Annotated in this window: 106 protein-coding genes, 2 tRNA genes, 2 pseudogenes and 3 other annotated features (2 of these 113 only partly in view); of the genes and pseudogenes, 17 read left to right on the top strand and 93 right to left on the bottom strand. The window is 37.3% G+C overall.

The features are described 5' to 3' along the window. The 13 genes from QRY57_RS21590 to QRY57_RS21650 form a co-directional block, all read right to left on the bottom strand. Positions 1-756, bottom strand: the beginning of a protein-coding gene (locus tag QRY57_RS21590; protein ID WP_286016061.1) for a peptidoglycan D,D-transpeptidase FtsI family protein. It extends 999 nt beyond the left edge of the window; only the first 756 of its 1,755 coding nucleotides appear in the window; its start codon is at positions 754-756; its stop codon lies beyond the left edge, outside the window. Between the two features lie 91 nt (positions 757-847). Further along, on the bottom strand, positions 848-1,549 hold the full coding sequence (locus QRY57_RS21595; RefSeq protein ID WP_090687598.1) for a hypothetical protein: 702 nt from the start codon (positions 1,547-1,549) through the stop codon (positions 848-850). Positions 1,550-1,787: 238 nt separating this feature from the next. Further along, on the bottom strand, positions 1,788-2,264 hold the full coding sequence (gene greA, locus QRY57_RS21600; protein ID WP_035415628.1) for a transcription elongation factor GreA: 477 nt from the start codon (positions 2,262-2,264) through the stop codon (positions 1,788-1,790). A 282-nt stretch (positions 2,265-2,546) separates the two neighbouring features. Next, entirely contained in the window at positions 2,547-3,185 is a 639-nt protein-coding gene (gene udk / locus QRY57_RS21605; protein WP_003200515.1) for a uridine kinase, read from the bottom strand. A 17-nt stretch (positions 3,186-3,202) separates the two neighbouring features. Continuing rightward, positions 3,203-4,483, bottom strand: a complete 1,281-nt coding sequence (locus QRY57_RS21610; RefSeq protein ID WP_026593461.1) for a peptidase U32 family protein — start codon at positions 4,481-4,483, stop codon at positions 3,203-3,205. Between the two features lie 18 nt (positions 4,484-4,501). Continuing rightward, entirely contained in the window at positions 4,502-5,431 is a 930-nt protein-coding gene (locus tag QRY57_RS21615; RefSeq protein WP_026593462.1) for a peptidase U32 family protein, read from the bottom strand. 7 nt (positions 5,432-5,438) lie between these two features. After that, entirely contained in the window at positions 5,439-6,080 is a 642-nt protein-coding gene (locus tag QRY57_RS21620; RefSeq protein WP_208018125.1) for an O-methyltransferase, read from the bottom strand. Between the two features lie 215 nt (positions 6,081-6,295). Next, positions 6,296-7,366, bottom strand: coding sequence for an endolytic transglycosylase MltG (gene mltG, locus QRY57_RS21625; protein WP_026593464.1), 1,071 nt, complete (start codon positions 7,364-7,366; stop codon positions 6,296-6,298). A 224-nt stretch (positions 7,367-7,590) separates the two neighbouring features. Next, on the bottom strand, positions 7,591-7,875 hold the full coding sequence (locus tag QRY57_RS21630; protein ID WP_026593465.1) for a DUF1292 domain-containing protein: 285 nt from the start codon (positions 7,873-7,875) through the stop codon (positions 7,591-7,593). Between the two features lie 12 nt (positions 7,876-7,887). Beyond that, complete coding sequence (gene ruvX, locus QRY57_RS21635) at positions 7,888-8,301, bottom strand: Holliday junction resolvase RuvX (RefSeq protein ID WP_026593466.1); 414 nt, start codon at positions 8,299-8,301, stop codon at positions 7,888-7,890. Between the two features lie 3 nt (positions 8,302-8,304). Next, positions 8,305-8,571: an IreB family regulatory phosphoprotein gene (locus tag QRY57_RS21640; protein ID WP_000348589.1), complete on the bottom strand. Its 267-nt coding sequence runs from the start codon at positions 8,569-8,571 to the stop codon at positions 8,305-8,307. Between the two features lie 78 nt (positions 8,572-8,649). After that, the gene (gene alaS / locus QRY57_RS21645; protein WP_090687603.1) at positions 8,650-11,292 is read right to left on the bottom strand and encodes an alanine--tRNA ligase; all 2,643 of its coding nucleotides are present in this window, start codon (positions 11,290-11,292) and stop codon (positions 8,650-8,652) included. Positions 11,293-11,770: 478 nt separating this feature from the next. After that, on the bottom strand, positions 11,771-12,829 hold the full coding sequence (locus QRY57_RS21650) for an AI-2E family transporter (RefSeq protein WP_026593468.1): 1,059 nt from the start codon (positions 12,827-12,829) through the stop codon (positions 11,771-11,773). A gap of 184 nt (positions 12,830-13,013) precedes the next feature. On the opposite strand from QRY57_RS21650, the gene QRY57_RS21655 reads away from it, so the two are divergent. Then, positions 13,014-13,226 carry a hypothetical protein gene (locus tag QRY57_RS21655; RefSeq protein ID WP_208018124.1) on the top strand — a complete coding sequence of 71 codons (213 nt, stop codon included), beginning with the start codon at positions 13,014-13,016 and terminating at the stop codon, positions 13,224-13,226. A 46-nt stretch (positions 13,227-13,272) separates the two neighbouring features. Here the strand turns inward: QRY57_RS21655 and QRY57_RS21660 are convergent, their stop codons facing one another. From QRY57_RS21660 to cymR, 7 genes are all read right to left on the bottom strand, one after another. Beyond that, positions 13,273-13,401 (bottom strand): YrzQ family protein, encoded by a 129-nt coding sequence (locus QRY57_RS21660; RefSeq protein WP_001102898.1) that lies wholly within the window; start codon positions 13,399-13,401, stop codon positions 13,273-13,275. A gap of 18 nt (positions 13,402-13,419) precedes the next feature. Further along, positions 13,420-13,608: a YrzR-like zinc ribbon domain gene (locus QRY57_RS21665; RefSeq protein ID WP_000490499.1), complete on the bottom strand. Its 189-nt coding sequence runs from the start codon at positions 13,606-13,608 to the stop codon at positions 13,420-13,422. A 141-nt stretch (positions 13,609-13,749) separates the two neighbouring features. Continuing rightward, positions 13,750-16,086, bottom strand: coding sequence for an SF1B family DNA helicase RecD2 (recD2, locus tag QRY57_RS21670; RefSeq protein WP_286016062.1), 2,337 nt, complete (start codon positions 16,084-16,086; stop codon positions 13,750-13,752). Between the two features lie 103 nt (positions 16,087-16,189). After that, on the bottom strand, positions 16,190-16,849 hold the full coding sequence (locus tag QRY57_RS21675) for a tetratricopeptide repeat protein (RefSeq protein WP_026593471.1): 660 nt from the start codon (positions 16,847-16,849) through the stop codon (positions 16,190-16,192). Positions 16,850-16,959: 110 nt separating this feature from the next. Next, entirely contained in the window at positions 16,960-18,075 is a 1,116-nt protein-coding gene (gene mnmA, locus QRY57_RS21680) for a tRNA 2-thiouridine(34) synthase MnmA (protein ID WP_208018213.1), read from the bottom strand. Positions 18,076-18,091: 16 nt separating this feature from the next. Next, on the bottom strand, positions 18,092-19,237 hold the full coding sequence (locus QRY57_RS21685) for a cysteine desulfurase family protein (protein WP_286016063.1): 1,146 nt from the start codon (positions 19,235-19,237) through the stop codon (positions 18,092-18,094). A 35-nt stretch (positions 19,238-19,272) separates the two neighbouring features. Further along, the gene (gene cymR / locus QRY57_RS21690) at positions 19,273-19,689 is read right to left on the bottom strand and encodes a cysteine metabolism transcriptional regulator CymR (RefSeq protein ID WP_000704117.1); all 417 of its coding nucleotides are present in this window, start codon (positions 19,687-19,689) and stop codon (positions 19,273-19,275) included. Positions 19,690-19,990: 301 nt separating this feature from the next. On the opposite strand from cymR, the gene QRY57_RS21695 reads away from it, so the two are divergent. Beyond that, entirely contained in the window at positions 19,991-21,277 is a 1,287-nt protein-coding gene (locus QRY57_RS21695) for a replication-associated recombination protein A (protein WP_090687612.1), read from the top strand. 37 nt (positions 21,278-21,314) lie between these two features. Further along, the gene (locus tag QRY57_RS21700; protein ID WP_286016064.1) at positions 21,315-21,965 is read left to right on the top strand and encodes an RsfA family transcriptional regulator; all 651 of its coding nucleotides are present in this window, start codon (positions 21,315-21,317) and stop codon (positions 21,963-21,965) included. Positions 21,966-22,057: 92 nt separating this feature from the next. Here QRY57_RS21700 and QRY57_RS21705 read toward each other — a convergent pair whose 3' ends face one another. The 11 genes from QRY57_RS21705 to QRY57_RS21755 all read right to left on the bottom strand — a co-directional run bounded on the left by QRY57_RS21705 (position 22,058) and on the right by QRY57_RS21755 (position 36,650). Then, positions 22,058-22,825 carry a tRNA threonylcarbamoyladenosine dehydratase gene (locus QRY57_RS21705; RefSeq protein ID WP_026593476.1) on the bottom strand — a complete coding sequence of 256 codons (768 nt, stop codon included), beginning with the start codon at positions 22,823-22,825 and terminating at the stop codon, positions 22,058-22,060. Between the two features lie 171 nt (positions 22,826-22,996). Further along, the gene (gene aspS, locus QRY57_RS21710) at positions 22,997-24,772 is read right to left on the bottom strand and encodes an aspartate--tRNA ligase (RefSeq protein ID WP_026593477.1); all 1,776 of its coding nucleotides are present in this window, start codon (positions 24,770-24,772) and stop codon (positions 22,997-22,999) included. A 12-nt stretch (positions 24,773-24,784) separates the two neighbouring features. Beyond that, positions 24,785-26,056 carry a histidine--tRNA ligase gene (hisS, locus tag QRY57_RS21715; RefSeq protein ID WP_026593478.1) on the bottom strand — a complete coding sequence of 424 codons (1,272 nt, stop codon included), beginning with the start codon at positions 26,054-26,056 and terminating at the stop codon, positions 24,785-24,787. Between the two features lie 69 nt (positions 26,057-26,125). Further along, positions 26,126-26,357 (bottom strand) — a binding site (T-box leader). 54 nt (positions 26,358-26,411) lie between these two features. Beyond that, positions 26,412-26,588 carry a hypothetical protein gene (locus QRY57_RS21720; RefSeq protein ID WP_003200475.1) on the bottom strand — a complete coding sequence of 59 codons (177 nt, stop codon included), beginning with the start codon at positions 26,586-26,588 and terminating at the stop codon, positions 26,412-26,414. A 174-nt stretch (positions 26,589-26,762) separates the two neighbouring features. Next, on the bottom strand, positions 26,763-27,203 hold the full coding sequence (dtd, locus tag QRY57_RS21725; RefSeq protein WP_090687615.1) for a D-aminoacyl-tRNA deacylase: 441 nt from the start codon (positions 27,201-27,203) through the stop codon (positions 26,763-26,765). A 17-nt stretch (positions 27,204-27,220) separates the two neighbouring features. Beyond that, entirely contained in the window at positions 27,221-29,407 is a 2,187-nt protein-coding gene (gene relA, locus QRY57_RS21730; protein WP_026593480.1) for a GTP diphosphokinase, read from the bottom strand. Positions 29,408-29,620: 213 nt separating this feature from the next. Further along, positions 29,621-30,133, bottom strand: a complete 513-nt coding sequence (locus tag QRY57_RS21735) for an adenine phosphoribosyltransferase (protein WP_026593481.1) — start codon at positions 30,131-30,133, stop codon at positions 29,621-29,623. A gap of 47 nt (positions 30,134-30,180) precedes the next feature. Further along, positions 30,181-32,520: a single-stranded-DNA-specific exonuclease RecJ gene (gene recJ, locus QRY57_RS21740; RefSeq protein WP_286016065.1), complete on the bottom strand. Its 2,340-nt coding sequence runs from the start codon at positions 32,518-32,520 to the stop codon at positions 30,181-30,183. A gap of 123 nt (positions 32,521-32,643) precedes the next feature. After that, positions 32,644-33,537 (bottom strand): cation diffusion facilitator family transporter, encoded by an 894-nt coding sequence (locus tag QRY57_RS21745; protein ID WP_026593483.1) that lies wholly within the window; start codon positions 33,535-33,537, stop codon positions 32,644-32,646. 208 nt (positions 33,538-33,745) lie between these two features. Beyond that, on the bottom strand, positions 33,746-36,010 hold the full coding sequence (secDF, locus tag QRY57_RS21750) for a protein translocase subunit SecDF (RefSeq protein WP_286016066.1): 2,265 nt from the start codon (positions 36,008-36,010) through the stop codon (positions 33,746-33,748). 355 nt (positions 36,011-36,365) lie between these two features. Then, complete coding sequence (locus QRY57_RS21755; RefSeq protein WP_286016067.1) at positions 36,366-36,650, bottom strand: post-transcriptional regulator; 285 nt, start codon at positions 36,648-36,650, stop codon at positions 36,366-36,368. Between the two features lie 218 nt (positions 36,651-36,868). On the opposite strand from QRY57_RS21755, the gene spoVB reads away from it, so the two are divergent. Then, positions 36,869-38,428, top strand: coding sequence for a stage V sporulation protein B (gene spoVB / locus QRY57_RS21760; RefSeq protein ID WP_098302702.1), 1,560 nt, complete (start codon positions 36,869-36,871; stop codon positions 38,426-38,428). Between the two features lie 42 nt (positions 38,429-38,470). Here the strand turns inward: spoVB and QRY57_RS21765 are convergent, their stop codons facing one another. After that, complete coding sequence (locus QRY57_RS21765) at positions 38,471-39,127, bottom strand: DUF421 domain-containing protein (RefSeq protein WP_026593487.1); 657 nt, start codon at positions 39,125-39,127, stop codon at positions 38,471-38,473. Between the two features lie 114 nt (positions 39,128-39,241). On the opposite strand from QRY57_RS21765, the gene QRY57_RS21770 reads away from it, so the two are divergent. Beyond that, positions 39,242-39,625 (top strand): TIGR04086 family membrane protein, encoded by a 384-nt coding sequence (locus QRY57_RS21770; protein ID WP_026593488.1) that lies wholly within the window; start codon positions 39,242-39,244, stop codon positions 39,623-39,625. Positions 39,626-39,657: 32 nt separating this feature from the next. Here the strand turns inward: QRY57_RS21770 and yajC are convergent, their stop codons facing one another. Genes yajC through ruvA form a run of 6 tightly spaced genes read right to left on the bottom strand, consistent with a single transcriptional unit; the run spans position 39,658 to position 43,992 of the window. Then, positions 39,658-39,918: a preprotein translocase subunit YajC gene (gene yajC, locus QRY57_RS21775; RefSeq protein WP_026593489.1), complete on the bottom strand. Its 261-nt coding sequence runs from the start codon at positions 39,916-39,918 to the stop codon at positions 39,658-39,660. A 27-nt stretch (positions 39,919-39,945) separates the two neighbouring features. After that, complete coding sequence (tgt, locus tag QRY57_RS21780) at positions 39,946-41,085, bottom strand: tRNA guanosine(34) transglycosylase Tgt (protein WP_000125372.1); 1,140 nt, start codon at positions 41,083-41,085, stop codon at positions 39,946-39,948. Between the two features lie 14 nt (positions 41,086-41,099). Then, positions 41,100-42,152 (bottom strand): tRNA preQ1(34) S-adenosylmethionine ribosyltransferase-isomerase QueA, encoded by a 1,053-nt coding sequence (queA, locus tag QRY57_RS21785; RefSeq protein WP_026593490.1) that lies wholly within the window; start codon positions 42,150-42,152, stop codon positions 41,100-41,102. Positions 42,153-42,170: 18 nt separating this feature from the next. Further along, positions 42,171-42,371, bottom strand: a complete 201-nt coding sequence (locus QRY57_RS21790) for a DUF2905 domain-containing protein (RefSeq protein WP_026593491.1) — start codon at positions 42,369-42,371, stop codon at positions 42,171-42,173. Continuing rightward, the gene (gene ruvB, locus QRY57_RS21795) at positions 42,368-43,369 is read right to left on the bottom strand and encodes a Holliday junction branch migration DNA helicase RuvB (RefSeq protein ID WP_016116458.1); all 1,002 of its coding nucleotides are present in this window, start codon (positions 43,367-43,369) and stop codon (positions 42,368-42,370) included. The genes QRY57_RS21790 and ruvB overlap by 4 nt, the downstream gene beginning before the upstream one ends. A gap of 5 nt (positions 43,370-43,374) precedes the next feature. Then, complete coding sequence (ruvA, locus tag QRY57_RS21800) at positions 43,375-43,992, bottom strand: Holliday junction DNA helicase RuvA (protein ID WP_026593492.1); 618 nt, start codon at positions 43,990-43,992, stop codon at positions 43,375-43,377. 190 nt (positions 43,993-44,182) lie between these two features. On the opposite strand from ruvA, the gene QRY57_RS21805 reads away from it, so the two are divergent. After that, complete coding sequence (locus tag QRY57_RS21805; RefSeq protein ID WP_208018118.1) at positions 44,183-45,127, top strand: iron-hydroxamate ABC transporter substrate-binding protein; 945 nt, start codon at positions 44,183-44,185, stop codon at positions 45,125-45,127. Positions 45,128-45,140: 13 nt separating this feature from the next. Here QRY57_RS21805 and QRY57_RS21810 read toward each other — a convergent pair whose 3' ends face one another. The 6 genes and pseudogenes from QRY57_RS21810 to nadB form a co-directional block, all read right to left on the bottom strand. Further along, positions 45,141-45,671, bottom strand: a complete 531-nt coding sequence (locus QRY57_RS21810; protein WP_286016068.1) for a BofC C-terminal domain-containing protein — start codon at positions 45,669-45,671, stop codon at positions 45,141-45,143. Positions 45,672-45,993: 322 nt separating this feature from the next. Then, positions 45,994-46,674, bottom strand: coding sequence for a YhcN/YlaJ family sporulation lipoprotein (locus QRY57_RS21815; protein ID WP_286016069.1), 681 nt, complete (start codon positions 46,672-46,674; stop codon positions 45,994-45,996). Between the two features lie 1,890 nt (positions 46,675-48,564). Next, a pseudogene (safA, locus tag QRY57_RS27255) lies at positions 48,565-48,733 on the bottom strand (SafA/ExsA family spore coat assembly protein); the annotation flags it as partial. A 203-nt stretch (positions 48,734-48,936) separates the two neighbouring features. Further along, positions 48,937-50,043 (bottom strand): quinolinate synthase NadA, encoded by a 1,107-nt coding sequence (gene nadA, locus QRY57_RS21825; protein ID WP_286016071.1) that lies wholly within the window; start codon positions 50,041-50,043, stop codon positions 48,937-48,939. A gap of 28 nt (positions 50,044-50,071) precedes the next feature. Beyond that, positions 50,072-50,905 carry a carboxylating nicotinate-nucleotide diphosphorylase gene (gene nadC / locus QRY57_RS21830; RefSeq protein ID WP_286016072.1) on the bottom strand — a complete coding sequence of 278 codons (834 nt, stop codon included), beginning with the start codon at positions 50,903-50,905 and terminating at the stop codon, positions 50,072-50,074. 19 nt (positions 50,906-50,924) lie between these two features. Beyond that, positions 50,925-52,451, bottom strand: a complete 1,527-nt coding sequence (nadB, locus tag QRY57_RS21835; RefSeq protein ID WP_286016073.1) for an L-aspartate oxidase — start codon at positions 52,449-52,451, stop codon at positions 50,925-50,927. Between the two features lie 174 nt (positions 52,452-52,625). On the opposite strand from nadB, the gene QRY57_RS21840 reads away from it, so the two are divergent. From QRY57_RS21840 to QRY57_RS21850, 3 genes are all read left to right on the top strand, one after another. Next, positions 52,626-53,768: an IscS subfamily cysteine desulfurase gene (locus tag QRY57_RS21840; RefSeq protein WP_286017920.1), complete on the top strand. Its 1,143-nt coding sequence runs from the start codon at positions 52,626-52,628 to the stop codon at positions 53,766-53,768. Next, positions 53,768-54,310: a transcription repressor NadR gene (locus QRY57_RS21845; protein ID WP_208018109.1), complete on the top strand. Its 543-nt coding sequence runs from the start codon at positions 53,768-53,770 to the stop codon at positions 54,308-54,310. The genes QRY57_RS21840 and QRY57_RS21845 overlap by 1 nt, the downstream gene beginning before the upstream one ends. 81 nt (positions 54,311-54,391) lie before the next feature. After that, positions 54,392-55,039, top strand: coding sequence for an MOSC domain-containing protein (locus QRY57_RS21850; protein WP_286016074.1), 648 nt, complete (start codon positions 54,392-54,394; stop codon positions 55,037-55,039). 38 nt (positions 55,040-55,077) lie between these two features. Here the strand turns inward: QRY57_RS21850 and pheA are convergent, their stop codons facing one another. The 24 genes from pheA to QRY57_RS21970 form a co-directional block, all read right to left on the bottom strand. Beyond that, complete coding sequence (pheA, locus tag QRY57_RS21855; RefSeq protein ID WP_286016075.1) at positions 55,078-55,929, bottom strand: prephenate dehydratase; 852 nt, start codon at positions 55,927-55,929, stop codon at positions 55,078-55,080. A gap of 98 nt (positions 55,930-56,027) precedes the next feature. After that, positions 56,028-57,938, bottom strand: a complete 1,911-nt coding sequence (locus tag QRY57_RS21860; protein ID WP_286016076.1) for an ABC transporter permease — start codon at positions 57,936-57,938, stop codon at positions 56,028-56,030. A gap of 49 nt (positions 57,939-57,987) precedes the next feature. Next, positions 57,988-59,901, bottom strand: coding sequence for an ABC transporter permease (locus QRY57_RS21865; protein ID WP_286016077.1), 1,914 nt, complete (start codon positions 59,899-59,901; stop codon positions 57,988-57,990). Then, a complete protein-coding gene (locus QRY57_RS21870) occupies positions 59,876-60,652 on the bottom strand; it encodes an ABC transporter ATP-binding protein (protein ID WP_026593507.1) in 777 nt (258 codons plus the stop codon). The genes QRY57_RS21865 and QRY57_RS21870 overlap by 26 nt, the downstream gene beginning before the upstream one ends. A 93-nt stretch (positions 60,653-60,745) precedes the next feature. Further along, positions 60,746-61,828: a HAMP domain-containing histidine kinase gene (locus QRY57_RS21875; protein ID WP_286016078.1), complete on the bottom strand. Its 1,083-nt coding sequence runs from the start codon at positions 61,826-61,828 to the stop codon at positions 60,746-60,748. After that, on the bottom strand, positions 61,818-62,525 hold the full coding sequence (locus QRY57_RS21880) for a response regulator transcription factor (RefSeq protein WP_026593509.1): 708 nt from the start codon (positions 62,523-62,525) through the stop codon (positions 61,818-61,820). The genes QRY57_RS21875 and QRY57_RS21880 overlap by 11 nt, the downstream gene beginning before the upstream one ends. A gap of 280 nt (positions 62,526-62,805) precedes the next feature. Continuing rightward, the gene (gene obgE, locus QRY57_RS21885) at positions 62,806-64,092 is read right to left on the bottom strand and encodes a GTPase ObgE (protein ID WP_026593510.1); all 1,287 of its coding nucleotides are present in this window, start codon (positions 64,090-64,092) and stop codon (positions 62,806-62,808) included. Beyond that, entirely contained in the window at positions 64,092-64,640 is a 549-nt protein-coding gene (locus tag QRY57_RS21890; RefSeq protein WP_208018102.1) for a sporulation initiation phosphotransferase B, read from the bottom strand. The genes obgE and QRY57_RS21890 overlap by 1 nt, the downstream gene beginning before the upstream one ends. Positions 64,641-64,704: 64 nt before the next feature. Further along, on the bottom strand, positions 64,705-64,995 hold the full coding sequence (rpmA, locus tag QRY57_RS21895) for a 50S ribosomal protein L27 (protein ID WP_017150650.1): 291 nt from the start codon (positions 64,993-64,995) through the stop codon (positions 64,705-64,707). 3 nt (positions 64,996-64,998) lie between these two features. Further along, positions 64,999-65,343 carry a ribosomal-processing cysteine protease Prp gene (locus QRY57_RS21900; RefSeq protein ID WP_286016079.1) on the bottom strand — a complete coding sequence of 115 codons (345 nt, stop codon included), beginning with the start codon at positions 65,341-65,343 and terminating at the stop codon, positions 64,999-65,001. A gap of 11 nt (positions 65,344-65,354) precedes the next feature. Beyond that, a complete protein-coding gene (gene rplU, locus QRY57_RS21905) occupies positions 65,355-65,663 on the bottom strand; it encodes a 50S ribosomal protein L21 (RefSeq protein ID WP_000270908.1) in 309 nt (102 codons plus the stop codon). Between the two features lie 14 nt (positions 65,664-65,677). Further along, positions 65,678-65,755, bottom strand: a sequence feature (ribosomal protein L21 leader region). A gap of 77 nt (positions 65,756-65,832) precedes the next feature. Further along, positions 65,833-67,221: an Rne/Rng family ribonuclease gene (locus tag QRY57_RS21910; RefSeq protein WP_208018101.1), complete on the bottom strand. Its 1,389-nt coding sequence runs from the start codon at positions 67,219-67,221 to the stop codon at positions 65,833-65,835. A gap of 67 nt (positions 67,222-67,288) precedes the next feature. Further along, entirely contained in the window at positions 67,289-68,149 is an 861-nt protein-coding gene (locus QRY57_RS21915) for a M50 family metallopeptidase (protein WP_026593514.1), read from the bottom strand. Then, positions 68,142-68,885, bottom strand: a complete 744-nt coding sequence (locus QRY57_RS21920; RefSeq protein ID WP_286016080.1) for a M23 family metallopeptidase — start codon at positions 68,883-68,885, stop codon at positions 68,142-68,144. The genes QRY57_RS21915 and QRY57_RS21920 overlap by 8 nt, the downstream gene beginning before the upstream one ends. 170 nt (positions 68,886-69,055) lie before the next feature. Continuing rightward, complete coding sequence (minD, locus tag QRY57_RS21925) at positions 69,056-69,853, bottom strand: septum site-determining protein MinD (protein WP_286016081.1); 798 nt, start codon at positions 69,851-69,853, stop codon at positions 69,056-69,058. A 2-nt stretch (positions 69,854-69,855) separates the two neighbouring features. After that, positions 69,856-70,539, bottom strand: a complete 684-nt coding sequence (minC, locus tag QRY57_RS21930) for a septum site-determining protein MinC (protein WP_286016082.1) — start codon at positions 70,537-70,539, stop codon at positions 69,856-69,858. Positions 70,540-70,574: 35 nt separating this feature from the next. Continuing rightward, a complete protein-coding gene (gene mreD / locus QRY57_RS21935) occupies positions 70,575-71,117 on the bottom strand; it encodes a rod shape-determining protein MreD (protein WP_026593518.1) in 543 nt (180 codons plus the stop codon). Positions 71,118-71,129: 12 nt separating this feature from the next. Continuing rightward, positions 71,130-71,984, bottom strand: a complete 855-nt coding sequence (gene mreC, locus QRY57_RS21940; protein WP_026593519.1) for a rod shape-determining protein MreC — start codon at positions 71,982-71,984, stop codon at positions 71,130-71,132. A 41-nt stretch (positions 71,985-72,025) separates the two neighbouring features. Then, on the bottom strand, positions 72,026-73,042 hold the full coding sequence (gene mreB, locus QRY57_RS21945) for a cell shape-determining protein MreB (RefSeq protein ID WP_026593520.1): 1,017 nt from the start codon (positions 73,040-73,042) through the stop codon (positions 72,026-72,028). Between the two features lie 159 nt (positions 73,043-73,201). Beyond that, entirely contained in the window at positions 73,202-73,879 is a 678-nt protein-coding gene (gene radC / locus QRY57_RS21950; RefSeq protein WP_286016083.1) for a RadC family protein, read from the bottom strand. A 47-nt stretch (positions 73,880-73,926) separates the two neighbouring features. Then, complete coding sequence (locus tag QRY57_RS21955) at positions 73,927-74,502, bottom strand: Maf family protein (protein WP_026593522.1); 576 nt, start codon at positions 74,500-74,502, stop codon at positions 73,927-73,929. 218 nt (positions 74,503-74,720) lie between these two features. Then, positions 74,721-75,680, bottom strand: coding sequence for a stage II sporulation protein B (locus QRY57_RS21960; protein ID WP_286016084.1), 960 nt, complete (start codon positions 75,678-75,680; stop codon positions 74,721-74,723). 164 nt (positions 75,681-75,844) lie between these two features. After that, positions 75,845-77,146, bottom strand: a complete 1,302-nt coding sequence (locus QRY57_RS21965) for a bifunctional folylpolyglutamate synthase/dihydrofolate synthase (protein WP_026593524.1) — start codon at positions 77,144-77,146, stop codon at positions 75,845-75,847. A 114-nt stretch (positions 77,147-77,260) separates the two neighbouring features. After that, positions 77,261-79,906 carry a valine--tRNA ligase gene (locus QRY57_RS21970; protein WP_286016085.1) on the bottom strand — a complete coding sequence of 882 codons (2,646 nt, stop codon included), beginning with the start codon at positions 79,904-79,906 and terminating at the stop codon, positions 77,261-77,263. 38 nt (positions 79,907-79,944) lie between these two features. Further along, positions 79,945-80,176 (bottom strand) — a binding site (T-box leader). A 278-nt stretch (positions 80,177-80,454) separates the two neighbouring features. Here QRY57_RS21970 and QRY57_RS21975 point away from each other — a divergent pair. Then, positions 80,455-80,649: a YszA family small membrane protein gene (locus QRY57_RS21975; RefSeq protein WP_081811105.1), complete on the top strand. Its 195-nt coding sequence runs from the start codon at positions 80,455-80,457 to the stop codon at positions 80,647-80,649. Between the two features lie 26 nt (positions 80,650-80,675). Here QRY57_RS21975 and ysxE read toward each other — a convergent pair whose 3' ends face one another. From ysxE to hemA, 8 genes are all read right to left on the bottom strand, one after another. Beyond that, on the bottom strand, positions 80,676-81,701 hold the full coding sequence (ysxE, locus tag QRY57_RS21980) for a spore coat protein YsxE (protein WP_286016086.1): 1,026 nt from the start codon (positions 81,699-81,701) through the stop codon (positions 80,676-80,678). A 325-nt stretch (positions 81,702-82,026) separates the two neighbouring features. Further along, positions 82,027-83,049 (bottom strand): stage VI sporulation protein D, encoded by a 1,023-nt coding sequence (gene spoVID, locus QRY57_RS21985; protein ID WP_286016087.1) that lies wholly within the window; start codon positions 83,047-83,049, stop codon positions 82,027-82,029. Positions 83,050-83,217: 168 nt separating this feature from the next. Continuing rightward, positions 83,218-84,507 (bottom strand): glutamate-1-semialdehyde 2,1-aminomutase, encoded by a 1,290-nt coding sequence (gene hemL / locus QRY57_RS21990; protein WP_286016088.1) that lies wholly within the window; start codon positions 84,505-84,507, stop codon positions 83,218-83,220. After that, complete coding sequence (gene hemB / locus QRY57_RS21995) at positions 84,507-85,496, bottom strand: porphobilinogen synthase (RefSeq protein WP_286016089.1); 990 nt, start codon at positions 85,494-85,496, stop codon at positions 84,507-84,509. The genes hemL and hemB overlap by 1 nt, the downstream gene beginning before the upstream one ends. A gap of 30 nt (positions 85,497-85,526) precedes the next feature. After that, entirely contained in the window at positions 85,527-86,285 is a 759-nt protein-coding gene (gene hemD / locus QRY57_RS22000) for a uroporphyrinogen-III synthase (RefSeq protein WP_286016090.1), read from the bottom strand. 2 nt (positions 86,286-86,287) lie between these two features. Then, positions 86,288-87,217 (bottom strand): hydroxymethylbilane synthase, encoded by a 930-nt coding sequence (gene hemC / locus QRY57_RS22005; RefSeq protein WP_286016091.1) that lies wholly within the window; start codon positions 87,215-87,217, stop codon positions 86,288-86,290. Positions 87,218-87,232: 15 nt separating this feature from the next. Continuing rightward, entirely contained in the window at positions 87,233-88,066 is an 834-nt protein-coding gene (locus tag QRY57_RS22010) for a cytochrome c biogenesis protein (RefSeq protein WP_090687697.1), read from the bottom strand. 16 nt (positions 88,067-88,082) lie between these two features. Continuing rightward, a complete protein-coding gene (gene hemA, locus QRY57_RS22015; RefSeq protein ID WP_286016092.1) occupies positions 88,083-89,420 on the bottom strand; it encodes a glutamyl-tRNA reductase in 1,338 nt (445 codons plus the stop codon). A gap of 507 nt (positions 89,421-89,927) precedes the next feature. On the opposite strand from hemA, the pseudogene QRY57_RS27040 reads away from it, so the two are divergent. After that, positions 89,928-90,002 (top strand): annotated as a pseudogene (locus tag QRY57_RS27040) (Organic hydroperoxide resistance protein OhrA); the annotation flags it as partial. 106 nt (positions 90,003-90,108) lie between these two features. On the opposite strand, the gene ysxC reads toward QRY57_RS27040, so the two are convergent. The 7 genes from ysxC to QRY57_RS22050 all read right to left on the bottom strand — a co-directional run bounded on the left by ysxC (position 90,109) and on the right by QRY57_RS22050 (position 99,628). Next, positions 90,109-90,705 carry a ribosome biogenesis GTP-binding protein YsxC gene (gene ysxC, locus QRY57_RS22020; RefSeq protein WP_286016093.1) on the bottom strand — a complete coding sequence of 199 codons (597 nt, stop codon included), beginning with the start codon at positions 90,703-90,705 and terminating at the stop codon, positions 90,109-90,111. Continuing rightward, positions 90,702-93,032, bottom strand: a complete 2,331-nt coding sequence (gene lon, locus QRY57_RS22025) for an endopeptidase La (protein WP_286016094.1) — start codon at positions 93,030-93,032, stop codon at positions 90,702-90,704. The genes ysxC and lon overlap by 4 nt, the downstream gene beginning before the upstream one ends. A 227-nt stretch (positions 93,033-93,259) precedes the next feature. Continuing rightward, the gene (gene lonB / locus QRY57_RS22030) at positions 93,260-94,930 is read right to left on the bottom strand and encodes an ATP-dependent protease LonB (RefSeq protein ID WP_286016095.1); all 1,671 of its coding nucleotides are present in this window, start codon (positions 94,928-94,930) and stop codon (positions 93,260-93,262) included. A gap of 106 nt (positions 94,931-95,036) precedes the next feature. Continuing rightward, positions 95,037-96,296: an ATP-dependent protease ATP-binding subunit ClpX gene (gene clpX, locus QRY57_RS22035; protein WP_026593537.1), complete on the bottom strand. Its 1,260-nt coding sequence runs from the start codon at positions 96,294-96,296 to the stop codon at positions 95,037-95,039. A 270-nt stretch (positions 96,297-96,566) separates the two neighbouring features. Further along, on the bottom strand, positions 96,567-97,850 hold the full coding sequence (gene tig / locus QRY57_RS22040; RefSeq protein ID WP_286016096.1) for a trigger factor: 1,284 nt from the start codon (positions 97,848-97,850) through the stop codon (positions 96,567-96,569). 335 nt (positions 97,851-98,185) lie between these two features. Next, entirely contained in the window at positions 98,186-99,184 is a 999-nt protein-coding gene (locus tag QRY57_RS22045) for a hypothetical protein (protein WP_026593539.1), read from the bottom strand. 195 nt (positions 99,185-99,379) lie between these two features. Next, positions 99,380-99,628: a hypothetical protein gene (locus tag QRY57_RS22050; protein WP_026593540.1), complete on the bottom strand. Its 249-nt coding sequence runs from the start codon at positions 99,626-99,628 to the stop codon at positions 99,380-99,382. 325 nt (positions 99,629-99,953) lie between these two features. Here QRY57_RS22050 and QRY57_RS22055 point away from each other — a divergent pair, with 325 nt between their 5' ends. The 3 genes from QRY57_RS22055 (at position 99,954) to QRY57_RS22065 (ending at position 103,464) form a co-directional block, all read left to right on the top strand. Further along, positions 99,954-100,568 (top strand): PH domain-containing protein, encoded by a 615-nt coding sequence (locus QRY57_RS22055; protein ID WP_026593541.1) that lies wholly within the window; start codon positions 99,954-99,956, stop codon positions 100,566-100,568. 132 nt (positions 100,569-100,700) lie between these two features. Continuing rightward, positions 100,701-101,441, top strand: a complete 741-nt coding sequence (locus tag QRY57_RS22060; RefSeq protein ID WP_286016097.1) for a GntR family transcriptional regulator — start codon at positions 100,701-100,703, stop codon at positions 101,439-101,441. 634 nt (positions 101,442-102,075) lie between these two features. Further along, positions 102,076-103,464, top strand: a complete 1,389-nt coding sequence (locus QRY57_RS22065; protein WP_286016098.1) for an MFS transporter — start codon at positions 102,076-102,078, stop codon at positions 103,462-103,464. Between the two features lie 224 nt (positions 103,465-103,688). On the opposite strand, the gene QRY57_RS22070 is transcribed toward QRY57_RS22065, so the two are convergent. The 8 genes from QRY57_RS22070 to gerE all read right to left on the bottom strand — a co-directional run bounded on the left by QRY57_RS22070 (position 103,689) and on the right by gerE (position 108,374). Beyond that, positions 103,689-103,762: transfer RNA gene (locus QRY57_RS22070), tRNA-Arg, on the bottom strand. 1 nt (position 103,763) lies between these two features. Beyond that, positions 103,764-103,837, bottom strand: a tRNA-Gly gene (locus QRY57_RS22075). A gap of 101 nt (positions 103,838-103,938) precedes the next feature. Further along, positions 103,939-104,445 (bottom strand): metallophosphoesterase, encoded by a 507-nt coding sequence (locus QRY57_RS22080; protein ID WP_026593544.1) that lies wholly within the window; start codon positions 104,443-104,445, stop codon positions 103,939-103,941. A 13-nt stretch (positions 104,446-104,458) separates the two neighbouring features. Continuing rightward, entirely contained in the window at positions 104,459-105,070 is a 612-nt protein-coding gene (locus QRY57_RS22085) for an XTP/dITP diphosphatase (RefSeq protein ID WP_286016099.1), read from the bottom strand. A 10-nt stretch (positions 105,071-105,080) separates the two neighbouring features. Further along, positions 105,081-105,818: a ribonuclease PH gene (gene rph, locus QRY57_RS22090; RefSeq protein ID WP_026593546.1), complete on the bottom strand. Its 738-nt coding sequence runs from the start codon at positions 105,816-105,818 to the stop codon at positions 105,081-105,083. 129 nt (positions 105,819-105,947) lie between these two features. Further along, the gene (locus tag QRY57_RS22095; protein ID WP_286016100.1) at positions 105,948-106,994 is read right to left on the bottom strand and encodes a GerMN domain-containing protein; all 1,047 of its coding nucleotides are present in this window, start codon (positions 106,992-106,994) and stop codon (positions 105,948-105,950) included. Between the two features lie 151 nt (positions 106,995-107,145). Beyond that, positions 107,146-107,943, bottom strand: coding sequence for a glutamate racemase (racE, locus tag QRY57_RS22100; protein WP_243765168.1), 798 nt, complete (start codon positions 107,941-107,943; stop codon positions 107,146-107,148). A 206-nt stretch (positions 107,944-108,149) separates the two neighbouring features. Continuing rightward, a complete protein-coding gene (gene gerE / locus QRY57_RS22105) occupies positions 108,150-108,374 on the bottom strand; it encodes a spore germination transcription factor GerE (protein WP_000659494.1) in 225 nt (74 codons plus the stop codon). Positions 108,375-108,681: 307 nt separating this feature from the next. Here gerE and QRY57_RS27310 point away from each other — a divergent pair, with 307 nt between their 5' ends. From QRY57_RS27310 to QRY57_RS22115, 3 genes are all read left to right on the top strand, one after another. Beyond that, entirely contained in the window at positions 108,682-108,795 is a 114-nt protein-coding gene (locus QRY57_RS27310; RefSeq protein WP_490715732.1) for a hypothetical protein, read from the top strand. A gap of 296 nt (positions 108,796-109,091) precedes the next feature. Beyond that, positions 109,092-110,915, top strand: a complete 1,824-nt coding sequence (locus QRY57_RS22110; RefSeq protein WP_090687710.1) for an APC family permease — start codon at positions 109,092-109,094, stop codon at positions 110,913-110,915. A 209-nt stretch (positions 110,916-111,124) separates the two neighbouring features. Then, entirely contained in the window at positions 111,125-111,310 is a 186-nt protein-coding gene (locus QRY57_RS22115) for a PspC domain-containing protein (protein WP_026593550.1), read from the top strand. 32 nt (positions 111,311-111,342) lie between these two features. Here the strand turns inward: QRY57_RS22115 and QRY57_RS22120 are convergent, their stop codons facing one another. Then, positions 111,343-113,064, bottom strand: coding sequence for an amylo-alpha-1,6-glucosidase (locus tag QRY57_RS22120; RefSeq protein ID WP_286016101.1), 1,722 nt, complete (start codon positions 113,062-113,064; stop codon positions 111,343-111,345). A 51-nt stretch (positions 113,065-113,115) separates the two neighbouring features. Then, positions 113,116-115,343, bottom strand: the 3' portion of a protein-coding gene (gene lacZ, locus QRY57_RS22125; RefSeq protein WP_286016102.1) for a beta-galactosidase, LacZ type. The gene runs 859 nt beyond the window's last position; the window shows 2,228 of its 3,087 coding nt (coding positions 860-3,087); its start codon lies beyond the right edge, outside the window — the gene reads right to left on this strand; its stop codon occupies positions 113,116-113,118.

Consider the following 115,343-nt stretch of genomic DNA (forward strand, 5'->3'; position numbering starts at 1 on the left):
TTCTGCTTTTTGTTGCAAAGATTTTTCTATCGTCGTTTGAATCGTAACTGGATAAAAGGGATTTCCAGGAGATGTATATTTTGCACGCTTCCCAAAAATCGGTTCTCCCTGTCTGTCTACTTGATATAATACTTTCGTTTCACCATCAGTCATTAAAAATTCATCAAACGATTGCTGTAATCCAGAAATACCGATAATTGTTTGACTAGATAGTTTTTTTAATTTCTCATATCGTTTTTTTAATTCCTTCTCGTTTTCTCCGACTACTCCGATCAGATGCTCCGCTTCCGATATTTGTTTCATTCTCACTTCGATTGCTACCATACCTAAAATATCCGCACGGTTTACCTTCTCCATCTGTTCTTTCGTTAACTGAAACGGTTTATCACCCCTTTGAAGTATAAATGGTTTTCGTTTGTTTTTCATTTGCAGCTTTATGTCTTGCCCCGGCACACCAATGATATGCGTAATTTTTTCTAACATGTCATTTTTTATTTGTAGAAAAGGAAAAATGACTAACACTGGGTATCTTTCTTCTCCTAGATTTTCTCCGTTCCGGTCAACAAAATGTCCCCTACCATCATCCAATGTGAATGCTTGTGTCCGCTGGGTGACACTCTTTTCAATTAAATTTATATGCCTCTTTGTAAATGATTCCGTGGCTATAAGTTGTATTTGAGCTAGCCTACCAAGTAGTAATAGCATGATACATGCAAAACAGAGTAAAGTAATCGCAATTCTCCGCTTCATTTTCATAAAAAACACCTCGTCTTTTCAGTTTAGACGAGGTGTTAGTCCTTTTATACAAAGCGCAATGTTATCCAGTCCTATATGATGTAATTATTTTTTATTGGTTGACGGGTTGCTTTGCATATTTTTCGAAAACTGATTTATAAGTTTCCACATTTAAACCTGAATTTTGAGCAACTTCAACTGCAGTAGTCCTTACTTGCTCTGCACTCTTCACATATTCTTGTTTTAAAGAATTCATTTCATTTCGTTTTTCCTTTGCATTCTCAACTGTTACAGAATCTAAACACGCTATCAGTTTTTCTGTTATCTTTAAATAGTTGTTTTCTGCGTTGATTAATTTTTGAGTTTCATCCTTCTTTAACTTGGATCCTTTTAGGAAAGTAACAGCTTGATTTACTTCATCTTTTAAAAGTTTATCATTATTTTTTGCCTGTTCTTGCAATAACTTCTTCATGTCATCTATTGCTTTCTGATCCATCGACTCTTGTAACATATATTCAGGATTTCCAATTGCATAATCATATTTAACAGTTACATCATTAAAAAGTCTCATGACAATAGCTAATTGGTACTCTGGATCAAAGTCTTCAAATTTCTCTCTCTTTTTATCCTTATCTAATTCTTGCTTTTCTTTTGTATTCGATTCGTTTTTGGAGGACGAAGATACCTCGTCTTTTCTTTCTTCTTGCTTCGATTTCGATTCGTTTGATGCACTTGTTTTCTCACTAGATTCACATGCCGCTAATCCTGTCATCATGACGCCACAAGTGAATGCTGCAAATAATTTCTTTTTCATGAACTTTCCCTCTTTCTTATCCCCTTTAAAATCTCCTCATACTTCCAAACATAAAAGTATAAAAATTCATCAATTATAATATCAAAATTAAGACCCTTATATTGTCACATCATGTCGAATACGATAAAAATCGAAATATCATGGACGATTGGCACTTTTCACTTAGAATCTTGAGAGCAACGGGATAATAGAAGAAAAAAATAAAAGAGGTTCACCCATATGAGTGAACCTCCTTTTATTATTTTACAGAAATAATCTCTACTTGCATTTCTCCGCCTGGTGTTTGGATTGCTACTTTTTCACCAATTTGCTTACCTAGTAAGCTTTTTGCGATTGGAGAATCGTTAGAAATTCTTCCTTCAAATGGATCTGCTTCTGCACTACCAACGATTGTGTAAGCTTCTTCGTCTCCATCTGGTAATTCTTTGAATGTTACAGTTTTACCTAACGTTACAACTGTAGACTCTTCACCATTATCTTCAATGATAACTGCGTTACGAACCATATTTTCAAGTTGTGTAATACGGCCTTCTACAAATGCTTGCTCATCTTTTGCTGCATCGTACTCTGAGTTCTCAGAAAGATCACCGAAGCTACGCGCAATTTTAATACGCTCTACAACTTCTTTACGTCTTACTGTTTTTAATTGCTCAAGTTCGTTTTCTAATTTTTGTTTACCCTCTTGCGTCATAGGGTATGTTTTTTCTGTTGCCATGTTTTCCACTCCTTTTATATACCAATCCCCCGAAAAAAAGAGGAGTTCAATATGAAAACTCCTCCGCTTTACCTTTGTAGCGGAGGTTTCTAGTACACATGCACTAGCGGAGTTGTCACATACAACCCCGTGTTTTTTCCAATGCCTCTTTATATAAAGAAGATATGTATGGAAATCTCATATAAATATGCCCCCACCTAACATTAGGTGAGGTTGCATGTTTCATTGTATTCGATAAGAAGGGAAAAAATCCCTTCCTATCGTATATCTTTTACTATGCTATTACAAATTCACTTTTTGTTCAAGAATTGTTGCAATTTTTGTAACCATAATATCAATTGCAACATGGTTTTGTCCACCTTCTGGAATAATGATATCCGCAAATTTCTTAGAAGGCTCAATAAATTGGTTATGCATTGGACGTACAACATTTACATACTGCTCAACAACAGAGTCCATTGTACGGCCACGCTCTTTAATATCACGTTGCATGCGACGTAAAATACGAAGATCAGCATCTGTATCAACAAACACTTTAATATCCATTAAATCGCAAAGACGTGGGTCTTCTAAGATAAGAATCCCCTCTAAAATAATTACATCTTTTGGTTCTACTGGAATAATCTCTTCTGAGCGTGTATGCAATGTATAATCATATACGGGTTTCTCAACCGGCTTATATGCAAGCAACTGATGTAAGTGCTCAATTAATAAGTCATTATCAAATGCTAATGGATGATCGTAATTTGTTTTTAAACGCTCTTCCATCGGCAAATGGCTTTGATCTTTGTAATAATAATCTTGCTCCAAAATTAAAATGGAATGACCTTGAAATTGATCAAAAATCGCTTTTGTTACACTTGTCTTACCTGATCCTGAACCACCAGCAATTCCAATTACAACCGGCTTATTCGTCCCCATTCAACTATCACTCTTTCTTATTGATGTATGCTTTTGCGCATCATATTATTCACATACACTGGTTGATCCACTTTGAATTTCACGATTTGCAACGGATGTCTCGCTGCATCTAATTCGTTTCCATCCTCATCCCAAATTTTCTCCACCGTTTGTGTAAAGTTTTCTATTTCTGGTCCAAAGAACTCAACTTCATGACCTGGTTTGAAGTAATTACGTTGCTCTAACGTCACAATGCCTGTTTCTTCATTATAATCTAACACTAAACCAGCAAAATCATACGTTGTTTTCTTACTATGATTTCCATACATTTGTTCTAAGTGCCCTGGAACTCCTTCAAAAAATGCAGGAGCTGTGTCACGATTTGCACATTTATCAAGCTCATCTAACCATTCTTGTTTGAACTCAAAATTATCAGGATCTGCGCAATACGTATCAATTACTTTGCGGTATACAGTTGCTACTGTTGCTACGTAGTGAATGGATTTCATGCGTCCTTCTACTTTCAAGCTGTCAATTCCAATTTCAATCATTTTTGGAATCGAAAGAATTAGATTTAAATCTTTTGGACTCATTGCAAAATGAGCATCGCCCTCTTGGAATAAAGGAAGTTCTTCTGCCTCCTTATGTTGTGATACCGTTTGAACCAAGTCATAATCCCAACGACAAGACTGACAACACCCACCACGGTTTGAGTCACGCGCTGTCATATGGTTACTTAAAGTGCATCTTCCAGAGTATGCAATACACATTGCCCCATGGACGAATGCTTCAATCTCGATATCAACGTTTTCTTTAATTTCTTTCATCTCTTCATAGCCCACTTCACGAGCTAATACAAGACGATGTAACCCTTCTTCTTTCCAATACTGCGCCGCTTTCCAGTTAGACAATGATTGTTGTGTACTTAAATGTACTTCAACAGAAGGTGCTACACGTTTACATGTCTCAATAATAAGAGGATCTGCAACGATAATACCCGTTACGCCAGCTTTTTCAATCCCTCTTAAATAGTCTTCTAGCCCATCCATATTTTCATTATGTGCAAAGATATTTGTTGTTACATATATTTTCGCACCATATTTTTTTGCAAATTCAACGCCTTCTGCCATTTCTTCAAGCGTAAAGTTACCTGCATTTGAGCGAAGACCAAATTCTTGTCCACCTAAATATACAGCATCTGCACCGTAATGAATAGCTACTTTTAATTTTTCTAAATTACCCGCAGGGATTAACAGTTCAGGTTTTTTCACAATTACGCGTTTTCCATCGATCACTCGTGAAATTTCTTGTACAGTCATTTCCTACACCCTCCTCGTTTAGTAAACCGTTTCTTTAAAGAAGAATCCTGTATCTAACGGACGATTTACTGGTTGCATTTCTTCTATTTTTTTATATAAATCGTCTTTCACGCCATAATACGCATCGCGATCTTCTACACATAAATCAATAGCTTTACGATATTTCTTTGTTACTTCGATAATGTATTCAGAGCTTTTTAACACACCGTCAATTTTCAAGCTATTAATTTCAGCATCGATTAATTCATCTAACTCATCAATGAAACAAATATCATTTGGACTCATAATATGGGTACCATTTTCATCCTCATAAATTGGATATTTATTATTACGCTCTGGATCATGTAAGAACATATTCTCTTCATGTTTTTTCTTTTCAATTTCTAGATTACGATCTTGATACTCGAAGTAATTTCCTACTAATGAACGCTTTGATTGGAACATGCATGTCATGCCATGAATTTGCACTTCAACTTCAACTTCAGCGTTTTCCTTTAATTCAACAATTTCATCTAAACTTAATTCACGTGCAAGGACAGCACGTTTGGCACCTTTTCGGCCCCAATAGTTACAGGTGAACCAGTTTGTTGCTGTCGTTTCTGTATTCCAGTGCATTTGCATGCTTGGTGCTACTTCACGTACAGTCATTAATACTGCTGGATCTCCAAAAACAACGGCATCTACATGCACGTCTTGCAAAAATGCAACGTAGTCTTTTAATTCTTCTACTTTGTCGTTATGGAACATAGCGTTCATCGCTACGTATACTTTCATACCATTTTCATGTGCAATGCTTACAGCTTGTTTCACATCATCACGCGTAAACTCTCCCGCTAAACGTAAGCCAAACTTTTGTTCACCGATCATTACTGCGCTTGCTCCTGCTTTTGCAAGAGGTTCAATATCAGCCACCGCTCTTGGCGTTACTAACAATTCAGGTTTTTTCATACCTTTGTCACCCTCTCTTTTTACTCACGGCTACTCCATCACCAATTGGGAAAATGGTTGTATCATATCCTTCATGGTTCATCAGCCATTCATTGTACGTCTTAATACGACGAATCAAACCACGCGTACGTCTATTTTCAATTTTTTCTTTTGTCGCTACAAGTCCATGGTACATCACATTATCTGAAATAATGACACCACCTGGATTTAATAACGGTTCATATAAGTCAAAAAAGCGACGATATTGTCCTTTTGCAGCATCAATAAAAATAACATCAAATGTTCCATGTTCTTTCACTTGTTCGCCTGTTTCTAATGCATCACCATAAATAACGGAAATACGATCTTTTACAGGAGAACGTTCTATATATTCAAGTGCTTTTTCATATCGATCACTATTTCGTTCTACTGTCACAATACGAGAATTAGGGATAGCTTGCATCATACGAATACTAGAATAACCAATTGCTGTTCCAAGCTCTAATATGCTTTTCGGCCCAATTAAACGTAAAAATTGTAACATAAACTCCATTCCAAGACGATCCATAATCGGCACGTGATATTCACTTGCATACTGTTCCATTTCAAGAATCAGTTCCTCTTTTGGATCAATAAATGATAGTAGGTACTCGTTAACTGCATCCTCCATAAATGGTCCTCCTTATTTACATGGAGAAGTGCCTCTATGACGTGTCAATTTCTATCTTTTCACACATAGAATGCAATAAAAATACAAGCCAGCTTCATCCTTAGCTTGTACGTCCCGTTTTGATATTAAAAACGATTCTTCTGCCAGTTTTTAACCCGGTATATTTTATCATAAAAAAGAGGGATATGCGACCCTTTTCGCTCTCCCTCCTATTTTCATTTCTTTTGTGTAATATATTTTTGTTTTAATGCATTGTGTTCTTCTAACGTTTTCGCATAATACACTTCGCCGCTTGGTGCTGCTAAGAAGTAGTAATAATCTGTTTGGGCAGGCTCTAACGCTGCCTGTATAGAATGCTTACCAGAATTCGCAATCGGTCCAACCGGAAGTCCTTTTACAACATACGTATTATAAGGCGAATTTACCTTTAAATCGTCATATAACACACGCTCTTTATGCTTGCCAAGTGCATATAATACCGTCGGATCTGTTTGTAATGGCATTCCCTTAGCTAAACGATTGTAAAAGACACTGGAAATTTTTTGACGATCTGTAAATCCAGTTGCCTCTTCCTCAATTAAAGAAGATAATGTTAAAAGCTGGTGAACGTCCAACTGTTTTTCTTTCATTTTCTCCTTATTTTGAACAATTAGTGCATTTGTTTTCTCAAGCATTTCTGTAACAATTTCTTCTAAAGTTGTATCTTTTTTGTAGTAAGAATACGTCGCTGGATATAAATAACCTTCTAACGGATATTTAATATTGCCATCAAAGATTTTATTTGTTAATAATACCGGATACTTTTGCTGCATTTTTTGGATAAAAGCCTTATCGTTTAATTGGCGTACAACATCATCTTTATTCCATTTCAGTTCCTTCGCAATTATATCTGCAATTTCAACAATTTGTGCACCTTCTTTAATCGTCAATTTATAAGCAACTGAACGATGGACATTACCCGATGACATTTGTTCCATTACATCATCTACATTCATTGACGAATTTAACAAATATGTACCTGCCTGCAAGTTTTTAGATTTAGCTTTTGCATAGAAACTAAATACTGTACCATTTTTAATAGCGCCTTTTTCTTCTAAAATCTCTCCAATTTTACTTGTAGATGAGCCTTTGGGAATCTCTACTTCAATTTCTTTTTTATTCCCGCTATCAACTGGTTTTAACGCAGATGAAATATACGCATAGACGGACACACAGACCACAAGTAGCGCAATAATTACTATTAAAAAGGCGCGTCTACGCTTCTTCCTCACTTGATTCTCTACCAAAGTTCTTCCTCCTTATTCAATTGTAGACCGTATGTACACACTCTATACAACATCCTACAAAATCGCGACAAATCCACCTATCATTTCTAGACAGGCAATTTATTTTTTCTATAATCTGTCTAATTATACTATAAACAATTATGTAGTTTCGACAAAAAATCTGTCATTTTGCACAAGAATACAAAAAAAGATGGACTGCATGTACAGCCCATCTTTTCAACTAATTACTCTTCGCCCTCTTCTTCTTCAGCAAGCGTGTTAAACATTTCTTGTACCATTTCCCACTCTTCTTCAGATTCGATTGGAAGTAATGTTCCACCTGATTCATCTTCACTTTGCTCATATGCCATTGCATCGTAAATTGGATCTCCATCTTCGTCAACTTCACCAATTGGTGAGAAGACTACATATGATTTATTCCCAAATTTTTCAGCATCAAAAGTGAAAATAATTTCACATAAATGCTCGTTACCTTTTTCGTCTACAATTGTAATTTGATTTTCTTCCATTTTGGTCACCTCTTATTTACTATCTAAATATCCTTGTAAAATCACGACTGCAGCCATCTTATCGATAACTTGCTTTCGCTTCTTTCGACTTACATCAGCCGAAATAAGAAGACGTTCCGCTGCCATTGTTGACAGACGCTCGTCCCACAGTATAACCTCTAGTTGCAGAAGTTCACGCAAGCTTTCAGCATATTGCTGACATGCTTCGCCACGTGAACCGATCGTACCATTCATGTTTTTCGGCAATCCTACTACTATCTTGTCCACATTGTACTGTTTTACTAACTCAGAAACCCGATCAAAACCAAAAATTTCTCGTTCTTCATTGATTTTAATCGTTTCTAAGCCTTGTGCTGTCCAGCCCATTTCGTCACTAATCGCAACGCCGACTGTTTTTGTTCCAACATCTAAACCTAATATCCGCATATACTACTCCTCACGATGTTGTTTCAAATAAGACTTCACAAGCTCTTCAATCAGTTCATCACGTTCTAGCTTGCGGATAATGCTTCGCGCATCTTTATGACGAGGTATGTATGCTGGGTCTCCACTTAATAAATAACCGACGATTTGGTTAATCGGATTATAACCTTTTTCTTGAAGTGCATCATACACAGTTAAAAGTACATCGTTTACATGGACACTCTGTTTTTCATCTTGAAAATTAAACTTCATTGTTTTATCAAAACCGTCCATTTTAAGCACCTCACTTATAAGTAGTAAGTATAGGGAGAAGAATTTCTCCTCTCCCTACTATTGTACACTACTCTCTCTTTATTTTGAAACAGATTTAACGTACTCTTTGACAAATGCTAAAGCTTCATCTACTTGTGCTGGGTTTTTACCACCTGCTTGAGCCATATCAGGACGGCCGCCACCGCCACCGCCGCAGCGGGAAGCAACTTCTTTCACAAGTTTACCTGCATGGTATCCTTGGTTGATTAAATCTTTCGTTACACCTGCTAAGATATTCACTTTGTCATCACTTACAGCTGCTAATACAACCACCGCAGACTCAAGTTTATTCTTTAGGTCATCCATCATTGTACGTAAGTTATTCATATCTGCAACATTCACTTTTGTTGCTAATACATTCACTCCATCAACCGTAAGAACTGAATCTGTTAAGTTTCCAGCCTCAATGTTGCTTAATTTCGCAGCAAGAGATTCATTCTCTTTTTGAAGTTGCTTCACTTCAGCAAATAGACCATCTACTCTTGTTAAAATATCTTTTGGATTTGTTTTCATTTTACCTGCAGCTTCTTTTAATAAACCTACTTGATCGTTCATTAATTCGTATGCTGCTTTACCAGTTACAGCCTCAATACGGCGTGTTCCTGCACCGATACCAGACTCAGCAACAATTTTGAAAATACCAATAGAAGCTGTGTTATCAACGTGGCAACCACCGCAAAGCTCTAAGCTGTAACCACCTACTTGTACAACGCGTACAACATCTCCGTATTTTTCACCAAATAATGCCATTGCACCCATTGCTTTTGCTTCTTCGATTGCTTTTTGAGAAATCTCAACATCAATACTTTCCCAAATTTTTTCGTTTACGATACGCTCAATTTTTTCTAATTCGTCAGCTTGTACTTGACCGAAGTGAGAGAAGTCAAAGCGTAAACGTTCTGATGTTACAAGAGAACCAGCTTGGTTAACATGTGTTCCAAGTACATCTTTCAATGCTTGGTGTAAAATATGCGTTGCTGTATGGTTTTTCACAACACTGCTACGGTTTTTCGTATCAATAACAGCTTTTACAGTCGCTTCTTTCGTTAATGTACCTTCTTCAACAACAATTTTGTGTAAGTTTTGACCATTTGGTGCTTTTTGTACGTCTTTTACAAGAACTTTCACACCGTCAGCAAGAAGGTAACCACGGTCTGCAATTTGTCCACCGCTCTCAGCGTAGAATGGTGTTACATCAAGCATTAATTGTCCTTCATCACCCGCTTGTAAGCTATCTGTGTACTCGCCGTTCTTCACAAGTGCAATAACATTACTTTCTGTAGCAACTGTACCATAGCCAACGAATTCACTAGCTACTTTAATTTCTCCAAGCACACCGCCCTGAACTTGCATAGAATCAACGTCTTGACGAGCAGCACGTGCACGCTCACGTTGTTTTTCCATTTCAGCTTCAAAACCTGCATGGTCAACTGTCATACCAGCTTCTTCTGCATATTCTTCTGTTAATTCAATTGGGAAGCCATATGTGTCATATAGACGGAATGCATCTACTCCAGAAATAACAGTTGTTTTCTCTTCTTTCGCTTTTGCAATTACTTCTGCCAAAATCGCTTCGCCATCATGAAGTGTTTCATGGAAACGCTCTTCTTCGTTTTTCACAACTTTTGCAATGAAATCTTTCTTTTCAAGAACTTCTGGATAGAAGTCTTTCATTACCTCTCCAACAACTGGTACTAATTCATACATAAATGGACGGTTAATGTTTAATTTCTTTGCATAACGAACCGCACGGCGTAATAAACGACGTAATACATAGCCACGGCCTTCGTTAGAAGGAAGAGCTCCATCACCAACAGCAAATGTTACTGTACGGATATGATCAGCAATTACTTTAAATGCCATATCTTTCTCTACATCACCACCGCGATACTTCTCACCAGAGATTGATTCTGTTGCCCCAATCATTGGCATAAATAGGTCTGTATCAAAATTTGTAGGTACATCTTGAACGATAGATGTCATACGCTCTAGACCCATCCCTGTATCGATGTTTTTCTTTGGAAGTGGTGTATATGAGCCATCTGGATTATGGTTAAATTGAGAGAATACAAGGTTCCACACTTCTAAGTAGCGCTCGTTTTCTCCGCCTGGGTACAACTCTGGGTCACTAAAATCGTTACCGTAAGCTTCTCCGCGGTCATAGAAAATTTCTGTGTTCGGTCCACTTGGTCCTTCACCGATATCCCAGAAGTTTTCTTCTAAACGAATAATGCGCTCTTTCGGAACACCCATTTTTTCATTCCAAATTGTAAATGCTTCTTCATCTTCTGGATGAATTGTAACAGATAGTAACTCTTTATCGAATCCAATCCATTTTTCGCTTGTTAAGAATTCCCAAGCCCATGTAATTGCTTCTTCTTTAAAGTAGTCACCGATTGAGAAGTTTCCTAACATTTCAAAGAATGTATGGTGACGAGCTGTTTTCCCAACGTTTTCAATATCATTTGTACGAATTGATTTTTGTGCATTCGTAATACGTGGATTTTGCGGAATTACACGACCATCAAAGTATTTCTTTAATGTCGCTACACCACTGTTAATCCATAAAAGAGATGGATCCTCATGCGGAACTAATGATGCACTTGGTTCAATTGCATGCCCTTTTTCCTCAAAAAAGTCTAAAAACATTTGACGAATTTGTGCGCCTGTTAATTGTTTCATCTATATTTCCTCCTTTAAGAAATTCCATAAAAACAAAAAACTCCCGTCCCTATAAAAGGGACGAGAGTTAACTCGCGATACCACCCTAATTATGAAATAAAAAGCGGAAGCGTCTCGCTTAAAAGCGGAAGAAATTGGACCAGTCGAACTGAAAGACGTTTTTTGTCTTTCCGTGAGATTGGGAAATTTCGGAGCTTTTAGACGCTGAAGCTAGATTGCATACTGTAATATGCATTTATTTCATCACCTCATGGTGCCGTAACGTGGCAAGACGGCAGGGATTAGCTGCTCTCAGGATTAGCGTTCTGTCACCCTTCATTTAAAACTTCTTTCAGCCGATGGAAGTTTCTCTCTAAAAATGGACTGTGACATACTCGTTCCGTCATCGATTTCAAATCATATATGATAACATTTTATGATATAAACGTATGTAAGTTTATACTATATGCCAAAATTGTAGCGAATCCGTTTCCATTTGTCAATGTTTCCAGAGCGGCTTTATATGAACAACGACTGTTCGAATCACCGCTAAAATAGGAACTGATATGAGAAGACCTACAATTCCAGCTATTTCCCCTCCAACAAGTAATGCGAGCATAATAATAACCGGGTGCATACGTAACGATTTCCCAACAATATACGGAGATAAAATATTACTTTCAACAAATTGTAAAACGGCAAGTGCAATACTTGCTTTAATAAAAAGATTTGTGGATATCGTTGCTGCAATCATCAATGTCGGAATCGCCCCTAAAATAGGACCAAAGTACGGGATTATATCAGTAACTCCAACAATGATTCCTAATAATAGCGGATACTTCATACCAATAAACCAAAATGAAAGAGCAGACACTCCTCCTAAAACTAAACAAACAAATAATTGCCCTCGAATATAACTTCCAAGTGACTTATCAATCTCCTTCGCCAACATCTGCCCCGTACTACGCCATTTACTCGGAACCATCTTCCAAAAGATATGATAAAATTCCCCATAATCTTTCAATATGTAAAATACAATAAATGGGATCAAAAAGATGATAAGCAATGAATCTAATACACCACGTGCTGTACTCATCACTTTATTTAATAACGCTTGTATCTTCATTTCAATTCCAATAAAAATCTGCTTTACTTTCTCATGAATAAATGATGGGAAATTGTCTGTCTGTTCTGTCACACCGTCCATCCAAGAATCATACATTTTCATAAACTGCGGGAATTGCTTATTAACTTCTTGTAACTGCGCAATCACAATCGGTGTCCCTTTATAAATCCCATAACCGAGACCACCAAAAAAAAGAATATAAATCAGCAAAATAGCAAGTGTGCGTGGCATTCCCTCTTTATGCAATTTTTCAATTAAGGGATGCAGCAAATAAGCGATAAAACAAGCAATCAAAAATGGTGTAATTGCTACTTTAAATACGAATATAATCGGTGCCCATAATGGTTTGATTTTTAAAAAGACAAGCAAACATAGAAACACTAATAATAATAACCCTAATCGATAAATCCAAATAATTTTAAGATTCTTCAAGCGAAAAACCTCCTCTCCCCTTATTTTGAAAAGAAATAGGGAAGGTTATGTGCAAAACTTTTAAAAAAATAACCGGACTAAAATAATTTCATACGGGCCATACTGTTTTTTAAAAACTTACATATATTTAACCTAATACGAACAAGCTCTTAAGTCAGCTCGAACATAGGGGAGGAGATATAAAATGATTTGGTTCATGCTCATCCTTTCAGCACTTTTTATGATACTAGAATGGATTTGTATTGGATTTGGTATTTGGAAGGGATTATTCACACGTTCAACGCGAAAGGAACGTGCAAAACAGCTATGGTATTACGGGGTTCTCGGTATTGGATGTTACGGGCTTTCTTATCTTTTTTCTGAAATTGGACTGTTTTATTTATATACAAGTACATGAAAAAACTCCCTAATGAATAAGGGAGTTCTTCACTTTATAGAAATGATTATAGATATGATTTAATCATTTTACGCGCTCTTTTCATATTTCGTTTGGAAAATACGTCTTGTTTACGTGCATATTGATACGCTGCAGCCCCAATACCTAATGCGATTAATGAATTGCGTACGTTCAAAGTAAATCCCCCTTTTGATTATCCGATAGTTCGTTCATTCTCATCAAATAAATCATCAAGAGAACTAAGCGAGCCATCTTCCTCTACTTGATGCGTATGGATTTTCCCCTTTGAAACCGATAATTCAATATAACAGTTCCAGCAATAAAATTGGTTGACACCTATTTTCCCAATATCTTTTCCTTTGCAATTTGGACAACTGAACATATGGCTTTCATCTCCTTACAGTCTCCCAGATCCTATTCGCCATTATGTCCAAACTGCATTCATTTATACATACTAGAACTGCCTTATACTTTCAAAATAACGCTTTCTATATTGAAAGTTTCACTATATAATTTCACCTTGTTACATAAAATCATACGGTGAAATGTTTTCCACATCCATCTCCTGACCATCAATTGTAACCATTTGTACTTCCTCTTTTGATTCCTGCAAGCGATCCGCTAATGTTGTTTGCCGCATTGAATCATCAAGACGATTCACACCTGATTGAAAGGCTGATTCTTCTCCGCAAATAATTAAAAACTTTTTACTTCTCGTAATAGCTGTATAAATTAAATTACGACGCAGCATGCGGTAATAGCTCTTTACAATCGGCATAATTACAATTGGGAATTCACTTCCCTGTGACTTATGGATTGAACAACAATATGCATGCGTAATCTGATTTAAATCTGGCTTTATATATGTTACTTCAATCCCGTCAAATGAAATAACAATCATATCTTGTTTCTCGACATTCTCCTTTGCATAAAAGACAGAAACAATCTCTCCAATATCACCATTAAACACCTGACTTTCTGGTTGATTTACGAGCTGCAGCACTTTATCACCGACACGGTACACAACATCACCATAAGCAATTTCTCTACTCTTTTCTTTTTTTGGATTAAAGACCTCTTGCAGCGCTTCATTTAACACATTAATCCCTGCCGGCCCGCGGTACATAGGTGCTAATACTTGTACATCTCTTGCACTAAATCCTTTCGCTTTTGCGTTTTCACATACTTGCTTTACAACCTCAACAATTTGAGTACCTGAGCAACCAATAAACGAACGATCTTTTTTATTTTGTGCTAAGTCTGGTGGAAGCGTTCCATTTTTTATTGCATGGGCAAGCTGAATAACGGATGACCCTTCTGCTTGACGGTAAATCTCTGTTAACTTCACTGTCGGAATCGCCCCAGCATCTAATAAATCCTTCAATACTTGCCCTGGCCCTACAGATGGCAATTGATCTTCATCACCTACAATAATGACTTGAATATTTGTTGGTAATGATTTAAATAGTTGATTTGCAAGCCAAATATCAACCATTGAAAATTCATCGATAATAAGTAACTTCCCTTGCACCGGATCCGTTTCATTACGCTGGAAAGATCCTTCTGGCGTCCATCCAAGTAAACGATGAATTGTACAAGCAGGAAGTCCTGTCGACTCACTCATTCGCTTCGCAGCGCGGCCTGTCGGAGCTGTTAACAAAATCGGAAACGGATTATCATCACTATAATCTTTCGGATTTAATGATAAACCATGCAAGGAAGCGTACATTTCGACGATTCCTTTAATTACAGTTGTCTTCCCTGTGCCCGGTCCACCTGTTAATAGCATCATCGGCTTATGAAGAGCAGTTTGGATGGCCTCTTGTTGAAACGGCGCATACTGTACTTTTAGCTGCTCTTCAATTTTCCCTAACGTTAATAGTACTTCTGCTTCAGGAAACGAAGGTGTCTCTTCTTGATTCATGAGACGGCGAATTGATTTGACAACGCCCTTTTCAGAATAAAACAGAGATGCCAAATAAATACGCTCGTCTTCGATAATGACTTTCCCTTCTCCTTGCATCATTTCAACACACTGCACTACATCTTCTTCTGCCACAGCGCTTTCTTGCTTATTTAAAAGTGACATTGTTTCTCGAACAAGTTGACCTTTTTCCATAAATACATGCCCATCTTGCAGTGAAACATTCTCTAGTGTATAGAAACATCCGGCACGTACACGGTCATTATGATTCCCTGACATACCAAGCGCTCGTCCTATATCATCCGCTCTTCCGAATCCTATACCATCTACTTCCTCAATCAGTTGATACGGATTGTTCCGAATTACCTCAAGCGTCATTTCTTTATACTGCTGATAAATCTTAATCGAGAGCTTCGTTCCAAAACCATAACCATTTAAAAAGCTCATGACTTTTTCAAGACCCTGGTGTTCAATAATTGTGTCATAAATCTCTTGTGCTTTCTGCTTATTTACAACACCTTCTAATGCAGCAGGGTCGTCCATAATTTTAGAAATTGCATGTTCCCCAAGATAATCAACAATCTTTTCTGCTGTTCTCTTCCCAATTCCTTTAAATAAATCACTTGCTAAATATTGCACCATACCTGTTTTGGTTTGGGGTAACTCTTTTTTAAATGTTTCAACTAAATATTGCTTTCCGTACTTTGGATGGTCTTTAAAATGCCCTGTTAATGTAAATACTTCGTCTTCATGCATACGGGGAAAGTGACCGTTGATCATCACTCTTTTTTCGTCATATGTTTCATTTGTTTCAATGATTTTCATACTGACAACGGAATAGAGGTTTTCTTCGTTGTGGAAAATGGTATGAAGAACTTGTGCTTTTATAAATTTTTGCTCTTCCTCAAACAAATCCATTGCATGTTGATTTCCCATATCGCCTCTCCTTTCCGGTTTTTCTCACTCTAACGAGCAGTACAGCCCCCACCTTTCTCCTTCACAATCAGATGAGGGGTAACTGCACGTTAAAATCTAATTTTTATTCGCCTTCTTGCTCTAATAAACGAATACCATTCCCTGCTAAAAAGTGATCTGGCTGAATTTCAGTCGCCTTCTTAAATAAGGCAAGTGCTTTCTCATTATTTTCTTCAAATACGTAAGCAACACCTAAATTATAATACGCATCTGCATGCTCTTCGTCCATTTGTAATACCTTTTCAAAATAAGGTTTTGCGTTTTGAATATGCTCTAGTCGTGCAAAGCATAATCCGCATTGGAATACTGCTTCTACATCTGACTCATCAAGTTCAGCTGCTCTTTGTAAAAACGGCAGTGCAAGAAGATCATTTCCAAGCTGTACATGTGTAATCCCAAGCATAAATGTTACATCAGCTGATTGTAACCCAGCTTGCATAGCTTGTTCAAAAGCAACTTTTGCTTCTGAAAATTGTTCTTGTCCATAATATATGTTTCCGAGTCCATAATAGGCGGCAGCTGATTTTTCATCTAATTCTAACGCGCGTTTATAAAATAAAATTGCACGCTCGCTATCGCCTAACACATCTAATAAATTCGCGAAATTAATGTATCCAAGCGCATCTTTCGGATTTTCTTCAATTGCCTCTGTAAAGTTTTTAGCTGCTTCTTCCCAGTTTCCTTCTTGCATATATTGAATGCCTGTTTCAAGCTTATTTGACATGTTCCTCACCTCTACAACAAATTATAACAAAGAATCTATTTTCCGAGCGAACAAAAATTCGCTCTTTAAAAAAGAAACCTCTGACCGCGAATCGGCAGAGGCTCTCATTTTTACCCTAAATAATCTAATTTCTTGCCACTATGATATACTTCATCAATCGTCGCGCCGCCTAAACATTCATCTCCATCATAGAAAACAACTGCTTGCCCGGGCGTAATGGCACGAATTGGTTCATCGCAAAGGATACGAACGGTATTCTCATCAACAATTTGAACCGTTACCTTGTTATCTTCTTGACGATAACGAAACTTCGCTGTGCATGTAAATTCTTTCTCTTTCGCCCTATTGCTTACCCAGCTTACATTTGTAGCAATAACTTCATCTCCGTATAAAAGTTCATTGTGGAATCCTTGATCAACGTATAAAATGTTTTCTTTTAAGTTTTTTCCAACAGCGAACCAAGGATCACCATTACCACCAATACCAAGGCCATGACGTTGTCCAATTGTATAGTACATTAAACCGTCATGTTTCCCTTTTACTTCGCCAGATAATGTTTGCATCACACCTGGCTGAGCTGGTAAGTAGTTGCTTAAGAAATCTTTAAAGTTACGTTCACCGATAAAGCAAATACCTGTACTATCTTTTTTCGTCGCTGTTGCTAAACCAGCTTCCTTCGCCATTTCACGAATTTGTGGTTTCTTTAATTCGCCTAATGGGAACATTGTTTTTGATAGTTGCTCTTGGCTTAATTGATTTAAGAAATATGTTTGATCCTTATTATCATCAACACCGCGGAGCATTTTATATTCGCCATCGATATAAGCAACACGTGCATAATGACCTGTTGCTACATAATCCGCACCAAGCGCGATTGCATGCTCTAAAAAGGCTTTAAACTTAATTTCTTTATTACACATTACATCTGGGTTTGGCGTACGACCAGCTCGGTACTCATCTAAAAAATACGTAAATACTTTATCCCAATATTGCTTTTCAAAGTTTACTGCATAATATGGGATGCCAATTTGATTGCACACTTCAATTACATCGTTATAATCTTCCGTTGCTGTACAGACACCATTCTCGTCTGTATCATCCCAGTTTTTCATAAAAATTCCGATTACATCATAGCCCTGCTTTTTTAATAACATCGCTGCTACTGATGAATCAACGCCACCGGACATTCCGATGACAACACGTGTTTCGTGAGGTAGTTTGTTCATCATGTCACCTCCTATACTAGTCTTGTGTTAATCGCTTCACGATTTTCACTGTTTCGTACGCTGCTTTTTCCACTTGTTCTTTCGTATTCCCAAGCCCAAAACTAAAACGTACGGATGAACGTATTTGATCGGAATCTTTTCCAAACATCGCTACTAGCACATGCGACGGGTCAATAGAACCAGCTGTACATGCAGAACCACTCGATACTGCAATCCCTGCCAAGTCTAAGTTTACAAGAAACGGCTCAATATCCATTCCTGTAAAACTTACATTAAACACATGTGGTAAGCGATGTTCTAAGTTTCCGTTTACCTCAAAAGTAATGTCTTCTTTTTGAAAGACAGATACCATTATATCTTTAAATTCTTCATATTGGGCAATTTTTTGCTCACGCGTTGATTCTGCCAACTTAACAGCTTGCTCTAGCCCAACAATGCTAGGTACATTCTCAGTACCTGCACGGCGTTTTCGCTCTTGTTCCCCGCCTGTTAATAACGGTTCAAATTTCACAGCTGTGCTAGCATATAAAAACCCTACACCTTTTGGGCCATTAATTTTATGAGCAGATATAGATAATAAATCAATACCCATGTCCTTCACATCAATCGCTGTTAAACCATAGGCTTGTACAGCATCTGTATGAAAATAAGCTTGATGCTCTTTCAACAGTTCTCCGATTTCTACAATCGGTTGCACCGTACCAACTTCATTATTCCCAAACATAACAGATACAAGAATCGTTTCATCTGTTAATGCCTCTTTCACATCAGAAATTTGAACACGGCCCGTTTCATCAACTGGTAAATACGTCACCTTGAAACCTTCTCGCTCTAACACTTCACATGTATGCAAAATAGCGTGATGTTCAATTTGCGCCGTAATAATGTGCTGTCCTTTATTGCGATTTGCACGCGCTACACCTAAAAGCGCTAAATTATCAGCCTCTGTACCACCGCTTGTAAAAATAATTTCATTTGGATTTGCATTGATGCTGCGTGCACATGTACGTCTCGCTTCATCTACCGCATGACGAGTTTGGCGTCCATAAAAATGAATACTAGACGGGTTACCAAATATTTCCGTCATATATGGAATCATCTTTTCGACTACTTCTGGGTGAGCCGGAGATGTCGCAGCATGATCTAAGTAAATGCGTTCCATCAGATCTCCTTCTTTCCAAATCGTTTCACAAGGAATTAAATGTAAAACATATAACCCCCATGATTTTCTTCTTCATAGCGTACTAAATCTTCTAAAGTTGTACTATCTAATACTTCTTGTACCGCATCACGAACACGCATCCATAACTGGCGCTGTGCTGGTTCTTCCTCTTCTATCATTTCAACAACGCTAATCGGACCTTCTAAAACTCTAATAACATCGCCTGCTGTAATGTTGACTGGTTGATCCGATAATACATAACCACCATATGCACCTCGCGTACTTTTTACAAGACGAGCGTTACGAAGTGGAGAGATTAATTGCTCTAAGTAATGTTCAGATAGGTCATGTGCCTGCGCAATTGATTTTAAAGAAATTGGGCCTTCGCCAAACTTTTTCGCAAGATCGATCATAATTGTTAAGCCATAACGGCCTTTTGTTGAAATTTTCATCTATTTCGCACCTCTTTTCAAAAATTCACTTCTATTAGTTAAATCTTTATTCGTAAGAAGAACACAATATAAAAATCAAAATCCTATGAAATTATAGCATAATATAGTATTATAAGAAATTTCAACTTGTGTATTCAAAATCATAACACAAAATCACATTGAAAAACTCGGGAATTATTACAATAAAGAGAAAATTAAAATATTAATCGAGACTCCTTATATAAAATTGCATCACATTTCAGTTTTTCACGAAAAAGATGATACCATAGAATAAGATTATACATTAAGGGAGACGGTCATGATGAAACAACCACTCGCACATCGAATGCGCCCGGTAAACATTACAGAAATAATCGGACAGCAGCATTTAGTTGGTGAAGGGAAAATTTTATGGCGAATGGTGCAGGCAAACCATTTTCAATCGATGATTTTGTATGGTCCACCCGGCACAGGAAAAACATCAATTGCTAGTGCAATCGCTGGCAGTACAGGGACGCCGTTCCGCCTATTGAATGCAGTGACTCACAATAAAAAAGATATGGAAGTTGTCGTGCAAGAAGCAAAGATGCACCGCCACCTTGTTTTAATTTTAGATGAGGTCCACCGCTTAGATAAAGCAAAACAAGACTTTCTCTTACCACATTTAGAAAGCGGGCTTCTTACATTGATTGGTGCAACAACAAGCAACCCATTCCATGCGATTAACTCCGCTATCCGTAGCCGTTGTCAAATCTTTGAACTACACGCACTAACAGAAGATGACATTTTAATTGGTCTAAAACGAGCGCTTGAAAATAAAGAAAAAGGTTTAGGTGAATATCATGTAACTGTTACAGATGAGGCCTTTCGTCACTTTGCAAATGCATCAGGTGGAGATATGCGCTCTGCTTATAACGCCCTTGAGCTCGCTGTTTTATCTAGTTTTACAACAGATAATCAAGCGGTAGAAATCACACTGGAGATTGCAGAAGAATGCTTACAAAAGAAAAGCTTCGTTCATGATAAAGGCGGAGATGCTCATTATGATGTCTTATCAGCGTTTCAAAAGTCAGTGCGCGGAAGTGACGTGAACGCTGCACTTCATTATTTAGCGCGCCTTATTGAAGCTGGAGATCTACAAAGTATCGGGAGACGTCTTCTTATTATGGCATATGAAGATATTGGACTTGCTAGTCCGCAAGCTGGACCACGGACGCTCGCTGCCATTGAAGCTGCAGAACGCGTCGGATTTCCAGAGGCTCGCATTCCACTTGCCAATGCAGTTATCGAACTTTGTCTTTCTCCAAAATCAAATTCAGCATACAAGGCGCTTGATGCTGCGCTTCACGACTTACGAAATGGACAAACAGGCGATGTACCAAGTCATTTAAAAGATAGTCACTATAAGGGTGCTGAATCATTAGGTAGAGGCATTGGATACTTATATCCGCACGATTATCCGAATGGATGGGTACAGCAACAATACTTACCCGACAAAATTAAAAATAAGCAATATTATAAACCGAAAACGACCGGAAAATTTGAACAAGCACTTTCAAGCGTATATGAAAGATTGCAAAGTTCGCATAAAAGCAAACCAAAAGGGTAATCTAAGCGAAAACGACATCATAATGGAGGTTTCGCTTATGAAAACACGCCAAGATGCATGGACAAGAGAAGATGATCTCCTTTTAGCAGAAACCGTTTTACGACATATTCGCATAGGAAGTACACAACTAAAAGCGTTCGATGAAGTCGGTGACAAATTAAACCGCACTTCTGCCGCTTGTGGATTTCGTTGGAATGCTGAAGTCAGACAAAATTATGAGGACGCCGTACAGCTCGCTAAGAAGCAGAGAAAAGAGTTAAAGCGTTCTGAAGCAAATGTAGAAAAAGAACAACTATTACAGCCAAAACAAAAAAAGAAAGTCGTAATTGATGTTGAATTTCCCGAAGAACCTGTTTCTAATAAACATTCTCTTACAATGCAAGATGTAATCTCATTCTTGCAAAACTTAGGACACAATCATCCTCACTTTGAAAAGATACAAAATGAAAATGAAGACTTGCATACAAAGCTTGTCTCCTTACAAAAAACAAACGATGAACTAGAAGTCAAACTAGCAGCTTTAACGAAAAAACAACAAGCAATCGAAGAAGATTATGCAATGCTTGTTAGAATTATGGACCGTGCTCGAAAACTTGTGCTAGTAAATGAACAAGAAGATCAAATTGCTCCTATTTTTAAAACAGATCAGAACGGGAATTTAGATATTATATATTCAGCGGAAAATTAAAGAACTTCCCACCTAATATGAAAAGGTGGGGAGTTTTTTTATATAAAAATTAAAAAGCGCATACTCCCAGTGGAATATACGCTTTTCCCTAATTATTCTTGTCCCACACGTTTCACTTCTACATTCTTTAAACGTTCACGCACAACATGGCTCGCCATAATTAAGCCTGCCACAGATGGTACGAATGCATTTGAGGAAGGTGGTAATTTCGCTTTACGAATTTTTGCATTTTCGTCTGGAACGATTTCTTTACGCACCTCTTCGCGAATTACAATTGGGTTTTCGTCAGAGAATACAACTTTTACACCCTTTTTAATCCCTTCTTTACGAAGCTTCGTACGAATTACTTTCGCAATTGGGTCTGTATGTGTTTTTGAAATATCCGCAATACGGAAACGAGTTGGATCCATTTTGTTTGCTGCACCCATACTCGAAATCATTTTAATCTTACGTCGTAAGCATTGTTTAATTAAATGAATTTTGAACGTAATTGTGTCTGATGCATCCACTACGAAATCTAAACCGTGCTTAAAGAAATCTTCATACGTTTCTTCTGTATAGAACATTTCTAATGCAATAACTTCACAATCTGGATTAATATCAGCAATACGCTCTTTCATTAGCTCTACTTTTGAACGTCCTACAGTAGAAACTAATGCATGAATTTGACGGTTTACATTTGTAATATCAACAACGTCTTTATCAACTAATACAAGGCGTCCTACTCCAGAACGTGCTAATGCTTCTGCTGCAAATGAGCCTACGCCGCCAATTCCTAAAATACCAACTGTACTATTTTTTAATATTTCAAGGCCTTCTTTTCCGAAGGCTAATTCATTACGTGAAAATTGATGTAACATGCGTTCTACACTCCTATTACAAAAATGGTCTACCATGTATTCTAGCGTTTTTCCGACTATTTGTATAGAAAAAGTTACACAACTACTAAAAATACCTTTCTAACAAGAAAAATACACAGAATCCCTAAAAAAAACTAGATGCGGTTAGTATACCCCATCTAGTTTCCGTTCTTACTTCTCTTCTTTTACGTTTAACTGTAAGCTAAGTTCTTCAAGCTGCGCTTCTGCAACTGGGCTTGGCGCATCTGTTAACAAGCAACTTGCGCTTGCTGTTTTTGGGAATGCAATTGTATCACGAAGGTTTGTACGGCCTGCAAGTAACATAACAAGACGGTCTAAACCTAATGCGATTCCACCATGTGGTGGTGTACCGTATTCGAACGCTTCTAATAAGAATCCAAATTGCTCTTGCGCTTCTTCTTGAGAGAATCCAAGTGCTTTGAACATTTTTTCTTGTACATCACGCTCATAAATACGAAGTGACCCACCGCCAAGCTCATAACCGTTTAATACAAGGTCATATGCTTGTGCACGCGCTTTTTCTGGTGCTGTTTCTAGTAACTCTACATCTTCACGGAATGGCATTGTGAATGGATGGTGTGCCGCGAAGTAGCGATCAGCATCTTCATCATACTCAAGAAGTGGCCAATCAGTTACCCATAGGAAATTAAATTTGTTTTCGTCGATTAACTCAAGTTCTTTCCCTAAGCGTAAACGAAGTGCGCCTAAGCTATCTGCAACAACGCTCTTCTTATCTGCAACGAATAATAATAAGTCGCCTGCAGCTGCTTCTAATGTATTCATTAACACACTTGCATCTTCTTCACCGAAGAATTTCGCGATTGGTCCTTTTAAGCCATCTTCTTCAACTTTTAACCAAGCTAAACCTTTTGCACCGTATACTTTTACAAATTCAGTTAATGCATCGATGTCTTTACGAGAATATTTACTCGCTGCACCTTTTGCATTAATTGCTTTTACTTGTCCTCCGCTTTCTACAGCGCTTGTGAATACTTTGAATCCACATCCTGCTGCAAACTCAGATAGGTCAGTAAGCTCCATTGCAAAGCGTGTATCTGGCTTATCAGAACCGTATCGAGCCATTGCATCCACATATGTCATACGAGGGAATGGCGCGTTAATTTCTACACCTTTTGCATCCTTCATCACTTTCGTCATCATACGTTCCATCATTTCTAGAATTTCTTCTTGTGTTAGGAATGATGCCTCGATGTCGATTTGTGTGAATTCTGGTTGACGGTCCGCACGTAAATCTTCATCACGGAAACAACGTGCTACTTGATAATAACGCTCAAATCCACCGACCATAAGAAGCTGTTTAAATAGCTGCGGAGATTGAGGTAATGCATAAAACTCACCATCATGCACACGGCTTGGTACTAAATAGTCACGTGCACCTTCTGGTGTACTCTTTGTTAAGATTGGTGTTTCAACTTCTAAGAATTCTTCTGAATCTAAGAAGTTACGAATTGTTTTTGTTACATCATGACGCATTTTAAATGTGTTATACATAACAGGACGACGCAAATCTAAATAGCGATATTTTAAACGAACATCTTCTGATGCATCTGTATCATCTGTAATAATAATTGGCGTTGTTTTTGCTGCATTTAGTACATTTACTTTTGTAGCTTGTACTTCAATACGCCCAGTTGCCATATTGTCATTAATTGCACCTTGTGCGCGCTCAACAACTGTTCCTTCTACGTGAAGCACGTATTCGCTACGAATTGTTTCTGCTACCTCTAGTGCTTCTTTAGATGTTTCCGGGTTAAATACAACTTGCACAATACCTGTACGGTCACGTAAGTCGATGAAAATTAATCCACCTAAGTCACGACGCTTCTGTACCCAACCTTTTAATTGAACGGTTTGTCCAACTGCTTCTACTGTTACTTTTCCACATGCATGTGTTCTTTCAGCCACTATGAGTTCCCCCTATATTAATTTCTCTGCCACGTATGAAGCGAATACATCTAATGCAACTTCTTCTTGCTCACCTGTTGCCATGTTCTTTAAGTTAATGATGCCTTTATCAAGCTCATCTTCCCCTAATACAGCTACAAATTTCGCATTCAAACGATCTGCTGATTTAAATTGTGCTTTCATTTTACGATCTAAATAATCCTTTTCAACTGATAACCCAGCCCTGCGAAGATCAAACGCAACTTTTGCAGCATGATCTTTCGCTTTGTCCCCAAGTGCTACAACATAGCAATCAATGTTCTGTTCAATTGGAAGCTCAATGTTTTCAGCTTTTAATGCCATAATTAAACGCTCAATACTCATCGCAAAACCGATACCAGGCATTTCTGGACCACCGATTTCTTGTACAAGACCGTTATAACGACCGCCACCACTTAATGTTGTAATTGAGCCAAAACCGTCTGCTTCACTCATAATTTCAAAAACAGTGTGCTGATAGTAATCTAAACCACGCACTAGGTTCGGATCTTTTTCAAACGGAACACCCATCATTGTTAATAGTTCTTGTACTTTTTCATAGTACGCTGTTGATTCTTCATTTAAGTATTCTGTAATAGATGGCGCCGCGTCCATTAATTCATGATCACGATCCTTCTTACAGTCTAAAATGCGAAGTGGGTTTTTCTCTAAACGAGATTGGCAATCAGAACAGAACTCGCCAATGCGAGGTTCGAAGTGAGCAATTAACGCCTCACGGTGCGCCTGACGGCTTGCTGAATCACCTAAACTATTTAAAACAACTTTAATGTTTTTTAAGCCCATGCCGCGGTAAAACTCTACAGCAAGTGCGATTACTTCTGCATCGATTGCAGGATCGTTACTACCGATTGCTTCGATACCGAATTGTACGAATTGACGATAGCGGCCTGCTTGTGGTCTTTCATAACGGAACATTTGACCGATGTAATATAATTTCGTAGGTTGCGTCGCATCACCGTACATTTTATTTTCAACGTAAGAACGTACAACAGGTGCTGTTCCTTCTGGACGAAGTGTTAAGCTACGCTCTCCACGATCTTGGAATGAGTACATTTCTTTTTGTACGATATCTGTTGTATCACCAACACCGCGTAAAAATAATTCTGTGTGCTCAAAAATTGGTGTACGAATTTCTTTATAGTTGTAACGACGGCAAATTTCGCGTGCTTGCCCTTCGATATACTGCCATAACTCAACACTACCTGGAAGAATATCTTGCGTTCCGCGTGGGATTTGAATAGACATATTCAGTTCCTCCTCAAATTGTTTTAATCTTATTAAAAATAAAAAAACTCCCGCCTCTACTGATTATCCAGTAGGGACGAGAGTATTATACCCGTGGTGCCACCCTAATTGAAGCACGTATGCTTCCACTTTTTTAATAACGCTTAAATTTGCGTTCAATCTCTACTAAGCCTATAAGCCGTTCAAGTTGAAACCTACAGAGTGTCATTCAATCAGTCATCATGTAGAAATGTTTTCAGCCTAGGACATTTCTTCTCTTTTCATGTGTATCCAATCTACTCTTCTCTATCATCAGTTCTCTTCATATGTAAATATAAAATTACTATACGTTTGTTCCGGACGATTGTCAAGTGCCCTAGGAGCGTTCAATCTGCTTCTTTAAACGCTTTACATCTTGCAATGAAATACCAAATTCAGATGCAAGCTCCATAGAAGTATTATTTTGTTCTCTTGCAATAAACTCATGAAAATTCACGTTAAATAATTGGTTTGCACCATTTGTAACAGAATGACCTTTTTCATTCATACGCATACGTGTATCCCTCCCAATCAACATGGATGTTTTTACTTCTATTGTTCCATATTGATGAGTCGGTTATACACAAATACGAAAGAGAACCGACTACCGCTTCCATATATCTCTTTTTTATAAAAACCCCTTTTAAAAAATAAAAAAGAGAGGATAGCGCATCCCCTCTTTTCATTATTATTTACTTTCCAAAATTAAGGTCACCGGACCATCGTTTATTAAAGAAACATCCATCATTGCTCCGAACCTTCCCGTTTCTATGTGCAATCCTTGTTTACGAAGTTCTTCATTAAAGAAATCGTACAAGCGCTCTGCGTAATCTGGTTTCGCAGCACCCATAAAGTTTGGACGTCTTCCTTTACGGCAATCCCCGTACAATGTAAATTGTGAAATAGAAAGAACCTGTCCATCCATGTCTAGTACAGAATGATTCATCTTCCCATTCTCATCTTCAAAAATACGTAAATTTGCAACTTTTTCAGCGATATACGTTGCATCTTGTTCTGTATCTTCATGCGTAATTCCAACTAGCAATGTTAAACCGAACGGAATTTGTCCTACAATCTCACCATCTATTGTAACAGACGCTTCCTTTGATCGCTGTAAGACAACTCTCATAATTTATACACTCCCTATTAATGCATCATGCGGCGTACTGCATAAATTTCTGGAACTCTCTTAATACGCTCTACTACCTTTTTCAAATGATGTAAATTACGAATGGAAATAGACATATTGATCGTTGCCATTTTATTGCGGTCGCTTCTACCTGAAACAGCTGAAATATATGTTTTCGTTTCTGTAACAGCTTGCAGAACTTCATTTAGCAAGCCACGGCGATCATAGCCAGAAATTTCAATATCAACGTTATACTCAATTTCTTTTTCTGGACTACCTTCCCACTCTACTTCTAGTAAACGTTCCTTTGCCTCTTCTGTATGCACATTGACGCAATCACGACGGTGAATCGATACACCACGACCTTTTGTAATATATCCGATAATATCGTCACCTGGAACTGGGTTACAGCATTTTGATAAGCGGATCAATAAATTATCAGCACCACTTACTTTTACACCCGAATCCCATTTACGAATTTTCATCGGTTTACGAACTTCTTTCACTTCCACAACATCTTGTTCTTCGTCACGCTGTTTACGGAACTTGTCCATTAAACGCGTTACAATTTGCGAAGCTGTTATTCCGTTATATCCAACCGCTGCAAACATATCCTCTTCATTCGCAAAGTTGTATTTCTCAGCTACACGTTTTAAGTTGTCAGGTGCTAACACTTCTTTCATCTCGTACTCTAAGCTTCGCACCTCTTTTTCAACAAGTTCGCGACCTTTTTCGATATTCTCATCTCGGCGCTGTTTTTTGAAAAATTGGCGGATTTTATTTTTCGCATGAGATGTTTGAGCAAGCTTTACCCAGTCCTGACTAGGTCCATAAGAATGTTTAGACGTTAAAATTTCAATGATATCACCTGTTTTTAATTTATAATCGAGTGTTACCATTTTCCCATTTACTTTTGCACCAATCGTTTTATTCCCTATTTCTGAATGGACACGGTACGCAAAGTCAATCGGAACAGAACCTAGTGGTAATTCCATGACGTCTCCTTTTGGTGTAAAGACGAATACCATATCAGAGAATAAATCAATTTTTAATGACTCCATAAATTCTTCCGCATTAGAAGCTTCATTTTGCCACTCTAGTATTTGACGGAACCATGTTAATTTTTTCTCTAGTGTACCTGTTGTTTCTGCTGCTTTTCCTTCTTTATAAGCCCAATGCGCAGCAATCCCGTATTCCGCAATTTCATGCATTTCTTTCGTACGAATTTGCACTTCAAGCGGATCACCTTTCGGCCCAATCACAGTTGTATGAAGTGATTGGTATAGGTTTGCTTTCGGCATTGCAATATAATCTTTAAAACGACCTGGCATCGGCTTCCAGCACGTATGAATAATTCCTAATACCGCATAGCAATCTTTAATACTATTTACAACAACGCGCACAGCTAGCAAATCATAAATTTCATTAAATTGTTTATTTTGAAGAGCCATTTTACGATAAATACTATAAATATGTTTTGGCCGTCCTGAAATATCAGGTTGAATCGCTACTTCTTTCAGTTTGTCACGAATACCCGTCATGACTTCATCTAAATATTCTTCACGCTCTGCACGTTTCCGCTTCATTAAGTTTACAATGCGATAGTATTGTTGCGGATTCAAATAGCGAAGCGATGTATCCTCTAGCTCCCATTTAATTGTATTAATTCCGAGTCTATGAGCTAAAGGTGCAAAAATTTCTAACGTTTCATTTGCAATACGACGCTGTTTTTCTTGAGGCAAATGCTTAAGCGTACGCATGTTATGAAGACGATCAGCTAATTTGATTAAAATAACACGAATGTCTTGGGCCATTGCAATAAACATTTTGCGATGGTTCTCTGCTTGCTGTTGTTCATGAGATTTGTATTTAATTTTCCCAAGCTTTGTAACACCATCAACAAGCATGGCAATTTCTTTATTAAATTCCCGTTCAATATCTTCTAGTGTAACCTCGGTATCTTCTACTACATCATGCAAAAAACCTGCCGACACTGTAGATGGATCCATGTGTAAATCAACTAAAATACCTGCAACTTGAATCGGGTGAATAATATATGGTTCGCCCGATTTTCTATACTGTTCGCTATGTGCATCACGTGCATATTCATAGGCACGTGCCACCAGCTCAATATCATCGTCCGCTAAATATTGACTTGCTTTCTCGAGTACCTGTTCAGCTGTTAGTACTTGCTCATTTGCCATCGAATCACCTTTTATTGAAAATTGACTTTTCCCTTACGCATTAGAATAAATTTTATTCTATCATTATAACCTAATGATTGTGAATTGTGAAAAGGAAAAGATTTTACTGATATTTCACCATACTTTTTTGTACAATTATACAAAAGTACCCGCTCCTCTCCAAGAGATTCACGGGTACTTTTTTCTATCACCGTAGTTTTACCTATATAATAATTAGTATTTTTCTAACACTAATACATCATAACCATCTAACATTTTGCGGCCATCCAAGTAAGTAAGCTCTACTAAGAATGCAATCCCTGCTACAATTCCACCAAGCTCTTCAACTAACTTAATTGTCGCTTCAATTGTTCCACCTGTAGCTAATAGATCATCTGTAATTAATACGCGTTGACCTGGTTTAATTGCATCTTTATGGATTGTTAAAACATCTTTTCCATACTCTTTACCGTAGTCAACTGTAATTACTTCACGAGGTAATTTCCCTAATTTACGAACTGGTGCAAACCCTACTTCTAACGCGTAAGAAACTGGGCAACCGATAATAAAGCCACGTGCTTCTGGTCCTACTACAAGGTCGATATTTCTTTCTTTTGCATAAGCAACGATTTCATCTGTTGCTGCTTTGTATGCTTTTCCATCGTTCATTAAAGGTGTGATATCTTTAAAAACGATACCTTCTTTCGGATAATCCGGTACAATTGCGATATGTTGCTTGAAATCCATATTTCTGAATCCTCCTCAGATATAAAAGGTCTGTAAATACAAGGCCCTTACCCTAACTGTGCTACTTCTTTATGATTACGAATCGTGTCAAACCATGTATATAGTTGCTGATATGTGCTATAAACCAACTCTTTCTCTAATTGAAGGTGGTTCATTTTCTCACGATATGTGTTCGATTCAATTAAATCACGCTTTTTCATTCCTTCTGCCATAAAAATGACACCGTCTTTTATTGTAACAAATTCTAACTCAAAAAACACCTGTGTCATGAAATTTACTGTATCTTTTGACCAACCTTTATGACGACATAACTGTTCCCCATGTTGTCTTAAAGAAAATGGTGCCTTTTGGTGTAAAAAGGAATAGTACCATTTAAAGTGTTCCCTTGTTGGAACTGTACTAAATAAATGATTATTCTCCTGATAAAACAGTGTATAAATTCGCGCTGGAAATCCCACCTTAAACAAACCGCGTAATTCGTCTGTTGACTTTGGTAAATCCATCAAAATAACATAGCGACCATCTAGCTCAGTGACTTCTGAAGCATGCATAAGTTGTTCTTTATATTCTTCTAAAGAAAATTTATTTAATACCTCTTCAGAAAAATACACCATTGTTACTTGTTCTTTCGGAATCTCTGATAAGTTCGATTCCACATTACGCATGCTGCGCCAATCAAACAACTGCCATGCATCTACCGCAATATCTTGAATCATGAGTTGTGGTTTTTTGAAATTATTCCATTCATTAATTGATGCCTCACCAACAATAGAAACGTGAGCGATTGGAGAAATTTCTTTCGCATAAGCTCCAAATCCAAATCCAATCGTATCTAACGTCGCCTGTCCTCCGCGAAGTGCCATTTTTAAATGAGACCCATCAGATCCAATTGCACGAATACTTTCTAATTCCGCATCTCTAACTGCGATACGCGGCTTCGGATTTCCAACACCAAATGGCGCTAGTTTTTGCATTTCTTCAATTGCCGAAAGCGTTACATCCTCTACTTTGCAAATCGCATCAACTGTTGTAATCGGAATAAAATCTTCAGGCTTTAAGATTGCATCTGCTTGTTCATTTAAACGACGGCGCAGTTCATCCACATCATTCATATGAAGCGTCATTCCTGCCGCCATTGGATGCCCACCAAAGTGAGGTAACAATTCTCTACAATCTGATAAGTTCGCAAACAAATCAAATCCTGCAATACTACGAGCAGATCCTTTTGCTGTTTGCTTCTCAGGATCAATACATAACACGATTGTTGGACGATAGAAACGCTCTACTAATTTAGAAGCAACAATCCCTATCACACCTGGATTCCATCCTTCTTTCGCAATGACTAATACTTTATTGTCCGCTGGAGGATAGTTGTTTTCTACCTCTGCAATCGCCTCTTCTGTAATTTGTTTTACAATATCTTTTCGAAGCTTATTCATTTCATCGATTTCTTCAGCAAGCTCTTTTGCTTCTTCTGGATCCTCTGATAAAAGAAGATGAACAGCCGGTGTCGCATCTTCTAAACGACCAATTGCATTAATACGCGGTGCAATCGAGAAGCCGATGCTTTCTTCCGTGATCTCGCTTTGTGAAACATTTGCTACTTTAAACAATGCTTTCAAACCAATATTTTTGGTCATTCTCATTTGTTTTAGTCCACGCTGCACAAGTAATCTATTTTCACCATGAAGTGACACTAAATCGGCTACCGTACCAATCACTGCAATTTCTAACAAATGTTCCGGTACACGTCCAAGTAATGCATGCGCTACTTTAAACGCAACACCAACGCCCGCTAAATAATGAAACGGATAGACGCCTCCCTCTAGCTTCGGATGAATAATCGCAAGCGCTTCTGGAAGTTCTGGTGGTGGCTCATGATGATCTGTAATAATAAGATCCATACCAAGCTCTTTTGCTATCTTAGCTTCATGAACTGCTGCGATACCTGTATCAACAGTAATGATAAGAGAAAATCCCGCACTGTGTGCCCAGCGAAATGCCTCTTCATTCGGTCCATACCCTTCCGTAAATCGGTTCGGGATATAGAACTCAACATCCGCACCTAGTTCTTGAAGTGCAAGGTATAATACTGTCGTACTACTTACACCATCGGCATCGTAGTCACCAAAAATTAAAATTTGTTCTCCATTTTGAATGGCTTGCTTTACACGTTCTACCGTACGATCCATTCCTTCAAGTAAAAATGGATCGTGAAATTCTTGCCCTGCTGTATTTAAAAAATCCACAATCTTATCTTCTGTATCTAAGCCTCTACCGAGGAATAACGAAGTAACAAGCGGTGATAATTGCAATTTACTTGCCAACTCACTTATCTGCTCTTCATTAAATGACTTTTCTTTCCAACGCGTCTTCGGTTGTAACATGAAATCACCCCTTAACCTGTCTATTATACAAGACAGATTAAGGGGTGACAATATCACGCAAACTACGATTGAATATCTCTATAATCAAATAAATATCTACTTCCTTATGGAAGCAAAATAAATTTAATCCGGTGAATACGGATTTATATGTACAAAAACATTTTGTACATTATCTTGTTTCATTAATACCTCTTTTACATGTTTTCCGATGCGATGTCCCTCTTCCACTGTGATATATGGATCTACAGACACTTTAATATCCACAATCACATAATGACCGTGCTCTCTTGCGTATAACGAACCAATTTTTTTAACACCTTCTACTTGAAGAACTGACTCCCTTAGTGGAATAACATCTTCTTCATGAAGAACATGATCTAACGTTGTATGGATTGCATCTTTTCCAATATCCCAGGCCATCTTCACAACAAGAAGTGAAACAAATAATCCTGCAACAGGATCGGCGTAAACGAGCCAATCTAAACCTAATTTATTTCCGATAATCGCTGCACCAATCCCGATTAAGGCTGCAATTGAAGAAAATACATCTGAACGGTGCTCATATGCATTTGCAATAATTGCATCACTGTTTACCCGTTTCCCTAATCGATACTTATACCGAAACATCCCTTCTTTCACCACAATGGAAAGAATAACCGCAAAAATCGTAATTCCTTTTGGTGGTTCAAGTTCTTGTGTAAAAGCCTTTATAGAAGAAACGGCAATTTCGATTCCGACAATAAATAATAAAACCGCAACAATGATAGCTGAAATCGATTCCGCTTTTCCGTGGCCATAAGGATGATCTTCATCAGGCGGTTGTTTGGCTGCACGCAAGCCGAAAAATACAGCTAACGAACCAACTACATCCGATGCTGAATGAACCGCATCCGCTAAAAGTGCCTTACTGTTCCCAATATATCCGATTACTGCTTTAACAATCGCTAATACAATATTACCAACGATTCCAACAATGGCACCAAACTCCGCCTGTTTAAAACGTTCATCTTTTTCCATAATCGAAATCCTTTCTTTTCTCAAAATACCTTTTTATTGTAACAAAAAATAATAGCAGAGATATCACTTCCTTCCAATTTCTCCACGATCGACTCTGCTACCCTATAGCAAAAAACGCTAAGGAAGTGTCACTTTATTGTATCCGCAAACGAAAAAGAGATGCCCCCAAAGTGAAGAGGCATCGTCTTTTCTATGTTGATTTTAGTTTTTACACTTGTGGTTCAGATACTCCTGTTTCTACTTTCTTCTTACCTTTACCCTTTTTTAATCGGCGATTTTCAAGCATTAGCCAAATTTGCGAAGCAACAAAGATAGAAGAATACGTACCTACAACTAGTCCAATCATTAATGCAAGTGAGAAGTTTCGCAGTGATTCACTACCGAAAATAAGCAATGCAATAACTGGGAACAACACTGTTAGAACTGTATTAATAGAACGTCCAATTGTTTGACGAATACTGGAGTTCACAATTTCTTCTAAGTCTTTTCTATCACGAATTCGTTTTTTCTGTTTATATAGCTCACGGTTTCTATCAAATGTAACAATCGAGTCATTGATTGAATAACCAATGATTGTTAATACCGCTGCGATAAACGTTAAATCTACTTCCAATTGTAAGATACTGAACATCACAATCATAACAAACGCATCATGCAACAATGCGATTACCGCAGATAATGCGTATGTGAAGCGGAAACGAATACTCACGTATAAGATGATAACCCCCGAAGCAATCATAACTGCGATAAATGCATTTCGTGCAATCTCTTTCCCGATTGTTGGAGAAACTGTACTTACATTTGGTTCTGTACCGTATTTATCGTGGAAGAATGTTTTTGCCTTTGCAATTTCATCTTTCGATAAAACACCAATTGTACGAACAGCAAATCCTTTATTGTCATCCCCTGTTGGTACAATGTCCTCTTTTTTCACATCAATTTTTAACTCATGTAAATCTTTTTGAACTTGATCTACACTAATCGCTTGTTTTGACTGCAAGTCCATACGTGTACCACTCGCAAAGTCAATTCCAAGGTTCATTTTGAAAATTGGTAGTATAATTGCACCTGCAATAACAACTACAATTGAGAACAAGAAGAATTTATGACCGATATTTACAAAGTTAATACGATCAAATCTCGTTGGTGCATGTTCTACTCCTTTTGACAACGGAATAATTTCTTTCTGTTTCACACCAAAATAAGATATTTTCTTATCGAAATAACGGCTTTTCACCAATAATCCTAGTAGGAAACGAGTACCGAATACGTTCGTAATGAAACCGACTAAAATACTCACAATTAAACTTGTCGCAAATCCTTTTACAGAACTATTACCGTAAACGAATAATACACCAGCTGCTGCAATTGTCGTAACGTTGGCATCTAAAATTGTCGCTAACGAACGATGGTTACCAGCACGATATGCTGACATCATCGATTTACCAATTCGCAATTCTTCCTTCAGTCGCTCATACGTAATAATATTCGCGTCAACCGCTATACCAACCCCGAGCACTAGCGCCGCTATACCTGGCAGAGTCAGGACTGCATGCATCCAGTTAAAGACAAGCAATGTAATGAAAATATATAATCCTAACATAATGACCGCTACTAAACCTGGTAAACGGTAGAAAACAAGCATGAACAAGAAAATAATAGCAATCCCGATCACACTAGCGAAAATCGTTTGCTGTAATGCTTGCTCCCCAAATTTTGCTCCGACAGATGTTGAATACATTTCTTTTAGATCAACAGGAAGTGCACCCGCATTTAATAAATCTGAAAGCTGTTTTGCACTTTCAACCGTAAAGTTTCCACCTACGATAGAAACTTCAGCTTGGTTAAACACTTGGCTTACTGTTGCTGCTGATAAATATTTCGGATTTGGTTTTGCTGCTTCTGCTTTATAAGAATCTTTACCTTCTTCAAAATCAAGCCAAATCACCATTAAGTTTGTTGGCGGTGGCATTTTTGATATTTTTTCAGTTACTTCGCGGAATTTATCAGCACTTTTCAATGTAAGCCCAACACTTGGCCGGCCTTGTTCATCAAATGTTTGCTTCGCTCCCCCGCCTTTTAAATCCGTTCCGTCCATGAGAAGGTTGTCATTCACATCACGGAATGTTAATTTCGCTTGCGTAGATAAAATTTCACGTGCTTTCTGCTGATCTTGTACGCCAGCAAGCTGTACACGAATTCGATCTTCCCCTTCAATTTGAATGTTTGGTTCACTTACACCAAGAACATTCACACGATTCTCAAGAGCACCTACTGTACTTACAAGTGCGTCTCGATCAATTTTATCACCCTTTTTCGCTGGCTTTACTTCGTATAAAATTTCAAAACCACCACGAAGGTCCAGTCCAAGACTAATTCCTTTTGTTATGTTTTTTCCCGTCGCACCAATAATTCCACCGATTAATAAAACGATGAGAAAAAAGGCGACGATTCTCGTACTGCGCTTTGCCATATGTACCTTCTTTCTGCTACTAAACCCATAAATAAATCATATCATTCATTTACGCTAGACAAATTCCTGTATTAATCATTTCTGTTTATCCACAGGCATTCCATTATGCTTATTCGTTTGTCTAGTTAGTAGGCTTCCTTTCTGTGAGTTTTTAACTTTTTACTAGTACGCTACTAGCCATATAGGGAAAACCCAAATTCTACGTCTTAGACGCTGGGCCCCAACCTATATCTGATACAAATTATTATAACTTCTGCTTCCTACCTCCTTTACTTAAAATCTCTGACATATACATTCCTCTTTATCAATACCTATCATTATACTGCAAAAGGAAGAACAAACCAATTACAGCCGGTTATTTATTTTCATATTCTTCAAATGACCAAAGTGGCGCTTGATACGCTTCTACCGTTAAATATGTCATATACTCATTTGCTGTTAATGTTAGCACATCATTCACAAGTTCATACAATCTAACTTCACTATCTAGCTTTTTCCACTTTTTACTTTTTAAACATTTCCAAATATCCTCAGTCGTCACCTTGTCATAGCCAATCATTTGAAATTCTTCTAATTTGCTTTCTAAAACGACTTGCAACTGTCCGCGGTAAGCTTCTACCAAATCTTCCTTTTCAATCATACTATCACATCTCCTTTTTAGTTCAGCACGAAAAGTCGTTTTTCATCCCGCTCTAATGGACAGCAATAACTGCCTTTAAGAGTTTCATCGCCCTGCTCTTTCCCATAAAAGTTTTACTCCATAAGCGCTTCCTCTTAAATGCTTGTCATTCTTGTCTCACACGTGCATATAAATTATTGTAAATCATTCCATTGATTTTGAGAAGGTAGGAGAAAACCATGACGAGACAAAGCTTTTTACGAGGTGCATTTATTTTAATGCTAGCTGGTTTTATTACAAAAATTCTCGGGTTCATAAACCGAATTGTAATGGCACGTATTTTAGGAGAAGAAGGCGTCGGTCTTTATATGATGGCTGTCCCCACTTTTATTTTAGCAATTACATTAACACAAATCGGACTTCCTGTTGCTATTGCAAAATTCGTTGCAGAGGCGGAAGCAGTAAACGATAAACAAAAAGTAAAGAATATATTAACAGTATCTTTAGCCGTTACATCCGTTATTAGTATTATCTTAACGATCGCAATCATGCTTCTAACTCCTATTTTAGCTGAAACTTTATTAACGGATAAAAGAACCTACTATCCGCTGATGGCCATTTTACCTGTCGTTCCTGTCATTGCGGTTTCATCTGTTTTGCGCGGTTATTTCCAAGGAAAACAAAATATGAAACCTAGCGCATATGCACAAGTGTTAGAACAAGTAGTCCGGATTACTATTATCGCCGTATGTATTCGATTGTTTTTACCTTATGGTGTTGAATACGCTGCGGCAGGCGCAATGTTATCAGCTGTTCTTGGTGAGGTAGCCTCTTTATTATTTTTACTCACTTTATTCCAGCGTGAAAAGCACCTTTCAATACGTTCTGGTTTTGTTAGTACAGTCAAGCAAAGTAAAAATACATTTCATTCGCTTATGGAAATTGCACTTCCAACTACAGGGAGTCGCTTAATTGGATCGGTCTCTTATTTTTTTGAACCAATTGTCGTTATGCAAAGCCTAGCCATCGCTGGTGTAGCAGCTTCAGTCGCCACGCAGCAATACGGTATATTAAATGGCTATGCGTTTCCACTTTTATCACTGCCTGCTTTTATTACATACGCTCTTTCTACGGCACTCGTACCCTCTATTAGTGAAGCAATGGCAAAAAAACAATATCGATTAGTAGAACATCGTCTGCAACAGGCACTTCGTATTTCTCTCATTACAGGAGGCTGGTCAGTCGTTATTCTTTATGTATTTGCTTCACCTGTTTTAACTCTCATGTACGGTTCAGATAGCGCAACTGCATTCATTCAATTACTTGCGCCTTGTTTTTTATTTCACTACTTTCAAAGTCCTCTTACATCTGTTTTACAAGCTTTAAATTTAGCACGTGCCGCGATGATGAATACATTTATCGGAGCTATTGTAAAATTACTCGTTATTTTCTTACTCGCTTCACGTCCTGAATTTCAAATGATGGGGGTAGCACTTGCGATTGCTGCTAATATTGTGACCGTGACATTCCTTCACTACGCAACAGTCCTGAAAAAAATCACCTTCACTATTTACATAAAGGATTATATATATGGAGGCATCACGATAATCATTGCAGGAGCTTTTGGATTCTATCTTCATAAATATATTATTTTTTCACATTCACTTGCTATACAAACATTATGGGAGATTACGTTAACCACTATACTTTATACACTGTTTCTTCTCATTTTCAAACTCATTCGTAAAGATGAGCTACAGCGTCTTCCATTACTCCGAAAACTATTATTTTTGAAATAACCATGCAGATTAAAAGCTTGCCATTTTAAAACGGCAAGCTTCTTATTTATCTTTTAAATCCACAAAAAATTCCCCATTTTGAAAGCTACAATACGAAATTCCTGTTATATCTTTGTATCCTATCTTTTTTAATTTCCCCACAAGCCACCCTTCTGACTGTTCAATCATATGTAAATGTGATTGTTGTATCTCCCCATCAATAATCAGTGGAAATGAAAAAATAGGTGTATCATTCTTATTATTTTTACTCTTTTGTTTATGAAATACAGATAATTTCCCTGAAGCTTCCAAAATTGCATATTCGACGTCACGAATATCACCAATACCTTCTTCTCTTAATTGCATTAATAAATCATCTATATTATAACGTTGCTTTCTCATTTGTTTTTCATCAATTTTACCTCTCCGAACAATAATAGCTGGTTCGCCATCTATTAAATGACGGATCTTTCCACTTTTCAGAGAAGCGTACGCTAACACCATTTGAATAATCACAATTACTACCATAGGAATAATTTGATCCCATACAGGACGATCAACATCTATAATTCCTAATACAGCAAGTTCACCTAACATAATGAAAACAACCAAATCCAAAATACTCAGTTCACCAATTTCACGTTTTCCCATAACACGAAAAATAAGTACCATAACGAAATACAATAGAACTGTTCGAAAAGCAATTCCCCATAGCTCCATCTTTAATCCCCTTTCTGTACTTTTCTTCTATGACGTAGTTTAACCAGCAAAAAAGAAACTAGTCTAACTTATCTAAAATGGAAATATGCTTGTATTAAAAGGGGGGAATGCATAATGGATGGAACGAAAAAATTATCTATAGCAATTGGCTTTGGTATTATCACTTTATTACTACTCGCCTCTATTACAAGTATGGTGATTGCTCTTTTATTAAAATTCACAAATATCAATGAAGGTACATTAGCTATAGCCCTTTTCATACTCGCTCTTCTTTCTATGCTTATATCCGGATTTATCGCTGGAAAAAAAGCGCAAGGAAAAGGCTGGTTCGTCGGATTCACAACTGGACTTACCTTTACGATTCTTGTTTTTCTTGTTAACTACTTAGGTTTTTCTCACGCTTTATCCAATTCACAACTTCTCTATCAACTTGGACTAATGGGGGCAAGTACACTTGGAGGCATATTTGGCGTTAACATGACGAAACGTACCAATTAAAAAAAGCCCTGCAAATGCAGGGCTTCTACTTGTTAATTTTTCACAACTTCACGAATTGCATTGCGATCAAATGTTAAATGTGAACCACCAGATTTAACAACAATCTTAGTGTCATCTACTGACTCAATTGTACCATGTAAGCCACCGATTGTTACGATAGCATCACCTTTTCTCAATTCACTTTGCATTTGAGCTACTGCCTTTTGACGCTTTTGTTGCGGGCGAATTAATAAGAAATAGAAAATCGCAAACATTGCAACGATCATGATAATATTCATCATACCTGGATTCATTTTTTGTTCCTCCTTTAATTATATGTATTAGAAGTTTTTAGCATTCGGTTTATTAAAGCCATACTGTTCAAAGAACTCTTCACGGAAATCACCAAGACGATCTTCACGAATGGCTTGTCTCACCTGCTCCATTAAGTTTAACAGAAAATGAAGGTTGTGATAAGACGTTAAGCGAATTCCGAAAGTTTCATCACATTTCATTAAGTGACGAATGTACGCACGAGAGTAGTTTTTACATGTGTAACAATCACAATTTGGATCAAGTGGACCGAAGTCTCTTGCAAACTTCGCGTTTTTCACAACGAGACGCCCCTCACTTGTCATACATGTACCATTTCGAGCAATACGAGTTGGAAGTACACAGTCAAACATGTCGATACCACGGATTGCACCATCAATTAATGAGTCAGGAGAACCTACTCCCATTAAATAACGTGGTTTATTGTCTGGTAGAAGCGGTGTTGTAAATTCAAGAACACGATTCATAATATCTTTTGGTTCTCCAACTGATAACCCACCTACTGCATACCCTGGGAAATCCATTGAAACAAGATCTTTCGCGCTCTGGCGACGAAGTTCTTCAAACTCCCCGCCCTGTACAATCCCAAATAAACCTTGATCTTGTGGACGCTCATGAGCTTTTAAACAGCGCTCCGCCCAGCGGCTTGTACGCTCTACAGACTTTTTCATATATTCAAACGTAGCAGGGAACGGCGGGCACTCATCAAATGCCATCATAATATCTGAACCTAATGCATTTTGAATTTCCATCGCTTTTTCTGGTGATAAGAATAATTTGTCTCCATTTAAGTGATTACGGAAATGAACGCCCTCTTCTTCAATACGACGGAAGTCACTTAAACTAAACACTTGGAAACCACCAGAATCTGTTAAGATGGCACGATCCCAGTTCATAAATTTATGTAATCCGCCTGCCTCACGAACAATTTCGTGACCTGGACGAAGCCATAAATGATACGTATTACTTAAAATAATACCAGAATCCATCGCCTTTAACTCTTCTGGTGACATTGTTTTTACTGTCGCAAGTGTACCAACTGGCATAAATGTTGGTGTATCAAATGAGCCATGCGGTGTATGAACGCGGCCTAAACGCGCACCCGTTTGTTTACATGTTTTAATAAATTCATAACGAATTGCTGTCATAGATTTACTCCTTTTTATTTATCTTTCACTTTAGCATGAGATGCAACGAACATCGCATCACCAAAGCTAAAGAAACGGTATTTTTCTTTTACTGCTTCATTATAAGCATGAAGTACATCTTCTCTATTTGCAAATGCACTCACAAGCATAATTAATGTTGACTTCGGCAAATGGAAGTTTGTAATTAAACCATCAATTGCTTTAAATTCATATCCTGGATACATAAAAATATCCGTCCATCCAGATGCTGCACAAAGCTTACCATCATGATCTGTAGCAATTGTTTCTAGCGTACGTGTTGACGTTGTACCAACAGTAATAATACGACCGCCACTCTCCTTCACACGGTTTAACAAATCTGCCGTTTCTTCTGACATATGGTAATACTCCGCATGCATATGGTGTTCTTCAATTGTATCCGCTGAAACTGGTCTAAATGTACCAAGACCAACATGAAGCGTAATAAATGCTAAATGAACACCTTTTTGCTTTAATTTCTCTAATAACTCTTCTGTAAAATGAAGTCCAGCTGTCGGCGCTGCTGCAGAACCAATTTCCTTCGCATATACCGTTTGATAACGGTCACGATCTTCCAGTGTTTCTTTAATATATGGAGGAAGCGGCATTTCTCCAAGTTCATCCAAAATTTCATAAAAGATACCGTCATACGAAAACTCTAGCTGACGGCCACCTTGATCAGCTGTTCCTGTGCAAGTTGCTTTTAACTTTCCTTCACCAAAAGAAATGACAGTTCCTTCTTTTACACGTTTAGCTGGCTTTACAAGTGTTTCCCATTTATCTCCATCTTCTTGTTTTAAAAGGAGCACTTCAATATGTGCACCTGTATCTTCTTTCACACCATGCAAACGAGCAGGCATAACTTTCGTTTCATTTAATACTAAACAATCGCCCTCATGTAAATAAGAAAGAATGTCCGTAAAATGCTTATGCTCGATATCACCCGTTTCACGGTCTAACACCATTAATCTTGATGTTTCACGGTCTTCAAGAGGCGTTTGTGCAATAAGTTCTTCCGGTAAATGAAAATCAAACAGATTAATATCCATAACTATATCCACCTATTTCTATTTAAATCGATTTATTATATACATAATAAAAGATAATACAATACTTAACACAATACATGTAATGATCGGAAAATAAAAGGTAACGTTTCCTTTTTTCACAAAAATATCGCCTGGAAGCCTTCCGATAAACTTCCAAGCTACTCCCACGACAATGAGAAGAATACCAGCTGTAATAAGCAGCTTTGGCATATCCGTCATACTCCAGGCATCTCCATTCCGAAATGTTCATACGCAAGTGGCGTTACAATGCGTCCTCTTGGCGTTCGTTGTAAAAAACCAATTTGCAGTAAATATGGTTCATACACATCTTCAATCGTCGTAGACTCTTCCCCAATTGTCGCTGAGACCGTTTCTAATCCAACTGGACCACCGCGGAATTTTTCAATAATGCCAAGCAGTAGCTTATGATCGATATGATCAAGCCCTAATTTATCGACTTGTAAGAGCTCTAATGCCATTTGGGTAATTTCCATCGCAATTGTTCCGTCACTTCGAACCTGCGCGAAGTCACGTACACGTCTTAGTAAACGGTTTGCAATACGCGGTGTACCACGTGCACGCCTTGCGATCTCTAAAGCAGCTAATGAATCGATTTCAACTTCAAACACCTCTGCTGTGCGCTCTACAATCGCTGACAATTGATCTACTGTATAATACTCTAATCGTGATAACACACCAAAACGGTCACGAAGCGGCGCTGATAACGCACCAGCCCGCGTGGTTGCACCAACTAGCGTAAACGGAGGTAAATCAAGGCGTACAGATCGTGCGCTCGGACCTTTACCGATGACAATATCAAGACAGAAATCTTCCATTGCTGGATATAATACCTCTTCAATTGACCTATGCAAACGATGAATTTCATCAATAAATAATACATCGCCAGGTTGAAGCGCCGTGAGCACTGCCGCTAAATCTCCCGGACGCTCAATTGCTGGACCTGATGTTGTTCGAATATTAACACCCATTTCATTAGCGATAATATTTGCAAGCGTCGTTTTACCAAGTCCTGGCGGCCCGTATAGTAATACGTGATCTAACGTTTCCTCACGCATTTTCGCCGCCTCAATAAACACTTCTAAATTATGCTTTGCCTTATCTTGGCCAATATACTGACGGAGCGTCTGTGGCCGTAACGAATATTCTAAATCCGCATCTTCATATGCCGATTCTCCTGAGAGGAGACGTTCGTCCATTCTACTCACCTCTTACCATTTAGTAAAAGACTAAGTGCCTTTTTAATATATTGATCCGTCGTAAGCGATTCTTTTAATAACTCTGGCACAACGCGATTCACTTCTCGTTCTGCATAACCAAGTGCACGCAGTGCTTCCAGCGCTTCATCTAGCTCAGCGGATGATCCGTTCTTCTCATCGAAACGTTCTACATCTGAGAATAGATCAACAAATGCATCTGGTACAACATCTGCTAATTTTCCTTTTAAGTCTAAAATCATTTGGCGAGCCGTTTTCTTTCCAACTCCCGGGAATTTCACTAAGAATTTTTCATCCTCATGTTCAATTGCTTGCACAACCTGCCCCGTTTGACCCGAAGCTAAAATGGCAAGCGCACCTTTTGGTCCGATTCCTGATACACCTAAAAGTTTTGTAAATAATAAACGCTCTTCACGTGTCTTAAATCCATAAAGCGCCATTATATCTTCTCTCACATAATGATATGTATATACACGAATTTCTTGCTTACTTCTTTGGAATACATACGGATTTGGCGTAAAAATTTGATAGCCAATTCCATTATGATCAAGAACGACATATTCTGGCCCTACATATTCCACATAGCCTGTAACATATTCAAACAAAATACGATCTCTCCCTCTTAAATCATGTATTCCATTTTAACATATTTAACGATAGAAAAGCGAGACTACCCCAACAAATGTTCTATATTTAAATTTTCTACTTTTTCATATTGACAGAAAGACATACAGCAAATTACTATTACGTAGTCAATAATGATTATCAATATTAATTAAAGGGGTTATATGCAAGATGAAACGCAATTTATCTATTCTACTTACTCTTATTCTTGTGGTTTTTACCATCATTGGTTGCTCTTCTAACAAAGATGAATCACAGGCAAAAGAACAACCGGAAACAAAAGTTGTAAAACATGCAAAAGGAGAAGTTAAAATTCCAACAAATCCAAAAAGAATTGTTGACTTATCTGGATCTTCTGAAGAACTATTACTTCTTGGTCATAAACCTGTTGGTACTGCCAACACGTATAAAGATAAAATCCAAGATCATTTGCAAGAAAAGCTAAAAGGTGTAAAAGCAGTAGGTTGGTACTGGGCACCTAAAGTCGATTTAGAAGCAGTTACTGCCTTAAAGCCAGACTTAATTATTTTAAATAACCGTCAATTGAAAATTTATGACCAATTAACAAAAGTTGCACCAACAGTTGTTCTAGAGACAAACTTAGAAAATTGGCGTGGTAAATTTAAAGAAGTGAGCAAGCTATTTGACGAAGAGAAAAAAGCAGACAAATGGATTGCAGATTACGATAAAAAAGCTGATTCCTTATCAAAAAAGATTAAAGAGAAGACAAAAGATGAAAACTTTATGTTTCTTGCTGTAACACCGCAAAACTTCCGTGTATATGGCAGCTTCGGATACGGGGACATTCTCTTTAATGACTTAAAACTTCCTGCCACGAAAGGTACAGATTTAAAACAAACGATGGCACAAGTATCATTAGAAGGTCTTGTTGCATTCCAGCCTGATCAAATGTTTGTTGTAAACTTTGGTGACGAAGCAGATAAAGTATATGCGGACTACAAAAACAGCGCTGTTTGGAAAGATAACAAAGCTGTAAAAAATAATCACATTTATGAAGTAAGCAATGAAGTCTTTAACACAAAAGCATTCAATCCAATCGGAAAAGATATGCTAATTGATGAAATTGCAAAACAAATTTTAGATAAAAACAAATAAGAAAAACAGCAGTTCATCCCGAGCTGCTGTTTTTCTTATTTTGCACTGCATACTGCTTCATTTTCTCGATCGTCTTCACAAAACGCTCTTTCGACTTAATACGAATACCACGTTTCAACTCTGCTCGATCATAACTTTCTAGCTTTTTCATATCAATTTGAAAAAATGAATGAATCGCATTATCATTTTGGGGCACACCATTAAAAATTTGCAGTATCCCTTCATTGGAAACACCAAAATACCCACTCGTTTTCAGTAGTGGTGAAATATCATCTACCTTTTTTTGCAATACAATTTGTGTATCATCACGATCGACAAGTTGCCATTCTTTGTACTGCTGCAGAAATTGTTCTAAGTTCGCTACTTTTTCAGTAAAGATTTCCTCACTTACTTCTCCATCTAAATACATTCGCTCTAATAAAACCGTAACTTGAGGTTCTTTTCGCGTAATCTCTAATGCAGGAGACGCAGCAATCACACTTGATTCATGATATAAACAAAGCATAGCAATTATGACCTGAACTATAACCATCATGAATTTCATTTCCGCTCACCTCTTCTAGAAAAATAAAAATTCTATTTGTAGTTTTTCCGAAAATAGAAGTTTTATCCATAATAACAGTGGCGGTTATTTTTCATGAAAATAAAAAATGCAGGTAAGGCGTAATTCCTACCCGCATGAGTCATTTACTTTTATATAATAAGAAAGACGCCTGCACATAGCAGGCGTCTTGATGCGTTTACGGCGAGAGACCAGGCGGCCACATCCGCGTGTTTAGCACTTAAGCATATCTCTCGTCTTACGTAAATTAGCTCATCGCTTTGCTAATATAACATTAATATACCAGGAAAGCAAGCTTTTTTTGTTATCGTACTGTACCAGTTAGATCAGCACGAACATCTCGGAACAAGTCTGTTATATCACGATTTAAATCATTTGTTACTGTTCCATTGCGCAGACGTGTACTCACTGTATCGACACGATCAAACATGTCATTTTTAACAGTTACATACACATTACGATTTTTCACTTCATCGGCAACAGCTTGACGAATTTCATTTGCCATTGCTGTTTCGTTTGTTACTGCGTTACGTGGTTTTACCGCAATTACTACATCATTTCCTCGTACAACAGTAGAAACTCGATCTACATTATTCATACGCTTAACACGATTTGTAATTTTTTCTGCTGTCTTACCATCGTTGTTCACGTATGAATTGTTCATTGTAATGTTACGCGTTGGATAAGGATTTGCAATTTGACCATGGTAATTTACATCACGGTAATAGTTATATCCAACGTCATTGCGACGATCAGTTACATTATCTGTAACTCTATTCCCATTTCTATATGTTACATAATCTGTATAGCGGTCAGTACGCGTTACATTATCTCTATATGGTTGTGTATCATAATAGGATGTACGCTCATAATTGTAGTTCGCATTACGTCCATCCATTGCACTTTTATTCTTAGGTGTACCACATGCAGCTAATGCACTGGTAACTAACAAAGAAGCAGCAATAATTTTAATCTTTTTACTCAATATAAAAACCCCCCTTGTTAGGCCTGAACCTCTCTCTCGAAAAGCTCCTTTTTATAGTGAGTAATAAAGGAGGGTTTTACACTTGTTAATATTTCACTAGGAATTTTCTAACACTACCTTTTCATCGTTAGCACAGCTCCTTCTATTCCCCTTCTTCTATAAGCGGTTCTCCAAAAATCTCTGGCGGATCTTGTTGATAATTCATCACACCTGGTTGCGGTGCATATGCAGTTTGAGCTGTTGGATAATATGGAGAATTCGGCACACCTGGCTGTGGACTGTATAGATTTCTTTCTCCACCACATCCACAATCTTCTTCTGCCGGCATCATTTGTGGATTGCTATTATCTATTGGCGGTTGATATGGCATTGAAGCATGTTGCATTGGCATTTGGTGCGGCATGATTGGCATACCTTGTGTATATGGCATTTGATAATACGGATACTGTTGTGGCATCATTTGCGGTTGATATGGCATCGGCATTTGTGGTGGCATCATTTGTGCTTGATATGACATTGGCATTTGTGGTGGCATCATTTGCGGTTGATATGGCATCGGCATTTGCGGTGGTTGATTATTTTCCATTATTGGCATTGGGTGCGGCATTTGATTATCTTCCATCATCGGCATTATATTCGGCATTGGATTATTTTCCATCATCGGCATTATATTCGGCATTGGGTTGTTTTCCATCATTGGCATTATATTCGGCATTGGGTTGCTTTCCATCATTGGCATTATATTCGGCATTGGGTTGTTTTCCATCATTGGCATTATATTCGGCATTGGGTTGCTTTCCATCATTGGCATTATATTCGGCATTGGGTTGTTTTCCATCATTGGCATTATATTCGGCGTTGGGTTGTTTTCCATCATTGGCATTATATTCGGCGTTGGGTTGTTTTCCATCATTGGCATTATATTCGGCATTGGGTTGTTTTCCATCATTGGCATTATATTCGGTATTGGGTTGTTTTCCATCGCTGGCATTATATTTGGCATTTGATTGTTTTCCATTGCTGGCATTATATTTGGCATTTGATTGTTTTCCATCGCTGGCATTATATTTGGCATTTGATTATTATCCATTATTGGCATCGTAATATTTGGTGGTGTTACTTGTGGAATAACAAGATTTTCTTTTGTTACATGCGGCGATACTATATTGCCTACATTTTCCTTTTGCACTTGCGGTGATACTATATTGCTTACATTTTCTTTTTTCGTTTGTGGCGATATTATATTACTTACATTTTCTTTTTTCGTTTGCGGCGATATTATATTACTTACATTTTCTTTTTTCGTTTGCGGCGATATTATATTACTTACATTTTCTTTTTTCGTTTGTGGTGACACGATATTGTTAGACTTCATCTTATGAATTTGCGGAGCGATTAACTCGCTTCCTTTTTTTATTACATCTGAAATTTTATAATCTTTTTTAGGTTTGATTGGTGGTTGTGGCGGCTGCGGCAATATATTCACTGAAAACTTTGTGCTTTCTTTTCCCGCGGGTTTCTCTATCTTTTCTACAACTTGTGGCTTTTCAATTACAGCCGGTTTTTCAACGACAGGCGGCTTTTGAATAGGTACTTCTTTTTGTATTGGTTTTTCTTTTTGTATTGGTACTTCTTTCTGAATTGGTTTTTCTTTTTGTATTGGCATTTCTTTCTGAATTGGTTTTTCTTTTTGTATTGGCATTTCTTTTAGCGGCTTTACTTGCATTTCTTTTTGTGTTTGCTGCATAGCTGGTTGCTGTGTAATTGGCGCAGATTGATATGGTGCTTCTTCCTCATCCTCTATTCCAAGCGGCGTAGGTGTCGCTGCAAATTCTTTTTGTTGTACCTCTTTTACATATTCTTTTGGAGGAGCTGAGCCAGCACCCATATTTTTTTTCACATGCACACTGCTAGATGGCACTTTTATTTTCATACCTGGCATAATCAGATCTGGATTACTGAGCTGTGTATTCGCCTTTTTTAACGTTTCAAAATCTACTCCGTACTTTTTCGAAATTTTCCAAAGGGTATCCCCTTTTTGCACGATATGAATTTTCAAATTTTCCCCCTCCTGTATTACTTATCTATGAGCAAAAGTAATATACAATGAGACTATCCTCTATGGTTTAACCCTCTTGCTCTTACCATCTAGTCGTACACACTATTGCACAAATATAAAAAATACAATGATTCCCTCAACACAATGTATGACTACAATTAGCTAATTATGTTTAATAAAAAAACGACGGAAATCCGCCGCTTTCACACACGCTCTAACATACGATTTAAGGCAAGGACTGCTTCTTTTGTCACCTGCTTATCTACTTGAATCACATTGACTTCTTCTCCGTGCTCTATCATTTCTAACGCCCACAATAAATGTGGTAAATCAATACGATTCATCGTTAAACAAGGACACATAAAAGGATTTAATGAAATAATTTCTTTATCCGGATGCCTATGAATAATTCGGTTTACTAAGTTCATCTCTGTACCAATCGCCCACTTGCTACCAGATGGTGCTTGTTCAATCATATCGATAATATATTTTGTTGATCCTGCATAGTCAGAAGCCGCTACCACCTCATAACAGCATTCTGGATGGACAATAATATTCATATCGGGATGATTTTTCCGCACACTTTCAATATTTTTAACAGTGAAATTTTGGTGAACAGAACAATGACCTTTCCATAAAATCACTTGTATGTCCTCAATCTCTCCATCGTATTCTAATGAATCTGTATGTGGATTCCAAACCGCCATTTTATCTAATGGTATACCGATGTCATATGCTGTATTTCTTCCTAAATGTTGGTCTGGCAAAAAGACTAAACGCTCTTTTTGCGTAAATGCCCAAGACACCATTTTTTTAGCATTGGAAGACGTTACTGTTGCACCACCATTCCGACCACAAAATGCTTTAATAGCTGCTGTAGAATTGACATAGGTCAATGGAATCATCGTATCTCCAAATAACTTTGTCAGTTCTTTCCAAGCTCGTTCTGTTTGTTCAATATCCGCCATGTCCGCCATGGAACAGCCGGCACGCATATCTGGTAAAATAACAACCTGTTCATCTGTCGTTAACATATCTGCTGTTTCAGCCATAAAATGTACACCGCAAAATACAATATATTTTGCCGCTTTATTGCTAGCAGCCACTTGCGCAAGTTGCAATGAATCTCCCGCAGCATCCGAAAATTGAACGACTTCATCTTTTTGATAATGATGCCCTGGAATAAATAACGATTCCCCTAATTTTTCTTTAATTTCACGAACACGCTCTTCCATCTCTTGTACTGACATCGTTTGATAACGCCCTGGTAACATTGCTTCAATTGGCTGAACCTTCTCTAAAATACTCATGAATAATCTCCCCTCTAACCCTATCGCCTTAAACTTCAATATTAAAGCTGATATCTAACGCTCCCGTAGAATGTGTTAATACTCCAAGCGAAATGTAATCTACCCCTGTTTTGCCGTATTTTGATAAATTTTCAATTGTAATACCCCCCGATGCTTCTGTCACAATTGCACTTGGAACAATTTTCGAGAACTCATGAACTTCTTCTGGTGTGCGATTATCGAACATAATAATATCTGCTCCAGCAGCTACAGCTTCATGCACTTGTTCTTTCGTTTCTGTCTCCACTTCAACCTTCACCATATGTCCAAGCTTTTCTTTCACAGATGTAACGGCTTTTGTAATAGATCCAGCAAAAGCAATATGGTTATCTTTAATCATGACACCATCATATAATCCGAAGCGATGGTTATACCCACCTCCGCAAACAACCGCATACTTATCAAACATGCGAAGCCCTGGCATCGTTTTTCTCGTATCACAAATACGTGTATGATTACTTTCTAGCGCTCGAACCGCTCTTTGCGTCATCGTCGCTATGCCGCTCATGCGTTGAATAATATTTAAAATTACACGCTCTGCTGTTAACAGAGATGCAATTGGCCCTTCTACACTTGCTAAAATCTCCCCTTTTTCTACCAAATCTCCGTCATTTTTATGAAATGTAATTTGGATACTTTCATCTAATAATCGAAACCCTTGTTCAATTACTACTCTCCCTGCGAATACCCCTGTATCTTTCGCAAGGAACGTTCCCTTTGCCTTTAAATTTTCAGGAAAAATAAGCTGAGATGTTACATCTCTTTCCCCAATGTCTTCTAGAAAAAAACTTTCTAATGCCTTTCTTACCTTTAACGCGTTCATACAATCCCTCTTCCCCTCATTACACAAGTTGTAATTTTTTGTTAGCATGAATAATTTCTTTCGTGAATTTATTTCGACTTGGGTAATCACCACGATAATGACCACCTATGCTCTCTTTTCTTTGCAGTGCCGCTTCTGTAATGAGCTGGCAGACCGTTAGCATATTCATAATTGTTATATCTTCATTTGTAAGAGCTTCATATTTCGTTTGAACACTTTGTACACGATACTGCTCCAACCATTGTTTTGCATACAATAAACTCTTTTCTGTTCTGACAATCCCCACGTACGTCATCATATATTTTTGTATCTCTTTCTTCATAGGTAACTGAGAAACTTGAGATATTCCATGTATTCTTTCACAACTGTCTTCTCGTCCTTGTACTGGATGAGCTAAAATATGCTTTCCAATTCGTTTCCCGAACACAAGACCTTCTAACAATGAATTACTCGCTAAACGATTTGCACCGTGCACACCGTTACAAGCTACTTCACCTACAGCATATAAATGCGAAATAGATGTTTCTCCATCACAATTGGTTTTCACACCACCCATATGAAAATGAGCGCCTGGAACAACTGGAATTCTATTTTGTTTTACATCTATACCATTCTTTTTGCATAATGCCGATACAGTAGGAAAACGCTCTTCAAAGTTTTGAATAGACGAAATATCCAGGTGTACACTTTCACCTGCAAGAAGCTGTTCATGAATCGCACGTGCTACTACGTCACGCGGTGCAAGATCGTGTTGTGGATGTACGTTCAACATAAAACGCTGTCCTTTTTCGTTTAACAGAACAGCGCCTTCACCTCGTACCGCTTCTGAAACAAGTCCGCAGCAACGCCCGTCTACATAGAGCATCGTTGGATGAAATTGAATAAACTCTAAATCAACAAGTTCTCCACCAGCTCGGTACACGATTGCTAGTCCGTCGCCTGTAATCGTCTCATCGTTAGACGTAAATGCGTACACGCCGCCAACACCGCCTGTAGCTAATACAATTCGTTCAGCATAGTAACGATGTATATTTCCTTCGCTATCTCGGGTCAACACACCCCTACATGTATTATTTTCTATAATTAAATCGAGCACCATTTCTCGCTCCACTACTGTAACGTAAGGAACTACTTCTTGAATCAAATGCTCTAATAAGTTTTTTCCTGTCGCATCTCCCCCAGCGTGTAAAATACGTCGTTTTCGATGCGCGCCCTCTTTTCCAAGGTGAGGTCCTTTTTCATCACCATCAAATTTCATCCCATTTGCAATGAGCTTATGAATCTCTTTTGGCCCTTCTTCAACTAAATATTGAACTGCTTCGTCATTGTTATAACCACAACCAGCTGCTATCGTATCTTCATAATGATCACTCGCATTATCATAGGTAGCTACAGCTGCTGCAATTCCGCCCTGCGCTAAATGCGTATTGTTATTTCGTCCTGTTTTTTTTGTGATAATCATCACATTCTTTTCGTGACAAATCTCTTTCGCAACACTAAGTGCCGCGACACCACTTCCGATAATTAAGACATCTGCCCTTGGCATAATTATTGCCTCCTAGTTTACACTTTTCAACTGTCTTGACACCTATATTTACATAGATTTAAAATAATGACAAGAGTTTTTTAGAAAGTGGTATTTTCACCAAGGAGTTTAACGAATTTTTCACGGAACTTTAAAATAAAAACGAATATAACTCCATTATAGAGAGGACTATACATTATGATATACCTTGACTATGCAGCTACAACACCAATGAGCAAAGAAGCGATTGAAACATACACAAAAGCAGCAGAGCAATACTTCGGTAATGAACAAAGCTTACACGATATCGGAGGAACAGCTTCGTCTTTACTACAAGTTTGCAGGGCATCATTGGCACAAATGATTGGTGGAAAAGAACAAGGTGTATTTTTCACAAGCGGTGGTTCTGAATCTAATTATCTTGCAATTCAATCACTCTTAAACACAAAAAGTGGTAAACATATACTTACAACACCAATGGAGCACGCATCGATTCGCAGCTATTTTCAATTTTTAGCGCAGCAAGGTTACACAATTACCGAAATCCCTGTTGATTCATATGGGCTTATCGATCTAAGAGCATTAGAAGAGGCAATTACAGAGGATACAGTTTTAGCAAGTATTCAACACGGGAATTCTGAGATTGGAACAATTCAACCAATCTCAGAAATTGGAGAAATACTCAAAAAGCGTAATATTTTATTCCATACAGATTGTGTTCAAACATTTGGCAAACTCCCAATTGATGTGACAGCGATGCAAATTGATAGCCTTTCTATTTCCGCGCATAAAATTTATGGACCAAAAGGTGTAGGAGCTTGCTATATAAATCCACAAGTCCGCTGGGAGGAAGTTTTTCCTGGAACATCTCATGAAAAAGGATTTCGTCCCGGTACTGTCAATGTTCCTGGCATTGCTTCTTTTCTGACAGCAGCAGAGCATATATTAGATAATCATGAAGAAGAACAAACTCGTTTCAGGCAATTGCGCTCCTATTTTATCGAGCAATTACAGCCTCTACCTCTTGAAATTCAAGTAGAAGGCCATTCTACTTCTTGTTTACCTCATATCATTGGGGTTACAATAAAAGGAATCGAAGGTCAGTACACAATGTTAGAATGTAACCGTCATGGCATCGCGATTTCAACAGGAAGCGCTTGCCAAGTCGGCAAACAAGAGCCTTCAAAAACAATGCTTGCAATTGGAAAAACGTATGAAGAGGCAAAACAATACGTCCGTTTTTCATTTGGACGCCACACAACAAAAGAAAATATTGACACAACCATTCATGCACTACTCACAATTGGAAATCAATTTTATAGAGGTGTTAAATTATAATGAAACAAAATGACCAAAAAAAAATTTTAGGTGAAGAAAGAAGGCAGCTCATCCTGCAATGGCTCCTTGCTGCGAATGAACCATTATCTGGGAGTGAATTATCTAAAAAAACAAATGTCAGTAGACAGGTCATTGTGCAAGATATCTCTTTACTGAAAGCACGAAATGAACCAATTATCGCAACTGCACAAGGATACTTATATTTAAAGCCACAGACGAAGCAGCAGACTTTTGAACGTGTCATCGTCTGCCAACATAAACCAGAGGAAGTCCGCCAAGAACTAACAACGCTGGTCGATCACGGCGTTACGATTAAAGATGTAAAAGTAGAGCATCCTGTATACGGCGACTTAACAGCTTCTATTATGGTGAGCAACCGTTTTGATGTGGAGCAATATTTGCAAAAGATTGAAGATACAAATGCTTCCTATCTCTCTCAACTAACTGATGGTATTCACTTACATACAATTGAAGCAGATTCCCAAGAGAAATTAGATGCAGCTTGTGATGCGCTAGACCGAGCTGGATTTCTCGTTTATTAATGTAACGCACAGAGTTTTTTCAACATTCTCTGTGCTTTAAAAATGATATAATATTGAAATCAATTGTAAAGGAGAGCAAATATGGGAATTGAACTCGTTCACTTTAGCATTGGCAAACCGAAACAAATGAAATATAACGAAGATAAAGAAATGATAACAGGGATTTGTAAAGAACTTACTGAAGAATCGTTTCTTTCAAAAGATGGCTTCCTTGATGATGATGTAGCTGATTTACGACATCACGGCGGACCTGATCGCGCCGTTTGCGTTTATCCCTATGAGCATTACGCACTTTGGGAACAAGAATTTCAAACATCGCTTCCAGCTTCTACATTTGGCGAAAATATTACTGTCCTAAATATGTTAGAACATGATGTTTGTATCGGGGATATCTATCAATTAGGTGAGGCAATCATTCAAGTTACACAGGCTAGAGTACCGTGTAGTACCATTTCAAAAAGGCTCGGCATTCCCGGCGTTTTACCGCGCATTGTAGAAACGGGTTATACTGGATATTTATGTCGCGTTCTTCAAGAAGGTATTGTTCGTCAAGACTCACAAATAAAACTATTAGAGCGCCATCCAAATCAAGTTTCCATTCTATTTTCTAACGAAGTATATTTTCATAGACGGAAAGATAAAGAAGCAATGGAAAAAATTATTGCTGTTCCAGAATTAGCAGAAGTTTGGCGTGAGCAACTAACAGATCGCTTAGCAAAATTAAAATAAATCCCACCACATATGCGATGGGATTTATTTTTGTTTTACTATAACCAATAAGACGAATAACTCCCAAGCACCGTTACAGCAAAACCGAGCGCTTCAAGCTCCATCGTCACACCTGGCAATAATACGTCGTCATATGCTTTATCTATATCTATTAAGAAAAAGTAATTTCCAAGGCCTGTTTTCATCGGGCGGGATTCGATTTTTGATAGATTTAATTTTCTCCATGCAAAAGCTGATAATACTTGATAAAGTGCTCCGGCATAATCAGCAGGTAACGTTATCATAAGCGTCGTTTTCTCTCCGCGGTTCTCACCATTTCTCGGCAATAACGCTTGCTTCTTTTTATGTAATACTAGGAAACGCGTATGATTGTTTTTATGCGTATGAATATTACGCTGAACAATTGATAACCCATATTTTTCCGCTGCTGCTTCATTTGCAATTGCAGCGATCCTTTCTTTCGAATGTTCTTTTACATATTGCGCAGCTGCACTTGTGGAAGTCATATCTCGAACCGTTACACCTTTTAATTCTTCATTTAAAAACTTATGACATTGCGCAATCGCATGTGGATGAGAATGTACAGCATACACTTCTTTCCACATCTCTTCATGATCTGGATGCACAAGTAAATGTTGCTGAATAGGAACTGTAATTTCCCCTACAATAAAAAGCGGTTGTTCATGCACAAGATAATCAACAGTAATATTAACAGAACCTTCAATCGCATTTTCTAACGGTACAACTGCAAAATCTACATTTTTATTTGCTGCTGCATCTATACAATCAGGAATTGTACGATATGGTACGTGCTCTGCTTCCGGAAAAAAACGACTCACCGCCATATTTGTAAATGTTGCTTCCGGTCCTAAATATCCAACTCGAATCATCGTCGTTTTCCCCTCTTTTTCGTTTTTCTTACTGTTATACCATAATTATTTATATTCTTCTATATAAATTTCGAATATTTAAAAAAGACTAGCATCAGCTAGTCTATATGTTTTCTATATTCTCTTTGAGCAAAGAAGAAATAAATGATGCATGCAGCAATATAAAACATAATGAACAAGCATACTTTCCTAAATGATCCTTCCATAAAGACTGTATTATGAAACGTATATAATGCAACTGCGCTATGTATACTCCCTACTACAATAGGCGCAAAGAATAACATACTTAATTGCCAACGAGAAATTTTCCACACTTCTTGCTTTGTCATTCCGAGTTTAGAGAGGGCTCCATATTGCTTACGATCCGATGAAATATTATGAAACCATTTAAAATATACAATGCTACATGAAGTAAGAAAGAATAATATACTAATAAATGAGCCAATAAACAACGTAAATTCACCTACCTCTTTCATATTCACATATAGTTCCATATTGTTTCGAAATACGCTACTCTTATCTTGCTTTATATATTTACGTAAATCTGCGTTGAATTTCTTTGTATCTTCAATATTATTTAAGGTGTAACCTCGGTAGACGATTTTTTCTACATCAGGAATCGTCGCTTCTATATGATTAAAGTCTTCATCATTCATAACAAAAAATGTACCATTTATTTGTGAATTATGATAATTGAATTGCGCTCCTTCCTTTTGACCGTTAAACGCATATTGATACGATTGTCCAAATACATGTAGTTTAATTTCTTTTTTATTATATAAAGCGGGTCCATTATATTCATTATAATAAACAAGCGTAACCGTTCCCTTTTTTGGATTATATGCTTTCTGCCCTTGCTTTTTTGCCTCTTTATTGTATTCACTCGCTCTTATAAGGGTGGCTTCTATACTTTCGTTTCGAGATTGAAACGTTGTTTGCAATCCTACAAAGCTTGTATATTGAAATTCATCATATCCATGCTTATGTAATAGATTTTCTACCGCATCTTTTTCAAAAACTTCATGAGAATGGATACCTTTTTCTACATATGAAAACGATTGTGCTCCTCCGTCTCGCCACATATCTTCCATGCCCGAAAAATATAAGAACACCGTACCCGTTACTGTAACAACAACCGTCGTTGCCATAGATAAAAGGAAGAAGAAACGACCATTTTCTTTCATTCGATGTGATAGCTGATTTACTATAAACAAATACGGATACGTATACATTATTTTTTTATTTCGCTTTATCATTTCTAATATTTGTGTAACACCGTGTGTAAATGAAAAGTACGTTCCAACAGAGGTTAATATGACAACTGGAATAAAGTATAATCCCATCGTTAACATCGTCGTTTGGAAAGCTAAACTATAGCCAATCACTAAACAGGAAAATCCAAATAAACACAGCCATTTTGAACTTTTCGCTTCTCTTTTATCTGCTCGAAACTCTTTTAATAGTCGAATAACCTTTATATTCCATATACGTAAAGCACTTATAAATGATAGAACGAAAAAGACGATAGTATATATACTAAACGTTATAAAAATCGCTTTCGCATCAAAAATAAGGGTTAACTCTTTCGGAAGACGAAGGAGCATACTAAATACCATAAAAAAGAGTTTTAAAAATATCATGCCAAGTCCAATACCGAAAATATTAGCAAAAATCCCAATCAACATTTGTTCGGTCATTATCATCCCTATTACGTTAGACTTCGTCGCTCCCATTAACATATATAATCCTAATTCTTTTTTGCGCGCTTCTATAAATATAGAAGTAGAATACAAAATAAATAAAATAAAAAAAGAGACGATAATAACGTTGCATACAATGAGCCCCAATCGCACATTTTGATACCACATCGTCTCTTGCATGTAAGGATGGACAATTACGGACATATATGCATAAGAAGCAAATATCGCAAAACAACTGCTCAAGAAAAATACTTTATAATTTCGCCAATTTCCTCTTACATTTTGTATCGCTAGTTGCCTGATGTTCATCTACTTTCCCCCTGTAACCTGTTACACACGTAAAAAGCTAGAGGGTTCCCTAGCTTTTTACGTGTTTTAAATATCCTCTTTGTGCAATTGCAAAATAAATTGCTGAAGCTACAATATACGCTCCAATGACAATTGCACCTGATTTCCATAAATCTAAATAAAGCATCTTCCCTAATGTATGAAGAGCAAACCCGCTATGAATAGCCCCTATAAGAATCGGGATAAAGAAAATAGCTCCCATTTGGCGAAGTGCAATTTTACGAATTTCTTTATCTGTCATACCAATTCTCTTTAATGATTTAAATTGGATACGATCTTGTTCCTTATCGTTAAACCATTTAAAGTACGTCATACTGCAAGCAAAGAAGAAGAATAGTACCGCTACGAAGAAACCAATGAACATTGTAATTGCACCTTGCTCTTTTATCGCTTTATACGTAAGAATGGAATTGTGGAAATTCTCTTGTTGTTCTTGTGCAATTTCTTTTTTTAAGTCTAGTACAAGATCTTCTGTTTCTTTCCAATCTTCAATATAATATCCGTAATATTTCGTCTTTTCTTCATCTGATACACTCTCTGCATATTTCACAAAGTCTTGATCATTGACGATAAGATACCCTTCATCATTAAAAACAGACTGCGAAATTGGATCATTTAGCTTGATAGACTGCTTTTGTCCGTTCAGTGTAAACTCAAATGGCTTTGTACGATCTACCTTCACAAAATCATTCATCATATCAAGTAAAACCATCGTTGCACTTCCTGGTGCATTATGAACTTCCTCTTTCTTTTGCTTACGCGCTTCTGCATTATATTCTTTTTCTGTGATAATACCTAAAGGCATCTCATGCTCACCATTAAACATTACTATTTTTTGTTTTGCAGGAAGTTTTACATATGTTACTTTTCGCGCTTCTTCAAATCCATGTTTTTTTATTAACTCTTGCATTTTTTCTTCACTTATGACGTTATGCGTATTTACTCCCTTTTCTATATATGAAATAGCATGAGGAGTACTTGCTACTGTTTTATAACTCATATCTTGAAAGAATACGTAAAGCGTCCCAACCGCAGAAGAAACAACAGCCGTAATAATAGAAATAACGAAAAGAAAACGAGCATTATCTTTCATTTTATAAATAAGATTGCTAAGCACAAACATATTTGGATATGTATAGAATGATTTTTTTCGTCTTTGTAATGCTTTTAATACAACTGTACTTCCTTGTGTAAATAGTAAATATGTTCCTCCAACTGTTAACCCTACAATCGGCAAGAAGTACATAAGAAAATTCATAAGCGTCACTTGGAAACAAAGGACATATGCGACAATAATACATAATACCCCAACTACACATAACCATGTAAATGCAAACGGTTCTACTTTTTGCTTTCTCGCTTCTCTCAATAAATCAATAATTTGTAAGCGTCCTACCGTCCAAACACTAAACAATGCTAAGACTAAAAAGAGAATAAAGTATACGCCAGCTGTAATAAGAACTGCTTTTCCATTCCATACGAGCGGAAGTGTTTTATCAATTTTTAATAATACACCTAATGCTTGGAAGAAAAGTTTTGAACAAAGCATTCCAAGACCAATACCTACTACAATTGCAATACAACCTAACATCATTTGCTCTAGTATAATCATTCGGCCAAGTTGAGCCTTCGTTCCACCTATTAATGTTAATAAACCGAACTCTTTTTTTCTTGCACGTAAAAACGTTGAATTAGCATATAAAATAAAGAGTGCCGAGAAGATGACCACGATATAATTCATAGATTCTAATCCTTTTGTAATCATCGTCCTCATGCTAATATTACCGTTTACGACATCTGGATGATAAATGAAAGAAGCATACATAAAAAATACTACAATTGATAAACAACTACTAATAAGAAAGGCTTTATAATTACGCCAATTTCCTTTTACGTTATTAAGCGCGAGCTGGCGAAAGTTCATGATATTCCCCTCCTAGCATCGCAAGTACGTCTAAAATTTCTTGGAAAAAGGTTTGCTTCGTTTTTCCTTTATGTATTTCTGAGAAAATTTCTCCATCACGTATAAATAAAATACGTTCGCAATAGCTAGCCGCTACCGGATCGTGTGTTACCATTGCAATTGTCACTTTCTTTTGCTCATGTAAATCTTGTAGAGCACCCATTAAAGATTTTGCAGACTTAGAATCTAAGTTCCCAGTTGGCTCATCCGCTAAAATTAATGTTGGATCGTGAATGATTGCTCGTGCAGCTGCCGCACGTTGCTGTTGTCCACCCGATACTTCATATACCTTTTTATTTAAAACTCCTTCGATATTTAAAAATTTCGCAATCTCTAGCACCTTTGCGTCAATTTCTTTTACAGGACGGTTTGCCATTACAAGTGGTAAAATGATATTTTCTTTAATAGATAACGTATCAAGTAAGTTGAAATCTTGGAAGATGAATCCTAAATGTGTACGGCGAAATTCTGCTAATTTTGCAGCTCGCATTTGACTAATTTCTTCACCGTTTACATATACATGACCTGAAGTTTGTTTATCAATCGTCGCTAATAAATTTAAAAGCGTTGTTTTTCCACTTCCTGAGGGACCCATAATCCCTACAAATTCGCCTTCTTCAATTTTAAAATTTATATCATGTAAAGCAGTCGTTGCCACTGAACCTTTTGATTGATACACCTTCGTTAACCCTTTTACTTCAAGAACACTCATTTCTAATCCCCCTATGTGTTTTCTTCTTACATTTACTATAAAAAAATTGAGAAAAAGAAACGAGTGATTTCCCTTACAAAAACATTTGTTATCTTACAATTTTGTCATTTTTCTCATCAACACATGATATTCTTCGTCTTTTGCAAATTGAAATGTGAATGTTGCGCTTTCCCCTTCGGTCGATTGCACGTAAATTCCGTGATGAAGATTATCACAAATCTCCTTTGTAATATATAATCCCATCCCTGTTGCTTCTCTCGTTTTACGACCATTTATCCCCGTAAAAAACGGATCGAATATACGCTTTACATCTTGCTTTGGGATACCAATTCCATTATCACGAATATGTAATAAAACTTTGTGATCCCTCTCTTCAATTTGAAACTGAATTTCCTTTTTCTCTACTTGTGAGATTTTTGTGTACTTAATTGCATTCATAACAATTTGACCTATGGCAATGCTGAGCCATTTTCTATCAGATGCAACCATACACGTATCTTCTTCAAACATTAGTTTCGGATATACAGAAGATTGAATAAATGATTTTCGATTTTGGTTAATAATATCTCGAACAACATCTATTACGTTCACTACTTCTACTTTGTAATCTTTCGCAAACTGCTCTAACCTTGCCATATGTAATGCTAAATCTAAGCCATTTAAAATGCGGTTATTTTCTTCGCGAATACTTTCAACCGTTTCTCTAGCTTCACGATGTTCTTTACCATATTTCTGCAGCAATAATTCAATAACTGAAACCGGTGTTTTCATTTGGTGAATCCATTGATTCATAAAGATCATTTGCTGCTGCTCTTTTGCATGCTGCTTATGAATTTCATCCATATATTGCTGTCTCAGCAATGTGAACGCTTCTACGATCATTTCTTGCTCTGACGTATAAGAATCGTCAATGAGTAAAGAATCATGTAACGTATGTCCTCCAGCAACATATTGTTCTATCCTTTTAAAAAATACACTTCTCTTTCGATAATCGTAAATGAGGTATACGATAAACACGACTGTTCCTAATAAAAGTCCATATAGCCATGTTCCTAAGTCAAGTGATCTCTTTTCTAAAAGACTTTGTAACTGTAACACAAGCCCGAATAAGCAAAGACTTACAATATAAGAAAGGATTAAAGAAAATCGATCTATGAAGTAACTTTTAAGCTTCATGCTCTTCTCCCCACTCTGTAAGAAGCGCATAACCATACCCACGTTTTGTTACAATTGCATTTTTAATACCAAGCTCCTCTAATTTTTTCCTTACGCGTTTTACGTTCACAGTTAATGTATTATCATCAACAAAAGCTACTTCATCCCATAGCGCCTCTAATAACTCTTCACGCGTGACGTATTGATTAGCCTGTTTCATTAAACATTCTAATAAGTAAAATTCATTTTTTGTAAGTTCAGTTTGTTGACCTTTCCACTCTACTGTGTGCTGTGATGGAAATAATAACAATCCATTCACGCCTAAACAATCGCTTTCTGCCGTAGAAGCATACTCCCCATATCCTCGGCGCAATGCACTCTTCACCTTTGCCATTACAATGTCTAAATGAAACGGCTTTGTAATATAGTCATCCCCGCCATTCTCAATCGCCATCACTTGATCCATTTCCCCTGTTCTTGCAGAGACGAAAATAATGGGTGCATTCGATATTGTACGAATTTGACGGCACCAATAGAAGCCATCAAAGTATGGCAAATTAATATCAAGTAACACTAGATGAGGATTTACTTTTACAAACTCATCTTTTATGTGACGTAAATCAGTCACCCTGAATGTTTGATATCCATATCTTCCTAAATGTTCCTCTAATATTTCTGCAATTTTTTCGTCATCTTCTACAATTAATATTTTATACATATACTCCCTCTCCCCTTGTTTCTTACTACGGAGTGACCATTTCTTACATTCTTCCGAATTTTAAAACGAACATATATTCATTTTGATTTTCCAACATACAAAGACAATGAAAACAAAAGAAGCCTCCTTCTGTCTTCACATGGTATGGGAAAAAAGGCTCTAACCACTTCCACGCTCAACCGGACTCTCCCTACCACACAAAGTTTTCCAATCTTTATTTCTATAGCTTTATTTACACTCCTTTCTCCATTATAAAAAAGACTGCCGTATTTTGGCAGTCTTAATCGATAAATTCAAACTCATATTCAAGAATTTTTACAATGTCACCGTCTTTTGCACCACGTGCACGAAGGGCTTCATCAATACCCATTCCACGCATTTGACGAGCAAAGCGACGCACAGATTCATCACGTGAGAAATCCGTCATCTTGAATGTTTTCTCAATATCGTAACCAGAGATAACAAACGTACCGTCGCTTTCACGTGTAATTTCAAATTTAACACCTTCAGTTTCAAATTTGTACATTACACTTGCTTCAGATTCGTCTACAACATCATGTACTGGGAATTCTGGTGTTGTTTCCACTAAGTTTGCTACTTCAAATAATAGATCACGAACACCTTGTTTTGTTACTGCAGAGATTGGGAAGATTTGAACTTCGTCTCCTACTTTCTCTTTAAATGCTTGTAAGTTTTCTTCTGCATCTGGCATATCCATTTTGTTTGCAACAACAACTTGTGGACGCTCTGTTAAGCGCAGATTGTACTCTTTTAATTCAGCATTGATTGTTACATAATCCTCATATGGATCACGGCCTTCTAAACCAGACATATCAATCACATGCACGATAACACGTGTACGTTCAATATGACGCAAAAATTGATGTCCAAGTCCAACGCCCTCATGTGCTCCTTCGATTAATCCAGGAAGGTCAGCCATAACGAAGCTGCGGTTATCACCAGTTTCAACAACACCAAGATTTGGAACGATTGTTGTAAAGTGATATTCTGCAATTTTCGGACGTGCTGATGATACAACGGATAATAATGTTGATTTACCTACGCTTGGGAATCCAACAAGTCCAACATCCGCTAATACTTTTAATTCTAAGATTACATCACGTTCTTGACCTGGTTCCCCGTTCTCAGCGATTTCTGGCGCTGGGTTCGTTGGAGTGGCAAAGCGTGAGTTACCACGGCCACCACGACCGCCTCTTGCGATAACTGCCGATTGCTCATGCGTTACTAAATCCGCAAGAATTTGACCCGTTTTTTCATCTTTTACAACTGTTCCTGGTGGAACTTTTACGATTAAATCGTCAGCTTTACGACCATGTTGACCTTTGCTCATCCCGTGTTGACCGCGATCAGCTTTGAAATGACGTTGGTAACGGAAATCCATTAATGTACGTAAGCCTTCGTCAACAACGAAAACAACGTCTGCACCTTTACCGCCATCGCCACCTGCTGGGCCACCCTTCGGAACATACTTCTCACGACGATACGCAACCATTCCGTTTCCACCGTCGCCGCCTTTTACATATATCTTGACCTGATCTACAAACATTATTTCACCACACTTTTTTCAATTGGTTGTAATATAACCGAGACTTCATCATCTCGCACTGTATAAGAAATGGAATACCATTTATTGTTTTGGTTCGTAAGCCACGTTTGTAGTTCGTCTACATTCGTTAGCTTACCACGAAAATCAAAAAAGAAACGAGCATTCTCCGCGTTACATTCAATTGTGATACAAACATAATTTTCAACATAAACGTCTAAACTATGCTGAAGTATTGAGAAAAATTGATTCGTCCATGTACATACAGCCTCATCGACATGAGATAAGTTATGTAGTTCTCCTAATACTTCGTACTCCAATAAGCACGGTTGCTGTTTCCAATTATATGTTAAAATCCACTCTGAAAATAGAGGCATCGATAGCTCCATCAGATAGGATTCTTGTCTCGCTTCTTGGACAAAACGATCGATGAGCCCATGAATCTCTTCCACTCTTCCAAGTGAAAGGTTTCCTTTAATCATCTGCATACGATTGAGCCAATCATGTCTTGAATGACGCAACGCATCTATAATTGTCCATTTTTCTTTCATTCAGATACCCCTTAATATAGAAAAACTCTAACCTGCACCCAGGTTAGAGTTTTCCGTGAGTTTCTTATGCTTCTTGAGCAACAGGATATACGCTCACTTGTTTGCGGTCACGGCCAAGACGCTCGAAGCGTACTACGCCGTCAACTTTCGCGTATAAAGTGTCATCGCCACCACGACCAACGTTAACACCTGGATAAATTTTTGTACCGCGTTGACGGTAAAGAATTGAACCACCTGAAACCATTTGACCATCTGCGCGTTTAGCACCAAGACGTTTTGACTGAGAGTCACGACCGTTCTTTGTACTACCTACACCTTTCTTAGATGCGAAAAACTGAAGATCTAATCTTAACATACGTTACACCTCCTGCACTTTTTCTATTAAACGGATATACTTTCCGTAATCAAGTTCGATCGTCTTAAGCGAAACAACTAATCCTTCTAAAAGTGTTTGTGCTTTTTCCATTGTATGAGCGTCTAAATCATTAGGCAATTCATACGTTAAGAATCCGCCATCACTTCCGAGTTCAATAGTTGCCTGCACATTACAAAGTACTTCCACTGCATTTATAGATCCGAACACAACCGCTGTTGTTCCGGCACAAACAAGATCTTGTCCGTGCGGTGCATAATTGGCATGCCCAGTCATTTTAAATGATTGGATACTTCCTAATTTCGTGCGACTTATCGTAATCTTAATCATCTTAACCAGAATTAAGCGTTGATTGCTTCAACAACTAGCTTAGTGTAAGGTTGACGATGACCTTGTTTCTTACGATTGTTCTTTTTCGCTTTGTATTTGAAAACGATGATTTTCTTAGCGCGACCGTGTTTTTCAACTTTCGCAGTAACTGTTGCACCTTCTACAACTGGGCTACCAACTTTCACGTTTTCGCCACCAACGAAAAGAACTTTGTCAAAAGTAACAGTTTCACCAGCTTCAACATCTAATTTTTCAATGTAGATTTCTTGACCAGCTTCAACTTTGATTTGTTTTCCACCTGTTTCGATAATTGCGTACATACTTGCACCTCCTCATAATTACTAAGACTCGCCAACACAAGGTAGACATGAAATGCCTTTTCGGAACCTGTCTTGTGCGGTTGTAGTATATAGCAGTTTAGGTGCTATAAACTATAACATAGAGATGTTATCATGAAACATAGACGATTGTCAATAAATGTTCTGCTAACTATTTTTTTCGCTCCATAATTTCTTGCTTCGTTCCAAACCGAACGATTGCATATTTCTCCACTTCTTCATCCTTGAAATAAATTTGAAACGGTATATTTTTTTGTAATTCTTTTTGTAAAAATATTTTTTGTACTCCTGCTCTTGCTGCAATTAACACAGCTTCATCCTCTACACTACTATATGTAATAAGCTCTCTTTCCAGCTCGTATGCAATAGTTTCATCGGAAATAACATGCCCTGTCGTTTTGCACTGCGAACAATCTTCTAGTAATACATCACGCAGGGAGTGTTTCTTACGCTTACGTGTCATTTCTAAAATACCGAGCTCTGTAAATCCGAGAACACGTGTATATGTACGATCCCTTTGAAGTGAAGAAATGAGTTTCTCTCTTACTTTTTCCCTATCTTCTTGTTTTTTCATATTAATAAAATCAATTAAAATCATACCACCAATATCACGCAGCCTTAATTGACGAGCAATTTCTTGCGCAGCTATTTCATTCGTCCGTAATACCGTATCTTGCAAATTCTGCTTTCCAGTAAATTTACCAGTGTTCACATCAATTACCGTCATTGTCTCCATTTGTTCAATAATTAAATAAGAACCATTTGATAGCCACACTATTTTTTGTAGTGCTTTTTCAATTTCACGTTCTACACCATAGTGACTGAACATAGAAGTTTTTTCATTGTAAAACGAAACCTTTTCTTTCCCTACTTTTTCTTGCAATTCCGGTACTATACTACGTGTATCTACAATTACTTTTTCAATTGTTTCAATCGGATTTTCTTTAAATAAACGGTCTAAAAACGTTGCTGGACGATGGAGTAATACTGGTGCCCTTCCATGATCTTCTTTTCTTTTTAATTCCTTAAACAGATCTTGAAAATGTTGCATTTCAATCTGCACTTCATCCATTGCACCTTTATCACAAGCTGAGCGAAAAATATATCCCCCGCTTCCTTCTAATTGAATTTCAAGCAATTGTTGTCGTTTTTTATTATTTTTTATTTTCCGGGAAACAGCACGCATCTCATCATAAGGCATATAAACGACATATTTCCCGGTAAATTCTACATTCGCTGTTAATTTTGGGCCTTTTGCATCAATTGCTTCTTTTACCACTTGTACGAGCAGAGCTTGTCCTTCATGTACTCGGTATGATGATGGTACATCGTCATAGGAGAGATATGCATGTTTTTCTAAACCAATATTTACGAAGGCTGCATTCATCCCGGCAATCGTTCGCACTACACGTCCTAAATAAATATGCCCAACAATCTCTTGCTCTTGATTTCGTTGCCATAAAAGTTCGACAATCTCTTGTTTTTCCTCTACAGCAACTCGTTTTTCCGAACCAGTGTAGTTGATGTATAACGTTTTCACAATACTTTCCTCACTTTTTCATTTTCTTTTCTTCTTACAATATAAAAGGTTAGTGTCCTCGTCAACACTAACCGATTAACTCTTCTACAGATGAGGTTGTTCGTTTTTCGGTAAAATAAGCATAAAGCAATTCATTTTCGTCTAATGTATAATGTTCCTTATATTTTCCATGAACAATAATCGAGTGCTTATACCCTCTCCGGAACTTTGTGAAAATCGTGTATAATTGATCCTCCGTTCGCACCTCAATGGGAGCGATTTTTTCAATATCACGCTTGTTTCCATAATAACGTTCTAATAAAAAACGTATAAACGCATAACGCCTTTGCTTCCATTCTTGATATAGAGAAATCGCTAAAAATAAAAGAAGCATCCACATCATAATACTATTGCTATTCCAAAGGAGTTGCCATCCTAATATCACACTAAAAAAAACACATGATATTTTCATCATTTTCTCATGCGCTTGTAAATAAGGGAATTGGCGCGACAAAACATTAAACAATACTTTCCCACCATCTAGTGGCCAAATTGGAAGTAAATTAAACCCTAAAATAATTAAATTGTTCCATACAAAATAATGATACAGTTCCTCGCTAAACCATCCTATCCTAACTAAGACGTAAGCTAGCCCAATCATCCATACATGTTGAATAGGTCCCGCTATTACAACGATTAATTCTTCCTTTAATGGCTTATTTCCATGTTCCTCAAGCTCCGCCACCCCGCCAAACGGTAAAAGTTGGATTTGCTTGATTCTCCATTTATAATAAGCTGCTGCGAAGGCGTGCCCAAGTTCATGAATCAAAACGATACAAAATAAAAGTAGTAATTCTTTAAAACGCGCCGTCAAAACTCCAATCGCTATAATTCCCCAAAACAACGGATGCACTGTAATTTTTGACAATACTTCACTATATTTATTCAAATGAAATCACCTGAATCGGATCGATAAATTTTTCATTCTTTTTGATCGCAAAATAGAATTTGCCATTTTTGTTATCCGCATTACTCTCAACTGTTCCAATCTTTTGTTTCTTTTCAACATAATCATATAATTTTACAGATGTCTCCCCTAAATTTCCATACCATGATTCCGTGCCATCTGCATGTTGGATCTCAACTATATTCCCAAATCCCTCTTTCTTACCGGCGAAAATGACAACTCCTTCATTTACAGATTCAACAGCTGTATTCACAGCTGTTTGCACAAATACACCTTGGCCATCTTTTTGAAATTTTTGCATGACTTTCCCCGAAGCTGGAACTGCATAATCTTTTTGCTGCACTGGTTGCTTCTTTTCATTCGCAGGTAGAAAAGCAAGTGGTTTTCCAAATTGATCTTCGTACCATTTTGATACAGTAGCAAACTGAAATTCTTCTTGCATAACTTGTTTTACAACCGTTCTTGCTCCATCCAAAGAAGCTGGTGCATTTTTAAATAATATAGCTACCGAGAGAACAAGAATCGTCGCTAATAAAAATTTAAATAAAAATACTTCCTTTCGAAAAAAAGGATACACCTCTTTTTCACCCTCTTCAATCAAAAATGTTTCCTCATCCAAGTTCTCTTCAGAAAAATATCGTTCTTCCTCGAGCCTCTCTTTCTCTTCCCTTCTCTTCGCAATCCGTTTTTTAATATCTTCTACCCGTCTATTCTTCATTCTGTCCCCTTCCTTTTTTACCTCATTTTTGCATCAGAAGTGAAACGCTAATAATCAAAAAGTGCTCTATTTACCAAACTTTATACAGTTTGTACATATGTATGAGCCCTAGAAGGAAGATATTCATGAGAAGAAAAAAGAAAAGCACTTCGCATATATGCGAAGTGCTCTTAACGAATTCCAAAGAAATTCTTTACTTTTGTAAAAACAGATACCTTCTCTTGTTCAAACGCTTGTAAAGGTACAGATTCACCTAGCAAACGCCTTGCAATATTCCGATAAGCTAATGATGCTTTCCCACTCGGCTGCAACGCTACAGGCTCACCTGTATTTGTAGCACGAATAACTTCATCATCATCCTCGACAACTCCAAGTAGCTCAATCGAAAGTGTACGTACAATTTCATCTACATCTAACATATCCTGCTCATGTAACATATGGCTACGCACACGGTTAATAACAAGTTTTGGTGGTTCAATATCTTCTTTTTCTAAAAGCCCAATAATACGATCTGCATCACGCATAGAAGATACTTCAGGTGTCGTTACAACAATTGCTTTATCTGCACCTGCCACCGCATTTTTGAATCCCTGCTCAATACCAGCAGGACAATCAATTAATATGTAATCATAATCTTGACGTAATAGTTGTATTAACTCATCCATTTGTTCAGGAGTTACCGCTGACTTATCGCTCGTTTGTGCTGCAGGTAATAAATAAAGCTCATCAAAGCGCTTATCTTTAATCAGAGCCTGAGGTAAACGACAACGACCTTCGACGACATCAACAAGATCAAATACAATACGATTTTCTAGCCCCATTACTACGTCTAAGTTTCTTAGACCAATATCCGTATCAATTAAACATACCTTTTTTCCGGATAATGCTAAGGCTGTACCAATGTTTGCAGACGTTGTAGTTTTTCCTACTCCGCCTTTTCCAGATGTAATTACTATTGCCTCTCCCACAGCTATACAATTCCCCTTTCTAACTTTGTTAAATTAGGTCTAAGATGAGTGAGAAGTTGCAGGCGATCGACAACAATGTGATTGTTCTCATCAATATACGCACATTCTGCCGCCTCTGCTCCGTCTTCTTTCTCTTCCGGAGCCCGCATTGTCACATCATTAATTCGAAGTTGCATTGGATTCATAACAGATGCTGCAATCACAGCATCTGTATCCCCATAATATCCAGCATGCGCAATTCCTCGTAATGATCCAACGACAAAAATATTTCCTCCAGCGATAACCGTTCCGCCTGGATTGACATCCCCAATTAATAATAGGTTTCCTTCTACATGCAATACTTGACCTGAGCGAACAATTTTGGAAACAGGGACAATTTCTGTTTCTTCTTTCCATGCTTTTGCTTCAGCTTTTGTTATAACATCGCTCTCAATTGAATCCACAACAAGATTTTTTTTATTTCGAATCAAAGTGCGAAGTTCTTCTTGCTGTACCTCTGTCAAATAGCGATTGCCAACTTTAACATGTACTTCGATTAATGACCGTCCATCACCATCGTAATAGTGGGTGGAAAGTTTTTCGTCCAGTTCTTGCAGTAATTCAGAAAATGAACAGCAATCATCTAAATGTAATGTCAGTCCATCTTTTGTCCCTTTTATCGTTACATTCTGTTGCTTTTTTTCCACTAAAGTTCACCCCAACGATTCAATTCGACATAAAATCAGAAAATCCTTTTTTCTTTTTCTTCCATCGCTTTTGAAAGACGTAAAAGATATCGTCTCAGTGGGAAACAAACTAGCAATAAGAAAATTCCATTTAACAATAAAGTAGCAAGGAGACGATCTGAGAAAAAGATATGCGCTGGTACATGAATACGTCCTAGCAAAGTTAAAAATCCATATACATAATACTCTAATGCTGCAATACCCGCTAATACAATAAAAGAAACAATAAATAAGTTCAATTGTAATACTCTCATCGTACTATAAACGAGATATGCTAAGATTGGATAAGCAAATATGTATACCCCTACAAGTTCGGTATATACAGTATCAAATAAAAAACCGAATAATAGTCCGTAGTAAATCCCTTGAAGAGGACTATAATATACAGTAATAAAGCATAAGACAATCATAAAGAAATGTGGCGCTGCTATACTGTCTTTCCAAAACAATGCTGTTGGAACTACAGTAGAAAACATATTTTCGAATAAAAAAACAAAAAGAAGCAGCAGAGGAAGAATTGCTCTTTTTAAAATAGCCATATCTTCTCCCCCTTACTGTTCTAACGCTGCTGAGGGCATAACTCGTTTTGTAACCATAACATGGTCCACATCATTTAAATCCGCAGCAGGTTTTACATAAGCTGTTTGTGTTAATCCATATTCATCTGGTGCAACATCTACAATTTTCCCAATTACAAGTCCTTTCGGGAAAATATCACTTAATCCTGATGTTACAACTGTTTGATCTTTTTCTACCTTTACATCAGATGGAATCTTTGTGAAAACAAGAGTTTGTTTTTCCTTGTCGTATCCTTCAATTAATCCAAAAATACGCTCTTGCCCTTCTACTACAGCAGAAATACGATTTGTTCGATTCAGTGAGCTCAATAACTCCACAGTTGATGTGAATTGAGACACACTCTTCACTCTTCCGACTAACCCTTTTGAAGTCATAACAGCCATATCCTTCTGAATTCCTTGCTGCGCACCTCTATCAATTGAAATCAAGTCATACCACTTGTCTGGATTTCGTGCAATCACTGTAGCTTGAATTGGCTTATAGTCACGAAGAGAATCTTTTTTATCAATCACTTCACGAAGTTTCGCATTATCTTTTTCCAAATCTTTTACTTTCACGGATAATTCCGCATACTTATCTAATTTTTCTTTTAGTGTTTTATTTTCTTCATACGTGCGCTTTACATCTTCTACATTCTCAAAGAATCCGGCAACATAGTTCGCTGGCTTTTGGAATACACGCTCTACAACACCGACAGTATCTTTTACAAACTGCTCTGGCCATGTTAGATTTTTTCGTTCTTTCAATGAGATTCCAATCAATGCCACGAGAAGAATAATACTAACTAGCAAAACAATTAATCTTTTGTTTAAGAAAAACTGTGGCACGTTCACACCCTCTTAATTTCATTGATTTTTATTCAGGAATATTATCGAGCTGTTTTGAAAAGGTCGATATTATCTAAAGCTTTACCTGTTCCAATCGCTACACAGTCAAGTGGATTTTCTGCAACAAGAACTGGCATTTTCGTTTCTTCACTAATTACTTTGTCCAAGTTACGAAGTAATGCACCGCCTCCAGTTAATACAATTCCACGGTCCATAATATCCGCAGCTAATTCAGGTGGCGTTTTTTCTAATGTATTTTTTACTGATTCAACAATTGCTTCTACTGTGTCTTTTAATGCATCTGCAATCTCTTCAGGTTTAATTAATACTGTTTTTGGTAAACCACTTACTAAATCACGACCACGGATTTCCATTGGTTCAACACCTTCTGGCTCGCCAGCAGATCCGATTTCCATTTTTAATGCCTCTGCTGTTCTTTCCCCAATCATTAAATTGTAGTTCTTCTTAATGTATTGAATAATGGAATCATCCATGTCATCACCAGCAACACGAACTGATTGACTTGTTACAATTCCGCCTAAAGAAATAATTGCAACTTCTGTTGTACCACCACCGATATCAACAACCATACTACCAGTTGGTTCCCAAACAGGTAAGTTTGCACCGATCGCCGCTGCAAATGGCTCCTCAATTGGATATGCATCGCGCGCACCCGCTTGGCGAGTTGCATCGATTACTGCACGTCTTTCTACAGCAGTAATACCAGATGGCACACATACCATTACATATGGCTTACGAGAGAAAAATCCATTTGATTTTTGTGCTTGTTGGATATAGTATTTCATCATTGTTGCTGTTGTTTCATAGTCAGCAATTACACCATCTTTCATTGGACGAAGAGCCACTACGTTTCCTGGTGTACGACCAATCATTTGTTTCGCATCGCCACCAACTGCAACGATTTGTTTTGTATCCGTTTGTAAAGCTACAACTGAAGGTTCACGTAAAACTACACCTTTTCCTTTTACATATACAAGAGTGTTCGCTGTTCCTAAATCAATTCCAAGATCACGAGTAAAACCACCAAATCCAAACATATTATCTATCTTCCTTTCTCATTTTCACGGACTCATTTTCTTACTTTATATTTATAATAAAACAGTACGTTTTTATATTTTCTATCCTTTATTGTAAGCGAATGCCTACAAAAAACTCATAAATCACATTATAAAACAAAATAAGTAAAAAGAATAGTCTTAAATATGACCTTTTTCTTTTAAACTCACGAATTTATGGTCACCTATAATAATGTGATCAAGGACTTCAATTCCAATAATTCTCCCACATTCCACCAATCGCTTTGTTACTTCAATATCTTCACGACTCGGCGTAGGGTCTCCTGAAGGATGGTTATGCAGACATATAATAGAGGCTGCTGCGCGGCGAAAGGCTTCTTTGAACACCTCACGGGGGTGCACAATTGAGGCATTTAGACTTCCAATAAACACAGTCTGACGGTGCACAACTTGATTTTTCGTATTTAAGTATAAACAAACAAAGTGCTCTTGTTGTAAAAAACGCATCTCTTCCATCATATAACTAGCACAATCTTCTGGACTCCGAATACTATATCTGTTTTGGTACTCTAAACGTACCATTCTTCTTCCTAATTCAAAAGCAGCGATTAACTGAGACGCCTTTGCTACTCCTACTCCATGAATGCTTGTCATCTCTTCCATTGTAGCATCTTTCAACATTCTTAATCCGTCAAAATGATATAAAATTTGATCCGCTAATGTTAGAACAGATTCTTCTTTAGAACCCGTTCTAAGTAATACTGCAAGAAGTTCCCGATTCGATAAATTACTTGCTCCTTCTGCTAATAAACGCTCCCGTGGTTGTTCTTCTTTCAAAACATCACGAATACCGTTCATATGTTCACTCCTTTTTCAATTTTTCGCAAAGAAAACCCCATGCAATTTTAAGCATGGGATGCATCACTATCGAACTGTTTTAATTCACGAATAAGACGCGCAATTGGTAAACCCACTACACTGTAGTAGTCTCCTTGAATATGATGAACAAAGATGGAACCTTTCCCTTGAATACCGTAACTTCCTGCCTTATCAAGTGGTTCTTTCGTCCCAATATACGTATCAATCTCTTCTTCTGTTAGTTCCCAAAATGTAACTTCCGTACGTTCATAGAAAGTTACCGTTTTTTCTTTTGAAATGAGCGCAACACCTGTATATACTTCATGTGTTTTCCCTGACAGTAATTGCAACATTTCCTTTGCCTCCGCCTCATCGGAAGGCTTTCCAAGAATACGTGACTCATATGTAACAATCGTGTCTGCCCCTAACACTATACCATCCTCATGATTTTCTGCTACAGCAGAGGCTTTTTGCAAAGCAAGCGACATCACGATATCTGAAGGTGACGAATACGCACCGATTGTTTCTTCTATTTCACTCACAACAATTTCAAATGGTACATCCGCTAGTTCAAGTAATTCCTTCCGGCGTGGTGAGCCAGAAGCTAGAATAAGTTTTTTCATATTTTCTCCTTTCTTTCTTGCACGTAACAGAAAAATATAACTTAATCGTATCAAATGAATATCTTTCCCACAAATTGAAAAAAATATCATTTTCTTTTCAGGAAATTGACTCTTCCCTTTGTATACGACTATATTCTGTACACAAAAAAAGCACTTTGATCTAAAATACAATCCAAAAGAAAGAAGTCTCGGCACTTCTTTCTTCTCATTTTATTATCTTACTCTTTTGCTTTGTGCGAAACCACTTTTTCATAAGAAAGCAAACCATCAATGATAACTTGATTCAATTTAGCTACTGCTTCTTTATTAGTTTGTCCTTCTTTTATTGTTTGCATAGCTACTGATGCATACGTATATATTTTTTTTACATCCTCACGCTTAATTGATTTCCCCTCTTTTTCAATTGCCTTCCATTCCTTTTCAATCGCTTCTATTTCTTTCGGATTACTTTTACTTCCAGGTTGTATACTAGTCGAGTATTTTACAAAATGAATGTATAAGGACTGCAACTTACTTAACAATGGACCCGATTCTTTATCATTTTTCAGCAATGCCCGGTCTGTAATTTCCCATTTCTTTTTCAAAACTGATATACCATCTTTCTTATATTGTTCAATCAATTTCTCTGCGGATTGCTCGTCACTAGAAATTCCAACTACAAGTGAATATTTATCATCCATCGGTTTAATCGCTGCTACGCCCCCATTATCTTTCCACTCCTGAGTAGCTGCCTGTCCTTTTTCTTCAGAAGAATAGAGACCTCCTTGCACGAAATATAAGGTGATCGGTTCTAAAGCAGCTGCATTTACCTCTTTCGTTTTTTCTGCTTTTTTCTCTTCAGCCGTTACTTCATTTCGCTCTGCTTCATGATTCTTTTCTCCACTTGTCACCGTAGTTTCCCGAACTGTACCTTGCCCCGTTAACAAGTGAAGCATTCCCATCCCTAACACTGTGCCAATAATGATCGCGGTAGCAACTATAACAATAAAAGCATTATTCCATTTCTTCCGGTGCTGTCTGATAGATGGCAACTTATTTTTTTGAAACGGCACTACATTTTTCGGTGTTTCACTCTCTACTACTATCCAATCAAACTCATCTTTTTCCTTCTTCTTTTCTTCATACTTTGCTTCCGTTCCATTTACTTTAACCGAGATTGTTCGTGATTGCTTGTCCATACCCTCACACCTCACCTCTTATCATTGTCCGCATCATAACATATTCACTTCACAAAAAAACGAGATATTTGTCGGAGAGGTTCGTCAAATTGTCCCATATAGTTATCCTATATGTATGCATTTGACTTCATTTGTAGAACAAAAAAACTAGGGTAGCCGCTACCCTAGTTTCTTTCACAAATGTATTTTCGAACTTCTGAAATGAAGTAAAGAGAGCCCGTTATGATGAAAACATCCTTTTCTTGAAGAGCATTCAATTTCGTATCAATAGCTTCTTTCCAATTCTCAAAAACTTGTTTTGTTTCCTTACTTGAATAAGAAGCAAGCTCCTTAGCAGAAATCGCACGATCAAATGTGAATGTTGTAAAAATCATTTCATCTGCAATTGTTTCTAATTGTCCTACCATGTTATTCAGCTGCTTATCACCAAGAGCCGTAAATAAAACAATGACATTTCTATCGCTATAATGAGCCTCAACTGTTTTTACAAGACTTGCAATTCCTTCGGGATTATGTGCACCATCTATAATTACGTCAGGTTTACTTTGTAGTCGTTCAAATCGACCAATCCAATACGCTTCACTTAATCCTTCACGAATATGCTCTTCCCCCATTAAGAATGATAGATATGTTTTAAGGTACATAACTCCCATCAGCGCCAATGCCGCATTTCCTACTTGATGACGCCCTTTCATTGAAATCCGAACTTCCTCAAAAGAAGAGAACGGACAAGAGAAATCAAAGAGCTCTCCATCTTCATCAGAACGCTGATGCACTGCCGTAAATTGCTTTCCGATTTCATAAAGGTTTGCATTTTTTTCTTTGGCAACCTTCTGAATAACCCCAAGTACTTCTTCATCCTGTGCGCCCGTAATAACAGGAACACCTGATTTAATAATCCCTGCTTTTTCATATGCAATTTCTCCTAGCGTATTACCTAAAATATGCATATGATCATGACCGACATTTGTAATCATCGTTAGTACTGGATGAATAACATTTGTAGAATCAAAACGACCTCCAAGCCCTGTTTCAAACAAGACGATATCACAGAAGTTTATTTTACCGAAATAGCAGATTGCCATGACCGTAATAATTTCAAACTCTGTCGCTTCTCCTAAATTTGTTTCATCTAACTTTTCAACAATTGGTTTTACCATGTTTACAAGCTCAGTAATTTCTTTATCTGCAATTGGTGTCCCATTCACACTAATTCGTTCATTAAATGTTTCAATATATGGAGACGTAAATGTCCCAACTTTATATTTTTCTGCCTCCAACATATAACGCATATATGTTAAAGTTGAACCTTTTCCATTTGTTCCTGCAAGATGAACACATTTTATATGACGCTCTGGATTTCCAAGCTCTTCTAACATCCACTGCATTCTCTCTAATCCTGGTTTAATACCAAACTTTAATCGGCTATGAATCCAACCTATTGCTTCTTCGTATGTATGTACCACTTGTGCCATTCCCCTTTCAAATCCAAAAAAGAACCAAGGCAAGAAATCACCTTAACTCTATTATACGCAAATAAAAGAGACTCACCAATATAGTGAGTCTCTTTGGAACAACTTTTATTTTTGAAGATCAGCTAGACGTTGGCGAACTGCTTCGCGTTTTTCTAAGTAATCTTGCTCTTTCGCACGCTCTCCTTCAATAACTGCTGCTGGAGCTTTTGCTACGAAACCTTGATTTGCAAGTTTCTTCTGTACACGTTCTACCTCTTTATCGAACTTCTCAAGTTCTTTTTCAAGGCGTGCTTTCTCTTCATCAAGATTGATTAAATCAGCTAACGGTAAGAACAACTCTGCACCTGATACGATTGCAGTCATTGCTTTTTCTGGTGCTTGTAAATCCGTCTTAATCGTTAATTCACTTGGATTACAGAAACGCTCGATGTAAGAACTGTTTTTCGTAAGCTGAGCTAAAACTGTTTCGTCTTTTGCTTTAATCTGCATTTGAACTTTTTTGCTCATTGGCGTATTTACTTCTGCACGGATGTTACGAACAGAGCGAATGATATCAACTAGAAGATGCATTTCAGCTGCCGCTTCTTCATCTTGTAAATCTTCGCGAACTGTTGGCCATGCAGCTACTGTAATAGATTCACCTTCATGCGGTAAGTGTTGCCAGATTTTCTCTGTTACGAACGGCATGAATGGGTGTAATAGACGCATCGTTTGGTCTAGTACATAAGCTAAAATAGAACGAGTTGTTTTCTTCGCTGCTTCATCTTCACCGTATAATGGTAGTTTTGCCATTTCAATGTACCAGTCACAGAAATCATCCCAAATGAAGTTGTATAACGCACGGCCAGCTTCACCGAATTCATATTTATCCATGTTACGTGTTACACTTTCAATCGTTTCATTTAAGCGAGTTAAAATCCACTTATCTGCAACAGATTTTTCACCAGTTAAATCGATATCTTCATATTGCATATCATCCATGTTCATTAATACGAAACGAGATGCATTCCAAATTTTATTAATGAAGTTCCAAGTAGATTCTACTTTCTCCATGCTAAAGCGTAAATCTTGTCCTGGTGCACTTCCCGTCGATAAGAAGAAACGCATTGCATCTGCACCGTACTTATCGATAACATCCATTGGATCAATACCGTTACCTAGAGATTTACTCATCTTACGCCCTTGCTCATCACGAACTAAACCATGAATTAATACATCCTTAAATGGACGCTCTCCTGTAAACTCTAAACCTTGGAAAATCATACGAGATACCCAGAAGAAAATAATATCATAACCCGTTACAAGCGCATCTGTAGAATAGTAGCGTTTGAAGTCTTCATCATTTTCATTTGGCCAACCAAGTGTTGAGAATGGCCATAACGCTGAGCTAAACCATGTATCAAGTACGTCGTTATCTTGATTCCAGTTTTCGATATCTGCTGGTGCTTCTGTACCTACGTATACTTCACCAGTTTCTTTATGATACCAAGCTGGAATGCGATGTCCCCACCATAATTGACGAGAAATACACCAGTCATGAATGTTTTCCATCCAGCGTAAGTATGTGTTCTCGAAACGATCTGGTACGAACGTTACTTTTTCTTCTTCTTTTTGTTGCAGAGCAACAGCCTTTTCTGCAAGTGGCGCCATTTTTACGAACCATTGTGTTGATAAGTAAGGCTCAACAACTGCTCCGCTACGCTCACTATGACCTACCGCATGCATATGAGGCTCGATTTCTACTAATACGCCAGCTTCTTGCAAGTCTTTTACTAACTCTTTACGGCATTCAAAACGATCCATACCGTTATATTTACCAGCTTTTTCATTCATTGTACCATCTTCGTTCATTACAAGAATGCGTGGTAAGTCGTGGCGGTTACCTACTTCAAAGTCATTCGGATCATGAGCTGGAGTAATTTTCACAACACCTGTTCCGAAATCTTTTTCTACGTACTCATCAGCAATAATCGGAATCTCACGGCCTACAATTGGAAGTGTAACTGTTTTTCCGATTAAATGTTTGTAACGATCATCTTCCGGATGAACTGCTACTGCTGTATCACCAAGCATTGTTTCTGGACGAGTTGTCGCAAGACGAATATGACCAGAACCGTCTGTTAACGGATAGTTCATATGGTAGAATGCACCTTGAACCTCTTTATGAATTACTTCTATATCAGAAAGAGCTGTGCGTGTTGCTGGGTCCCAGTTAATGATATACTCACCGCGGTAAATTAAACCTTTTTCGTATAATTGAACGAATACTTTATTAACCGCATCAGATAAACCTTTATCTAATGTGAAGCGCTCACGCGTATAATCTAATCCTAAACCAACTTTTCCCCATTGCTGACGAATGTGAGAAGCATACTCTTCTTTCCATTCCCATGCCTTTTCAAGGAATTTCTCACGGCCAAGATCGTAACGTGAAATACCTTCTTCACGAAGTTTCGCTTCTACTTTTGCTTGCGTTGCGATGCCTGCATGGTCCATACCAGGAAGCCATAATACATCGTAACCTTGCATACGCTTCGTACGTGTTAGAATATCTTGAAGTGTTGTATCCCAAGCATGACCTAAGTGTAGCTTACCTGTTACGTTTGGAGGTGGAATTACAATTGTATACGGCTGTTTTTCCGCATCTCCTTTTGCTTCGAAATATTGGCCATCAAGCCACCATTTATAGCGGCCTTCTTCAACGGACATATGATCATATTTAGTTGGTAAATTCTTTTCCGTGTTTGACATTATTTTCCCTCCTTCAGAATAAAAAATGTCCCTCATCCAAAAAGGACGAGGGACATCGTGGTACCACCTTTATTTACAAACAAATTCAAAATTTGCTTATACTCTTAATTTGATAACGGACAGATCCGTCTTTTCCTAATGAGAATGAATCCGTTCAGAAAAGATGCTCCAGGGCTACCTTCTAACATGACTATCTAGAGAATCTCACAGCTAATAATTCTCCTCTCTGCAGACGTTTAATGTTATACTCTTCCCCTTCAACGCATTTATATAATTGTTATTTATTATATACAATAGTGTAAAAAACGAAACCATATTCGTCAAGATAAAAATATTTTTCAGCATTTTTCTACAATGGATAGATGCTATACTTTCCTATTTGATAAAAACAACCTATAATCATCAATCAGCTTAACTATTTTTTCTGTAATATATATGAAAGTCTGCAGCACAAGCACCTTAGGTATTTACCCCGCATACTGTAATATTACCCCTTCATCTTTTAAGATTCATGTACGGCAATAGCCTTTCTATACGGAGGAATGATTATGCGACGTTACAAACGCACCTATAATTTTTCAGCCCCTTCATGGGTTAGAAATTTGCAAACCATATTCGCTGATTTTGCAATTCCACTTACTATTTTCCAAGGAATTCGCACTTTACTACTTCCTACCTTTTTAGACTTTATCATCCTTATCATCTTTGTTGTAGCAACGATTCGCTTGCATTTTCAGCCGTAGCCTCAAGATACTTGAGACTACGGCTGTTACTCATTCCCTTGCTGCGCTGCTTGTAATTGTGAAATAAAATATTCTATATTACTTACAAGCCAATGCGCTTGTTGTAACATTTTCACACCTTGAAGTTCTTGCTTTTCACTACGACTCTGCTGTTTGCTTGTATAAGATTGAATTTGCCGAATAAATGGAGAAGGATATGTTAGATAAGCGAACATAAGAAGTTGCTCTTCTTTCGTAAACGGAAAATTCTTTTGATACACCTGATACCATTCAAAACGATCGTTTCTCGCCATTGGGTATGTGTTCAGTGAGCGGGAATAAAAACGGACAAGATCTTGAACTGGTGTTGCAAACTGAGATTTTTCCAAACTAATAAAATAACCATTTCGTTCATAATCGAATAAAAAATGCTTCATTGATACATTGCCATGGATAAAAGAAACTCGTGTTTTTTCTTTCTCTTTCATCACTTCATGCCACTCTGAAAGCTGTTTCGTTGCAAATTCACGTGCCCTCATCACGTGATGAAAATACGTACAATACTGTAGTTCAAACGGAGACATATACCATTTCGCCTCAGATTCTACAAGAAATTTCTCTAAGAACTCCCCATCTTCCTCCCAACGCTCAGAGACATTTTTATAATGCTTCTCTAACGTTTCTTCCGTATATGATTCTTCTTTTACCGTCCTTTGGTGAAGCAGCGCTAACGTCTGAAACATTTTGTGATATTGATCATTGTCATCTCCACTTCCTTCAGCTCGCTCCAGCCAGGGCATTAAATAATAACTATATGTTTCATCGTTCAAAATGTGATTCCCATCTATTGCATGGTAAATGGGTGCATAATGTGTAAATCCCTTTTCACGTAAATATTGAATATGATACATTAAATGATTTCGCTTCAATCGATGAGATGGTAATTTTTTTAATGCATATGGCCCTTGATTCGTATAAATTTTTATGACACTTCCGTGCTCTTCCATATGTTGGACATCTAATTGATACCGCTGTACGATCGGTGCATAACGATCCCGTAATTCTATATCCATACGAATGATCCTTTCTCATTCAAAAACGTAAAATAAAATTCCTTTTAACTGGAATAACCGATTTCTATAGAAATGCAGATTGAAAAACCGACATAAAGCCTAATCTTTAAGTGGAAGAAAGCATTAGAAGCGGTCAGTTCCTTTTTTCGCCCCATACCACGTGAGAACAAAAGGTGAAGATAAGTGGGGATTCATCCTCCTGCTGGGAACCCTCACGCTATCTTCCTCATTTCCATCTAAATCTTGAGGTGGGGGATCTTACTGCCCGCTCATAGCAGGATAAACTAGGACGAAAGAAAAGAGGTGAGTGAAGAATCCTCTCCACTCACTTTGTTTTTGCTTTTGGCACAGGTATATATATAATTTGTCCTGTAGTTAAATACACATCATCTGTTTGGTTCACGCGATGTAAATGCTGGACAGTCGTTTCATATCGCTCCGCGACCGATTCAATTGTATCCCCTTCTTGCACAAAATACATACGTAATTTCGTAAACTCTTCTTCCGGCTCTTTCGTAAATAATTTTGTTAAGTATAATGCATTTTCATCTCGTTGCGAGTAGGATGCTTCCTCTTGCTCTTCTTGTAATTTCTCTGCTTGTTTTTTCTTAAAATCCTTCCGGCCGAACAATTCAAACTGTGGGGTAGTTTCTTTCGCTTCTTCCCTTTCTTCTTCATGTCCTTCTAGTAGATGTTCTTCCTCTTCTAATTCTTGTTCTTTGCGCTCCTCTAATTGAAACGGCTCAAATGCATAATCTTCCCATCCGTCTGATTCTGTATGAACTACTACTTCCTCCACTGATCCTTTATCCTCATCCACCACTTTTGTTTCCTCAACTCTACCAACTTCCACATTCTCCATTTCTTCCTCTTGTACTTCATACTGCATTCTCTCGTCCTCGCATAGACCAGAAATCGATATATCTGCTAATAGTTGCAAGCAACCATTTTCTTTTAATTCATAATCAAATTCCTCAATGGAAACATACAATTCTTCAACTTGTTTCACTCGGTTTCGCGGAATCGAAATTTCTAACGGAAAAGAGTGTACAAGTTCGTTGACACCATCTTCTCTCATTTCTACATAATCAATGGATTTCGCTGGAGATACGTCTCTTAATGAAAACTCAACCTCATCTTTCCTTGCAACATATTCCCCTGTTAAATCTAATTGCCCTCTCACAATCACTTCGTATTCAAGCTCTTCTATCTCAACGTCTGGATCTAACGAAATTGACAAAAGTTCTTCGACTTCCTGTCCTTTTTGGAACCAAACCGATTCTTTCAATGAAAAACGTAACGAATGATTTGTTGTCACTTTTTTTCCCCCTCCCAAACTGTATGTCATTACAGATTTATGTGCATGAGAGTCATTTTATGAGTAAAAAAATCGAACTGCATACATGGGATTCTGATTGATTTTTTTCATATATCAGCTTTCCAACAATATCCCCATAATTTTCAGCTATATATATAAAAAGGTTGCCAGGATATGATCCCTGGCAACCTTTTTACTTTATGCTTTTAATTTTGACATTGCAATTTCTGCCGCTGCAATCGTTGCTTCAATATCAGCATCACTATGTGCTGTTGATAAGAATAAGCCCTCAAATTGAGAAGGTGGTAAGAATACACCCTGCTCTACCATTTCACGATAGTAAGCTGCAAAGAACTCTAAGTTTGAAGTTTTTGCTGCATCGTAGTTAATAACTGGTTTATTCGTAAAGAATATACCAATCATAGAACCGGCACGGTTGATATGGTGCGGAATACCGTGTTTTTCAGCCGCTTTACGCAGACCATTTTCTAGCATTTCAGCTTTACGTTCAAACTCTTGATAACACTCTGGCGTTAATTGTACTAACGTTTCATAACCTGCAGTCATCGCTAAAGGATTACCGGATAATGTACCTGCTTGATAAATTGGTCCGCTCGGTGCAACTTGACGCATAATTTCCGCTTTACCACCATATGCTCCTACTGGCAGACCACCGCCGATTACTTTTCCTAAACAAGTTAAGTCAGGCGTTACACCGTAATACCCTTGTCCGCAGTTATAAGCAACACGGAACCCTGTCATTACTTCATCAAAGATAAGCAAAGCACCATTTTTCTCTGTTACTTCACGAAGTCCTTCTAAAAATCCTGGCTGAGGTGGCACAACACCCATATTTCCAGCGACCGGCTCGACGATCACACAAGCAATGTCGTCACCGAATTGGTCGAAAGCATATTTTACGCTCTCTAAATCGTTATACGCTACTGTAATTGTATTTTGTGCTACACCTTCAGGTACACCAGGGCTATCTGGTAAACCAAGCGTCGCAACACCAGAACCAGCTTTAATCAATAGGGAATCGCCATGCCCATGATAACAACCGATAAATTTCAAAATTTTATTACGCCCTGTATAACCACGTGCTAGACGAAGCGCACTCATTGTCGCTTCTGTTCCAGAGTTTACCATACGTACAATTTCAATAGACGGCACACGCTCAATTACAAGCTGCGCTAATTTATTTTCAATTTCTGTTGGCGCACCAAAGCTTGTTCCTTTTTCCGCAACAGCCTTTAATGATTCTACAACACGATCATTGGCATGCCCATGAATCAGTGGTCCCCATGATAATACGTAGTCGATATATTCATTCCCATCGATATCGTACACTTTAGAACCTTTCCCGCGCTCCATAAAGAGCGGATTCATACCAACGGATTTAAATGCACGAACTGGACTATTCACACCACCAGGCATTAAATTTTGTGCTGTTTCAAATGCTTCAATCGACTTATCAAACTTTTTCATTATTGTGCGCCTCCTTCTTGTAACCATCGTGCTGCATCTTTTGCATGATACGTAATGATTAAGTCTGCCCCTGCACGTTTCATGCTTAACAATTTCTCAAGTACAATGTCTTTTTCATTAATCCAACCATTTTGCGCTGCTGCTTTAATCATCGAATATTCTCCGCTCACATTATAAGCAACAATTGGTAAATTGAAATTGTTCTTTACATCGCGAATAATATCTAAGTAAGAAAGAGCTGGTTTTACAATTAAGAAATCTGCTCCTTCCATTACATCTGATTCCGCTTCACGGAATGCTTCCATACGGTTTGCTGGATCCATTTGATACGTTTTACGATCGCCAAATTGTGGTGCACCATGTGCTGCATCGCGGAATGGACCGTAAAATGCAGATGAGTATTTCACAGCATATGACATAACCGGCACGTGTGAAAAACCGTTCTCATCTAATGCATGGCGAATCGCCGTTACAAATCCATCCATCATGTTAGATGGGGCAATAATATCCGCTCCTGCCTTCGCTTGACTGACCGCTGTTTTCGCAAGAACTTCTAGCGATGCATCATTTAAAATGATTCCATCCTCAATAACACCGCAATGTCCATGACTTGTATATTGGCATAAACATGTATCTGCAACTACTACTAACTCTGGGAACTGTTCTTTAATTTGTTTAATTGCACTTTGTACAATACCGTGCTCACAAAATGCAGAAGATCCAACTTCATCTTTTTCAGCAGGCAAGCCAAATACGATAACAGATCGAATACCTAAATCTACCACTTCTTGCATTTCAGCTTGCAGAAGATCTAAAGAAATTTGATATACATCTGGCATAGAAGGAACTTCGTTACGAACATTCTCTCCCTCTAGTACGAAAATAGGATAAATAAAATCTTCTGTATGTAAAAATGTTTCACGTACAAGTGCACGCATGTTTCCGCTTTGTCTTAAACGACGGTGACGATTAAACTGTAAAGAATTCATAGATTTCTATCTCCCATTCTTTTATTTAAATTATGCATTTTGATTATATGTTGAAATGCATTGTATTAACGCTTCTACTGTATATTCTTTCGGAACAATTACATCAGAAAAATAACGACTTGCCTCTTGCGCTGTTATTGGTCCTATACAAGCAATTGTACATTTTTTTATCCATTCTCTCCAGTTTGTGCCTTCAAGTAATTTCACAAAGCTGGTAACGGTAGAAGGACTCGTAAATGTAACAATATCTATCTTACCTGATTCTAGATTGGCGATGAGATCTTGCCGCTTCTCATGATTCGCTTTCGTTTCATACACAACAAACTCTTCTAAAAACACACCAAGTTTACGCAGCTTATTTGGAATAATATCTCTAGCTAAATTCCCTTTTGGAAATAAAATACGTTCTGTCCCATTTAACTCTCTTACAAATTCTTTAGCGAAAGCTTCCGCAACAAAATCCGTTGGGACAAAATGAACCTCATAACCTCGCTTTTTTAATTCTAGCCCTGTTTTCACGCCTACTGCAGCAATGCGAACAGTAGAGGGAATTCTCTTATACAAACCATCTAAAAAAAATTCCACACCATTTTTACTCGTAAAAATAACCCAGTCATATGTGTTAAGCTGTTGAGATACATTTTGAAATTCCTGCTGAGATACGCCTTCTATATGCAAAAGCGGAATTTCCAATGGAATTCCGCCCTGTTTGTTCACCGCTTCACTCATTTGTTTTGCTTGATGCTGGGCACGCGTAATTAGTACTGTTTTTCCAGCAAGGACATCCATGATTAATGTTGCTCCTTATTTGCAGCGAGAATGAGTTCTTTTGCTCCTTGCTCAATTAAACGATTCGCTGCCTCTAAACCAACTTGCTCCGGATCCACACCTGTGACAATTTCTTTTAACAAAATGGAACCATCCATAGAACCGACAAGCGCTGTTAATTCAATTTCATCTCTCTCCCCAAGTGTTGCATAACCAGCAATTGGTACTTGGCAACCGCCTTCAAGTTTATGAAGAAATACTCGCTCTGCTGCGACTGTTCGCTCTGTGACAGAGTCATTGATATGTGATAATAATTGTAATAAATCTTGATCATCCCCGCGGCATTCAATTGCTAATGCACCTTGTCCAACAGCTGGCACGCATACCTTTTCATCTAAGTACTCTGTAATAACATCATCTGCCCAGCCCATTCTCTCTAAACCAGCTGTCGCTAAGATGATTGCATCATAGTCTTCTTCTTTTAATTTACGTAATCTCGTATCAATATTTCCACGAATCCACTTTACTTGTAAGTCTGGTCTAGCAGCTAGTAGCTGTGCACTTCGTCGTAAACTACTTGTCCCAAGAATCGCACCTTCTGCTAAATCCTCAAATGATTCCCCATTTTTTGAAATGAACGCATCACGCGGATCTACACGCTTTGGTATACATCCAATTGTTAATCCATCCGGAAGTACAGCTGGCATATCCTTCATACTATGTACAGCCATATCGATTTCTTTTGTAAGCAGTGCATGTTCAATTTCTTTTACAAATAAACCTTTCCCACCTACTTTGGAAAGCGTCACATCTAAAATAACGTCGCCTTTTGTAACAATTTCTTTCACTTCAAATTCATATGGCAAACCAAGCGCTTTTAACTGATCAATAAACCAATTTGTTTGCGTCAATGCTAGCTTACTCTTTCTTGAACCTACAATAATTTTGCGCATAATTTTCTCTCCTCATTATAAATACCAAAAGTGGAAATTGGATAAACTGCTTAATAGAAAAATATTGATTAACATAACAAGAAAGGCTCCAATGTTCCAACTTATAATCTTCTTACCTTGCAATATGTCTGATCCTCGTAAATATAAACCCATGCAATATGCAAATAAAACAACAAAAGACCCGATTACTTTCGTGTCATACCAATGAAAATTATCTAGTTTGGTATATCCCCATATACATCCAAGCAAAATAGCTAATAGAAAAAACGGAACAGAAAATAAATTTAATCCATATGACATCGACTCAAGCTTCCGTAAATTTCCCAACCGCCTTAATCTCGCATTCCATTTTTTCTGTTTTAACAATCGATATTGCAATAAGTACATAATGGAAAAAATAAACGACACTGTAAACGCCGCATAAGAAATAATCGCCATTCCTACATGTACGTATACAAGCTCTGAAACTAATTGATGCGCAAGTACCGGCGACATTTTTCCGAGCGGGGTAAAAATAGAAAAAGCGCTTACGCCAAAAGCAATGACATTTGTAAAAAAAACTAAAAAGTCAATGCGCATAAATCGATTGATTACGAGTGACATTGTAATTAATAACCACACGTAAAAATAAATTCCTGACAATAATGTTAAAATCGGATTCGTCTCTGATTCCGTGGCCCGAAGTAACATGAAAATAGACTGTAATACCCATACAATCGCAAGTAACCAAAAAGCAATTCGATTCGCCTTTCGGTTACTTTGGAAATAATCTATAAAATATAAACTAATGCTACAAGCATATAAAATAATTGCAATATGATAAATAATACTGTTATTTAAAAAGCCCATCCGATCATCCTTCCAGTTATAAAGATGGAACGGATGCTATCCACACTCGTTTTTGTTCCGGCTCTTCTATATGTTTCACAGTCTCTTCTTGTACCTCTAAATCAAAAATCTTTGCAAATAAAGCAAGCTTTTCTACAGCCTCTTCTTCAGTAGCCAACTCTTTTGCTACTAAAATTGGATCTTTCAACATTTGGTTAATAATACTTTTTGTATGCTTACTAATCACTTTTCTCTCACGATCACTAAGCGTTGGAATTTTTCTTTCAAGACTTTGCATCGTCTCACTTTGAATTGCTAGCGCTTTATCACGAAGAGCTGATATTAACGGAACAACACCAAGTGTATTTAACCACGCCTTAAATATAACGATTTCCTCTTCAATCATAAGTTGAATTTTTTCCGCCTCTTTTAAACGCTCAGCACGATTCGCTTCTACTACACCTTGCAGGTCATCAATATCGTATAAGAACGAACCTTCTAACTCATCAATTGCGGGATCAATATCACGAGGTACTGCAATATCAACCATAAATAGTGGACGACCTGAGCGCATACGCTCCACTCGTGTCATCATTTCTTTCGTGATTACATAGTCAGACGCCCCAGTTGAACTAATTAAAATGTCCGCTTCCAATAATGCACACTGCAATTCACTTAACGGCTTCGCATGCCCCATATACTTCTCGGCCATTGTTTCCGCTTTCGTAAGTGTGCGGTTAATTACCGTTACCTTATGAGCCCCGCTTCCGTATAAGTTTTGTAGTGCAAGTTCACCCATTTTTCCAGCACCAAGAATTAGCACGTGACAATCTGTTAAATCACCAAAAATTTTCTTTCCAAGCTCAACAGCTGCATAACTAACAGACATTGCACTTTCACCAATTGTTGTTTCTGAATGAGCGCGCTTTGCTAATGTAATGACTTGTTTAAACAATTCATTAAAAACTGTCCCTGTTGCTTTTACCTCTTGTGCCTCTAAGAAGCTATTTCGAATTTGACCTAAAATTTGCGTTTCACCAACTACCATAGAATCTAATCCGCACGTTACACGGAATAAATGTTCAATCGCACCATCTTGTTCAAAAATAGACAAGTATGGTGAAATTTCTTCTATCTCAAGCTGAAACCAATCAGCTAAAAATTTCTTAATGTAATATCGTCCCGTGTGTAATTGATCGACGACAGCATAGATTTCTGTGCGGTTACACGTTGATACAATGACGTTTTCTAACACGCTCTTTTGATTTTGTAATGTTGTCATTGCCTGCTCTAACTCTGCTGCCTGAAATGTTAGTTTCTCACGAAATTCTACAGGGGCTGTTCGATAATTTACACCAACAACAAGAATATGCACGCAGCATGTCCCCCTTCAACCTTTTTATCACTTTATCTACTATCATAATACAACTTTCCTGTTATGAATCTGACAATCGTGTGAACATCGACAAATTATTTTTCTGATTTTCACACCTAGTAAGAAATACGTTACTCAGCTAACTATATAAATACAAATTGAAAAACCGACATAAAAACCTAACCTTTAGGTGGGTGAGAGCATCCGGCCATGCATAGAAGCAATCAGAATCTCTTTCTAATACCAAGTAAAAACAAAAGAGCAAGCAAGTAAAGATCATCTTTTGTCCTTTATAGTAGCAACTTATATGTTGGAAAATCAAAATGTATGTACATCTTACTTTATAATCATTATAAAATAACAACTCTATTTGTACGTTACCAAAAAAATTTCTCAGAATCAAGTGATGGAAACTATTCCATAGGAAATAGAAAAACTATCTTTGTTTATCTTCTTTCATCATACAGAAAAATATGTATGATTGTTCCAAAATGTAACAAATTATTTCATATTGCACACGACGTATGCCCGTATTCAAAAGCAACTAGAGGAAATATTGAAGTCACATTAAACGTACTGTAAGAGGATGTTCAAAAAGTCCGGTAAAGATAGCTTTCGCATTTCTTCGCACTCTATATCTTCCCTTTTGAACCTGTACTAAGTAAACAAAAAAACGTGCGACAAATCGTCACACGTTTTTTGTTTTTGTAAATTTATGAATTGCTTTCCACGCCTCTTCTTTTCCAAGTCCTGTTTCTGAAGAAAATAGAACGACTTCATCGCCAGCCTCGATATCAAGCGTTTCCTTTACAACTTTCAAATGCTTTTGCCATTTCCCTTTCGGAATTTTATCAGCTTTCGTTGCGATAATAATCGTTGGGATTTCATAATGCTTTAAGAAATCATACATCATGACATCATCGTTTGTTGGCGGATGACGTAAATCAACTACTAATACAGCCGCATCTAATTGCTCACGCGTTGTAAAGTATGTTTCGATCATTTTACCCCATGCCGCTCGCTCTGATTTCGATACTTTCGCATATCCATAACCAGGCACATCAACAAAGTGCATCATTTCATTAATTAAGAAAAAGTTAAGTGTTTGCGTTTTTCCTGGTTTAGAAGAAATACGTACTAACTTTTTACGATTTAAAATTTTATTAATGAAGGAAGACTTCCCAACATTAGAACGACCTGCTAATGCAATTTCCGGTAAGTCGCTATCTGGATATTGTTCTGGTTTAACAGCACTAATGACAATATCTGCTTTTGTTACTTTCATTGTTTCACTCCTACTAATGCGTGCTCCAATACTTCATCTAAATGAGACACAAGCACAAACGTAAGGTTTTCTTTTACGCTTTCTGGAATATCATCTAAATCTTTTTCATTTTCGGCTGGCAAAATAATTTTTGTTAAGCCCGCGCGGTGAGCACTTAATGTTTTTTCTTTCAAACCACCAATTGGTAATACACGACCACGTAGCGTAATTTCTCCGGTCATCCCTACTTCCTTACTTACAGGTACACCTGTTAGTGCAGAAATTAGAGCTGTTGCCATCGTAATACCTGCTGATGGACCATCCTTCGGAACTGCTCCTTCTGGAACGTGAATATGGATGTCATTCTTTTCGTGGAAATCTGGATCAATATGAAGTTCTTCTGCACGAGAGCGAATATAACTAAATGCAGCCTGTGCGGATTCTTTCATAACATCCCCAAGTTTCCCTGTTAAAATTAATTTCCCTTTTCCTGGTGAAACAGATACTTCAATTGCCAATGTATCACCGCCAGCAGCTGTATACGCTAAACCAGTTGCCATTCCAACTTGGTCTTTCGTTTCAGCTTGCCCATAACGGAATATATGTTTCCCAAGTAAGTCTGTAATATTTTTTTCCGTTACAACAATACGTTTACGCTCTTCTGTAACAATGATTTTTGCCGCTTTACGACAAACCTTTGCAATTTGACGCTCTAGCGTACGAACACCCGCTTCACGTGTATAATAACGAATAATTTCAAGAAGTGCTTCATCACGAATTTGTAAATTTCCTTTTCGCAAACCGTGTTCTGTTAATTGCTTCGGTAATAAATGTTCACGAGCAATATGCACTTTTTCAATCTCTGTATAACCAGCAATCGAAATAATTTCCATACGATCAAGAAGCGGGCCTGGAATGCTCGCAAGTGTATTTGCCGTTGCAACAAACATTACTTTAGATAAGTCATAAGGCTCTTCAATATAATGATCGCTAAAGTTGTGGTTTTGTTCTGGATCTAATACTTCAAGTAACGCAGCGGATGGATCACCACGGAAATCATTGGACATCTTATCAATCTCATCTAATAAAAAGACTGGATTGATTGTTTTCGCTTTCTTCATCCCTTGAATAATACGGCCCGGCATTGCTCCAACGTATGTACGACGGTGACCACGAATTTCAGATTCGTCACGAACACCACCAAGAGAGACACGGACAAAATTACGATTTAACGATGTTGCAATAGAACGTGCTAAAGATGTTTTTCCAACACCTGGAGGGCCAACTAAGCAAAGAATCGGTCCTTTTAAAGAATTGGTTAGCTTTTGAACAGCTAAATACTCTAGCACACGCTCTTTCACCTTTTCAAGACCGTAATGATCTCTATTTAAAATTGTTTCAGAATGTGCTAAGTCAATCATATCTTCTGTTGCTTCTGTCCACGGAAGTGCTAATAACCAATCTAGATAATTGTGAATAACACCGCTCTCTGCAGAACTTGCTGGTAACTTTTCATAACGATCTAATTCTTTTAAAGCGGTTTTTTTCGTCTCTTCCGGCATTCCTGCCTCTTCGATTTTTTCACGAAGTTCTTCTACTTCGCCACCTTTACCTTCTTTATCACCAAGCTCGGTTTGAATTGCCTTCATTTGTTCACGCAAGAAATATTCTTTTTGCGTACGCTCCATTGAACGTTTCACTTTTTGTCCAATTTTCTTTTCTAAACTAAGTAGTTCTTGTTCATCTTGAATAATGGAAATAAGTGTATGTAATCTTTCTTTTACTGATATAATTTCTAAAATATCTTGCTTTTGCTTTGTCTTAATTGGTAAATGGGAAGAAATTAAATCAGCTAAGCGACCTGGTTCTTCCACATCTGCTACTGTTGCAAATGTTTCATTCGATATTTTTTTCGAAACTTTAATATATTGCTCGAAATGTTCTAGCAACGTGCGCATAAGAGCTTTTTCCTCTAGAGTGCCCTCTTCTTCTTCTGTTACTGTTTGAATCGAAACTTTTACTACATCTTCTTCTTCAATAAATTCTACTATTTCTGCTCTATGTAAACCTTCTACAAGGACACGAAGCGTACCGTTTGGCAACTTTAACATCTGCTTTACTTTCGCTACTGTACCCACACTATATATGTCATCTTCTTTTGGATCATCGATATTCATTTCTTTTTGCATTGCTAAAAAGATGATATTTTCATCCATTGCTGCCTGCTCTAGTGCTTGTATCGATTTATCACGTCCTACATCAAGATGCAGAACCATCGTTGGATATACGAGAACGCCTCTTAATGGTAGGAGGGGCACAATTCTTTCGTTCGTATTCATACTAGACATAGCACCTCCATAATAAATTAAACTCCTGTTCAACTATTTTATATTACAATACACCTTGATGCAATTACAGAGATTCCTTGCAATTGCAAATCTCCTGTTTTTGCTCTCCATAAAAGAAAAAAGGGACCTCGCTTAAGCATACAAACTTAAACGAAGTCTGGCAAATATTATATGTTCTATTTCGCATTTACCCAAAAAGAAATCACGTCTTAGAATCCTATTTCATTTTACATCGATTGCACATCACCTTCATCTAGCTTGCGATGCACATCGATTTCACGATGTAAATTTTCCTGAACGAATGTTAACGCAAAAACTTCTGTTAGTTTTCGAACAGGAATAATCTCAATACCCTTTATCGTATATAGAAATGGCTGCATGTTTTCAGCAGGAATGATAACTTTTTTTGCTCCTGCCTTTTTCGCTGCTTTCACTTTTGCATATACGCCGCCTACTGGTTTGACTTCTCCATGAATGCTTATTTCTCCAGTCATCGCTATTTCATTATTCACATACAATTGATGAAGCGCTGAATATACCCCTGTTGCCATTGCAATTCCTGCCGACGGCCCATCAATTGGAACACCACCAGGGAAATTAATATGTATATCGTACCCTTCTGGTAACAAGTCGAGAGAACGAAGAACTGTTAAAACATTGTCAACTGAGCCTTTCGCCATACTTTTACGACGAATTGATTTCGTTTGATTACCAATGCTTTCTTCTTCCACAATTCCTGTAACATTTATCGTACCTTTGTCCGTAGCTGGAATTGCCGTTACTTCGATTTCTAATAGTGCCCCTGTATTCGGTCCATATACTGCAAGACCATTTACAAGACCAATCTTTGGAATTGGATAAATATGCTTTTCATATTTCGGAGTAAGCTGACTAGAATGAACGACCCATTCAATATCCTCATCTTTAATAAATGAGCGTCCCTCATTTATTGCCATCCCTGCAGAAATTTGTACAAGATTAATGGCCTCTCTTCCATTTCTTGCATACATTCCGATCAGTTCAATACCTTGCTCTCCAATTTCCATCTTTACTTTTTCAGCCGCATTCTTTGCTACTTTTTGAATTTCTTCCGTATCAAGTTCACGGAAGAAAACCTCTAAACAACGAGAACGAATGGCAGGAGGAATTTCTTCCGGAGAACGAGTTGTTGCTCCAACTAAGCGAAAATCTGCTGGTAATCCTTTTTGAAAAATATCATGTATGTATGTTGGAATCATTGAATTTTCTTCACTATAGTATGCACTTTCCAAAAACACTTTGCGATCTTCCAATACTTTTAACATTTTATTCATCTGGATTGGATGCAATTCACCAATTTCGTCAATAAATAAAATGCCGCCATGCGCATCTGTTACAGCACCTTTTTTCGGCTGAGGAATTCCCGCCTGTCCCATTGCACCTGCACCTTGATAAATGGGATCATGCACTGATCCTATTAACGGATCAGCAATGCCACGTTCATCAAAGCGAGCGGTTGTTGCATCCAGTTCAATAAATGTTGCATTCATACGGAATGGAGATTTTTGATTTTTCTTTGCTTCTTCTAACACCAGACGTGCTGCCGCTGTTTTTCCGACTCCAGGAGGCCCATATATAATGACATGCTGTGGGTTTGGTCCACAAAGTGCTGCCTTTAATGATTTAATCCCATCCTCTTGCCCAACAATATCTAAAAAAGACGTAGGACGTACTTTTTCAGCAAGCGGCTCTGTCAAAGAAATCTCGCGCATCTTGCGAAGTTGTTCTAATTCTTTTTTCGATTCTCGATCAATTGAAACTTTTTGTGTTCGCTGGTTTTTGAGCAAATGCCAAAAATACAATCCGACAATTACACCAAAAACAAGTTGAACAAGTAAGAATATATTTGTCCAGCTCATAATTCATTTCCTCCCGCTATGTTTTACCATTTAGTATTTCCTGGGAGGAAAGGTGCTAAACATAATAAGAAACAGCAATTATAAAAATTGCTGTTTCTCTTTTTCACTATGCAGATGTCTTTGTATCAAGTACAGTACCGTCTTGTAACACCAATTTTGGCGGTGCATTGTCCACTACTGTTTCTTTTGTAAGAATACACTTCTCGATATCTTTACGAGATGGAAGCTCGAACATTACATCTAGCATTAAGCCTTCAATAATAGAGCGAAGTCCACGGGCACCTGTTTTACGTTCAATTGCTTTTTTCGCAATTTCAATCAGTGCTCCTTCTTCAAATTCCAACTCAACATCGTCAAGCTCCAATAATTTTTGGAACTGTTTTACAAGCGCATTTTTCGGTTTTGTTAAAATATCAACAAGAGCACCTTCATCAAGTGGTTCTAGGTTCGCAATAACTGGAAGACGACCAATAAATTCTGGAATTAAACCAAAGCGTAAAAGGTCTTCTGGTAATACGTGAGATAAAACATGCTTTTCATTTACATCAGCATTTTTCTTCTCTGAACCAAATCCAATTACTTTTTCACCAAGGCGACGTTTAATAATTGGCTCAATGCCATCAAACGCACCACCACAAATGAATAAGATATTCGTTGTATCAATTTGAATAAACTCTTGATGCGGATGTTTACGGCCACCTTGAGGCGGTACACTTGCTACAGTACCTTCTAAAATTTTCAGAAGTGCCTGCTGTACCCCTTCACCAGATACATCACGTGTAATTGATGGATTTTCTGACTTACGTGCCACTTTATCAATCTCATCAATATAAATGATTCCTTTTTCCGCTTTCTCCACATCGTAATCAGCTGCTTGGATAAGTTTTAGTAAAATGTTTTCTACATCTTCACCTACATATCCAGCTTCTGTTAGAGATGTTGCATCTGCGATTGCAAATGGAACATTTAAAATACGCGCTAACGTTTGAGCTAGTAATGTTTTACCACTACCTGTTGGCCCGATAAGGGCGATATTACTCTTCGCTAATTCTACATCATCAATTTTGCTGTTAGAATTGATGCGTTTGTAATGATTATATACCGCTACCGCTAATGCTTTCTTCGCATTATCTTGTCCGATGACATACTCATCTAAGATTTCACGAATCTCTACCGGTTTCGGTACATCTTTGAATTCTACTTCTTCGTCCTTCGCAAGTTCCTCTTGCACAATCTCTGTACAAAGCTCAATACATTCATCACAAATGTAAACACCTGGACCAGCAACAAGCTTTCGGACTTGCGTTTGTGTTTTACCACAGAAAGAACATTTTAATTGTCCTTTTTCATCATTAAATTTAAACATATTTTCACACCCCTTACAAAGTGCTAATCTCTTGCCCTCGTATGTACACGATAAATGTATCGTATGTAAATACATATTATGTCACTACGTGGCGAGAAATACAAATAATATGACTAGTTATGTACAAATAAAAAATTTTTAAAACTTTTGAAATATGTATATTCGACTTTAGAAGGATCATTTCCTTCTTCATCGAAAAGTTTTGTAAATATATTTATAGCTATATTTACAAAACAAGGCACGATCAAAAAATCGCGCCTTGTTATTTTATTATGCAGCTTTGCTGTTGTCTACTAAGAAGTCTACAGCTTTACGAACTTTAATGTCTTCAGATAAAGCATCTAAGCTTCCAAGAGCTTGTGTGATAGCGTCAACTGGCATGTTGTACATTGCAGCCATTTTTTCAACTTCTGCAGTTACTTCTTCTTCAGTAACTTCGATTTTTTCAGCTTCAATGATAGCTTCCAGAACAAGGTTGATTCTTACACGTTTTTGTGCATCTTCTTTCATTTGCTCTTTTAACTTGTCAGCATCAGTACCTGTGAATTGGTAGTAAAGCTCAAGGTTCATACCTTGTTGGCTTAAGCGTTGCTCGAATTCACGAACCATACGATCTAACTCAGTTTCAATCATAGCTTCTGGAATTTCGATTTCAGCGTTAGCAGCAGCTTTTTCTACTACTTCGTCACGAACTTTGTGCTCAGCTTCGTGCTTTTTGCCTTCTTCTAAGTTTGTGCGAAGTTTTGCTTTTAACTCATCAAGAGTTGCAACTTCTTCGTCTGCATCTTTAGCGAACTCATCATTTAAAGCAGGAAGTTCTTTTGCTTTAATTTCATGAACTGTTACTTTAAATGTTGCTGGTTTACCAGCAAGTTCTTCTGCATGGTACTCTTCTGGGAATGATACTTCAACATCTTTTGACTCGCCAGCTTTTAGACCAATTAATTGCTCTTCAAAACCTGGGATGAATGTACCAGAACCGATTGCTAGAGAGTAGTTCTCGCCTTTTCCGCCTTCGAATGCTTCGCCATCAACGAAACCTTCAAAGTCGATTACAGCTGTATCGCCGTTTTCAGCAGTACCTTCTTCTTTAACAACAAGCTCAGCTTGACGCTCTTGTAAAGATTTTAATTCGTTCTCTACATCTTCGTCAGTTACAGTTGTTTCAACTTTTTCTACTGCTAGTCCTTTGTATTCACCTAATTTTACTTCAGGTTTAACAGTAACTTTTGCAGTGAAGATTAAGTTTTCATTTTTCTCGAACTTCTCGATGTCGATTTCAGGATGAGCAACTGGGAAGATACCAGTTTCATCGATTGCTTCACCGTATGCTTTTGGTAAGATAATATCTAAAGCATCTTGGTATAAAGATTCCACACCAAAGCGTTGTTCGAATAACGGACGAGGCATTTTTCCTTTACGGAAACCAGGTACGTTAATTGTTTTTACTACTTTTTTGAACGCAGCGTCGATAGAGTTGTTTACTTCTTTAGCATCAACTTCAATTGTTAAAACGCCAACGTTACCTTCTAATTTTTCCCATTTTGCAGCCATTTATTCTTTCCCTCCAACTATAATAATGTATGCACATACCTCTACAGATTGAGTTTCCTATTATTTCTTTTTTAGAAACAATAAAAAGCATGAAAGCCAATTTATTCAGGCTTTCTAATCTTCTAGCAATAAGCCTTAAGACATGCGAGATCTCAATCTATTATTTGTCTATAAGACAAACACGGTATATTTTGTTCGAGAATAATATGAAACATATTAAGTAAGAGAATTGCACTTCTCTTCTCTTACAAACAGGCAGAACTCTGCCTTTTGCAACCCTTACATTATAACATAGAATATTCTCGTTTCAATAACTGAACGATTCTTTTTCATAATTATACGGGTAAATGCCCTTCCCTCTCCACGCGTAAAAACCATTGATAAGCAATATGAAACTCTTCAACAGTAATATTATACGCCGCCATAAGGGCCTCTTCATCGATGATCAATCCGAAACGTTTTCTCCCGATCCGCTCTAGAACAGCTGCCCACACTTCGTGCTTATCCATTAGTAATGGAAACGGAAAAATACTAGTTTGCATCTCTCTCCAATATGTAATAATTGCCTCAAATATATCTGGATGATCATTTTCTAATCGATTAGATAATATATGTATAACCCGCTTCGAACACTCATCATTATGACCCAAATGAGCTGGGATAACCATTATTTTTTCGCCAAATTTCTCTACTTCTATTTCTTCTTCTATACGCTTTTCTACCATTTTGTATATAATAGAAGTTTTTAAATACGGATGTCGCGTGCTATCAATAAGAAATTTCTGTAAAGCTGGCAAAGCTTTTTCGAGGTTCTTAATTGAAAGAGCATTAATTACCTGCAATTGCTGCCCAAAACTTTCCACAAATAGATTCTCCGAAAATTCTTCCAGATCAAAATCGGATTCTATCAGTGTTGTTTCATCGCCGTTTAGCATACTTTCCGCAAACTGGGCAAGCTGTGCTAATTTCTCTCTTTGCTCTACGGTCAATTCTTTCTTCTGCAAAACTTCTTCAACAGTTTCAATTACACCTACATAATCATTTGTTTGAACTAAAATTGTCACGTATGTTTCAAGAATATCCCCAAACAAAACTGTTCCTGTTTCAAGCAACTTCTCACATCGCTCTTTTGAATCTTCCATTCGCTTTAATTCTAATAAACAAATAACCGAAGCTAATTCTGTTTGTTCTGTTTCTCCATTATACTGACGTAATATTTCAAAACAGCGCAATGCATCCTCGAACTTCCGCTCCCGCAGCGCCATAAACCCTTGGTCAATATAACGCTCTGACAACTGTGGAAACAATACGACCGTATTTTCTTTTTTATCCATACGTCCGCCTCTTTTTTTAGATTTTAAATCTCTTCAAAGTAAATATAACAAATGACTGTTAAGAAAACAACTTTCCAAACACATTTGTTTGAAATATAAAAATATTTAACTTTTATGATTAAAATAAAAAATTCACACTAGAAAATCTTTATTATATAAAAAAAACCTCAGCAAATGACGCAGAGGATTTTCGCATTAATGGAAAGCTTTTATAATTGTAGGATATAAGAAAAGAGTAATCATTTGGAGAACAATAATTGTAACAACAATCATACTAAAAAAGAAGATCGGCTTACTTTGTTTCATAAGAAACATAATAATAAGCATAATGCAGATAAGTACACACATAAAAAATAAACTTGTAGTAGAACTCAGTATTCCGCTAGGAACAAATAACAATAGTATAACACTACAGATACCTATAATTCCGAATAACCATTCCATTCATCTACCCTTTCCCTCTCATAACCATTCTCTCTATGCCATTAAATGTTTTACAACATCAATTACATCTGTTAACTTCTCATATGCAACAAACCCAAAAGCTACCGTTAAAGCTGTTACAATTAATCCTTTCATGTTTTCTTCCTCCTCGTTTCATCTTTGTTACCTCTATTATAAAGAACTGACCAATTGTTACCATCGAACTTCCTTACACTTACCTTACAGAATTGTAAGATTACAAAATAAAACTTAAACACTCCTCTTTCAATCATGTTAAAATAATTTCATGCAATTCAGAATTCAAAAACTGAAGGGGATGATACCTATGTTCAAAAAAGTAGCTGCTGATGTTCTCGGATTAAGCGATGTAGGTTCTGTGATTACACCGAAAGATTACGATAAAGTCGATGCCGACGATTATGTTATGCATGAAGATGGTGAAAAGATTTATTTTCTCATTAAATCAAAATCAGATGAGTATTGTTTTACAAACAAAGGGTTAATTCACTTAGATGGCACGAGTGCCACGAGTAAAAAACGCACACTACGACGCTTTAGCTATAGCAAATATCAAATTAGAAATGTAACGTTAGAAACTGCTGGTACAATTGATTTAGATGTGGAAATTAAATTTCATATGGGGGATGAATATTACTCAATTGATGTTCATAAAAAGCACATCGAAGAGCTTAAAGACTTATATAAAGCACTTCACAAAATCGAGGAAATTTCCTATGAAAATGATATTACATTACAATACGCTCAAAAAAGCTTAGACATGGCTTCGAACACATTTAGCCGTATTACAAACGCCCAACTTAATTTAGCAGAGCAATTTAAAGAAATGAATCAAATTGCCTTCAACTGGCTTGTTGATACGAAAAAACAATATAACGTGAAAGATTATGGGTTTGTGTTTGAAAAATTTATTAACAACTAATTGGAAAACAAATAAAAGCGAAGAAGCCGTCCTAAAAGGTCGTTGAATATAGAAAATGAAAATAATCTACCATTAACGAGACGAAACGGACTTTATAGTAATAAACTGGAAAAACTATAGAGGTATAAAAAAATGGACAATAAACTTCACGAACTCAATAAACAAAAAAAACCGCTATTCGTCACTGTGTATGACCAACTATATAAATTAATTATGGATGGAACATTTCCTTTAGACAGTCAACTTCCAACAGAACCTGAATTGGCTAAAATCTTTGGTGTAAGCAGAATGACATTAAGACACGCGTTAGCACTTTTACAGGAAGATGGATTGGTTAAAAATATCCATGGAAAAGGAAATTTCATTACAAAATTTCATCATAATGAAAGTAGCGATGGCTTGGAGAAGTTGGGGAATCCCTTATATAAATGCTATACAGAAAAAATAGATGATATCGAACTTAATTTCCGAATTGACCTAGTAACGGACTATGCAATACAAGTATTAAATCAAGAGATGACCGCGGTGGTTGCATTGGAACGATGGTATAAAAATCACGATAAGATAGTAGCGTTTGCTTTTACCATGATGCCAATAGAAGCCGTTTCTAAATTAAACCTTGACTTGCATAACGAGAAGCAAGTATTGGAAATGTTGGAGGAGAAAGTATATGAACTTGCTAATTCCTCTACCATTGAAATTAAACGTTCTAATTCCGCCAATACTCCATCATTAAAATATCAAATTTTCCACGGGGAGGAATTTGATTTAATTTTAGAAAGTGTATATATCAGCGATAAATACCCTGTGGTTTATAATAAATACTATATACCAATAGAATTTAGTCAAATTAGGATTAAAACATCTAAATAACTGAATGAATAATTCATCATCTCTTATAAAGTTCTATATTTAATTTGGAAGCGATGTATTTCATACGAAATACATCGCTTTTTTTGTAACAAAAAAGACAAATTCCAAAAGAAAGATAGGTTGTGAACAAAGAAAAGGTATGATATCCTTTTCATTGTTCAGATGCGTACAAGCTTTTAGACAACTAGACAATATTGTATATTCAACAGAGTTATCATGCACAATCATGAAAGCGTAATCACTGAGTGAAATATTTTTTGGTTGTTCATGAAAACGTTTCCTTATTAACTTCGTAAAAAGGACAGGTATCCTTTTCATTATTAAGGCGCATACAAGTTTTTAGATAAACAGACAATATTATATAGTTCAAAGAATTATTATGCATCATCATGAAAACACAATCAAAAAGAAAGATGCTTTTGGTTGTTTATGAGAACGTTTCCTTTTAAGCACCATAAGAAGAAACGAACAAAAATGGGTACAACTGTGCACAAGGAACCCCCGCATATGAAACAAATGGTTTAGAAATTACTGAAACCATCTTTTTACAAAAGAATTAATTGGTAGTTAAAGGCCAAACAATCATGACTCAGAAAGACCATTCCCTAAATAACAAGAAGAGAGGAATATAACTATGTCTACAATAAGTGCAGATGTAAGCACGAAAAAAACGCAGGAATTTAGCGCTAAAAAAGCAGTACCTTTTACCTTACTGTTATTTCTATTATGTTTAGTAATTGACAATTCATTTAAGATTATTTCTGTTGATATGGCAAAGGATTTTCACATTTCAGCGACAACCGTTAGCTGGCAGGCAACATTAGCTGGTCTTGTGATTGGAATTGGGGCAGTCGTTTACGCTGCTTTAGCGGATTCTGTTAGTTTCAGAAAACTTTTTACCGTTGGGATCATTTTAATCTGCGTTGGTTCCGCTATGGGATATATTTTGCAACACTCGTTTATACTAGTTGTTATCTCACGTATTATCCAAACTGCCGGTTTAGCATCAGCTGAAACGTTATATGTAATATTCGTTACAAAGCATTTACCTGCAGATGAACAAAAGAAATTTTTAGGATTAAGTACAAGTAGTTTTGCTCTTTCACAGCTTATCGGGGCATTAACTGGAGGTTATGTTTCAACATACTTCCACTGGACAACTCTATTTTTAATTTCTTTAGTAACACTTTTCACTCTTCCTTTTATTTTAAAATATCTTCCTAAGGAAGAAGCGACAAACAGTCATGTAGATGTATTAGGATTATTTCTAGTAGGAACGATTTCAGCATCCCTACTACTATATATTACCGATTTCAATTGGATGTACCTTCTCTTGTTTATTGTTGCAATTGCCTTGTTCCTTACTTATATCAGCAAGAACTCAAAGGCTTTTATCGGTATATCCTTCTTTCAAAATAAACAGTTTATCTCATTGCTTGGCGTTGCTTTTATCATTTACTCTGTACAGTTAGCATATATTTTCTTATTTCCATTCTTGCTTGAAAAGATGTATGGTTTGAAACTAGATACCATTTCACTATTATTGATTCCTGGCTATATAGCAGCTACGATAGTCGGGGCTCTTTCTGGAAAAATTGCGAAGGTTATGGGAAGCAGGCAATGTATTACAATCGCTATGGTTAGCATTATGATCAGCTTGCTATTAGGCGGATTCTTTATAAAAACTTCTGTTATTGTATTCGTAATATCTATGGTTCTTTTCTCTAGTTCATTTGCATTCATGTATGCACCATTACTTGATTCTTGCATTTGTACGATTGAAAAAGAAAAAACAGGAACAGCAATCGGATTTTATAATTTAACACTTAATGTCGCTATGTCAATCGGAATTGCCTATACAGCCGCAATGATGGACCATTCTGCATTGAGAAAAAATTTCCTAGGGATTATAAACAATTCGGATGCTTCCATGTTTAGTAATATCCTATTTATCCTCGTACTCATTACCCTTTTCAGTTTATCTCTGTACTGGGTATTAGTGGGACGAAAAGCGACAAAATAGATTTATAATAACCTTAAAATAATTATTTCATGTGAGAACCCTAAGACCAAAATTTTAGGGTTCTTTTTTATTAAATAAAACCTCCAAACACTTCTTTTTTTAGTCGCAAAAAAACTCCCTAAATTATATTTAGGAAGTTGATTTCTTCAAAGGTAGAATCGTTTTATTATTACCTAAAAACACAAAACCGTTAAGTTCATAATGAACTTAACGGTTTTAAAAGACGTCCCAGGAGAGATTCGAACTCCCGACCGACGGCTTAGAAGGCCGTTGCTCTATCCTGCTGAGCTACTGGGACATGGAGCGGGTGAAGAGAATCGAACTCTCGACCAGAGCTTGGAAGGCTCTTGTTTTACCACTAAACTACACCCGCATATTTTGTTTTTATTTTTACTTAATATCTTATCGACAAGGTTTATTATATTTGCACACAGGGATAAAGTCAATACTTTTTTTCAAAGAGGATAATTTTTCTTATCCTCTTTGAAAAGTTTTATGTGCAACAACTTTTCCATTTAATGTTTCAAATCGAATTTCAATGTTATTTTCATTTACTTCTAACAAAGTAAATGTTTTTTCTTTACGGGAACGCGGCAATACAATGCTTCCAGGATTGATAAATAAAATATCATCAATAAATTCCGCACCTAACATATGTGAATGTCCAAAGCATACTATATCCGCTTCCACTTCTTTCGCACGATACAGAAGTGTTTGCACAGTCATTTTAACATTATACCGATGACCATGTGTGACCAAAAAGCGCATTCCATCTACATCAATAATAATTTCTTCTTCAAAACCATTATAGAAATCGCAATTTCCTTTTACTACTTGGAATCCTTGCAAATCCTGGTGATCCGGTGTTAGTTCTGAATCACCACAATGAATCATAACATCTACATTTCCCTCATATGTTTCTTTTAATTGTTGTAATTCTTTCGTAGAACCGTGACTATCGCTTACAATTAAAGCTCTCATCGGTCTCTCTCCCTCACTCTTCTTCTAAAAACCACGCTGGAATTTTCTCCTCTAACTTACGAAGAGCACGCCCGCGGTGACTGATTTCATTTTTCTCATCCGAAGTTAGCTCGGCCATCGCTTTTTTATATTCTTCTACATAAAAGATTGGGTCATATCCGAAACCATTTTCACCACGAGGTTGATTTAAAATCTTTCCTTCACATGTACCATTTACAATAACCGGGTTCTTATTCTCTTCTGGAAAAGCAACCGCTAACGCGCAATAAAAACGCGCTGTACAGTTTTCCGCCGGAGTACCCTCTAATTCTGTTAAAACTTTATCAATATTCGCTTGATCATCTTTTGGTTCACCTGCATAACGAGCAGATCGGACGCCAGGTTTTCCATTTAACACATCGATAATAAGTCCAGAATCATCTGCAATAACAATTGAATTTAACTGCTTACATAAACTATCCGCTTTCAAAATTGCATTTTCTTCAAATGTTTCACCAGTTTCTTCGACTTCTTCGATGTGAGGAAAGTCATGAAGAGATTTTACTTCTAAATCAAATCTCTCAAATAACTCGGCAAATTCACGTACTTTCCCCATGTTTTTCGTTGCTACAACAACTTGTTTCATTTGTCCACCTCTATTCTATGTAAGATACAATGTCGCCTAATGCTTCTTTTTGTTTTTCAACGAGTTGTAAAATCCCGTTTTCTGCTGCATCAAGTAATTCATTTAATTCCGCACGGCTAAATGTCGCTTCTTCTCCAGTTCCTTGTACTTCAACAAACTGACCTTTTCCTGTCATAATGACGTTCATATCAACATCAGCTTTAGAATCTTCGGCATAGTTTAAATCTAAGACTACACCCTGGCCTTCAACAATTCCTACAGATGTTGCAGCTAAATAGTCTTTTACTGGAATTTTAGATACTTTCTCTGCTTGTAATAACTTTTCAAATGCTAATACCATCGCAACATAAGCACCCGTAATAGACGCAGTTCTTGTTCCGCCATCTGCTTGAATTACATCACAGTCAATCCAAACTGTTCTTTCCCCAAGTGCTTCCAAATCAACAACCGCACGTAATGCTCGTCCAATTAAACGTTGAATTTCCATTGTGCGACCAGTTACTTTCCCTTTACTAGACTCACGAATTGTACGTTGTTCTGTTGCACGCGGAATCATCGCGTATTCCGCCGTTACCCATCCTTTTCCTTCGCCTCTCATAAATGGCGGTACACGTTCTTCAATCGTTGCCGAACAAATCACCTTCGTATCTCCAACTTCAATGAGTACAGATCCTTCTGGATGCTTTAAATAATTTGTATGAAGATGTATACGGCGTAGTTCTGCCGCTTGTCTACCATCTACTCGCATAAAATAACCCCCTAGTAACTGCTACCTGTTAGTATAGCCCATTTTCAAATTCTGATATGTATAACAATAAGAAGAGGAACTCAAAAAGAAATTCCTCTTTCTTATATAAGTATATCAAATTATTTATGATTAAAAACTACCTGTATTCACGTTTTGCGGACGATTAACAGGTTTTGTTAGTTTCTCACCTTTCTCAGTAACAAGATTTGCTTTTCCATTTACTTCAACAGAAACATTTTTTACATGTTGCTTTTCTGTTAAAGATAAAACGAGTGATTGCAGGACATAATTTGAAATCACACTTTTCCCTTTATTAGCATATATATTTTCATTGAAATTCAATGTAACTTTTCCATCCTGCAATTTCGGTTCACTAACGAGCTTTACATCAGGATTAAAATCATTAAGTAAAGATGAACCCGACGGCCCTTTTACAAGCTCATTCACAACCGTTGCAATCTCATTTTCCTTTCCTTCTGCCACGCGGCGTGTTACCGGCACATAATACTGTTTTTTATTATTTTGCGCCAAGAAATAAAGTGTAACTGACTTCGTATTCGTAACATCTGCCACTTGCTCATCATCAAAGTTAATACCATCAGCACGGCTCACACTTTCCCCAAGCGGTGTACCTCCAACAGGCATCTTTGCTAATTTTTCACCATTAATTTGAAATTTGACTTGCTTAATGTTCTTAAATTGCGTCAATGTCCACGCTACAGATTCAACAATTTGGCGCTCTTCTTCCTTTTTATAGCTTTTCATTTCTTTTGAGAAATCAACAACCGCCGTGCCATCTTTCTTCACATCAACTGACAAAGTTGTATTCGCTGGAAGAACAGCTCGAAATCCATTTGGAAGCAGATTTGTTACCGGCCCATCCTTCACAAGATATTCTAATGTTTGTTTCACAACTTCATTTTCTTTCGGAACAGGCATTGCTATTGTTTGCGGTACAACATATCCATTTTTATCAACAAGGTATAACTCTCTTTGTATCGTTTGTCCCTGCTTTTCTTTCTTTGCACTGTCTTTCTTCTCACCATCTGTATACGTGACTTTTTTCGGCGGATCAATTTGCTCTGTTTCTTTCTCCTGATTTAACAAACCGCAACCCGTTAGTAAAACAGCGCTTACCGTAACACAAACAAGCCATTTAAAAGTGGATTTAGGCATACCATTTCCCCCTAAAATCTAAGTTTGTACTATTATGTATACGATCCTTTTATCATTTTAGAACAAGCAATGACAACCTATCTTACAATTTATTAAATAAAAAAACCCCTGATTTCTCAGAAGGTTTTTTATGAATATACTATTAATTTGGTTACAAATTAATATGCTTTACATTTTCAATCGGTTGCCCAAACCATTTAGATGCAATTTCTTTAAATAAATCTATTTTCCCTGTTGTCAAGAAGAGATGATCGCTTTGTTCTTCCCCTTCATTTAACATCTTACTATGATACAAAATCGTACTCACTTCACGAGCTGTTTCATCTCCAGAACTAATTAGCTGCACCTTATCTCCCATTACCTGCTTAATAACCGGACCTAGAATTGGATAATGTGTGCACCCTAAAATCAGCGTATCGATTTCAGTAGCTTTCAGCGGTTGCAACGTTTCTCTCACAACCTCATAAGCCATCTCACTCTCAAAGTTTCCACTTTCTACAAGTTCAACAAACGGCGGACACGCTAAACTGTCTACCATAACACGGTTATTAATAGACTTCAGAGCCTCTTCATACGCCCCACTTTTTACCGTTCCAATTGTTCCAATGATACCAACATGGTACGTATTGGTCACTTTTAAAGCCGTACGCGAACCCGGGTGAATTACACCCACTACTGGGATTGGTAATTGCTTTTGCATCTCTTCTAACACAACCGCAGTTGCCGTATTACAAGCAATAACTAACATCTTAATATCCATGGCCAATAAATGCTCCGTCATTTCCCATGTGAATTGACGCACTTCCTCACGAGAACGCGGACCATACGGGCAACGTGCTGTATCTCCTAAATATATAATACGCTCTTTTGGTAGCTGGCGAATTAATTCTTTCGCTACTGTTAATCCTCCGACTCCCGAATCAATGACACCAATCGCTCTATTCAACATAATCACCCGTTTTCTTATTCATTACCTTATTTTTTTACATATCATTATATATCACATACCTTAGATCTGATAAAACTAAAGTAGCTTTTTAATAGATTTCTAATATGTACCTGTATAGACCAGGGACTTTTTTATTTTGCTCCTTTTCTTCACAATTTGCAAGACAGAAAAATAGCCGACCTTTTATAAAAAGTCGGCTTCACCTGTTATAATTCGAGTTCCCCCATACGAAGAAGCTCAACAACCGCTTGCGAACGTCCTTTAACCCCTAGCTTTTGCATTGCATTTGATATATGGTTGCGTACGGTCTTTTCGCTAATAAAAAGTTCACTTGCAATTTCTTTCGTTGTTTTATCTTGAACTAGTAATTCAAATACTTCTCTCTCTCTTTTTGTGAGTAACGGTTTAGATTGATATGCTTTTTCCTTCAACTGATATAACCCTCCTTGCTTAAGCCGGAGCTGTACGTTTGTAAGTTGGGTGTTTATTTAGTCAAGATATTGTATGAACGAAATGTGCAGGTGGTGAATGAAAATGGGCTAATTTGCATATGTTATTTACATTCTGTATGTAATTCAATCACATGCTATAAAAAGTAGCTTCTATAAAAATCAAACAACATAAATGCGCTTACATATAACTATTCATTTCTTAATTAATTTGTCGCCACTTACTCAATAGAACAAGTATCCATTTATTCAAAAGATAAATGGATACTATGGTGATGACATGAAACTTATGTTAATCTCTATAATTTTGTCACTATCCACAATAGGGGTTGTCATTTCAATGGATATACTACAAGGTTTTAGTATTTTCCATATAATGAAATCAGTTTTAGAATTAAAATAAAGAATAATAACGGAAGATTGCATACTCCTATTCGTATTTTTTCTTCCCCTCCTCATTTCAAAAATTCTTCAGCTGAAAAAATAAAACAACATAGGATTCCACTATGTTGTTTGGATTTTCTTCTTAATCCATTTGAAATATAATTGCCGTTCTCTCCCCAAGTTACTTCACTCCATTTATTACCTCTTTCTTTTCAGAAAGATTCATCGAAAAGGCGCCAATACTACCTAATAGAAATGTATGTATTTATAGCAATCCGCTTTGTACGCAAAATTTTATGTATTGGTGGTGTCATTATGTTTTCGAATTTCAAACGATTTTTAATCGGTAGACCGCTTAAATCAACAGCGCTAGGAGAACAAAAATTAAATAAACTAAAAGCACTCGCAATCCTTTCTTCTGATGCACTTTCTTCTGTTGCTTACGGAACAGAACAAATTTTAATTGTTCTTGCTGCATTTGGAGCAATCGCCTTTTGGTATTCCATTCCAATCGCAGTTGGCGTTTTAATCTTATTAACAGCGCTCATTTTATCATACCGACAAATCATTTTTTCTTATCCGCACGGCGGAGGTGCTTATGTTGTTTCTAAAAAAAATTTAGGTACAAATGCTGGACTTATTGCAGGAGGATCGCTACTTGTTGATTACATCCTTACTGTAGCTGTAAGTGTTTCAGCTGGAACCGATGCTATTACATCAGCTTTTCCGACTTTGCACACATACACAGTTCCAATCGCAGTCATACTCGTTTTATTTATTACAATTTTGAACTTGCGGGGCGTAACGGAGTCAGCATCGATTCTAGCTTATCCTGTCTATCTCTTCGCTTTCGCACTTGTTGTTTTAATTATTGTTGGTGTATTTAAGATCACTTCCGGTCAAGCACCTGCTAATTTACATACGCCAATCGGAACTGTCGTGCCTGGCATCACACTCTTCTTATTATTAAAGGCATTTTCATCGGGCTGTTCCGCTTTAACAGGGGTAGAAGCAATTTCCAATGCAATTCCAAATTTCAAAGAACCTGCTGCGAAAAATGCAGCAAAAACATTAGTCATTATGGGAACAATTCTTGCTATTTTATTTACAGGTATCACATTTTTAGCCTATTGGTATGGAATTGCCCCAAAACATAATGAAACTGTCGTGTCCCAAATTGCTTCAAATATATTTGGAAGGAATTTTGTATACTACTTTATTCAAGGAACAACTGCGCTTATTTTAGTACTAGCTGCAAACACAGGTTTTTCAGCATTTCCATTATTAGCATTTAATTTAGCATCAGATAAATATATGCCGCGTATGTATTTAATGCGCGGAGATCGTTTAGGGTATTCAAATGGAATTATTACACTAGGCATCGGTTCCATCTTGTTAATTCTGGCCTTTCAAGGTAAAACCGAACAATTAATTCCGCTATATGCAGTAGGTGTTTTCATCCCTTTTACATTGTCACAAACAGGTATGATTATAAAATGGTTACGAGAAAAGCCACAAGGATGGCTACCTAAATTACTTACAAACTTATTAGGCGCTCTTATTTCATTAACTGTTCTTCTCATTTTCTTTATTACAAAATTTGCACAAGTATGGTCCATTCTTATTTTTCTACCTATCATTGTTTTCATCTTTCATCGCATCCACAGTCACTATGTTGCAGTAGGTGAACAGTTGCGTGTCAATTTCAATAAAATTCCTGAAAAAGTAACTGGTAATGTCGTAATTGTTCCCGTCGCCGGCATTACAAAAGTAGTCGAACAATCCATCAATTACGCAGAAACCATTAGCGATCAAGTTATCGCTGTATATGTAGCTTTTGATAAAGAGAGTGAACTACGTATGCAGGAGAAATGGAAAGAATGGCAACCGAACATTCGTCTCGTTACATTTGTCTCATCTTACCGAAGCTTAATGCGACCTATCGCAAAATTAATTACGATTATTCAACATAAAGCACTAGAGAACAACCGTTTTGTTACTGTTTTAATTCCGCAGTTCATTACCAAAAAGAACTGGCATAACGTTTTACACAACCAATCGAGCGTATTACTACGTGTCTACCTTCTATATAAGAAAAACGTCATTGTCACGACTGTTCCTTATCGATTTCGAAAATAAGAACATTATGCACCTAAATAGAGGTTTGTTTTCCCCCTTTCTTTTAGGTGCATAACCATCAAAAATGCCTTACAAAAATGTAATCTCCCACCATAAAAATGTAATATAATTCGATAGTTTCCATATTCTTTTCCATGTAAGATAAAAGTATAAAGAATCATCATTACATAAAAAACAACATGGTGATTAAAAAAGGAGAGGATTTTATAATGGAAAAAAAGTTACGTAGATCTGAAACTGATAAAATGTTATTTGGTGTATGCGGTGGTTTAGGAGAATATTTCGATATAAGCGCTAGTATGATTCGCATACTTTGGGTGATTGCGATTCTATGCTTCGGCACAGGTTTTTTAGCTTACCTTGTTTGTTTATTGCTTATGCCACGTTCTTACTAAAAGGCACCGGTGCCCAATTCGGTGCCTTTCTTTCATCTTGTCGCTTTTTGATGAAGCATACTTTCTTTTCGTGTTAACAAATACTTATTTGCTAAAATAAGGAACACACTAGAAGTCCATGTAAACGCTAAATCACGCAATCCTTGTCCGGTTTGTGCATGAAAATTTTCAGCCATCCCACTTTTATTTGCCATCATACAAAAACGAGAGGCAATATCCTTCGCAAACTCATTTTGATCAACTGCTTGTAAAGCCTCAGTCATAATAAATGTCGTCGGTGCCCAAATTGGTCCGCGCCAATATCCATCATCTCGATAATAGGGACTTCTTATACTCTCTGTAGCAAATCCATGTTTTGTCAAAAAGTGATTTTCTTTTTTCAATTCTGTAAGTAAGCTTTCAATAATTTCTTTAGGTAACCTTTTTCCTAAAATGAGGGGTATATATAACACGAGACTATCTGATACTTCATATGAATGATTCCCAGATTGCGGGGCAATAAAACGGTTTTCTCTCCAACAATGTTGAATCATACGATTAAGCGTTGTATTTGCTCGCTCTCCCCATTGCTTTGCCTCTTCCTCAAGCCCAAGTTTCTCCGCAACCTCCGCTAATACTTCCATTTGTAAAATAAGAAATGAGCTTAAGTCTGGACTCTCAATAGGAGCACCGCGGTGAAAAATCGTACTATTATCCCAACCACTATCATTTCCATGATTATATTGAGGAATCCCATCCCCATCATCATCTCGATATGTAAACCACCAATCTGTCCATTTGCATAACGGTTCATACACTTCTTGTAAATGCTCTTCTGTTATAAAATCTGCATGTTCCATCATCCATTTCAGCGTCCACCCATGAATAGGTGGTTTACAACAATTCCACAGCCCACTTTTATCGTTAATATAATCTGGTAATACACCACACGCATCTTGCTTATCGAAGAAAATCATAAATTGATCCCACGCCACTGTCGGTTGATGCATCGCTAATGCCATCGCATTAAAACAATGATCCCAGCTCCATATATTCGTCATCCAGTTTTTTGACATATACATCGCTTTTCGCGGCAAATACCCTTCCGCTTCTACCATACAAGACCATGTAATATAAGCCGCTAACTCTCTCCCTTTCAATAAGTCTTTCGGGACAGCCAATGTATGGCGTAACCAATTTACAAAATTCGTCTTAGTAGCATCTACTGCCTCTGTGAATGTCTTCGTCTCCTTCGGCTTCTGTAATACTGTTTTATATTCCGTTAGTTCCACATCAATCCCTGATTTTTCATCTTGCGCACAAATATCAACAATAATATGTTTACAACGAAGCTCCTCAAACGGGGCATCCATATGCATAACCCCTTCTATAGCAGATAAATGAAATCTCATTTCTTTTGAAAAGCTATTAATTTCCCATCCACCTTGTTCACTTGGAATACAGTAATCATACGAACTTGTAATCCCAATAAAACGTAGATGCAATCGATCCGAAGAAAAGCGAATTGTATCAGAATGAGAAAAACAAATCTTCACATCACCTTCTGCAGTCTGAAGTGTTAGTAAAGATGGCGACATCTTCGTTTCACATGGTATAACCTGTCCTTTCCGATTTAATACCTCTATTTTAAACACTTCACCAAAATCATCGTCACCACCGCGAATATTTCGAATCAGTAATCCGTTATCATAGTTTAAAGAAATCACTAAAAAAGAACCATACCGGCTAAATGGAACTTGTTGTAAATCAAACATTTATATCCCCCCTAGGAAAGAGCCCTACCAATAGAATGGCCCTCTTGTAATTTATGATTCTTTTACAATCTCAAAAGCTCGTTTATGATCCCCATTAAAAGGGACAATGTACACCTCAAACCAGCACGGCTCTGGCTTCAATTGATACTCCGGAAGCTGAGCCGGTCCACAACTCGCGCTTCCTAAACCATTTTGCTTATAATCTAGATGAAATGTAACAAACTCTCTTTCTTGTAATTCATACAAATGCTCTGCTTTCTCTAAATCTTCTGTTGTATAAGGTAAGGCGCTAAAATTAAAATCTTGCCTACTATACGCAACAAACCCTACATGATATTGATCATATAGCGAAACCCACTTTACATCCGTTCGATTTCCCGTCTCTTGCGGAAAAACATACGGGAAGAATAAGTCTTTTACAGCCATTTCATATAAATCTACTTTGTTTGCTTCTTTACTATCCGCATATGATTCGCCTGGTCCACGTCCAAACCAACTTACATTTTGATATTGTTTTGGCAAACGCATCTCGAGCCCCATTCGCGGAAGTGTCTCTGGTAAAGTTCCACTTGGATTCAATCTTGTCTCTATTTTCATAGCCCCGCTTCTTTCAATTTCATACGTATAAGTAACGGCAATTCTCCAGTTCATAACAAGTGGAGCAATAGATCCTGTCACAACAACTTCAACATTTCCATTTTCAAGTTGCAGAGCTTCTATATTTTCTACATCATGCTTCACAAGGTGTACATATTGTTCTTTCCATTTTTTAACTGTATACATATCATTATCAATTGTTGCCCGCCAAATATTTAATTTCGGTCCTTCCTCCATAAGCGATTGTCCTTTAAAGGTCCAGTTTTTCATACGCCCTGTTACAGAGTGAAAAGAAACCGCGAAATTTTCACCAGTAACGCGAATTTCCTCCTTTGTTTCATGTAAAGTTAATGGTCCGTATAACTGCGAATCTTTTTTTCTTCTTACCTTTTGCAAAGCTGGAATACAAAATTGTTCCCAAGCTATTTCATGGCCTGCGACTCCCCAATTTGTATCTGTTCCTAGTACAGTCGACACGGTTACATAGCAATCCTCTTCTGTATGAAGGGCTATATCATCTATAAAAGGCAACTGAATCTCACAACTCTCTTTCGGTAACAAAGGCGGGGCATCTATAGAATCACTCGCAATTACTTTTCCTTCTTTTTTTACAGTCCACTGCACACGATGCCCTCTTAACGAGCGAAAATCATATATATTTTGTATTGAAATCCTACCACTTCGAATGTTTATTTCTCCTACTTTAATAGGTTCAATTATTTTCTTGTATTGCAACAACGCTGGCGATGGCGTTCGATCTGGCAAGAGTAGTCCATCAATGCAAAAATTACTATTATGCGGAGTATCTCCAAAGTTACCTCCGTATGCAAAGTACTCTTCTCCACCTTCATTCACTTGACGTAATCCGTGATCAATCCATTCCCAAACAAAGCCACCTTGCAATCTTTTATGACTATAAATCGCTTCCCAATATTCTTTTAATCCACCTGGTCCATTTCCCATCGCATGGGCATACTCACATAAAATATGAGGTTTTTCCCAATTTTCTTCTTCTGCATAACCAATAATCTTTTCGACTGAAGAATACATTGTACTAAAAATATCAGTGACTTTCGTTTCTCGATCACCTTCATAATGAATAATTCTTGTTTGGTCCAATTCCCTACACTTATTCGCCATTGCAATAAAATTACAACCGAACCCGGATTCATTTCCGAGTGACCACATAATAATGGAGGAATGATTGCGATCTCGAAGTACCATACGTTCCACACGATCTACATAAGCATTTTCCCATTCAGGATCATCACTTAATATGTTTGCATTACCAATTAACTCAAATCCATGGCATTCCAAATCAGCCTCATCAATTACATATAAACCATACTCATCACATAGATCATAAAAACGCGGATCATTCGGATAATGTGCCGTTCGTACCGCATTAATATTGTGCTGCTTCATAAGTATTACATCTTGCTTCATTGTTTCATATGTGACATACCTTCCTGTATCCGGATTGTGATCGTGACGATTCACCCCTTTAAATGTAATGGGAATACCATTAACAAGCAGATTCCTATCCTTCATCTCAATCATACGGAAACCAATCTTCTGTGAAACCACTTCTACAACTTCACCATCTTCATTTCGAATCGTGAACAATACAATATACAAATGCGGTTCTTCTGCAGACCATTTCTGTGGCTTTTTGACAAAAA

Source organism: Bacillus arachidis, from assembly GCF_030285945.1.
Lineage (GTDB): Bacteria > Bacillota > Bacilli > Bacillales > Bacillaceae_G > Bacillus_A > Bacillus_A arachidis.

Coding starts and splice junctions, on each gene's coding strand:
- QRY57_RS21595 (WP_090687598.1), bottom strand. CDS start 1,549: ATGAAAAAGAAATTATTTGCAGCATTCACTTGTGGCGTCATGATGACA.
- greA (WP_035415628.1), bottom strand. CDS start 2,264: ATGGCAACAGAAAAAACATACCCTATGACGCAAGAGGGTAAACAAAAA.
- udk (WP_003200515.1), bottom strand. CDS start 3,185: ATGGGGACGAATAAGCCGGTTGTAATTGGAATTGCTGGTGGTTCAGGA.
- QRY57_RS21610 (WP_026593461.1), bottom strand. CDS start 4,483: ATGACTGTACAAGAAATTTCACGAGTGATCGATGGAAAACGCGTAATT.
- QRY57_RS21615 (WP_026593462.1), bottom strand. CDS start 5,431: ATGAAAAAACCTGAATTGTTAGTAACGCCAAGAGCGGTGGCTGATATT.
- QRY57_RS21620 (WP_208018125.1), bottom strand. CDS start 6,080: ATGGAGGATGCAGTTAACGAGTACCTACTATCATTTATTGATCCAAAA.
- QRY57_RS21630 (WP_026593465.1), bottom strand. CDS start 7,875: ATGGAAGAAAATCAAATTACAATTGTAGACGAAAAAGGTAACGAGCAT.
- ruvX (WP_026593466.1), bottom strand. CDS start 8,301: ATGCGGATATTAGGTTTAGATGTTGGAACAAAAACAGTCGGCGTTGCG.
- QRY57_RS21640 (WP_000348589.1), bottom strand. CDS start 8,571: ATGGACGGTTTTGATAAAACAATGAAGTTTAATTTTCAAGATGAAAAA.
- alaS (WP_090687603.1), bottom strand. CDS start 11,292: ATGAAACAATTAACAGGCGCACAAATTCGTCAAATGTTTTTAGACTTT.
- QRY57_RS21655 (WP_208018124.1), top strand. CDS start 13,014: ATGATTTGGTTCATGCTCATCCTTTCAGCACTTTTTATGATACTAGAA.
- QRY57_RS21665 (WP_000490499.1), bottom strand. CDS start 13,608: ATGTTCAGTTGTCCAAATTGCAAAGGAAAAGATATTGGGAAAATAGGT.
- recD2 (WP_286016062.1), bottom strand. CDS start 16,086: ATGGGAAATCAACATGCAATGGATTTGTTTGAGGAAGAGCAAAAATTT.
- QRY57_RS21675 (WP_026593471.1), bottom strand. CDS start 16,849: ATGTCAAATAAGCTTGAAACAGGCATTCAATATATGCAAGAAGGAAAC.
- mnmA (WP_208018213.1), bottom strand. CDS start 18,075: ATGAACAAACTACCTCACGAAACACGTGTTGTCATCGGAATGTCCGGT.
- QRY57_RS21685 (WP_286016063.1), bottom strand. CDS start 19,237: ATGGAACGCATTTACTTAGATCATGCTGCGACATCTCCGGCTCACCCA.
- cymR (WP_000704117.1), bottom strand. CDS start 19,689: ATGAAAATTTCAACAAAAGGCCGTTATGGCTTAACAATTATGATCGAT.
- QRY57_RS21695 (WP_090687612.1), top strand. CDS start 19,991: ATGAAACAACCACTCGCACATCGAATGCGCCCGGTAAACATTACAGAA.
- QRY57_RS21700 (WP_286016064.1), top strand. CDS start 21,315: ATGAAAACACGCCAAGATGCATGGACAAGAGAAGATGATCTCCTTTTA.
- QRY57_RS21705 (WP_026593476.1), bottom strand. CDS start 22,825: ATGTTACATCAATTTTCACGTAATGAATTAGCCTTCGGAAAAGAAGGC.
- hisS (WP_026593478.1), bottom strand. CDS start 26,056: ATGTCTATTCAAATCCCACGCGGAACGCAAGATATTCTTCCAGGTAGT.
- QRY57_RS21720 (WP_003200475.1), bottom strand. CDS start 26,588: ATGCGTATGAATGAAAAAGGTCATTCTGTTACAAATGGTGCAAACCAA.
- dtd (WP_090687615.1), bottom strand. CDS start 27,203: ATGAGAGTTGTCTTACAGCGATCAAAGGAAGCGTCTGTTACAATAGAT.
- relA (WP_026593480.1), bottom strand. CDS start 29,407: ATGGCAAATGAGCAAGTACTAACAGCTGAACAGGTACTCGAGAAAGCA.
- QRY57_RS21735 (WP_026593481.1), bottom strand. CDS start 30,133: ATGGATTTCAAGCAACATATCGCAATTGTACCGGATTATCCGAAAGAA.
- recJ (WP_286016065.1), bottom strand. CDS start 32,520: ATGTTACAACCGAAGACGCGTTGGAAAGAAAAGTCATTTAATGAAGAG.
- QRY57_RS21745 (WP_026593483.1), bottom strand. CDS start 33,537: ATGGAAAAAGATGAACGTTTTAAACAGGCGGAGTTTGGTGCCATTGTT.
- secDF (WP_286016066.1), bottom strand. CDS start 36,010: ATGGCAAAGCGCAGTACGAGAATCGTCGCCTTTTTTCTCATCGTTTTA.
- QRY57_RS21755 (WP_286016067.1), bottom strand. CDS start 36,650: ATGATTGAAAAGGAAGATTTGGTAGAAGCTTACCGCGGACAGTTGCAA.
- spoVB (WP_098302702.1), top strand. CDS start 36,869: ATGACGAGACAAAGCTTTTTACGAGGTGCATTTATTTTAATGCTAGCT.
- QRY57_RS21765 (WP_026593487.1), bottom strand. CDS start 39,127: ATGGAGCTATGGGGAATTGCTTTTCGAACAGTTCTATTGTATTTCGTT.
- QRY57_RS21770 (WP_026593488.1), top strand. CDS start 39,242: ATGGATGGAACGAAAAAATTATCTATAGCAATTGGCTTTGGTATTATC.
- yajC (WP_026593489.1), bottom strand. CDS start 39,918: ATGAATCCAGGTATGATGAATATTATCATGATCGTTGCAATGTTTGCG.
- tgt (WP_000125372.1), bottom strand. CDS start 41,085: ATGACAGCAATTCGTTATGAATTTATTAAAACATGTAAACAAACGGGT.
- queA (WP_026593490.1), bottom strand. CDS start 42,152: ATGGATATTAATCTGTTTGATTTTCATTTACCGGAAGAACTTATTGCA.
- QRY57_RS21790 (WP_026593491.1), bottom strand. CDS start 42,371: ATGACGGATATGCCAAAGCTGCTTATTACAGCTGGTATTCTTCTCATT.
- ruvB (WP_016116458.1), bottom strand. CDS start 43,369: ATGGACGAACGTCTCCTCTCAGGAGAATCGGCATATGAAGATGCGGAT.
- QRY57_RS21805 (WP_208018118.1), top strand. CDS start 44,183: ATGAAACGCAATTTATCTATTCTACTTACTCTTATTCTTGTGGTTTTT.
- QRY57_RS21810 (WP_286016068.1), bottom strand. CDS start 45,671: ATGAAATTCATGATGGTTATAGTTCAGGTCATAATTGCTATGCTTTGT.
- nadA (WP_286016071.1), bottom strand. CDS start 50,043: ATGAGTATTTTAGAGAAGGTTCAGCCAATTGAAGCAATGTTACCAGGG.
- nadC (WP_286016072.1), bottom strand. CDS start 50,905: ATGAACGCGTTAAAGGTAAGAAAGGCATTAGAAAGTTTTTTTCTAGAA.
- nadB (WP_286016073.1), bottom strand. CDS start 52,451: ATGCCAAGGGCAGATGTCTTAATTATCGGAAGTGGTGTCGCGGCACTT.
- QRY57_RS21845 (WP_208018109.1), top strand. CDS start 53,768: ATGAAACAAAATGACCAAAAAAAAATTTTAGGTGAAGAAAGAAGGCAG.
- QRY57_RS21850 (WP_286016074.1), top strand. CDS start 54,392: ATGGGAATTGAACTCGTTCACTTTAGCATTGGCAAACCGAAACAAATG.
- pheA (WP_286016075.1), bottom strand. CDS start 55,929: ATGATTCGAGTTGGATATTTAGGACCGGAAGCAACATTTACAAATATG.
- QRY57_RS21860 (WP_286016076.1), bottom strand. CDS start 57,938: ATGAACATCAGGCAACTAGCGATACAAAATGTAAGAGGAAATTGGCGA.
- QRY57_RS21865 (WP_286016077.1), bottom strand. CDS start 59,901: ATGAACTTTCGCCAGCTCGCGCTTAATAACGTAAAAGGAAATTGGCGT.
- QRY57_RS21870 (WP_026593507.1), bottom strand. CDS start 60,652: ATGAGTGTTCTTGAAGTAAAAGGGTTAACGAAGGTGTATCAATCAAAA.
- QRY57_RS21875 (WP_286016078.1), bottom strand. CDS start 61,828: ATGAAGCTTAAAAGTTACTTCATAGATCGATTTTCTTTAATCCTTTCT.
- QRY57_RS21880 (WP_026593509.1), bottom strand. CDS start 62,525: ATGTATAAAATATTAATTGTAGAAGATGACGAAAAAATTGCAGAAATA.
- obgE (WP_026593510.1), bottom strand. CDS start 64,092: ATGTTTGTAGATCAGGTCAAGATATATGTAAAAGGCGGCGACGGTGGA.
- QRY57_RS21890 (WP_208018102.1), bottom strand. CDS start 64,640: ATGAAAGAAAAATGGACAATTATAGATGCGTTGCGTCATTCAAGACAT.
- rpmA (WP_017150650.1), bottom strand. CDS start 64,995: ATGTTAAGATTAGATCTTCAGTTTTTCGCATCTAAGAAAGGTGTAGGT.
- QRY57_RS21900 (WP_286016079.1), bottom strand. CDS start 65,343: ATGATTAAGATTACGATAAGTCGCACGAAATTAGGAAGTATCCAATCA.
- rplU (WP_000270908.1), bottom strand. CDS start 65,663: ATGTACGCAATTATCGAAACAGGTGGAAAACAAATCAAAGTTGAAGCT.
- QRY57_RS21920 (WP_286016080.1), bottom strand. CDS start 68,885: ATGAAGAATAGACGGGTAGAAGATATTAAAAAACGGATTGCGAAGAGA.
- mreD (WP_026593518.1), bottom strand. CDS start 71,117: ATGGCTATTTTAAAAAGAGCAATTCTTCCTCTGCTGCTTCTTTTTGTT.
- mreB (WP_026593520.1), bottom strand. CDS start 73,042: ATGTTTGGATTTGGTGGTTTTACTCGTGATCTTGGAATTGATTTAGGA.
- radC (WP_286016083.1), bottom strand. CDS start 73,879: ATGAACGGTATTCGTGATGTTTTGAAAGAAGAACAACCACGGGAGCGT.
- QRY57_RS21955 (WP_026593522.1), bottom strand. CDS start 74,502: ATGAAAAAACTTATTCTAGCTTCTGGCTCACCACGCCGGAAGGAATTA.
- QRY57_RS21960 (WP_286016084.1), bottom strand. CDS start 75,680: ATGGACAAGCAATCACGAACAATCTCGGTTAAAGTAAATGGAACGGAA.
- QRY57_RS21970 (WP_286016085.1), bottom strand. CDS start 79,906: ATGTCAAACACGGAAAAGAATTTACCAACTAAATATGATCATATGTCC.
- QRY57_RS21975 (WP_081811105.1), top strand. CDS start 80,455: ATGCGACGTTACAAACGCACCTATAATTTTTCAGCCCCTTCATGGGTT.
- ysxE (WP_286016086.1), bottom strand. CDS start 81,701: ATGGATATAGAATTACGGGATCGTTATGCACCGATCGTACAGCGGTAT.
- spoVID (WP_286016087.1), bottom strand. CDS start 83,049: ATGACATACAGTTTGGGAGGGGGAAAAAAAGTGACAACAAATCATTCG.
- hemL (WP_286016088.1), bottom strand. CDS start 84,507: ATGAAAAAGTTTGATAAGTCGATTGAAGCATTTGAAACAGCACAAAAT.
- hemB (WP_286016089.1), bottom strand. CDS start 85,496: ATGAATTCTTTACAGTTTAATCGTCACCGTCGTTTAAGACAAAGCGGA.
- hemD (WP_286016090.1), bottom strand. CDS start 86,285: ATGGATGTCCTTGCTGGAAAAACAGTACTAATTACGCGTGCCCAGCAT.
- hemC (WP_286016091.1), bottom strand. CDS start 87,217: ATGCGCAAAATTATTGTAGGTTCAAGAAAGAGTAAGCTAGCATTGACG.
- QRY57_RS22010 (WP_090687697.1), bottom strand. CDS start 88,066: ATGGGCTTTTTAAATAACAGTATTATTTATCATATTGCAATTATTTTA.
- ysxC (WP_286016093.1), bottom strand. CDS start 90,705: ATGAAAGTAACAAAAGCAGATATTGTCATTAGTGCTGTTAAACCAGAA.
- lon (WP_286016094.1), bottom strand. CDS start 93,032: ATGTCTAGTATGAATACGAACGAAAGAATTGTGCCCCTCCTACCATTA.
- lonB (WP_286016095.1), bottom strand. CDS start 94,930: ATGAGCTGGACAAATATATTCTTACTTGTTCAACTTGTTTTTGGTGTA.
- clpX (WP_026593537.1), bottom strand. CDS start 96,296: ATGTTTAAATTTAATGATGAAAAAGGACAATTAAAATGTTCTTTCTGT.
- tig (WP_286016096.1), bottom strand. CDS start 97,850: ATGGCTGCAAAATGGGAAAAATTAGAAGGTAACGTTGGCGTTTTAACA.
- QRY57_RS22045 (WP_026593539.1), bottom strand. CDS start 99,184: ATGGATAAAAAAGAAAATACGGTCGTATTGTTTCCACAGTTGTCAGAG.
- QRY57_RS22050 (WP_026593540.1), bottom strand. CDS start 99,628: ATGGAATGGTTATTCGGAATTATAGGTATCTGTAGTGTTATACTATTG.
- QRY57_RS22055 (WP_026593541.1), top strand. CDS start 99,954: ATGTTCAAAAAAGTAGCTGCTGATGTTCTCGGATTAAGCGATGTAGGT.
- QRY57_RS22060 (WP_286016097.1), top strand. CDS start 100,701: ATGGACAATAAACTTCACGAACTCAATAAACAAAAAAAACCGCTATTC.
- QRY57_RS22065 (WP_286016098.1), top strand. CDS start 102,076: ATGTCTACAATAAGTGCAGATGTAAGCACGAAAAAAACGCAGGAATTT.
- QRY57_RS22080 (WP_026593544.1), bottom strand. CDS start 104,445: ATGAGAGCTTTAATTGTAAGCGATAGTCACGGTTCTACGAAAGAATTA.
- QRY57_RS22085 (WP_286016099.1), bottom strand. CDS start 105,070: ATGAAACAAGTTGTTGTAGCAACGAAAAACATGGGGAAAGTACGTGAA.
- rph (WP_026593546.1), bottom strand. CDS start 105,818: ATGCGAGTAGATGGTAGACAAGCGGCAGAACTACGCCGTATACATCTT.
- QRY57_RS22095 (WP_286016100.1), bottom strand. CDS start 106,994: ATGCCTAAATCCACTTTTAAATGGCTTGTTTGTGTTACGGTAAGCGCT.
- racE (WP_243765168.1), bottom strand. CDS start 107,943: ATGTTGAATAGAGCGATTGGTGTCATTGATTCGGGAGTCGGAGGATTA.
- QRY57_RS27310 (WP_490715732.1), top strand. CDS start 108,682: ATGTTAATCTCTATAATTTTGTCACTATCCACAATAGGGGTTGTCATT.
- QRY57_RS22110 (WP_090687710.1), top strand. CDS start 109,092: ATGTTTTCGAATTTCAAACGATTTTTAATCGGTAGACCGCTTAAATCA.
- QRY57_RS22115 (WP_026593550.1), top strand. CDS start 111,125: ATGGAAAAAAAGTTACGTAGATCTGAAACTGATAAAATGTTATTTGGT.
- QRY57_RS22120 (WP_286016101.1), bottom strand. CDS start 113,064: ATGTTTGATTTACAACAAGTTCCATTTAGCCGGTATGGTTCTTTTTTA.